The sequence below is a fragment of the Photobacterium sp. genome (assembly GCF_057456235.1).
This window is the reverse complement of the sequence record NZ_JBVCPH010000015.1, coordinates 57,672-150,912: the sequence shown is the minus strand read 5'-3', so window position 1 is coordinate 150,912 and position 93,241 is coordinate 57,672. Positions and strand designations below refer to the sequence as shown.

83 protein-coding genes, 2 tRNA genes and 1 other RNA gene (1 of these 86 running past the window's edge) are annotated in these 93,241 nt (G+C 49.2%); 35 read left to right on the top strand and 51 right to left on the bottom strand.

Annotated elements, in window-relative coordinates; genetic code table 11:
* The first annotated feature begins 64 nt into the window (after nucleotides 1–64).
* From AC2204_RS16485 to AC2204_RS16475, 3 genes are all read left to right on the top strand, one after another.
* Nucleotides 65–140: transfer RNA gene (locus tag AC2204_RS16485), tRNA-Asn, on the top strand.
* A 41-nt stretch (nucleotides 141–181) separates the two neighbouring features.
* Nucleotides 182–257: transfer RNA gene (locus AC2204_RS16480), tRNA-Thr, on the top strand.
* Nucleotides 258–638: 381 nt separating this feature from the next.
* Nucleotides 639–1,895: a cyclic di-GMP phosphodiesterase gene (locus AC2204_RS16475; protein WP_318926763.1), complete on the top strand. Its 1,257-nt coding sequence runs from the start codon at nucleotides 639–641 to the stop codon at nucleotides 1,893–1,895.
* 47 nt (nucleotides 1,896–1,942) lie between these two features.
* Here the strand turns inward: AC2204_RS16475 and mrcB are convergent, their stop codons facing one another.
* Together mrcB and hrpB are read right to left on the bottom strand one after the other, a co-directional pair.
* Nucleotides 1,943–4,360 carry a penicillin-binding protein 1B gene (gene mrcB, locus AC2204_RS16470; protein ID WP_318926773.1) on the bottom strand — a complete coding sequence of 806 codons (2,418 nt, stop codon included), beginning with the start codon at nucleotides 4,358–4,360 and terminating at the stop codon, nucleotides 1,943–1,945.
* An 83-nt stretch (nucleotides 4,361–4,443) separates the two neighbouring features.
* Nucleotides 4,444–6,966 carry an ATP-dependent helicase HrpB gene (hrpB, locus tag AC2204_RS16465; RefSeq protein ID WP_318926762.1) on the bottom strand — a complete coding sequence of 841 codons (2,523 nt, stop codon included), beginning with the start codon at nucleotides 6,964–6,966 and terminating at the stop codon, nucleotides 4,444–4,446.
* A gap of 62 nt (nucleotides 6,967–7,028) precedes the next feature.
* On the opposite strand from hrpB, the gene thpR reads away from it, so the two are divergent.
* From thpR to panC, 8 genes are all read left to right on the top strand, one after another.
* Nucleotides 7,029–7,604, top strand: coding sequence for an RNA 2',3'-cyclic phosphodiesterase (gene thpR, locus AC2204_RS16460; RefSeq protein ID WP_318926761.1), 576 nt, complete (start codon nucleotides 7,029–7,031; stop codon nucleotides 7,602–7,604).
* Nucleotides 7,601–8,311 (top strand): DNA/RNA nuclease SfsA, encoded by a 711-nt coding sequence (sfsA, locus tag AC2204_RS16455; protein WP_318926760.1) that lies wholly within the window; start codon nucleotides 7,601–7,603, stop codon nucleotides 8,309–8,311. The genes thpR and sfsA overlap by 4 nt, the downstream gene beginning before the upstream one ends.
* Nucleotides 8,312–8,440: 129 nt before the next feature.
* Nucleotides 8,441–8,890: an RNA polymerase-binding protein DksA gene (gene dksA / locus AC2204_RS16450; RefSeq protein ID WP_318926759.1), complete on the top strand. Its 450-nt coding sequence runs from the start codon at nucleotides 8,441–8,443 to the stop codon at nucleotides 8,888–8,890.
* Between the two features lie 253 nt (nucleotides 8,891–9,143).
* Entirely contained in the window at nucleotides 9,144–10,016 is an 873-nt protein-coding gene (gene gluQRS / locus AC2204_RS16445) for a tRNA glutamyl-Q(34) synthetase GluQRS (protein WP_318926772.1), read from the top strand.
* Between the two features lie 103 nt (nucleotides 10,017–10,119).
* Entirely contained in the window at nucleotides 10,120–11,532 is a 1,413-nt protein-coding gene (pcnB, locus tag AC2204_RS16440) for a polynucleotide adenylyltransferase PcnB (RefSeq protein ID WP_318926771.1), read from the top strand.
* On the top strand, nucleotides 11,529–12,014 hold the full coding sequence (folK, locus tag AC2204_RS16435; protein ID WP_318926758.1) for a 2-amino-4-hydroxy-6-hydroxymethyldihydropteridine diphosphokinase: 486 nt from the start codon (nucleotides 11,529–11,531) through the stop codon (nucleotides 12,012–12,014). The genes pcnB and folK overlap by 4 nt, the downstream gene beginning before the upstream one ends.
* Before the next feature lie 27 nt (nucleotides 12,015–12,041).
* On the top strand, nucleotides 12,042–12,836 hold the full coding sequence (panB, locus tag AC2204_RS16430) for a 3-methyl-2-oxobutanoate hydroxymethyltransferase (protein WP_318926757.1): 795 nt from the start codon (nucleotides 12,042–12,044) through the stop codon (nucleotides 12,834–12,836).
* Nucleotides 12,837–12,846: 10 nt separating this feature from the next.
* Nucleotides 12,847–13,722, top strand: coding sequence for a pantoate--beta-alanine ligase (panC, locus tag AC2204_RS16425; RefSeq protein ID WP_318926756.1), 876 nt, complete (start codon nucleotides 12,847–12,849; stop codon nucleotides 13,720–13,722).
* A 208-nt stretch (nucleotides 13,723–13,930) separates the two neighbouring features.
* Here panC and AC2204_RS16420 read toward each other — a convergent pair whose 3' ends face one another.
* Complete coding sequence (locus AC2204_RS16420; RefSeq protein WP_318926755.1) at nucleotides 13,931–14,701, bottom strand: ABC transporter permease; 771 nt, start codon at nucleotides 14,699–14,701, stop codon at nucleotides 13,931–13,933.
* The gene (locus AC2204_RS16415; protein ID WP_318926754.1) at nucleotides 14,698–15,621 is read right to left on the bottom strand and encodes an ABC transporter ATP-binding protein; all 924 of its coding nucleotides are present in this window, start codon (nucleotides 15,619–15,621) and stop codon (nucleotides 14,698–14,700) included. The genes AC2204_RS16420 and AC2204_RS16415 overlap by 4 nt, the downstream gene beginning before the upstream one ends.
* Nucleotides 15,622–15,718: 97 nt before the next feature.
* Between AC2204_RS16415 and can the strand changes: the two genes are divergently transcribed.
* Nucleotides 15,719–16,375 (top strand): carbonate dehydratase, encoded by a 657-nt coding sequence (can, locus tag AC2204_RS16410; RefSeq protein WP_318926753.1) that lies wholly within the window; start codon nucleotides 15,719–15,721, stop codon nucleotides 16,373–16,375.
* 38 nt (nucleotides 16,376–16,413) lie between these two features.
* On the opposite strand, the gene hpt is transcribed toward can, so the two are convergent.
* Entirely contained in the window at nucleotides 16,414–16,947 is a 534-nt protein-coding gene (hpt, locus tag AC2204_RS16405) for a hypoxanthine phosphoribosyltransferase (protein WP_318926752.1), read from the bottom strand.
* 226 nt (nucleotides 16,948–17,173) lie between these two features.
* Here hpt and AC2204_RS16400 point away from each other — a divergent pair, with 226 nt between their 5' ends.
* The gene (locus AC2204_RS16400; protein WP_318926751.1) at nucleotides 17,174–17,779 is read left to right on the top strand and encodes a TetR/AcrR family transcriptional regulator; all 606 of its coding nucleotides are present in this window, start codon (nucleotides 17,174–17,176) and stop codon (nucleotides 17,777–17,779) included.
* Between the two features lie 81 nt (nucleotides 17,780–17,860).
* Here AC2204_RS16400 and AC2204_RS16395 read toward each other — a convergent pair whose 3' ends face one another.
* The 6 genes from AC2204_RS16395 to AC2204_RS16370 form a co-directional block, all read right to left on the bottom strand.
* Nucleotides 17,861–18,901: an ABC transporter ATP-binding protein gene (locus tag AC2204_RS16395; RefSeq protein WP_318926750.1), complete on the bottom strand. Its 1,041-nt coding sequence runs from the start codon at nucleotides 18,899–18,901 to the stop codon at nucleotides 17,861–17,863.
* Nucleotides 18,901–20,529: an ABC transporter permease gene (locus tag AC2204_RS16390; protein WP_318926749.1), complete on the bottom strand. Its 1,629-nt coding sequence runs from the start codon at nucleotides 20,527–20,529 to the stop codon at nucleotides 18,901–18,903. The genes AC2204_RS16395 and AC2204_RS16390 overlap by 1 nt, the downstream gene beginning before the upstream one ends.
* Nucleotides 20,530–20,727: 198 nt before the next feature.
* On the bottom strand, nucleotides 20,728–21,741 hold the full coding sequence (locus AC2204_RS16385; RefSeq protein WP_318926748.1) for a Fe(3+) ABC transporter substrate-binding protein: 1,014 nt from the start codon (nucleotides 21,739–21,741) through the stop codon (nucleotides 20,728–20,730).
* Between the two features lie 200 nt (nucleotides 21,742–21,941).
* Entirely contained in the window at nucleotides 21,942–23,171 is a 1,230-nt protein-coding gene (locus tag AC2204_RS16380) for an ammonium transporter (protein WP_318926747.1), read from the bottom strand.
* Between the two features lie 58 nt (nucleotides 23,172–23,229).
* Nucleotides 23,230–23,568: a P-II family nitrogen regulator gene (locus AC2204_RS16375; RefSeq protein ID WP_318926746.1), complete on the bottom strand. Its 339-nt coding sequence runs from the start codon at nucleotides 23,566–23,568 to the stop codon at nucleotides 23,230–23,232.
* A 188-nt stretch (nucleotides 23,569–23,756) separates the two neighbouring features.
* A complete protein-coding gene (locus tag AC2204_RS16370) occupies nucleotides 23,757–24,125 on the bottom strand; it encodes a YacL family protein (protein ID WP_318926745.1) in 369 nt (122 codons plus the stop codon).
* A gap of 68 nt (nucleotides 24,126–24,193) precedes the next feature.
* On the opposite strand from AC2204_RS16370, the gene AC2204_RS16365 reads away from it, so the two are divergent.
* The 3 genes from AC2204_RS16365 to AC2204_RS16355 all read left to right on the top strand — a co-directional run bounded on the left by AC2204_RS16365 (nucleotide 24,194) and on the right by AC2204_RS16355 (nucleotide 27,972).
* The gene (locus AC2204_RS16365) at nucleotides 24,194–25,390 is read left to right on the top strand and encodes a sugar diacid recognition domain-containing protein (protein ID WP_318926744.1); all 1,197 of its coding nucleotides are present in this window, start codon (nucleotides 24,194–24,196) and stop codon (nucleotides 25,388–25,390) included.
* A 166-nt stretch (nucleotides 25,391–25,556) separates the two neighbouring features.
* Nucleotides 25,557–26,822 (top strand): GntP family permease, encoded by a 1,266-nt coding sequence (locus tag AC2204_RS16360; RefSeq protein ID WP_318926770.1) that lies wholly within the window; start codon nucleotides 25,557–25,559, stop codon nucleotides 26,820–26,822.
* A gap of 13 nt (nucleotides 26,823–26,835) precedes the next feature.
* Nucleotides 26,836–27,972, top strand: a complete 1,137-nt coding sequence (locus AC2204_RS16355) for a glycerate kinase (protein ID WP_318926743.1) — start codon at nucleotides 26,836–26,838, stop codon at nucleotides 27,970–27,972.
* A gap of 165 nt (nucleotides 27,973–28,137) precedes the next feature.
* Here AC2204_RS16355 and acnB read toward each other — a convergent pair whose 3' ends face one another.
* Both acnB and AC2204_RS16345 read right to left on the bottom strand, forming a co-directional pair.
* Nucleotides 28,138–30,735, bottom strand: a complete 2,598-nt coding sequence (gene acnB / locus AC2204_RS16350) for a bifunctional aconitate hydratase 2/2-methylisocitrate dehydratase (protein ID WP_318926742.1) — start codon at nucleotides 30,733–30,735, stop codon at nucleotides 28,138–28,140.
* 227 nt (nucleotides 30,736–30,962) lie between these two features.
* Nucleotides 30,963–33,197: a patatin-like phospholipase family protein gene (locus AC2204_RS16345; protein ID WP_318926741.1), complete on the bottom strand. Its 2,235-nt coding sequence runs from the start codon at nucleotides 33,195–33,197 to the stop codon at nucleotides 30,963–30,965.
* A gap of 250 nt (nucleotides 33,198–33,447) precedes the next feature.
* On the opposite strand from AC2204_RS16345, the gene AC2204_RS16340 reads away from it, so the two are divergent.
* Nucleotides 33,448–35,364, top strand: a complete 1,917-nt coding sequence (locus AC2204_RS16340) for a methyl-accepting chemotaxis protein (RefSeq protein WP_318926740.1) — start codon at nucleotides 33,448–33,450, stop codon at nucleotides 35,362–35,364.
* Nucleotides 35,365–35,458: 94 nt separating this feature from the next.
* On the opposite strand, the gene lpdA is transcribed toward AC2204_RS16340, so the two are convergent.
* Nucleotides 35,459–36,886: a dihydrolipoyl dehydrogenase gene (gene lpdA, locus AC2204_RS16335; RefSeq protein WP_318926739.1), complete on the bottom strand. Its 1,428-nt coding sequence runs from the start codon at nucleotides 36,884–36,886 to the stop codon at nucleotides 35,459–35,461.
* Between the two features lie 98 nt (nucleotides 36,887–36,984).
* On the opposite strand from lpdA, the gene AC2204_RS16330 reads away from it, so the two are divergent.
* Nucleotides 36,985–37,113, top strand: a complete 129-nt coding sequence (locus tag AC2204_RS16330; RefSeq protein ID WP_318926738.1) for a hypothetical protein — start codon at nucleotides 36,985–36,987, stop codon at nucleotides 37,111–37,113.
* Nucleotides 37,114–37,123: 10 nt separating this feature from the next.
* Here AC2204_RS16330 and aceF read toward each other — a convergent pair whose 3' ends face one another.
* The 4 genes from aceF to ampD form a co-directional block, all read right to left on the bottom strand.
* A complete protein-coding gene (gene aceF, locus AC2204_RS16325; RefSeq protein WP_318926737.1) occupies nucleotides 37,124–39,013 on the bottom strand; it encodes a pyruvate dehydrogenase complex dihydrolipoyllysine-residue acetyltransferase in 1,890 nt (629 codons plus the stop codon).
* 13 nt (nucleotides 39,014–39,026) lie between these two features.
* The gene (gene aceE / locus AC2204_RS16320) at nucleotides 39,027–41,705 is read right to left on the bottom strand and encodes a pyruvate dehydrogenase (acetyl-transferring), homodimeric type (RefSeq protein ID WP_318926736.1); all 2,679 of its coding nucleotides are present in this window, start codon (nucleotides 41,703–41,705) and stop codon (nucleotides 39,027–39,029) included.
* Nucleotides 41,706–41,787: 82 nt separating this feature from the next.
* Complete coding sequence (pdhR, locus tag AC2204_RS16315; protein ID WP_318926735.1) at nucleotides 41,788–42,561, bottom strand: pyruvate dehydrogenase complex transcriptional repressor PdhR; 774 nt, start codon at nucleotides 42,559–42,561, stop codon at nucleotides 41,788–41,790.
* Nucleotides 42,562–42,858: 297 nt separating this feature from the next.
* On the bottom strand, nucleotides 42,859–43,416 hold the full coding sequence (gene ampD, locus AC2204_RS16310; protein WP_318926734.1) for a 1,6-anhydro-N-acetylmuramyl-L-alanine amidase AmpD: 558 nt from the start codon (nucleotides 43,414–43,416) through the stop codon (nucleotides 42,859–42,861).
* A gap of 349 nt (nucleotides 43,417–43,765) precedes the next feature.
* Here ampD and nadC point away from each other — a divergent pair, with 349 nt between their 5' ends.
* The 8 genes from nadC to yacG all read left to right on the top strand — a co-directional run bounded on the left by nadC (nucleotide 43,766) and on the right by yacG (nucleotide 51,182).
* Nucleotides 43,766–44,653, top strand: coding sequence for a carboxylating nicotinate-nucleotide diphosphorylase (nadC, locus tag AC2204_RS16305; RefSeq protein ID WP_318926769.1), 888 nt, complete (start codon nucleotides 43,766–43,768; stop codon nucleotides 44,651–44,653).
* Nucleotides 44,654–45,091: 438 nt separating this feature from the next.
* Nucleotides 45,092–45,496 (top strand): pilin, encoded by a 405-nt coding sequence (locus AC2204_RS16300; protein WP_318926733.1) that lies wholly within the window; start codon nucleotides 45,092–45,094, stop codon nucleotides 45,494–45,496.
* Between the two features lie 3 nt (nucleotides 45,497–45,499).
* Entirely contained in the window at nucleotides 45,500–47,185 is a 1,686-nt protein-coding gene (gene pilB, locus AC2204_RS16295) for a type IV-A pilus assembly ATPase PilB (protein ID WP_318926732.1), read from the top strand.
* Between the two features lie 85 nt (nucleotides 47,186–47,270).
* Nucleotides 47,271–48,491, top strand: a complete 1,221-nt coding sequence (locus tag AC2204_RS16290; RefSeq protein ID WP_318926731.1) for a type II secretion system F family protein — start codon at nucleotides 47,271–47,273, stop codon at nucleotides 48,489–48,491.
* 191 nt (nucleotides 48,492–48,682) lie between these two features.
* Nucleotides 48,683–49,561: a prepilin peptidase gene (locus tag AC2204_RS16285; RefSeq protein ID WP_318926730.1), complete on the top strand. Its 879-nt coding sequence runs from the start codon at nucleotides 48,683–48,685 to the stop codon at nucleotides 49,559–49,561.
* A complete protein-coding gene (gene coaE, locus AC2204_RS16280; RefSeq protein ID WP_318926729.1) occupies nucleotides 49,558–50,163 on the top strand; it encodes a dephospho-CoA kinase in 606 nt (201 codons plus the stop codon). Before AC2204_RS16285 ends, coaE begins: the two co-directional genes overlap by 4 nt.
* A 65-nt stretch (nucleotides 50,164–50,228) precedes the next feature.
* Nucleotides 50,229–50,966 carry a cell division protein ZapD gene (gene zapD, locus AC2204_RS16275; RefSeq protein WP_318926728.1) on the top strand — a complete coding sequence of 246 codons (738 nt, stop codon included), beginning with the start codon at nucleotides 50,229–50,231 and terminating at the stop codon, nucleotides 50,964–50,966.
* Between the two features lie 30 nt (nucleotides 50,967–50,996).
* Nucleotides 50,997–51,182: a DNA gyrase inhibitor YacG gene (gene yacG / locus AC2204_RS16270; protein WP_318926727.1), complete on the top strand. Its 186-nt coding sequence runs from the start codon at nucleotides 50,997–50,999 to the stop codon at nucleotides 51,180–51,182.
* Nucleotides 51,183–51,285: 103 nt separating this feature from the next.
* Here the strand turns inward: yacG and mutT are convergent, their stop codons facing one another.
* Both mutT and secA read right to left on the bottom strand, forming a co-directional pair.
* Nucleotides 51,286–51,684, bottom strand: coding sequence for an 8-oxo-dGTP diphosphatase MutT (mutT, locus tag AC2204_RS16265; protein ID WP_318926726.1), 399 nt, complete (start codon nucleotides 51,682–51,684; stop codon nucleotides 51,286–51,288).
* 143 nt (nucleotides 51,685–51,827) lie between these two features.
* Nucleotides 51,828–54,554, bottom strand: coding sequence for a preprotein translocase subunit SecA (gene secA, locus AC2204_RS16260; protein WP_318926725.1), 2,727 nt, complete (start codon nucleotides 54,552–54,554; stop codon nucleotides 51,828–51,830).
* A gap of 422 nt (nucleotides 54,555–54,976) precedes the next feature.
* Here secA and AC2204_RS16255 point away from each other — a divergent pair, with 422 nt between their 5' ends.
* The gene (locus AC2204_RS16255) at nucleotides 54,977–55,432 is read left to right on the top strand and encodes a DUF721 domain-containing protein (protein ID WP_318926724.1); all 456 of its coding nucleotides are present in this window, start codon (nucleotides 54,977–54,979) and stop codon (nucleotides 55,430–55,432) included.
* Nucleotides 55,433–55,560: 128 nt separating this feature from the next.
* Here AC2204_RS16255 and lpxC read toward each other — a convergent pair whose 3' ends face one another.
* The 16 genes from lpxC to rsmI all read right to left on the bottom strand — a co-directional run bounded on the left by lpxC (nucleotide 55,561) and on the right by rsmI (nucleotide 74,282).
* Entirely contained in the window at nucleotides 55,561–56,478 is a 918-nt protein-coding gene (lpxC, locus tag AC2204_RS16250) for a UDP-3-O-acyl-N-acetylglucosamine deacetylase (RefSeq protein ID WP_107283692.1), read from the bottom strand.
* A 291-nt stretch (nucleotides 56,479–56,769) separates the two neighbouring features.
* Nucleotides 56,770–57,963 carry a cell division protein FtsZ gene (gene ftsZ / locus AC2204_RS16245; protein ID WP_318926723.1) on the bottom strand — a complete coding sequence of 398 codons (1,194 nt, stop codon included), beginning with the start codon at nucleotides 57,961–57,963 and terminating at the stop codon, nucleotides 56,770–56,772.
* Between the two features lie 33 nt (nucleotides 57,964–57,996).
* On the bottom strand, nucleotides 57,997–59,253 hold the full coding sequence (gene ftsA / locus AC2204_RS16240) for a cell division protein FtsA (protein ID WP_318926722.1): 1,257 nt from the start codon (nucleotides 59,251–59,253) through the stop codon (nucleotides 57,997–57,999).
* Between the two features lie 12 nt (nucleotides 59,254–59,265).
* Entirely contained in the window at nucleotides 59,266–60,030 is a 765-nt protein-coding gene (locus AC2204_RS16235; RefSeq protein WP_318926721.1) for a cell division protein FtsQ/DivIB, read from the bottom strand.
* Between the two features lie 246 nt (nucleotides 60,031–60,276).
* Nucleotides 60,277–61,737, bottom strand: a complete 1,461-nt coding sequence (murC, locus tag AC2204_RS16230) for a UDP-N-acetylmuramate--L-alanine ligase (protein WP_318926720.1) — start codon at nucleotides 61,735–61,737, stop codon at nucleotides 60,277–60,279.
* Between the two features lie 15 nt (nucleotides 61,738–61,752).
* A complete protein-coding gene (gene murG, locus AC2204_RS16225) occupies nucleotides 61,753–62,817 on the bottom strand; it encodes an undecaprenyldiphospho-muramoylpentapeptide beta-N-acetylglucosaminyltransferase (protein WP_318926719.1) in 1,065 nt (354 codons plus the stop codon).
* A complete protein-coding gene (ftsW, locus tag AC2204_RS16220) occupies nucleotides 62,810–64,024 on the bottom strand; it encodes a cell division protein FtsW (protein WP_318926718.1) in 1,215 nt (404 codons plus the stop codon). The genes murG and ftsW overlap by 8 nt, the downstream gene beginning before the upstream one ends.
* Nucleotides 64,018–65,361 (bottom strand): UDP-N-acetylmuramoyl-L-alanine--D-glutamate ligase, encoded by a 1,344-nt coding sequence (gene murD / locus AC2204_RS16215; RefSeq protein WP_318926717.1) that lies wholly within the window; start codon nucleotides 65,359–65,361, stop codon nucleotides 64,018–64,020. Before murD ends, ftsW begins: the two co-directional genes overlap by 7 nt.
* Nucleotides 65,362–66,444: a phospho-N-acetylmuramoyl-pentapeptide-transferase gene (mraY, locus tag AC2204_RS16210; RefSeq protein ID WP_318926716.1), complete on the bottom strand. Its 1,083-nt coding sequence runs from the start codon at nucleotides 66,442–66,444 to the stop codon at nucleotides 65,362–65,364.
* Nucleotides 66,441–67,826 (bottom strand): UDP-N-acetylmuramoyl-tripeptide--D-alanyl-D-alanine ligase, encoded by a 1,386-nt coding sequence (murF, locus tag AC2204_RS16205; protein ID WP_318926715.1) that lies wholly within the window; start codon nucleotides 67,824–67,826, stop codon nucleotides 66,441–66,443. Before murF ends, mraY begins: the two co-directional genes overlap by 4 nt.
* Complete coding sequence (gene murE / locus AC2204_RS16200) at nucleotides 67,823–69,400, bottom strand: UDP-N-acetylmuramoyl-L-alanyl-D-glutamate--2,6-diaminopimelate ligase (RefSeq protein WP_318926714.1); 1,578 nt, start codon at nucleotides 69,398–69,400, stop codon at nucleotides 67,823–67,825. Before murE ends, murF begins: the two co-directional genes overlap by 4 nt.
* Complete coding sequence (locus tag AC2204_RS16195; protein ID WP_318926713.1) at nucleotides 69,387–71,156, bottom strand: penicillin-binding transpeptidase domain-containing protein; 1,770 nt, start codon at nucleotides 71,154–71,156, stop codon at nucleotides 69,387–69,389. The genes murE and AC2204_RS16195 overlap by 14 nt, the downstream gene beginning before the upstream one ends.
* A gap of 8 nt (nucleotides 71,157–71,164) precedes the next feature.
* Nucleotides 71,165–71,485 carry a cell division protein FtsL gene (ftsL, locus tag AC2204_RS16190; protein ID WP_318926712.1) on the bottom strand — a complete coding sequence of 107 codons (321 nt, stop codon included), beginning with the start codon at nucleotides 71,483–71,485 and terminating at the stop codon, nucleotides 71,165–71,167.
* Complete coding sequence (gene rsmH, locus AC2204_RS16185) at nucleotides 71,482–72,429, bottom strand: 16S rRNA (cytosine(1402)-N(4))-methyltransferase RsmH (protein WP_318926711.1); 948 nt, start codon at nucleotides 72,427–72,429, stop codon at nucleotides 71,482–71,484. Before rsmH ends, ftsL begins: the two co-directional genes overlap by 4 nt.
* Nucleotides 72,430–72,778: 349 nt before the next feature.
* Nucleotides 72,779–73,160, bottom strand: an RNA gene (gene rnpB, locus AC2204_RS16180) — RNase P RNA component class A.
* Nucleotides 73,161–73,421: 261 nt separating this feature from the next.
* A complete protein-coding gene (rsmI, locus tag AC2204_RS16175; RefSeq protein ID WP_318926710.1) occupies nucleotides 73,422–74,282 on the bottom strand; it encodes a 16S rRNA (cytidine(1402)-2'-O)-methyltransferase in 861 nt (286 codons plus the stop codon).
* Nucleotides 74,283–74,342: 60 nt separating this feature from the next.
* On the opposite strand from rsmI, the gene AC2204_RS16170 reads away from it, so the two are divergent.
* The 4 genes from AC2204_RS16170 to AC2204_RS16155 are packed head-to-tail and all read left to right on the top strand — an operon-like array spanning nucleotide 74,343 to nucleotide 77,661.
* Nucleotides 74,343–76,172 (top strand): penicillin-binding protein activator, encoded by a 1,830-nt coding sequence (locus AC2204_RS16170; RefSeq protein ID WP_318926709.1) that lies wholly within the window; start codon nucleotides 74,343–74,345, stop codon nucleotides 76,170–76,172.
* Nucleotides 76,150–76,524, top strand: a complete 375-nt coding sequence (locus tag AC2204_RS16165) for a YraN family protein (RefSeq protein WP_318926708.1) — start codon at nucleotides 76,150–76,152, stop codon at nucleotides 76,522–76,524. Before AC2204_RS16170 ends, AC2204_RS16165 begins: the two co-directional genes overlap by 23 nt.
* A 3-nt stretch (nucleotides 76,525–76,527) precedes the next feature.
* Complete coding sequence (locus AC2204_RS16160; RefSeq protein WP_318926707.1) at nucleotides 76,528–77,118, top strand: phosphoheptose isomerase; 591 nt, start codon at nucleotides 76,528–76,530, stop codon at nucleotides 77,116–77,118.
* Between the two features lie 3 nt (nucleotides 77,119–77,121).
* On the top strand, nucleotides 77,122–77,661 hold the full coding sequence (locus AC2204_RS16155) for a BON domain-containing protein (protein WP_318926706.1): 540 nt from the start codon (nucleotides 77,122–77,124) through the stop codon (nucleotides 77,659–77,661).
* Between the two features lie 75 nt (nucleotides 77,662–77,736).
* Here AC2204_RS16155 and sspB read toward each other — a convergent pair whose 3' ends face one another.
* From sspB to zapE, 8 genes are all read right to left on the bottom strand, one after another.
* On the bottom strand, nucleotides 77,737–78,243 hold the full coding sequence (gene sspB / locus AC2204_RS16150) for a ClpXP protease specificity-enhancing factor (RefSeq protein WP_318926705.1): 507 nt from the start codon (nucleotides 78,241–78,243) through the stop codon (nucleotides 77,737–77,739).
* Entirely contained in the window at nucleotides 78,243–78,881 is a 639-nt protein-coding gene (gene sspA, locus AC2204_RS16145; RefSeq protein WP_318926704.1) for a stringent starvation protein SspA, read from the bottom strand. Before sspA ends, sspB begins: the two co-directional genes overlap by 1 nt.
* 86 nt (nucleotides 78,882–78,967) lie before the next feature.
* A complete protein-coding gene (locus AC2204_RS16140) occupies nucleotides 78,968–79,705 on the bottom strand; it encodes a cytochrome c1 (RefSeq protein ID WP_318926703.1) in 738 nt (245 codons plus the stop codon).
* Nucleotides 79,702–80,967, bottom strand: a complete 1,266-nt coding sequence (locus tag AC2204_RS16135; protein WP_318926702.1) for a cytochrome b — start codon at nucleotides 80,965–80,967, stop codon at nucleotides 79,702–79,704. The genes AC2204_RS16140 and AC2204_RS16135 overlap by 4 nt, the downstream gene beginning before the upstream one ends.
* Nucleotides 80,967–81,557 (bottom strand): ubiquinol-cytochrome c reductase iron-sulfur subunit, encoded by a 591-nt coding sequence (petA, locus tag AC2204_RS16130; RefSeq protein ID WP_318926701.1) that lies wholly within the window; start codon nucleotides 81,555–81,557, stop codon nucleotides 80,967–80,969. The genes AC2204_RS16135 and petA overlap by 1 nt, the downstream gene beginning before the upstream one ends.
* Before the next feature lie 314 nt (nucleotides 81,558–81,871).
* Nucleotides 81,872–82,264 carry a 30S ribosomal protein S9 gene (rpsI, locus tag AC2204_RS16125; RefSeq protein WP_107283668.1) on the bottom strand — a complete coding sequence of 131 codons (393 nt, stop codon included), beginning with the start codon at nucleotides 82,262–82,264 and terminating at the stop codon, nucleotides 81,872–81,874.
* A gap of 15 nt (nucleotides 82,265–82,279) precedes the next feature.
* A complete protein-coding gene (rplM, locus tag AC2204_RS16120; RefSeq protein WP_318926700.1) occupies nucleotides 82,280–82,708 on the bottom strand; it encodes a 50S ribosomal protein L13 in 429 nt (142 codons plus the stop codon).
* Between the two features lie 302 nt (nucleotides 82,709–83,010).
* The gene (gene zapE / locus AC2204_RS16115) at nucleotides 83,011–84,114 is read right to left on the bottom strand and encodes a cell division protein ZapE (RefSeq protein ID WP_318926699.1); all 1,104 of its coding nucleotides are present in this window, start codon (nucleotides 84,112–84,114) and stop codon (nucleotides 83,011–83,013) included.
* 141 nt (nucleotides 84,115–84,255) lie between these two features.
* Here zapE and zapG point away from each other — a divergent pair, with 141 nt between their 5' ends.
* The 3 genes from zapG to degS all read left to right on the top strand — a co-directional run bounded on the left by zapG (nucleotide 84,256) and on the right by degS (nucleotide 87,472).
* Nucleotides 84,256–84,678, top strand: a complete 423-nt coding sequence (gene zapG, locus AC2204_RS16110; RefSeq protein WP_318926698.1) for a Z-ring associated protein ZapG — start codon at nucleotides 84,256–84,258, stop codon at nucleotides 84,676–84,678.
* Between the two features lie 164 nt (nucleotides 84,679–84,842).
* Complete coding sequence (locus AC2204_RS16105) at nucleotides 84,843–86,210, top strand: Do family serine endopeptidase (RefSeq protein WP_318926768.1); 1,368 nt, start codon at nucleotides 84,843–84,845, stop codon at nucleotides 86,208–86,210.
* Between the two features lie 197 nt (nucleotides 86,211–86,407).
* Nucleotides 86,408–87,472 carry an outer membrane-stress sensor serine endopeptidase DegS gene (gene degS / locus AC2204_RS16100; protein WP_318926697.1) on the top strand — a complete coding sequence of 355 codons (1,065 nt, stop codon included), beginning with the start codon at nucleotides 86,408–86,410 and terminating at the stop codon, nucleotides 87,470–87,472.
* A gap of 111 nt (nucleotides 87,473–87,583) precedes the next feature.
* Here the strand turns inward: degS and murA are convergent, their stop codons facing one another.
* Genes murA through mlaF form a run of 7 tightly spaced genes read right to left on the bottom strand, consistent with a single transcriptional unit; the run spans nucleotide 87,584 to nucleotide 92,256 of the window.
* Nucleotides 87,584–88,846 (bottom strand): UDP-N-acetylglucosamine 1-carboxyvinyltransferase, encoded by a 1,263-nt coding sequence (gene murA / locus AC2204_RS16095; protein WP_318926767.1) that lies wholly within the window; start codon nucleotides 88,844–88,846, stop codon nucleotides 87,584–87,586.
* Nucleotides 88,847–88,856: 10 nt separating this feature from the next.
* A complete protein-coding gene (ibaG, locus tag AC2204_RS16090; RefSeq protein ID WP_318926696.1) occupies nucleotides 88,857–89,114 on the bottom strand; it encodes a BolA family iron metabolism protein IbaG in 258 nt (85 codons plus the stop codon).
* Nucleotides 89,115–89,133: 19 nt separating this feature from the next.
* A complete protein-coding gene (locus AC2204_RS16085) occupies nucleotides 89,134–89,445 on the bottom strand; it encodes an STAS domain-containing protein (protein ID WP_318926695.1) in 312 nt (103 codons plus the stop codon).
* Complete coding sequence (gene mlaC, locus AC2204_RS16080; RefSeq protein ID WP_318926694.1) at nucleotides 89,438–90,097, bottom strand: phospholipid-binding protein MlaC; 660 nt, start codon at nucleotides 90,095–90,097, stop codon at nucleotides 89,438–89,440. Before mlaC ends, AC2204_RS16085 begins: the two co-directional genes overlap by 8 nt.
* A gap of 10 nt (nucleotides 90,098–90,107) precedes the next feature.
* Nucleotides 90,108–90,587, bottom strand: coding sequence for an outer membrane lipid asymmetry maintenance protein MlaD (gene mlaD / locus AC2204_RS16075; RefSeq protein WP_318926693.1), 480 nt, complete (start codon nucleotides 90,585–90,587; stop codon nucleotides 90,108–90,110).
* Nucleotides 90,588–90,626: 39 nt separating this feature from the next.
* Nucleotides 90,627–91,409 carry a lipid asymmetry maintenance ABC transporter permease subunit MlaE gene (gene mlaE / locus AC2204_RS16070; RefSeq protein WP_318926692.1) on the bottom strand — a complete coding sequence of 261 codons (783 nt, stop codon included), beginning with the start codon at nucleotides 91,407–91,409 and terminating at the stop codon, nucleotides 90,627–90,629.
* 22 nt (nucleotides 91,410–91,431) lie between these two features.
* Nucleotides 91,432–92,256, bottom strand: coding sequence for a phospholipid ABC transporter ATP-binding protein MlaF (gene mlaF / locus AC2204_RS16065; RefSeq protein ID WP_318926766.1), 825 nt, complete (start codon nucleotides 92,254–92,256; stop codon nucleotides 91,432–91,434).
* Between the two features lie 632 nt (nucleotides 92,257–92,888).
* Here mlaF and AC2204_RS16060 point away from each other — a divergent pair.
* On the top strand, nucleotides 92,889–93,241 hold the beginning of the coding sequence (locus tag AC2204_RS16060; protein ID WP_318926691.1) for a calcium/sodium antiporter. 613 nt of this gene lie beyond the right edge of the window; the window shows 353 of its 966 coding nt (coding positions 1–353); the start codon lies at nucleotides 92,889–92,891; its stop codon lies beyond the right edge, outside the window.

The window sequence follows — 93,241 nt, the reverse complement described above, 5'->3', positions numbered from 1 at the left end:
GTAGAGCAGAGGATTGAAAATCCTCGTGTCGGTGGTTCGATTCCGCCTCGAGGCACCATATAATTCCCTTTTAGTTCAGTTGGTAGAACGCCGGACTGTTAATCCGTATGTCGCTGGTTCAAGTCCAGCAAAGGGAGCCAATTCGTCTTGAAGCGTAAGCTTGAAGACAAAAAATTTGTGTGCCGACTTAGCTCAGTAGGTAGAGCAACTGACTTGTAATCAGTAGGTCACCAGTTCGACTCCGGTAGTCGGCACCAGTTATGAGAAAACCTCATCATTCGATGAGGTTTTTTTTTACCGGTACAACACCTCCCGACAATCACTTATATTATTGTTTTTTAGTACGTTACCATTAATCAGATGTCATCCATCGCTTATTCTTTAGTCCTTCCGCCATGATTATTCTGCACCAGGTATTGATAATGGTATCAAAATAAAGAGAATAGATTAGTCATCGCGATATACTGCCTGAGCACATTAACTATCTGAACAATGAAGAGCCTCGCAACGGCACAAGACAAGCCGAAAATGCTTTATCCATAATATCGATGTAGATAAGCTTGTCATGCAATCACAGCGCCCTGAATGGCTCCCTTTGGTTCACCACACATAACAAAAACAGGTTGCTTTGAAAAATAATGGCAAGCATAAAATTATCCGTGGAACGACTAACCGAAGGCTTATATGTCAAGCTTCCACTGCAATGGACCGATCATCCTTTCCTACTGAACCATTTCAAAATAAAAGATCAGCAACAGATCCGCTTAATTAAAAACCTCGGCGTTCAGCATGTTTACCTGCTCCCGGAAAAAAGCGATGCCGTTCCGCTTGAACCTAATGTACCGCTAGAGCCAATATCTGAGCAGGAAAGTCAGTTTTTAGACCGGCAAGCGGAAAAATTATGGCAAGAAAAGCAAAGCCGGATAGAACGCCTTAAAAACTATAAACGCAAGATCCACCGCTGTGAAAAGAATTTTGATCGCTCAATGTCGCAATTGCGCGCTATCGTCAGCAAAGTCCAGAGCCGTCCATTAACCGCCATTCAGGAAGCCGAATTTCTGGTTGAAGGGATGGTCGACGCCCTGATGGAATCTGACAACGTCGCCCTGCATCTGATGAACGACAACAAAGAGTGCGAAGATATTTACTTTCATTCTCTTAATGTCGCAATCATGTCGATGATGTTGGCAAAATCGAGCGGCATGCCGGCCGACGAGATCAAGACGATAGCCTTTGGCGCCCTGTTTCATGATATGGGCAAATTAAAAGTCCCGACCGCTATTGTTCGTAAGACAACGCCACTGACGGCACCGGAAGAGAACTACCTTAAGCTTCATACCAAATACAGTTTGGATCTGGCCAATCAGGCAACAAATTTTCCGCTCGGGGCAAAGAATATTTTAGCCCAGCATCACGAATTGTTGGACGGCAGCGGCTACCCGCAGCAGCTAAAAGGCAACGAGATAGATTTAACCGCCCAGCTAATCGGGGTAGTCAATGCCTATGATAACCTCTGCCACCCGCAGGATCCGAGCACCACACGTATTCCGAATAATGCCTTGTCATACTTGTTCAAAAATAAAAAGGCCCAGTACAACAGTGATTATCTCGCCCTGCTGGTTCGCTTGATGGGGGTCTACCCGCCAGGCAGTGTGGTGCAATTATCCAATCAGCAATTGGGGCTGGTGATCTCGGTTAACTCTGATCGCCTGCTGTACCCCAATGTCCTGATCTACGATCCTTCAGTCCCGTCTAATGAAGCGCCGATTCTGGATTTGGAAGAGAGTAATTTGAAAATAGAGCGGGCTATTGCACCGAACAAGCTGCCGGAAAACGTCTATGTGTACTTAAATCCACGAGTGCGTATTTCCTACTATTTCGATCCGGACGATTAAGGTTGATGAATGACATAAAAAAGCCCCTGGCGGGGCTTTTTTATGTCTTACCAGCTGAACATCTCTTTTATCCAGGCGGCGGGTTTATCGCCTCGGCACCGCTCTTTCAGCTTTGCTTGCTGATCCCACACCGGCAGCGACTGCTGACCTGCGCAGTTCATCTCTAACGTCCCATTTGACTGCCTGTTATATTTCACCGTCGTCATTTTCTTCGGCCAGGCCAGTCGTAGTACTTCGGGGCTGCGGCGCTGCAAATAGTGGCTATACAAACGTAATGCCCCAGCCGACCCCGTTAGATTGACCGGTGTGTTATCATCGCGACCTACCCAGACCGTCACCACTTCACGCCCGTCGGCACCCGCATACCAACTATCTCGGGCTTGATCGGTCGTTCCCGTTTTACCTGCCAGTGCGGCCCAGCCAAATTGAGGCTGAAGGAAGCGTGCAGTCCCCTGGCTGACGACATTTTTCATCCCATAGGTTGTCAGCCATGCGGCTTGCTCTGGCACCGCCTGAGCAGCTTTAGGGTAGCCCTGATACAGTAAATTACCCTGCAAATCGACCACGGCACGTAAAGCTGTCAGCGGTGCTTTTCGACCGCCGCTGGTTATCGTCTGAAACATCTGGGTAACTTCAAAGGGAGTTAAGGTAAATGCCCCTAGCAATATCGATGGCAGTTTCGGAATTTCATTACGATCAACGCCTAGCTGAGCCATCGTTTCAATCACCGGGCCTAATCCCACCTCCAGGCCGAGATTCACGGTCGGGACATTGAGTGATTTAGCCAATGCATAATACAGCGGCACCTCTCCACGGAACCTGCGGTCATAGTTTCGCGGTTTCCATTGCGTGCCCTTGCTGCCTTGTAGCATGATCGGCTTATCATCAATGGTACTTGCCAGCGAGAAGCGCTCGGGCTGGCGTAAGGCCGCCAGATAGACCGCAGGCTTCACCAATGAACCTATCTGGCGTCTGGCATCGAGCGCCCGGTTAAAGCCCGCATAACCCGGCCGGCTGCCACCAATCATCGCTCGCACTTCACCAGACAGGCGATCCACCGCCACCAGTGCCGTTTCCACCTTGACCCCGGCCTTTTTATTCAGCTCCGGTATCATTGCTGCCACCGTTTTTTCCGCTTCTTGCTGCGACAGCGGATCTAAGGTGCTGAAAATGCGCAAACCAATCCCCGGGGTAAATTTATCGCCCACTTTCTGTTTCAGTTCTCGCTGTAACTGCTGAAAATAGGCCGGCTGACGCGTCGCAATCATCGGCTTCGACTGCAGATCCAACGGACGAGAGGCGGCTTGATCATATTGGGTACCATTTAAAATACCGTTATCCATCATCAGGCGCAGTACCAGATCACGGCGCTGACGAGCACGCTCCGGGTTACGCCACGGATTATAGTATGACGGCCCTTTGATCAGCCCTACCAGCAAGGCTTGCTGATCAATCCGTAACTCCTGAATAGGGCGACCAAAATACAACCGTGCCCCCAGCGCAAAACCATGGACTTCTTTCGCCCCGTCCTGACCGAGATAAATTTCATTCAGGTAAGCCTCCAAAACCCGATCTTTACTGTAGCGATAGTCAATGATCAGCGCGATACCGGCTTCGCGCAGCTTGCGCCACAAGCTTCTTTCCCGAGTCAGAAACAGATTTTTGGCGAGCTGTTGGGTCAGGGTGCTCCCCCCCTGTACGGTACGTCCGGCTTTCAGGTTGGCGAATAAAGCCCGTCCGATCGCCAGCGGAGAGACCCCTTCATGATGATAGAAATCCCGATCTTCGGTCACTAATAATGCATCGACCAGTATTTCAGGAAATTGCTCGCGGGATAAAAATAGCCGCTGTTCATCACTGGAAGAGGCCAGCATACCGAGCATTTTCGGCTCCACACGGACATAGCCAAGCTGCTTCTGACTACCGGCCTGGTGAATACTTTTCAGTCCGCCCTGATCAAATGTCAGCATCACATGGCGCCGGCCTTCATGGCCATCGTCAAATTCAAACGGCCGCCGGATCAATTCAATCCGGGTGGAAGATGAAGAATATTCCCCAATCCGTTGCGGGTTTCTGACTTTATGATATTGCAGCAAATCCAGCTCGCGCCTGACCTCCTCTAACGTAATGGCCTGACCCGGTTGCAGCGTCAGTACCCGGCCATAGACCACCGCGGGTAAATTCCATAACTGCCCGTCAAACTTATCGCGAACGATCATATCAAGGTAGATCCCAATCACCACCAGTACGGCAATAACCGCTATCGTCACTTTCAGACAAAAGCCGGCCAGCCACTTTAGCCAAGCCGGCTTTTGCGGGCGTTTCTTAGCCGTCGTTTTTTCCTTCGAACGCGTTGTTTTCGCCGCCCGTTTCTTGGCTGGCGTTTTAGCCGGTGATTTGCGCCGTGTTGTAACGGGCTTCTTCGGTGCCGGCGTTTTTGGCCCTGCCTGTCTTGATCCAGACATGGCAAGGTAAAGAGGCAACTTAATCATAATTAGTCAACTATGGTGAATCCCAAAAAAGAGCGATAAGTCATAAGCATTTAACGTTATATGTATTTTTTCGTTTTTCGCGTCGGCTCATGGTGTGCCGGATCATCCGGCCAGACATGCTTAGGGTAACGCCCTTTCATCTCTTTTTGCACATCGCGGTATGAGCCCGACCAGAAGGCGGCCAAATCCTGAGTGATCTGTAGCGGCCGTTGCGCGGGTGACAGCAGTTCAAGCACCAAAGCGATACGTCCATTGGCTATCTGGGGCGAGCCCCTTTCACCGAACATCTCCTGCATTCGTACCGCCAGAACCGGAGGTTGGCCAGCGATGTAGCGGATCGGATAGCGGGAACCGGTGGGTACCTGATAATGGGTCGGCAATGCCGCTTCGAGGGCTTTAACTTGCTGCCAACCTAAACGTGCTTCTAGCGCCGCACACAGATCCAGCCTGGCGACCGCCTTGAGGGTTGTCATGCCCGTCATAAATGGCAGCAGCCACTGTTCAGCGTCTGCTAACAACGTTGCCTCATCCATCGCCGGTAAAGCCAGCTCCGGAAGCCACTGCGTCGCACAGCGGGCACGAAGTAACAGACTCTCTGCTTTGCTATTCCATGGCAATGCAGCCAGCCCCTTACGCATAATCGCATTGAGCAAGGCCTCGCTGGCTTTGGCCGGATCCGGCTCTGCCAGCAACGTCCGCTGCAAAATGAGCCTGCCACAGCACAGATGCTTTTCCGCCGTCAAACGGCCTTTTTTATCATCCCAGTCCAGCCATTCCCGCTCGGTAAACAAATGCGGTAATAGCGCCTGTAAACGGTCGCTATCAGCGGCTACCGCGGAAAAGATCCGGCTGTCACCCTGACGGGTTTTCACCACATCCGCCACCACCAGCATCCTTTCTGCAGCCATTGGCTCATCGGCAGGCAACATTGCCCCCTGGCCGTTTGCCAGCTGATAACGTCCGTCACGACCGCGGGAGCGCGCGATGCGGTCGGGATACCCTGCCGCCATCAATGGCGCGATCCAGTCGCCATCAACAACCAGTGAAGAAGATAGGCGACCAGTTAATGGGGCTGATTTGATCAGTTTGGTTAAATGTTGCCGAGCCCGTTGCTGATACTGTCCCGAACGTGGCAATTTACCGCTCTCCAGTAAATTTAACTGCAACTGCAAATCCGGACTGGCCATGCCTCGTGGCGGATCTTCCAGCAATGCCACCAGCATCGCTGCCGTAGACATCGCGCCGCTGCCCTGCGCCTTCGCCATCACCAGCATCGCAGCATGGCGCGGATCGGCCCCTAATGATTGGATCTGCAGGCCTTTTTCCGTCAGCTGGCAACGTTCATCCATGGCGCCAAGCTGCTGCAGTAAACGGCGAGATTGCGCCAGAGCCGGGGCTGGCGGCAGATCTAACCAGCATAAGTCACCGGCATCCTGGCATCCCCACTGTGCCAGATCCATGGCTAACGATGTTAAGTCAGCCCGTAAGATTTCAGGCTGCGGGGTGGCTGGCTGACGGGATAACAGCTCTTCGCTGTAGAGGCGCAGGCAAATACCCGGTTCCAGACGCCCCGCACGCCCGGCACGCTGCTCAGCGGAAGACTGGGCAATACGCACCTGCTCCAGCCGGCTGATCCCGGCTTTGGGGTCCCACTGGGCAATACGCTCTAAACCGCAATCCACCACCAGCCGAATACCTTCAATGGTTAGGCTGGTTTCAGCAATATTGGTTGCCAGGACGACTTTTCGCCGGCCTGAGGGCGCCGGGGCTATCGCTTGCTGCTGCTGGCTGATATTAAGCTGGCCATACAGCGGACTGACCATAATATTCGCGCCAACCTTGTCAGCCAGTAGCTCAGCTAACCGTTTGATCTCACCGGCTCCGGGTAAAAACACCAGCATCGAGCCTGATTCGCTATCAAGCAGCTTAAGGATTTCACGGGCGCAACTATTTACCAAAGCAACGCCATTCGCAAACGCAAAGCCACCAGACTGCTGATTACTGCCATTGAGCGTCTTATAACGGTACTCAACCGGAAAACACCGCCCTTCCGATGCGATATACCCGGCATCGGGCAGCAAGCCGGTCAGCGCCTCGGCATCTAAGGTGGCCGACATTACCAGCAGCTTCAAATCTTCACGCAACGCATCTTGTACTTCCAGAGCCAAAGCCAGCGCAGTATCGGCATGAACACTGCGCTCATGAAACTCATCAAAAATAAGCAGTTCAATACCTTTAAGCTCAGGATCTTGCTGCAACATTCGGGTCATCACCCCTTCGGTCACGATCTCAAGCCGGGTTTCTGGACTGATTTTGCTCTCGCCGCGAACACGTAAGCCCACCGTCTGCCCCACCCGCTCCCCCAGCAGAGAGGCCAGATAACCAGCAATATTTCTGGCCGCCAGACGGCGCGGTTCAAGCATCACAATACGCCCGCTGACACATCGGCTTTGCAGTAAAGCCAGTGGCAGACGGGTAGATTTACCCGCACCGGGCGGTGCTTTAAGGATTAACTGAGAGCGGATCTCAAGTTCATTGAGCAATGATGGGAGTACGGCATCAATAGGCAGCTGTGACAATGTTAAAACCTTGTGTCATGATCAAATGAGACTGCAGCCATTGTACAAGATATCGGGGCCAAATGAGCGACCTAACTGAACGGCTATTTTTCGCTTTAGATTTACACCATAACGGCGTCAACCGATCCAGTTTTCGCCAACTGTGCCAGTTAAAGCAACAGCTTCAGTGTGATGGACGAACTGTTGCTGAACGCAATCTTCACATCACACTGGCCTTTCTCGGCTCCGTCACGGCAGAGCAGAAACAAGATCTGATTAACCACACCGGAAAGCTCACGGCGATCCCGGCGTTTTCTCTCCGCAACTTTCAGCTCAATTACCGAAAACGGAATAAAATCATCTGGCTCGACAGTAACAATCCGCCCCCGGCCTTGCTTACCCTGGCAGCTGAACTGAAGCAAGTCGCTCTCGACACCGGCCTGAAACAAGAGGACAGGCCATATCGTCCCCATATCACACTGAAAAAACAGGTCCGCCATCCACCGCAATCATTGCCCGCTCCCCTGGATTTACACTTTGATTTTCGCCGCTTTGGCCTGTATATCTCTGAAGCGATACTGACACCCGATGGCTCGGGTGTACGTTACCGTTGCCTGCAACAATGGCCGCTATCGCAACCTGACAAGGAATCCGAATGAAGTTTGACCCCCCGTTACAATCCGCTACGCTTATCAAGCGCTATAAACGCTTTCTGGCTGATATAGAATTGCCTGGCGGAGAAATCTGTACTATCCATTGTGCTAATACCGGTGCCATGACAGGTTGTGCCGAGCCAGGCAGCACGGTGTGGTACTCAACATCCGACAATCCTAAACGAAAATATCCCCATAGCTGGGAATTAACTGAGACAAAAGCCGGTCATTGGATCTGTGTTAATACCGCCCGAGCCAACCACCTGGTGAAAGAGGCAATAAGCAGGAATATCATCACAGAACTACAAGGCTATTTATCGCTCCGGACGGAAGTCAAGTATGGTAGCGAAAACAGCAGGATAGATATTCTATTAGAAGCTGAAGATAAACCCGTTTGCTACATTGAAGTAAAAAGCGTCACTTTATTAGACAACGGCCGGGGGTATTTCCCCGACGCTGTGACCACCCGGGGTCAGAAACATCTGAGAGAATTGGCCGAAGTGGCCCAAAATGGTCAGCGCGCAGTGCTTTTTTTCGCTATTTTGCATTCAGGGATTGAAAATATCACGGCGGCACACCATATAGACCCGGACTATTATGATTTAATCAAACAGGCAGAACAGGCCGGCGTTGAGATCATCTGCTATAAAGCGACACTAAGCCAAGATGAGCTCATATTAACTGACTGTATAGATTTTCACCGACAACGCTGAAAAATGATGCATTCTTCACATTGGTGTAAAATTGAATATATGCAGCAATTGCCACACATAACCCTTTCTGCTATAGATACCGCCCAAAATTAACCAGTGACGGTTATTAGGTATATTAGGAGATGCTATATGCCAGAGAGCAACGTTAAAAAATCGCTAGGCATCCTGGCTATTGCTGGGGTTCAGCCGTATCAGGAAAAAGCCGGCGAAGAATATATGGGTGAAGCTCAGCTAGAGCACTTCCGTAAAATTCTTGATGCCTGGCGTAACCAGCTTCGTGAAGAAGTTGATCGCACTGTTAACCATATGAAGGATGAAGCTGCAAACTTCCCGGATCCAGTAGACCGCGCCGCACAGGAAGAAGAATTTAGCTTAGAGCTACGCAACCGTGACCGTGAGCGTAAGCTGATCAAGAAGATTGAAAAAACGCTTCAGCGTATCGAAGACGATGACTTCGGCTTCTGTGATTCATGCGGCGTTGAGATCGGAATTCGTCGCCTTGAAGCACGACCGACCGCCGATCTGTGCATCGACTGTAAAACACTTGCAGAAATCAAAGAGAAGCAGATGGCAGGTTAATACCTTCGGTATGATTCGGCAACGGACTTTAAGAAGGAGCGAAAGCTCCTTCTTTCATTTATACCGCGGTAAGTTAGTTTGCTAAAACGTTTATCAATGGTATTAATTCACTGAACATTAGGCCGTTAATTAATACTGTTTATGTTATGCAGCCCATTTTAACGACCGTTGCGTCCATGCGGTTTCGCCCTCGACCTTGAGCGAAGTCATGATGCGTGAAGGGTGACAATTTTATTTATTTATGAACACTGACATTCACTACGTTGGGCGGTTTGCTCCTTCTCCGTCAGGACCATTGCATTTCGGCTCTCTGATTGCAGCTTTAGGCAGCTATTTGCAAGCCCGCTCACAACAAGGGCAATGGCTGGTACGCATTGAAGACCTTGACCCGCCCCGGGAAATACCCGGTGCGGCAGACGATATCCTGCGTACGTTAGAAGCTTATGGCTTAGCCTGGGATGGCAAAGTGATGTATCAAAGCCAGCGTCACGAGGCTTATCAGGCACAAATTGATACCTGGTTGAGTGATCACACCGCTTACTACTGTCAATGTACCCGTAAACAAATTAAACTTGCCGGTGGCTTATATCCGGGAACGTGTCGCGAACTCAACTACCTCGCAACCCATTGCGCGGTTCGACTTAAAGTTGATACCCCGATCACTCACTTTGTTGATAAATTGCATGGCCGCATTGAGATCCCGGCCGCACTGGCGCAGGAAGACTTCATTATCCGCCGTCGTGACGGCCTCTATGCATACAACTTAGCCGTCGTACTTGACGATATTGAACAAGGTGTAACCGAAGTGGTTCGTGGTGCCGATTTGATTGAACCGACGGGACGTCAAATCAGCCTGTATCGCCATTTGCAGCAACCTGAAGTCAGTTATCTGCATTTACCCCTTGCGGTGACGGACAATGGGAATAAGTTATCCAAACAGAACCATGCTCCGGCCATTGATAAAGAACGACCAAAACCGGCCTTAATAAATGCCATGACCTTTTTGGGTATGGCTCCACCGGCTGATTTAATCAATGCCAGCATGGCTGAAATTTTGCAGTGGGGCGTTGATAGCTGGGATATCGATAACCTGCCTCAAACCACTGCGATCACTCTAGCATTCTAAAATGGCTCGCCGTGATATATCATATGCGGCTGTTTATTGAACCAGATGCACGAAAATGAGGTGTATTATCTTTAATCGAGTAGCCAGCTTTTGCCGTAAAGTATTGAATCGCGACAGTAGTTCGCGCGTCAATGAGGAACCAACCTTGCAAATATTTCAACGCCAAGAGCACGGTATTTCCCGTAGCGCTATTAGCGAAAATGCGCTGAAGGTACTTTATCGCCTGAATAAAGCAGGGTTTGACGCCTACCTTGTCGGGGGAGGCGTACGTGATATTTTACTAAACAAACAGCCAAAAGATTTTGATATCGCGACCAACGCCACGCCGGAAGAGATTAAACACCTGTTTCGTAACTGCCGTCTGATTGGTCGTCGCTTCCGTCTGGCGCATATTCTTTTTGGCCGTGATGTGATTGAGGTTGCCACCTTCCGTGGGCACCACTCCGATCCCCAAAGTAAACCTGACGTCAAAGCGAAACCAGAGGCCACCGTTCAACCTGATGCCAAAGGCAAGCAGCAGATTTCCTCACAAAGTCAGGAAGGCATGCTACTGCGTGATAATGTCTACGGTTCCATCGAGGAAGATGCCGAGCGTCGCGACTTCACCATCAATGCCTTGTACTACAGCATCAAAGATTTCACCGTACGCGACTACGCCAACGGGATCAATGATCTGAACAATCGCATCATTCGCCTGATGGGTGATCCTGAGACCCGTTACCGCGAAGATCCGGTCCGTATGCTGCGTGCCGTCCGCTTTGCCGCCAAACTGGATATGGACATTGATGCCACAACTGCGGCACCGATTGAGCAGCTAGCGCCCTTGTTACGTGATATCCCGTCTGCTCGCTTGTTTGAGGAAAGCCTTAAACTATTGCAAGCCGGCCAAGGGCTGGAAACATACAAGTTACTGCGCCAGCACAACCTGTTCCAGCAGCTGTTCCCAATCCTCTCTGAGCACTTCACAGAAGATCACAGCAGCCAGACAGAGCAGATGATTGAACACATTCTGGCCGCTACGGACGCGCGTATTGCCAATGATCAGCGGGTTAACCCAGCGTTTATGTATGCCGCTATGCTGTGGTATCCGCTAATGACCCGAGCTGAAGAGATTTCATTTACCAGCGGCTTAGCCTTCTACGATGCCTTTATGGTCGCTGCGAACGATATTCTGGATGAACAGGTCCGGACCATTGCGATTCCACGCCGCCACACCACCACTATCCGTGATATCTGGCAGCAGCAGCTTCGGTTCAACCGCCGTACCGGCAAGCGTGCTTTCAAAACATTAGAGCACCCTAAATTCCGGGCCTCCTATGATTTTCTGGAAATGCGCGGGCAGTTTGAAGGCGATGATATTGCGGCGCTGGCCAGCTGGTGGAACGAATTCCAAAATGCTGAACGCGCACAGCGCAACAAGATGGTGCAGCAAATCAATGACGGTAGCGGCAGTCGTCGCCCTCGTCGCCGGCGTCCGCAGCAGCGCAAGAAACCACAAGCTAAGTCACCATCATGATTCGAGCTTATATTGCCATCGGCAGTAACCTGGATGATCCTGTTGCCAAGGCCAACAGCGCTATCACAGCACTGAAACAGACCCCGGACATTGAGGTTGTTGCTGTCTCTTCACTCTACAGCAGCACCCCGATGGGACCGCAGAACCAACCGGATTACATCAATGCCGTGGTCGCCATTGACACGTCATTATCCCCGCTGAACTTGCTGGATAAAACTCAGGCCATCGAACTTACGCATGGCCGTGTCCGCAAAGATGAACGCTGGGGACCAAGAACGCTGGATCTCGACATTATTTTATATGGCGATCTAGTGCATCACTGTGAACGTCTGACCGTTCCACACTATGGAATGAAAGTACGTGAATTCGTACTTTATCCTCTTGCCGAAATTACCCCTGATTTGATTCTGCCTGACAACACAGCATTGCAACAGCTGTTAACCCAGGTGGACCGCAATGGCTTAGCCACTTGGCAATCGTAGACCATTGTTCAGGGTGAGGGAGAAGCTATGAAAAAGATAACAATCAACGACCTGATGAAATGGAAGCAAGAAGGTCGTAAATTCGCGTCGGTAACAGCCTATGACGCAAGTTTTGCTCAGTTATTTGAGCAGCAGGAAGTTCCGGTTTTACTGGTTGGTGATTCTTTAGGAATGGTACTGCAAGGTAAACCTGATACCTTGCCTGTAAGTGTAGAAGATATTGCCTACCACACCCGCAGTGTGCGTGCTGGCAGCCCGAACTCATTACTGATGGCCGATATGCCATTTATGAGCTATAGCACTCCTGAGCAAGCTTGTGAAAGCGCCGCTGAGCTGATGCGTGCGGGGGCCAACATGGTCAAGCTGGAAGGCGGAGCCTGGCTGGCCGAAACCATTACCAAATTAACTGAACGTGCCGTACCGGTTTGTGCCCACTTGGGCCTGACTCCACAGTCAGTCAATATTTTCGGCGGTTATAAAGTGCAAGGTCGTAACTCCGACCACGCTGAGCAGATGGTAAAAGATGCTATCTTGTTAAAAAATGCCGGGGCACAGATCATTTTACTGGAATGTGTTCCTGCGAGCCTGGCTGAACGCATCACCAAAGCGGTAGAAGTGCCGGTGATAGGTATCGGTGCCGGTAATACGACTGATGGCCAGATCCTGGTTATGCACGATATGTTTGGTATTTCAGCTAATTACATGCCACGTTTTTCGAAAAACTACTTGGCCGAAACCGGTGACATGCGTACTGCCGTGACGAAATACCGAGAAGACGTTGAAGCCGGGGTTTTCCCAGCCCAACAGCACACCTTTGAGTAAGGAATAAAAGATGCAAACATTTGCCGAGATCGCCCCGCTCAGAGAGCAGATCCGCTTATGGCGTCGTGAAGGCCGTCGTATCGCTTTCGTTCCAACCATGGGCAATCTTCATGACGGTCACCTGACTCTGGTTCGTAAAGCTCGTGAGCAAGCGGATGTCGTTGTTGTCAGTATTTTTGTTAACCCGATGCAGTTTGACAAAGCTGATGATCTGAATAACTACCCCCGTACCCTGGAAAATGATCTGGCGAAACTGAACGGTGAAGGGGTTGAGCTGGTATTTACCCCAACGCCAGAGATCATGTATCCACATGGGTTAGATAACCAAACCTTCGTTGATGTACCCGGCTTATCGCAAATACTGGAAGGCGCGTTGCGTCCTGGTCATTTCCGCGGTGTTGCCACCGTCGTGACCAAGCTGTTTAACATCGTCCAGCCAGACGTCGCCTGTTTTGGCGAAAAAGACTTTCAACAACTGGCCCTTATCCGTCAGATGGTGACAGATATGGCGATGGACGTTGAAGTTATCGGTGTGCCGACAGTCCGTGAAATGGATGGCCTGGCAATGAGTTCTCGCAATGGCTACCTGACCGTTGACGAGCGTCAGCGCGCGCCGGTACTGGCCCGTACCATGCGCTGGATCAGCAGTCAGATGCGCGGCGGCCGGACCGATTACGCAGAGCTTATCGTTGATGCCAATGATCAGCTGCGTGCCGCGGGCCTGCAACCGGATGAAAGCTACATCCGCGATGCCGTAAACCTGCAAGCTATCACCGAGGAAACCCAACAGGCGGTGATCCTGATGTCGGCTCAATTAGGTAAAGCACGCCTGATTGATAACCTGGTTGTCGATCTGACGCCGCCGCAACCGGCAGCTACCGAGTAACCTGCGGGATCTGTTTAGCAAAAAGGCCCAGCTCGATGAGCTGGGCCTTTTTGATCGCACCGAATATACTCTTTCTCCCGTCCCCCTATGTAGCTGTTCAGCTCTAAGCTATTTCGTTCAAGAGCAAAGAGAAAGCGCAGAGTTTATAAGTATAAATGAGCACTTTCGATGCCGATATTGGACGAAATAGCAATGAGATAAATAGTTACTACGAGCGTAGGCCGATACCGCGTGATATCAGGTAATGAGCAACGCCATACAGGAATGTGATAAAGACAGTTAATACCCCGAACGATGTCACGATCCCGACATCAGAGACGCCTAAGAAACCATAACGGAATGCATTGACCATATAAACGATCGGGTTCAGCTTCGATACCCCTTGCCAGAATTCCGGCAACAGGCTGATCGAATAAAACACCCCGCCGAGATAGGTCAGTGGCGTTAGCACAAAGGTCGGAATGATGCTTATATCGTCAAAGGTCTGAGCATATATCGCATTAATTAGCCCGCCCAGCGCAAACACAATCGATGTCATCAGCACTGTCGCGACAATCACCCCAAAATGAGCAATATTCAGATCGACAAACAGCAGTGAAACAACCGTCACGATAAAGCCGACGATCAAACCACGCAGTACCCCGCCGCCAATGTAACCGGCAATAATGACGTAATTCGGCACCGGGGCGACTAACAGCTCTTCAATATTATGCTGAAACTTGGCACTGAAGAATGACGAGGCGACATTCGAATACGAGTTAGTGATCACCGACATCATGATCAGGCCCGGCACGATGTATTCCATATAGCTGAAGCCGTTCATCTCACCGATACGGCTCCCGATCAGATTACCAAATATAATGAAATACAGTGTCATCGTGATCGCTGGCGGTACCAGTGTCTGCACCCAAATGCGGGTAAAACGGTGTACTTCTTTGGTGATCAGGCTTTGGAAAGCAATCCAGTACTGCTGCCTCATGATCGCTCTCCTTTACTGTGTGCCACCAGGGTAACAAATAACTCTTCCAGCCGGTTGGCCTTGTTCCGCATTGAAACCACGTCAATGCCTTGTGCCGTTAGCTGACCAAACAGCTGGTTCAGACCGGTCCCTTTATGGATATCGATCTCCAGGGTGTGGTTATCCGGCATTTTCCAGCTCACGCCATCAAGCTGCGGCTTATGGCCATTGAGCTGGATATCCAGAACAAAGGTTTCCACTTCCAGCTTGCCGAGCAGATCTTTCATGGTGGTATGTTCAATCAGCTCACCATGATTAATAATGCCAATATTGCGGCATAGCATTTCCGCTTCTTCAAGATAGTGAGTGGTCAGAATGATGGTCACCCCCTGACGATTGATCTCGCGCAGGAATGTCCACATTGAGCGGCGTAATTCAATATCAACCCCGGCGGTTGGCTCATCCAGGATCAATAACTTAGGCTCATGCATTAATGCACGGGCAATCATTAACCGGCGCTTCATGCCCCCCGACAGGCTACCTGCCCGCTCATGGCGCTTGCCCCAGAGATCAAGTAGTGAAAGATACTTTTTAGCCCGTTCTCTGGCTAATGATTTTTCCACACCGTAATAACCGGCCTGGTTAACCACTATCTGCTCTACCGTTTCAAACTGATTGAAGTTAAATTCCTGTGGCACCAGACCCAGTTGATTTTTGGCTTCAACCAGCTGGGTATCCAGATCATAGCCAAAGACCTTCACATTGCCCGATGTCTTGTTAACTAACGAACTTATAATCCCTATGGTGGTCGACTTACCAGCACCATTGGGGCCAAGCAGTGCAAAAAAATCACCCTGCTCGACAGATAAGCTCATATTTTTCAGCGCAATAACGCCGCCTTTATAGGTTTTACTTAAATTTGATATTTCTAATGCGTTCATAAACTGCAATATTAATGTTAGAAAAATTACAACTAATCCGATTTGCTATTAGCCCAGCTTGTGTATAGTAAGACATCTATCAGATTAAGGCATCATCATGGCAGATATTAAGCAGTTATTCGCAAATAATCTCTCTTGGTCAGAGAACATTAAGGAAGAAAAGCCAGAGTTCTTTTCTCATCTGGCAGAAGCACAATACCCAGAATATCTCTGGATTGGTTGTTCAGATAGCCGGGTGCCGGCAGAGCGCCTGACCGGTCTGGATTCAGGTGAGCTGTTCGTTCACCGCAATGTGGCCAACCAGGTCGTCCATACCGATTTAAACTGTCTGTCAGTGGTTCAATACGCCGTTGACGTCCTGAAGGTCAAACATATTATTGTCTGCGGCCACTATGGGTGCGGGGGGGTAACAGCGGCAATTGAAAATCCGCCCTTAGGGCTGATCAATAACTGGCTGCTGCACATCCGTGATTTATATCTAAAGCATCGCAGCGACCTGGGCTCACTATCCCGTGAAGAGTGGGATAATAAACTGTGTGAAATCAATGTTGCCACGCAGGTCTATAATCTGGGCAACTCCACCATCATGCAGCAAGCCTGGGAGCGTGGTCAGGATATTACCATTCATGGCTGGATCTACGGGATCGATGATGGCATCCTCCGCGATCTTGGGGTCAACGCAACCAGTCGGGAATCACTGGAAGTCACCTACCAAGCAGCCATGTCAGCACTACTCGTTCCGAAATTATCATAAGCCAATAAAAAAGCGACCTCCGGTCGCTTTTTTATATCTTACTCTTCCAGCGGTACAACTCTGCCAATGAAAGGTAAATGACGGTATTTCTGCGCGTAGTCTATCCCCACGCCGACCACGAACTCATCAGGGATCACAAAACCAAACCAGTCAACCTTCACATCCACTTCACGGCGCTCAGGCTTATCAAGCAGAGTACAGATACGAATAGAATTTGGCTCACGCAAGGACAGAATTTCACATACTTTATGCAAGGTATTACCGGTATCGATAATATCTTCCACCAGCAGAACATCTTTACCTTTTATGTCATCATCCAGATCTTTCAGGATACGGACATCACGGTTACTTTCCATGGTATTGCCGTAACTTGATGCCGTCATGAAGTCTACTTCATGAGGTAGTTCAATGGCACGTGCCAGATCGGCCATAAAAACAAAAGAGCCACGTAACAAACCCACCATCACAAGGTTTTCAGACCCCTTGTAACACTCGGTAATTTGCCTTCCTAACTCTTTTACTCGTGCCTGAACATCCTGCTCAGAAATCATTACTTCAACGGTATGTTTCATCTTTTTCTCCATCAGTACGGCCGCGCCAGCCGTCTGTAGGCTACACATCACAACGAAGCCATATTCTAACACTCATTCAGCGTAATAGTTATTTTATAGATAGTGTCAATTATTCGACACACTTCTCTCAAGTAAAATTTGATGCATATCCATTGCTGCTGTAAAGTTAAACAAAAATAGAAATACATAAAACTTATAAATACTTACGGCTAGGGAACAAGCAACTATGGATACGCTAGTAAAGAAAACCCGCACTCGTTTGTCTCCGGAAAAAAGGAAACAACAACTCCTCGATTTTGCCTTAGACGTCTTCGCCCGACGTGGTATTGGCAGAGCCGGACATGCCGATATTGCTGAAATGGCAAACGTGTCGGTTGCCACGGTGTTTAACTACTTCCCGACCCGAGAAGCATTAGTCGAGCAGGTGCTTGTTCAGGTAGAAAACCGTTTCAGCCAACTGCTGACACAATGCCTGGAAGACCACAATACCAGCCTTCATGCCCGTTTAACCGGTATTACCCATAATCTGATTGATACCGTTATCGAGCAGCAAGACTGGCTGAAGGTATGGTTTGAGTGGAGTACCTCGGTACGCGAAGAAATCTGGCCGAAGTATATAAGTGAGAACAAAAGCAGCCTCAAGCGTGTTACTGAAATCTTTGCTAACGGGATTGAAAAAGGTGAACTCGCCGCAGATAAAACGCCTGATGATCTGGCACATCTGCTGCTTGGGATTTGTTATATTCTTTACCTTCAGGTCAACCGCCATCCGGATCAGGAAAAAATGCGTGAACAGGCACAAAGCTATCTCAATACCGTTTATCCGATGTGACAGATTTCATCAACATTAAATGTTATTAAAAAGGCCAACATCATGTTGGCCTTTTTATTTTTAAACAAAACGCTACCAGTGCTAGCAAGCAGTCGCAAATACCACTGGATCATGCGGTTCAATGTTGACCGCAACTTTATCGCCAATCTGGAGGATCAAGTGTGAATTGACCACTAAACTATGGCCCTGAAAATCCACCGTATAACGGCAGTTATCACCCATGAACTGTTGTTCGATGATCACCCCTTCGCCATTATTCTCGCGCTGCACTTTTAAATTCTGCGGGCGCAATAACCATTCAACATTCGTATCCTGGCAATAATGATGGTCAGACTGGAATTCAATATCACCGAATGGCGTGAATAAATGACGGTCATTTTTCACCGTCGCAGGCAGGTAAGAGCCCGTGCCTAAGAACTCTGCAACAAAACGGCTGCTCGGACGGTAATACAGATCAGTCGCACAACCAAATTGTTCAATCACGCCATTATTCATTACGGCTAAACGATCGGCAAAAGCAAAGGCTTCTTCGCGGCTGTGGGTCACGAAAATCGCTGTCACACCTTGCGCTTTAAAGATCTGGCGAATATCACGGATCAAACCATAGCGCACCTGAGTATCAATATTCGAAAACGGCTCATCCAGTAAAATCAGATCAGGCTCGCATGCCAGTGCACGGGCAATCGCGACCCGCTGTTGCTGACCACCCGACAGCTGATGCGGATAGCGGTCATCGAGACCGGTTAAATGAACCAGCTCCAGCATTTGCTGAATTTTGGCCTTAACCCGTGCTGGCTCCCAGTCTCGCAGACCAAATGCAATATTTTCGGCCACCGTCAGGTGGGGAAATAACGCATAATCCTGGAAAATCATCCCAATTTTTCGCTTTTCTGGCGGTAGCCAGGTTGTGGCATCAACAATGGTCCGGCCATTGATATGCATTTCACCACTTTCCAATGGCAACAAGCCGGCTATCGCCTTGAGCAAGGTTGTTTTGCCGCAACCACTTGCCCCCAGCAGACAGACGATTTCGTTCTCTTCGACAGGCAGCGAAAGGTTCCGTAATACCGCCTGACCGTTATATCGGCACGTTAAGTTATGAACGGATAATGCACTATTCATCAGTGTTTCTGCTCCAAAGAACGGTTAACCATCACCAGTGGGATCAAGCCAACAAAGACCAATAAAATCGCAGGCAGAGCCGCAAGCTCTAACTGTTCATCTGAGGCGAAGTTAAAGACATAGGTTGCTAATGTTTCAAAATTAAAAGGACGAAGCAGCAAAGCCGCGTTCAGCTCTTTCATTGATTCAATAAACACCAGCAAACCCGCAATCAGGCAACCGCGACGAATCAACGGTAAATGCACGCGACGCAGCATTGCCGTTGAGGCATAACCCATGGTTTTCGATGCCATGTCTAATGACGGCGGGATCTTGGCTAAACTGCTTTCTATGCTGCCGATAGCGACGGCTGCAAAACGGACAACAAAGGCAAAAATAATGGCAAATATCGTCCCGGAAAACACCAGTCCCGGACGGCCTAAATCAAGAAAACGCGACACATCATTCAACAAATGATCAACCGATGTCAGCGGGATCATCACCCCGATGGCTAACACCGTTCCCGGCACCGCATAACCGAGTGATGCGATCCGCGTCGGCACGACAGAATATTTATGAGCATCCAGCCGGCGGTAGAAGTTAACAATCAAAGCCAGAACAACCGCAAACGAAGCTGCGACAAGCGAAACGAATAAACTGTTTACACTGTACTGCTGGAATTCAGCCGTCCAGCTCTGTGCAAAATAGTGCCAGGCATAATAAGCCAGCTGCGTCAGAGGAAAAGCAAAAGCAAACCCCACCAAGCCCCAACACCACGCTATTGCCAGCCATTTTTTCATGCCCGATAGCTGATAGCGCACATCGTCGCCGTGCTCAGATTGCTGCTGGAATAGTTTCTGTTTGCGACGACTAAAACGCTCGGCACTGATCAGCAGAAAAACCACCAGCAGCATAATGGCTGATATTTTAGCGGCCGCATTTAAATTGGAATAACCCAGCCAGGTGTCATATACCGCCGTCGTCAATGTATTCAGCGCAAAATAGCTGACGGTTCCGAAATCACCCAGCGTTTCCATAGCAACCAGCGATATCGCAACCGCAATTGACGGACGTGCTAAAGGCAGTGAAATACGACGGAAACTTTCCCACGGCGAGCAACGCAACAGTCTTGCCGATTGCAGCAAGGTGACGCTCTGCTCCATAAATGCCGTTCGGGCTAACAGGTAAATATAAGGATAGAGAACCAATGCCAGTATCAGACAAGCACCGCCTAACGAACGAATATCTGGGAACCAGTAGTCATGCGTGCTTTGCCAGCCAAAAAAGTCACGCAGAAAAATTTGTATAGGCCCGGCGTAGTCAAACCAGTCGGTATAGATGTAACCGATGATATATCCTGGCATTGCCAGAGGCAGCACTAAGGCCCACTGAAGAATTTTTTCGCCAGGAATTCGGCACATTGCCATGATCCAGGCCGCCGGCAAACCAAAAGCCAAGGCCAGCACGACGGTACCGGTTACCAGCCAGAAGGTATTGGCGGTATAGGTGCCCATTACCGTGCTCATTAAATGAGAGAACACTTCATCGGATTCTCCCATCGCGGTATAGAAGATGGCTAAAATGGGAAAAACCAGCAGCAGAGATAATACCCAGCCACTGGTTTGCCAAAACATATATTTTTCTTTCATTGCCTACTACTTAATACCTTTTGCAACACATTGATTGTCTCAGAACAACACTGAATCAGACTTTGAATGCCCCGCTATACTCTGCAACTCTTGCGAGATAGTGACACTATTTTTTAGTAAGTGAAACTACCACAACTCATTGGAAAAGATATTTGGCTTAAAACAAAAAAGGGGCTTTATGCCCCTTTTATTTACAACTTATAGATCAAACTTCACTTCATCCAGAAGCTTGATGGCGGCACTGTGGTACTCAGCCACTTTTTCCAGCGAGAGCTTGTCTGCGTTGAAGTCACCCCAGGAAGCCACCAGCTCAGAACGTTTCACGCCTGCTTTTACCGGGTACTCATAGTTAACTTCCGCGTACATTTGCTGTGCTTTATCGTCCGTCAGGAACTCCATTAACTTCTGGGCATTTTCTTTGTTTGGCGCATATTTGGCCATCGCCATACCACTGACGTTAACGTGAGTACCGTTCGCTTTCTGTCCTGGGAATTCAATGTAAACAGACTCAGCCCACGGCTTTTGCTTCTCGTCGTTGATCATCTTGCCAAGGTAATAGCTGTTACCAATAGCCAGATCACACAGCCCTTCTTTAACCGCTTTCACCTGAGCGCGATCGTTACCTTGCGGCTTACGTGCCAGGTTGGCTTTAACGCCTTCCAGCCACTCTTTTGCTTCCGCTTCACCATAGTGGGCGATCATAGAAGAAACCAATGAAACATTGTACGGGTGCTTACCTGAGCGGGTACAGATTTTACCTTTCCACTCAGGGTTCGCTAAATCGGTATAATCAAAATCTGCAGGCAGGTGACCGACGCGATCACGGGATGCGTAAACATTACGTGTGCGTAGTGTCAGGGCAAACCACTCATCTTCAGAGTCGCGGTATTGTGCAGGAACATTAGCTTCAATGACTTTGCTATCAACTGACTGAACCAACTGCTTATCAGACAGTTCAACCAAGCGGCTGATATCGGTTGTCAGCACAACATCTGCCGGGCTGTATTCGCCTTCTTGCTGGAGCTTTTCCGTCAGGCCAGTTTTGGCAAACTTTACATTTACTTTAATGCCGGTTTCCTGAGTGAACTCTTTGAACATAGGCTCAACCAGGAAAGGCTGACGGTAAGAGTAAACATTCACTTCTTCGGCAGCAGTCGCTACCTGAGGCACAGCCAAACCAAACAAAATTGCCGAAGCCAACAGCTTTTTCATCGAATAAACCCTCTAACGCAAAATGGAATGATAATAGTTATCAATATCACTCAATTATACTGAAGCACTTCGACAAAACAATGCGCCAGAACAAAAAAAACAAAAAAAACGCTGCCAACTGGCAGCGCTTTCTTAAAGTTGTGAGCAAAATATATGTTACTCGTTTCTTAGTTTCTACTCTCTCGTTCGATGAAGTGAATTTATTTCACGCTGACAAACTCAGGGTAAGCATCAATACCGCAGTCATGTAAATCCATACCTGCCAGCTCTTCTTCTTCCGTTACCCGGATACCCATAGTCACTTTCAGCACTCCCCATAATGCAAGACTTGCCGCAAATACCCAGCCAAAGATGACTACCGCACCGAGTAGCTGAGCACCAAATGTTGCGTCCGCATTGCTAAATGGCACGACCATCAGGCCGAATAAACCACATACTCCGTGCACTGAAATTGCACCGACCGGATCATCAACTTTTACTTTATCAAAAGCGATGATACTGAATACAACCAACACACCCGCAACGACACCAATACTCACGGCAGCCATAGGTGATGGCGACAGTGGATCAGCGGTAATCGCAACCAGCCCCGCCAACGCACCATTTAGCACCATGGTTAAATCGGCTTTACCCCAGGTTGTTTTACATACCGCTATCGCGGCTATCGCACCTGCAGCCGCCGCGGCGTTGGTGTTTAAGAAAATCTGACCAACCGCTGTTGCATTTTCAAAGTCAGATAACATCAACTGCGAACCGCCGTTAAAACCGAACCAGCCAAACCACAGGATAAACGTACCCAATGTTGCCAGTGGCATATTTGAACCCGGGATCGGGTGGACGGAACCGTTCTTACCGTATTTACCTTTACGGGCACCTAGCAATAACACTCCCGCTAAAGCAGCTGCGGCACCAGCCATGTGGACGATACCTGAGCCGGCAAAGTCGCTGAAACCCGCTACAGACAGAAAGCCGCCGCCCCAGGTCCAGTAACCTTCCATTGGGTAGATAAATGCCGTAAAAATGATAGCGAAAAGGAGGAACGACCATAATTTCATTCGTTCAGCAACAGCACCGGATACCACGGACATCGCGGTTGCAACAAAGACCACCTGGAAGAAGAAATCAGATTCCAGCGAGTGATCGGCGCCTTCGGCCTGGCTGCCAATTAAGGCTCCAATGGAGGGTAACCAGCCGCCTTCCCCGTTCTCGAGGTACATGATGTTATAGCCGACAATCAAATACATGGTGCAGGCGATCGCATACAGGCAAAAGTTTTTAGTCAGAATTTCAGTCGTATTTTTAGATCGCACCAAACCCGCTTCGAGCATGGCAAACCCGGCCGCCATCCACATCACCAGCGCCCCTGACATCAAGAAAAAGAATGTATCGAGCGCATAACGCAACTCTGTTACCGTCGTTGTTAGTTCCATTGTCGTCTTCCTCTGTAACCACTAGATTTGTATTTATTCCATTACGTAAGAACAATGCTTAAAGCGCTTCGAGATCTGTCTCACCGGTACGGATACGCACTGCATGTTCCAGGTCATAAACAAAAATTTTGCCGTCACCAATTTTCCCTGTCTGTGCCGCCTTAGTGATTGCCTCAACAATGGCATCAAGGTTCTCGGCCTGAGTCGCTATCTCCAGCTTTACCTTCGGCAAGAAATCGACCTGATATTCAGCGCCGCGATATAGCTCGGTATGCCCTTTCTGACGGCCAAATCCTTTAACCTCAGAGACTGTCATCCCCTCAACGCCAACATCCGATAGTGCTTCACGAACATCATCCAGCTTGAAAGGTTTAATAATTGCATTAATCAATTTCATCGCCTGCTCCTTTAATTCAAATTCCTTATGATTGACACAAGTTAAGTAACAAGCTTTATGCCAAGTTTTAAAGCTATTAAATTTCAGCAACTTAAATAAAATAAAACGAGGAAACGAAAAAGGCCGCACCATATCGGTGCGGCCTTTTCACTGAAACGATGCAAAAAGAAGAGAATTCAGGAAACCTATTAAAAGCGAGTCACGAATGCACGCCATGCATGCAAAACCTGCTCAAGATCTTCAAAACCACACAACGACATACTCTCTTCGTCATAAAAATGCATGTCTTCATCAAACTCATCATCTTGTTCTGAAAACATGCAGTTAGCCTGTACTAAAGCTTCGTTATCCTGCAGTACCAGCGAGAGGTCTTCTCCCAGCAAACGCCATTCTTTGGTGCTATTTTTTAGCGCACCAATCTGGGCCTCTATCGTATCCATCTTATCAAAGTCTTTACCGACCTCTTCCAGCAACCAGCGCCCCAGTGCTTCATGGCCCATCGAAAAAATCACATGATAGCTACCGTCCAGGGTATTTTTCTTAAATTCGTAGTCCATAGCTATCCTCAAAATCTGGTAGTGTAATGTGTGTTGAAGTTCGCACATTTTCAGGATCTGAACCAATAATGCAACTAAATGCGACCATTGCGCGGCAAATCGTTGAGCGCACCATGAAGATCATTAAATATTCCGTCAATGTCATGGATGATCAAGGACGGATCATCGGCTCCGGCGATCCTTCTCGCCTCAACCAACGTCACGAGGGTGCCATTCTCGCTTTAAACGATAACCGTATTGTCGAAATTGATCAGGCGACTGCGCAGCAACTGAAAGGAGTTAGGCCAGGGATCAATCTACCGATAATATTTCAGGATCAAGCTATCGGGGTGGTCGGAATTTCAGGCGATCCCAGTGCGATTCACAATTATGGCGAATTGGTCAAGATGACCGCCGAATTGATCGTCGAACAAGCCGCTTTAATGGCACAGATTCAATGGAATAAACGTCACCGGGAAGAGTTGGTATTACAGCTGATCCAGGGGACGGCACTCAATGAGAACCAACTTTTATCGATTGCGGAGCGACTAGAGCTCGATCTCTCCCAGCCTCGTATCGCCGCCATTGTTAAAGTTTACCCGACCAAAGGGGAAATTTTATCCTTGGAACATATTCAGCGGTTGGTCCACCTTCTCGAGTATCCAGAACGCGATAACCTGGTTGGGATCGCTTCAGTCTCCATGAATGAAGTGGTGGTGCTGAAACCGATCACTTTAGATGCTAACGGCTGGTCCCGTTCATTAGAGCAAAAACGCGTTCATAAGCTGATAACGCGGATAGCGAAAGAAGGTAACTTCCGTATTCGCATTGCACTGGGAGACTATTTTCCTACATTGCAGGGGCTCTCTCGCTCTTTCATGACCGCCAAAGCAACATTAGAAGCCACAACATACCATAACGATCCAAGCAGCCACGATCCAAGCCATCATGATCGAAGTAAACATAGCAGCAATACCAATGAAGTGCTGTTTTATCAAGATCACATCTTACCGGTATTACTCAGTGGCTTAAAACATGACCCATGGCGTCATGAGTTATTAAACCAGCCGAGGGTACAATTAGAACATCACGATCCTCGTGGTGTACTGCTCAAAACCTTGAAGACATTTTTCGCCCAAAATTGTGACTTAGCTCAAACCTGCGAGAGCCTTCATATTCACCGAAATACCCTGCGTTATCGGATAGAAAAGATAGAACAAATAACCTCCTTATCTTTCAGTAAGATACCTGACAAAACAAGGTTGTATCTCGCACTAATCAATTGACCCTGGAAAATATCAAATTGTGCAATTGCACAATTTGACGATTCTAACCTTCATTTTATTTGTCATCTTGCCTAAAGCATCGTCTCCCCTAACTCAGTACAGTTGCCTCCACTCAAACACACTGTGTTTATCGACATATTTCACTCACTATGGATAAGCGAAGATGATGGTAGAAGTCTCAACCCTCGGTGCTCTGGCCGCATTAATTGTTGCAATCAGTTTGATCTTAAAGAAAGTTCCCCCCGCTTACGGCATGATCATCGGCGCCCTGGTCGGTGGTATTGTCGGTGGCGTATCACTGACTGACACCGTCAGCCTAATGATTGGCGGTGCTCAGGGCATCGTCACTGCAGTGCTGCGCATTCTCGCCGCCGGTGTGCTGGCTGGGGTATTGATTGAATCTGGCGCGGCAACGTCGATAGCTGAAACCATCGTGAAAAAAGTCGGTGAAACCCGTGCCCTGCTTGCACTCGCTGTCGCCACCATGATCCTAACGGCTGTCGGCGTCTTTGTTGACGTTGCCGTTATTACTGTTGCACCTATTGCCTTAGCAATCGCACGTCGTGCTGATCTATCGAAAATGGCGATTCTACTTGCGATGATTGGTGGTGGTAAGGCCGGTAACGTAATGTCACCCAATCCAAATGCCATTGCCGCAGCCGATGCCTTCAATGTTCCGCTGACATCCGTCATGATGGCAGGTGTTATTCCCGGTTTATGCGGGTTAGTTCTCGCCTATTTCATTGCCAAAAAGCTCGTTAACAAAGGCACTAAAGTACAAGAATATGAGGTCGTCGCGGTTGATCATAGTCGCCTGCCTAAGTTTTCCGCTGCCATTGTGGCACCTTTAGTCGCTATCGCACTGCTTGCGCTACGTCCAATTGCTGGCATTAATGTTGATCCGCTTATTGCGTTGCCTTTAGGCGGTCTGATGGGGGCTGTTATGATGGGGCGTTTTCGTGATACCAACCATTTTGCAGTCTCTGGCCTGAGCCGTATGGCGCCCGTTGCAGTCATGCTCTTAGGTACCGGTACTCTGGCAGGCATTATTGCCAATTCTGGTCTGAAAGGCGGCCTGATTGACATCCTTACCGCATCGGGTCTGCCGTCTTATCTACTGGCGCCAATCTCCGGTGCCATGATGTCGCTGGCCACTGCATCGACAACAGCAGGTACAGCGGTTGCATCAAGTGTCTTTAGCCATACCATCCTTGAATTAGGTGTGCCCGCATTGGCTGGTGCTGCAATGATCCATGCAGGTGCAACCGTGGTTGACCATATGCCGCACGGCAGTTTCTTCCATGCCACAGGTGGTGCTGTTCACATGGACATTAAAGAACGTTTAAAACTGGTTCCTTACGAATCTGCGGTCGGTCTGATGATTGCCGTCGTTTCCACTCTTATTTTTGGTGTCTTTGGTCTGTTCGTTTAAGAGGCTTACTGCTATGAAAATTGTTATTGCACCTGATTCTTATAAAGAAAGCCTGACGGCAATGGAAGTCGCGACGGCGATTGAAGCGGGCTTCCGTCAGGTACTGCCCGATGCCGAATATTATAAACTGCCGATGGCTGACGGCGGTGAAGGCACGGTTCAGTCTCTGGTTGATGCAACCAACGGCACCGTTATTGAGTGCCCGGTAACGGGGCCGATGGGCGAACCGGTACAAGGTTTCTATGGCCTGATGGGCGATGGTAAAACAGCTATCATTGAAATGGCTGCTGCGTCTGGCCTGCATCTTGTACCAACCGAGCAGCGTAACCCCTTGCAAACGACCACTTATGGTACTGGCGAGCTGATCAAAGCGGTACTCGCTCAGGGGGTCGAGCATATTATTGTCGGGATCGGCGGTAGCGCGACCAACGATGGCGGTATTGGCATGGCACAAGCCCTTGGTATTCGCATGCTTGATGCTGATGGTAAAGAAATTGGCTATGGTGGTGGCGCACTGGCTCGCCTGAATACGATCGATATGTCCGGTTTAGACCCTCGTCTGGCAGACGTAAAACTCGAAGTGGCTTGCGATGTCGATAACCCCCTTTGTGGTCCTAAAGGTGCTTCGCATGTCTTTGGCCCGCAAAAAGGTGCAACACCAGAAATGGTCGAGCAGCTCGACGCCAACCTGGCCCGTTATGCAGAAATCATCAACCGCCAACTCGGGCGTGACGTAAAAGACATGGCAGGGGCGGGAGCTGCCGGAGGATTAGGTGCCGCACTGCTTGGTCTGCTACAAGCCAGCCTGCGCCCGGGAATAGACATTGTCATGGATGCGGTTAACCTGAGTGATATAGTGGCAGATGCCGATCTTGTGATCACCGGTGAAGGGCGGATCGACAGCCAGACGATTCACGGTAAAACACCGATCGGTATTGCTCGTACCGCGAAAAAATTTCACCTTCCGGTGATCGCCATTGCGGGCTGTGTGTCGCGAGACAGCAATGTCGTGTATGACCACGGTATTGATGCCGTCTTCAGTGTCGTTCCTCGTGCCATGGCACTGAGTGATGCTCTGAACGAGGCCGCTTTCAATGTCCAGATGACTGCGCGTAATGTCGCAGCCATGTTTATGGTCGGGAAAAGGTAACCATTCAGTTTCGAGTTTCGAGTAACTAATGATAACCCCCACATAAAGAAAAAGAGCAAGCTCACCGCTTGCTCTTTCTTATTACATGGCCTCGGAACGGATCAATATGATGACGAAACAAAGAATGTCTCGGATCCAGCAACTCGTCCCTCGCCTCTGTTACCTCTACACTGCCGTCTGGATAATCACATCATCCGCTTTCTTGGTATAGCTTTCCATACGATGGAAATTCAAGTAACGGTAGGTATCAGCGGCTGTTGCATCAATCTGCTTCGCATACTCCAGGTACTCTTCCATGGTTGGAATACGACCAAGGATCGCCCCCACGGCCGCAAGTTCAGCAGAAGAAAGATAGACATTGGCTCCCGTACCCAATCGATTCGGGAAGTTGCGCGTTGATGTCGACATCACGGTCGCGTTATCGGCAACACGCGCCTGATTACCCATGCAGAGCGAACAACCCGGGGTTTCAATACGCACCCCGGCACGGCCAAAGATACCGTAGTAACCTTCTTCGGTGAGCTGATCTCTATCCATCTTGGTTGGCGGAGCCACCCATAGGCGGGTCTCTAACTGGCCGCCGAATTTCTCAAGCAACTTACCTGCGGCACGGAAGTGACCGATATTGGTCATGCAAGAGCCGATGAACACTTCATCAATCTGTGTTCCCTGAACATCAGACAGCAGACGCGCATCATCCGGATCGTTTGGCGCACAAAGAATCGGCTCTTTGATATCAGCCAAATCAATGTCGATAACGTGTGCGTATTCCGCGTCTTTGTCAGCTTCCATTAGCTCAGGATTAGCCAACCACTCTTCCATTGCCGTAACACGACGCTCGATAGTACGACGATCGCCGTAACCTTCAGCGATCATCCACTTCAACATCACGATGTTGGAGTTCAGGTATTCCGTAATCGATTCTTCAGACAGCTTCACGGTACAACCTGCCGCACTACGCTCAGCGGATGCATCAGACAGCTCAAAGGCCTGTTCAACCGTCAGGTGTTCAACACCTTCAATTTCCAGTACCCGGCCAGAAAATTCATTAATCTTACCCGCCTTCTCTACGGTCAACAGCCCTTGCTGAATCGCGTAATAAGGAATGGCATGCACTAAATCACGCAGGGTAATACCTTCTTGCATTTCACCTTTAAAGCGAACCAAGATAGATTCAGGCATATCAAGCGGCATCACACCGGTTGCCGCAGCAAATGCTACTAAACCAGAACCGGCAGGGAATGAAATACCCAGCGGAAAACGGGTATGTGAATCACCACCGGTACCGACGGTATCAGGCAGTAGCATACGGTTTAGCCATGAGTGGATAACACCGTCACCCGGACGGAGTGATACACCACCACGGTTCATAATGAAATCCGGTAGCGTATGGTGAGTCTTCACATCAATGGGTTTAGGGTAAGCCGAGGTATGGCAGAAAGACTGCATGGTTAGGTCGGCAGAGAAACCCAGACACGCCAGGTCTTTCAGTTCATCGCGGGTCATAGGCCCGGTGGTATCTTGCGAACCCACCGTTGTCATCTTGGGTTCACAGTAGGTGCCGGGACGAACGCCTTCAACACCGCAGGCTTTACCCACCATTTTCTGCGCTAAACTATAACCTTTACCGGTATCTGCTACCTCGCTCGGACGGCGGAATACTTCAGAAGCAGGAAGAGAAAGTGACTGGCGCGCACGATCTGTCAGGCCACGCCCGATGATCAGCGGAATACGGCCACCAGCCCGGACTTCATCAATCAGTACATCGGTTTTCAGTTCAAACGTCGAAACCACTTCATCGCTGCCGTGATGGCGAACTTCACCTTTAAATGGATAGACATCAATCACGTCACCCATATTCAGTGCAGTGACATCGACTTCGATAGGCAATGCGCCGGCATCTTCCATGGTATTAAAGAAGATAGGGGCAATCTTGCCGCCCAGCACATAACCACCGGCACGCTTGTTCGGTACATATGGAATGTCATCACCCATAAACCAAAGCACGGAGTTAGTCGCCGATTTACGCGATGAACCGGTACCCACAACGTCGCCCACGTAAACTAACTGGTGGCCTTTTTCTTGCAGCGCTGCAATTTGTTTAATGGGCCCAATTGAGCCTGGTTGATCCGGTTCAATGCCTTCACGGGCATTTTTTAGCATGGCTAAGGCGTGAAGTGGGATATCAGGACGCGACCAGGCATCCGGTGCCGGTGACAGATCATCGGTATTGGTTTCGCCCGTCACTTTAAACACGGTCAGGGTAATTTTTTCAGCCAGTTCCGGCTTAGACAGGAACCACTCAGCATCAGCCCATGACTGTATAACTTGCTTGGCGAAGTCATTACCCGCTTTAGCTTTCTCTTCGACATCATAGAAAGAGTCAAACATCAGCAGGGTGTGAGAAAGCGCCTTAACCGCAATAGGAGCAAGTTCGGCATCATCAAGCAGAGAGATAAGTGGTTCAATGTTATAACCACCCTGCATGGTGCCAAGAAGTTCTGCGGCTTTTTCTTTGCTAACAATAGGAGAGACTGCTTCACCTTGAGTGATGGCGGCTAAAAAGCCCGCTTTAACATAAGCAGCTTCATCTACGCCAGGCGGAATACGGTTTTCTAGCAGATCAAGCAGTGCAGACTCTTCACCTGCTGGCGGTGTTTTTAACAGCTCGACCAGATCGGCAACCTGCTCAGCATTTAAAGGCTGAGGGACAATCCCTTCTGCTGCACGCTCTTCGACGTGTTTACGGTAGGCTTCAAGCACGACATATTCCTCATATTACGGTTTAACCTTAATTGGTCAAACATCCTTGGAAGTGGTTTATCTCCTCTCATCATGCGCGCTGTATTGTTTCTCAAACTCAGATCCAAATGCGGGCAGAAGGAATCAAAACCGTTCGCTCACTTTACCAGTTTTAACTTAAAATTAAAATCCACTCTGTTTTTACAACATTCACATTTTCAGCTAATTAGCCGCGGCAATTCGGATATTCAGAACGCTCCGCCCAAAAACAGATAGAAAGAGTCAAAATTTTCTTCGGTTCGGCCATAGGCCAGAATTAACGGCCCCGCCGGGGTTTTAATACCGCTGAAAATACTACCCGCCCAGTATTTAGGCACTTCAGCAAAAGGTAACGAGTTATCATTGAATACCCCGCCCCATTCAACCGAGCCGCCAATATAGACCGGCGATTTGAACAGGCCAAAGTCATTATCCATCAGACGATAGCGATAGATGGCAGCAGAAAATATTTTGTTATTACCCGCCAGACTATTTTTCGGAATGCCTGACAGGTGTAAGAACCCTCCCAGCTCTGCCGGTTCCAGCTGCAGATCTTCATCCGATTTGACACGCCCGTATTCCGCTTTTCCCATAACAGTGTGGCGTTGATAGGTATAGGCTCCTTTCCATCGCGCCTCGGCCAGAAAGGCAATATCGCTGATTGATTCACCAAAATATTCAACGTTATCATCTGAAACAGCAAACTCTACTTTCAGTAAATTACCGTAGCTCGGCAAGCTATAATCATCCAGCGTGTCGAGGTTATAGCTAATATAGCCAACGTTGCTGCTGCGTGACAGGGTTCCTAATAGCTCACCAAAAAAGCCCGGGAAAGTCACATCACCGTCAATATAGCGATAGCCTAAGCGTACCTCCTGCCACAGTTCTGGCTGCCAGCCCAATGACGCATCCAGCGCTGTCTTCACATACTTTGCTGATATAAAGTCATCAATATCGGCTAACAAAGGCTCGGCTTCATTGAGCGCCAGGTTTTTATGGCTGATTTCATACTCTGCACCGAGCAAAGCAAACCATTCCTGATCGCTGATAAAGGGCAGATACATTTCAGTTGCCGCCCTTTTATCGGTACCGAATTCCAGCTCGGTTCGCCACTCGGCCCCCGCATCACTTAAGCCGGTGACATTAAATGCCACACCGATCGAATAATCCGTGGTGTTTTTAAAGTCATCTTCGAGCGCAAAACGTAAATCAACAAAGTTCGGCCCCCAGCTTTTTTCCTGAACATCCAGAGCCACGACATTTTTTCCGTGCTCTTGTTCAATGCTGTAATCAATCCGCTCGAATCGATCCAGAGCATAAAGATTACGAACGCTATCAGCGAGTTGTTCTGCACTGATTGTTGCTCCGGATTCGAGATCCAGCCGCTTAAGCAATGCCTCATCTGAATATTGGCTATAATTGGCAAGGCGAATTTCATCAACCCGCAGCTTATCGAAATGCTTCAACTGACGGCGGCGATGCTGTTTATTATCGATATAGGTCTGATAGGTTACCGAGCTGCCAAGCTGAGACAGCTGCTCTTTCATCGCCATCGTCGTATTATAGCCAATCTCATACGCTTCTGGCATTCGCTGAAAATCGATGGTTTTAATGCCCTGGGTATCGGGTCGGATCAAGAAATCCCGCTCACTGAGCAATGCGATCTGTTGCGTCACATTATTGCGAACCATAAAATCTGTCAGCTGATCCATCACGGCAAAGTAATTATTCAGCTCATCGCGGCGTTTAAAATCATTGCTGATATCGACCGCTATAATAATGTCGGCCCCCATCTCCTTTACCACCGAGATCGGTAAGTTATTGGTGATACCGCCATCAACCAGTAGCTGGTCGTTCAACGCCATTGGCGGTAAAATACCGGGAATAGACATGCTGGCTTGCATGGCCTCCGCTAAATCCCCTCTGGCCAATATCACCGGTTGTAAAGACTCAATATCACTGGCTACCGCCCGAAACGGGATCGCCAGCTGATCAAAACTCTCAAACTTAGGCAGCCCCCCTGACGTCGAGCGTAAAATCTCGCCCATTTTTTGCCCTTGAACAAAGCCTTTGGGCATTTTCAGTTCCCACAACCCAAAACCGATATCCGTCTTAATCTGAAAACGATCTTCCTGCTGCTTTTCCCTGACCCGACGGTCACTGCGCTCGACACGATCCTGATAGCCTGAACTCCAGTCCACGGTGTCAATAAAAGCTTCTATTTCATCAGCACTCATACCTGTCGCATACAAGCCTCCGACATAAGCTCCCATGCTGGTTCCGGCAATATAATCCACCGGAATATGCATTTCTTCCAGCGCTTTCAACACCCCGATATGAGCAGCCCCCTTCGAGCCGCCGCCACCAAACGCCACGCCAATTTTAGGCCTGTCATCCGCTAACGATTTAAAGGATAGCAACAGACAAAAAGTGATATTAATCACTAAAGTTATGTAACAAGTGGACCGATAAACACAGGAGTGCCGATTTTTCAGTGATGGATTCACAAATATCATTCTCTTTAAAATCCGTGAACTGAACACATACACCAATAAAATTAATTAATATCAATCACTTAATTAATTACAATAATATTAAGATTGGCATATTTGCAAATACTTCTTTAGCTGTTCAAATCGCCCTGAAGCGAAATAGCTACTTATTAATATCACAACAGACAAGTAACTCATCATTATGACGTTCAACCAACTAACCATAAAACAAAAGCTGATCTTTGCGATAGTGCTTGCCGTACTGGCTTCGACGGCCCTGGTCGGATTTATCAGCCAGAACCAAGCCCGTAATGTGGTCGAAGAACGATTATTAGCGTCCGAACTTCCAGCCACTTTGATCCAGATAAGAGAAACTATCGACAAAGAAATAGCGGTTATACAATCTGCTGCGGAGCAATTGGCCACTAACCGCTTTATTATCGAGTTCTATAATGGTGCCCGTTCACCTCAACAAGAAGCGCAACTAGTTCAGATTCTGAATGATATCAGAATTCAATATAACTTAGTCGACTCCTCTGTTGCTGATCGGAGCAGTAATCATTACTGGAACCAGGATGGATTTCTCCGCCGCCTCAATCAGCAACAGGATGGTTGGTTCTTTGATTATAAGAACAGTGGTGATGCCAAGATGCTAAATGTCTTTCGTGAAGCCAACGGTGACGTAAAACTCTTTGTGAACTTCCAGCAGCTTAATGGCCAAGGCATGTCAGGCTTGTCTAAATCATTAAATGAAATGGTCACGTTCATTAATCAGTTTCAACTGGAACAAAGTGGCTTTGTTTACCTTACCGATGCCGAAGGCATGATCCGCCTGCACAAAGACAGCGGGAAAATGGGTAAAACCGACCTGAACCAACTCTACGGCTCGGCTATTGCCCGCCAACTGCTAAACAAAGACAGCTTTAACTTTGCAGAATCTGAGGTCGGCGGACAAGCGACCCTGTTGGCGACCAGCTATATCCCTTCCATGGGCTGGTATATCGTTGCAGAACTCCCGAAAGAAGAAGCCTTTGCCGGCCTTAACCAGGCCCGAAACGAGATCATGATGTGGACGGCTGCTATCGCGGTCATTTTTGTTCTGCTCGCTATCTGGCTGGCCAGTAACATCACCCGTCCAATCGAACGCTTAGCCTCCGTGTTCAAAGATCTGGGTGAAGGCGAAGGTGATTTGCGTCACCGCATTGAGATTCAGGGTAAAGATGAAATTGCTCAGCTCGCAGAAGGCTTTAACAGCTTCATCGGCAAAATCCATTACTCGGTCAAAGAGGTCGCTGAAACGGGTAATGCCCTGCGTGAGGCCGCTGAATCGGTCGCGACTCAATCACAAATGACGCTTGATAATAGCCACAGCCAGCGCGACCGCACCATTCAGGTGGTTACCGCCATCAATCAGATGGGGGCGACCGTTAACGAGATAGCCGGTAATGCGGCCCAAGCCGCCGAGGCCGCGCATGGCGCTGAAGAAGCAACCAACAATGGCCAGGCTATTGTGACCCAGGCCAGAGATACCATTAATCAGTTATCGGGCGATGTCGAACAGGTCAGCGAAGTCATTGGCTCCCTGGCGAACAACACCCAGGCTATCGGCAGTATCTTAGATGTGATCCGTAGCATTTCAGATCAAACCAACCTGTTGGCGCTGAATGCTGCGATTGAAGCCGCCCGGGCCGGTGAGCAAGGGCGTGGTTTCGCCGTGGTTGCCGATGAAGTTCGCAGCCTGGCCAGCCGCACAGCAGATTCTACCGATGAAATTCAAACCATGATCAACCGCCTGCAGGAAGAGGCAGGCAATGCAGTAACGGCGATGCAGCAGAGCCGCCAGCTGACCTCTGACGGAGTGTCAGCAACGGATGAGGCATCCGGGGCACTGGTCTCGATAGCCGATCGCATTACGCTGATTTCAGATATGAACACCCAGGTGGCAACGGCAACTGAAGAGCAATCGACCGTGGTGCATGATATTAACCGCAACATCGAAGAGATCAACGAAACCACCCAGCGCACGGCAGATACCGCGACTGAACTGGCTCACTCCAGCCAGTCTCTACGCGAACTGTCTAAGCGTTTGGATGAAATGGTGGGGACGTTTAAGCTTTAAAAAGCAGGGCGAGATCGCTCGAGACTCGCCCCTCTCCTCTGTTTTTCGCACAAAAAAAAGGAGCCTTATGGCTCCTTTTCAGAATACGAAAAAATTACTTCTTCTTTTTCTTCGCTTTCGCATTCGGTAAGTCAGTGATGCTACCTTCGTAGATCTCTGCCGCCATACCGATTGACTCGTGAAGCGTTGGGTGGGCGTGAACCGTCAGAGCGATATCTTCTGCATCACAGCCCATCTCGATCGCCAGGCCGATTTCGCCAAGCAACTCACCGGCATTGGTACCGACGATAGCACCACCGATAACGCGGTTAGTGTCTTTATCGAAGATAAGCTTCGTCATACCGTCAGCACAGTCAGATGCGATTGCACGGCCCGATGCCGCCCAAGGGAAAGTGGCGGCTTCGTAGTTGATGCCTTCCGCTTTCGCTTCTTTCTCGGTCTTACCTACCCAAGCAACTTCCGGCTCCGTATAGGCAATTGAAGGGATCACTTTAGGATCGAAGTAGTGCTTCTTACCCGAGATCACTTCAGCCGCAACGTGGCCTTCATGCACACCTTTGTGAGCAAGCATAGGCTGGCCTACAATGTCACCAATCGCGTGAATGTGAGAAACGTTCGTGCGCATCTGCTTATCGACGTTGATGAAACCACGCTCATCGACATCAATGCCCGCAATACCCGCATCAAGCAGTGTACCGTTAGGAACACGGCCGATTGCAACCAGTACCGCATCATAACGGGTCGGCTCAGCAGGTGCTTTCTTGCCTTCCATTGATACGTAGATACCGTCTTCTTTGGCTTCAACCGCGGTCACTTTCGTTTCCAGCATCAGGTTGAACTTGTTCTTCACACGCTTGGTGTAAACTTTAACGATATCTTTATCTGCAGCAGGGATCACCTGATCGAACATTTCAACAACGTCGATCTGAGAACCCAGAGCGTGGTAAACCGTACCCATTTCAAGGCCGATGATACCGCCGCCCATGACCAGCAGTTTCTCTGGCACTTCGTTCAGTTCCAGCGCATCAGTAGAATCCCAGATACGTGGATCGTCATGCGGGATAAATGGCAGTTTAATTGGACGAGAGCCCGCTGCAATAATCGCATTGTCGAAGTTAACTGTTGTTGTTTCTTCGCCTTCCACAACGATGCTGTTAGGACCGGTAAATTTACCGAAACCATTAACAACCGTCACTTTACGCATCTTAGCCATACCGCCAAGACCGCCAGTCAACTGATTTACAACTTTTTCTTTCCACAAACGGATCTTAGAGATATCAGTTTGAGGTTCGCCAAAAACGATACCGTGGTCGGCCAGCGCTTTGGCTTCTTCAATAACTTTAGCTACGTGCAGTAGTGCTTTCGATGGGATACAACCCACGTTCAAGCAAACACCACCTAGGGTGTTGTAGCGTTCGATGAGTACTGTTTCCAGACCCAAGTCAGCACAACGGAATGCTGCGGAGTAACCGGCAGGACCGGCACCAAGTACCACGACCTGGGCTTTGATTTCTTTGCTCATCTTGACCTCGTTGTAGTCTTTTATCCCTGACAGGCTTGTAAAGATATTCGATTTTATTGTTTTTCAGCCACATAACATTTTACAGAGGTGTTAACGGAGTGAAAAATAAAATCACAGAGCCTGTGAGCTATACAACAATTCCGGTATCAGATTTTTCACTGATACCGAAATTGGGCGGTAATAACCTTACGGTTGCTGTCTTGTCGGTGACCGAAGTCTGTTCCTAATTAAAAATAATTAAAGAACCAGACGACGAATATCAGACAGACAACCGTTGAGGTAAGTAATGAAACGCGCACCTTCAGCACCATCGATCACACGGTGATCGTAAGACAGTGACAGAGGAAGCATCAGGCGAGGTTCGAAGTCCTTGCCGTTCCATACTGGTTTCATTTCAGACTTAGATACCCCAAGGATACCGACTTCTGGTGCATTTACGATTGGGGTAAATGCAGTACCGCCCAGGCCACCAAGGCTAGAGATAGTGAAACAGCCACCCTGCATATCTGCAGCCGTCAGCTTACCAGCACGTGCTTTCTTAGAAACAGCCATTAGCTCTTCAGACAGCTCGTAGATACCTTTCTTGTTCACGTCTTTGAATACCGGAACAACCAGGCCGTTTGGCGTATCAACAGCGATACCCACATTCACATACTTCTTCAGGATCAGGCTTTCACCGTCTTCTGAAAGAGAAGAGTTGAAGGACGGGAATGCTTCAAGTGCTTTAGCAACAGCTTTCATGATAAACACAAGCGGCGTGATCTTCATGCCTGTGTCTTTCTTCGCTTCAATTGCGTTCTGCTCTTTACGGAATGCTTCCAGCGCAGTGATGTCTGCGTTATCCCACTGTGTAACGTGCGGGATCATTACCCAGTTACGGTGCAGGTTAGCGCCAGAGATCTTCTTGATGCGAGACAGAGGCTTCGTCTCAACGTCACCAAACTTGCTGAAGTCAACTTTCGGCCAAGGTAGCAGACCCAGTGCAGAACCGTCGCCACCTTTAGCTGATGCCGCAGCACCAGATTCAAGGCGCTTAAGCGCTTCTTTCACGTAGTTCTGTACGTCTTCTTTCTGGATACGGCTCTTACGACCCGTTCCTTTCACCTTAGACAGGTTAACACCGAACTCACGAGCAATACGGCGAACAACTGGCGATGCGTGCGCATACTCGTTGTTTTCCTGGAAGTCGCCCGTTGCAGCCGGAGCGGCTGGTGCCGCTTGAGCTGCAGGTGCCGGTGCGGCTGCTTGAGCAACAGGCGCCGCTGCAACCGGTGCAGGCGCTGCGCCCGCCACTTCAAAGACCATGATCAGAGAACCAGTAGACACTTTGTCACCAGCCGCGATCTTGATTTCTTTAACGGTACCCGCGAACGGTGCCGGTACTTCCATAGAAGCCTTGTCACCTTCAACCGTGATCAGAGATTGCTCTTCTTCAACGGTATCGCCAACAGCAACCATGATTTCAGTCACTTCTACTTCGTCACCGCCGATATCCGGTACGTGAACGTCTTTTGCTGCAGAGGCTGCTGGTGCAGCTGCAACCGGTGCCGCCGCTTCAACGGCAGGTGCTGCAGGTGCAACTGATGCGCCAGAGCCTGCCACTTCAAAGATCATCACCAAAGAGCCCGTTGATACTTTATCGCCAACTGCAATTTTGATTTCTTTTAGTACCCCAGCAAACGGGGCAGGTACTTCCATTGATGCTTTATCGCCTTCAACAGTAAGAAGAGATTGCTCTTCTTCGATGCTGTCGCCAATAGCCACCATGATTTCAGTCACTTCGACTTCGTCACCACCGATATCCGGTACGTGAACTTCTTTCAGCTCAGCCGCCGCAGGAGCCGCTGCAACAGGTGCCGCCGCTTCAACTGCAGGTGCTGGCGCAGCGGCTGCGCCTTCTGCTTCAAAAATCATGATTAAAGAACCGGTAGAAACCGTGTCGCCTTCAGCGATTTTGATTTCTTTAACAATACCCGCTTGAGAAGCTGGTACTTCCATAGAGGCTTTGTCGCCTTCTACAGTGATCAGAGATTGCTCTTCTTCAACCTTGTCGCCAACGCTAACAAGAATTTCAGTGACTTCAACCTCGTCTGCACCAATGTCAGGTACATTAATTTCGATTGCCATGTTTTATTGCCTCTTACGCGTATAGCGGGTTCGTCTTGTCAGCGTCGATCTCGAATTTCGCAATTGCTTGTGCAACGACAGATTTCTCGATATCACCACGTTTAGCCAGTTCAGTCAGTGCCGCAACTACCACGTAGCCCGCGTTAACTTCGAAGTGACGACGTAGGTTTTCACGGCTGTCAGAACGACCGAAACCATCAGTACCAAGTACTTTGAAAGATTCAGACGGCATGAATGCTCGAACTTGCTCAGCATAGTTCTTCATGTAGTCCGTTGCTGCGATTGCAGGTTCACTGCCCATTACTGTCGTGATGTAAGGTACTTTCTGCTCTGCTTCCGGGTGCAGCATGTTGAAACGCTCAACATCTTGGCCGTCTCGCGTCAGCTCATTGAATGAAGTAACGGAGTAAATGTCAGAAGCTACGCCGTAATCATCGCTAAGGATCTGAGCGGCTTTGCGTACTTCGTTCATGATCGTACCAGAGCTCATCAACTGAACCTTAGGCGCTTTTGCTGACTCAGAACCAGCGTAAGATTCCAGCTTGTAGATACCCTTACGAATGCCTTCTTCAGCGCCTTCCGGCATTGCTGGCATTGCGTAATTTTCGTTCATTAGCGTCAGGTAGTAGAACACATTCTCTTGGTTCTCACCGTACATGCGACGAATACCGTCTTGCATGATAATCGCCAGCTCGTAAGCAAACGTTGGATCGTAAGAGATACAGTTAGGTACTGTGTTCGCCTGAATGTGGCTGTGGCCATCTTCGTGCTGCAGGCCTTCACCGTTTAGGGTCGTACGGCCAGCCGTTGCACCGAGTAGGAAACCACGTGCTTGTTGGTCGCCCGCCATCCATGCCATGTCGCCAACGCGCTGGAAACCGAACATAGAGTAATAGATGTAGAACGGGATCATCGGCAGATCATTGGTGCTGTATGATGTTGCCGCAGCAACCCATGAAGACATTGCACCAAGCTCGTTGATACCTTCTTGCAGTACCTGACCTGACGTTGCTTCTTTATAGTAAGAAACAACGCTACGGTCTTCAGGGGTATATTCCTGGCCGTGCGGGTTGTAGATACCAATTTGACGGAACAGACCTTCCATACCGAAGGTACGTGCTTCATCGGCGATGATAGGAACGATGTTCTTACCAATGCCTTTGTTTTTAAGCAGGATGTTCAACGTACGAACAAATGCCATTGTGGTCGAAATATCACGCTTTTGCGCGTCAAGCAGTGGCTTGAACTCTTCAACCTCAGGAATAGCCAGCTCTTCAGTGAACTTAGGCAGACGCTTTGGCGTGTAACCGTACAGGGCGTTACGACGGGCATGCAGGTAATTATACTCAGCAGAACCTTCTTCCAGCTTCAGATACGGAAGAGACTTCATGTCTTCGTCAGCAACCAGATCTTGCAGGCCAAGACGATCACGCAGGTGCTGAACATGCGTCATGTCCATTTTCTTCACACCGTGAGCAATGTTCTTGCCTTCGGCCGCATCACCCATACCGTAACCTTTAACGGTTTTAGCAAGGATGACTGTTGGACGACCCGTGGTTTCTTTTGCATTGTTGAACGCAGCGAACAGCTTAGAAGACTCGTGACCGCCACGCTTCAGCGCGAAGATCTCGTCATCGGTCATATCGGCAACCAGCGCCGCTGTCTCTGGGTACTTACCAAAGAAGTGCTCACGTACATAAGCGCCGTCTTTAGCTTTGAATGTCTGGTAGTCACCATCGATAGTTTCGTTCATTAGCTGAAGAAGCTTACCGGTCGTGTCTTTCGCTAGCAGCGCATCCCAGTTGTTACCCCAAACCACTTTCACCACATTCCAGCCAGCACCTTTGAACAGGCCTTCCAGCTCTTGAATGATCTTGCCGTTACCCATAACAGGGCCGTCTAGACGCTGTAGGTTACAGTTGATCAGGAAGCATAGGTTGTCTAGCTTTTCACGCGAAGCGAACGAAATTGCACCGCGTGATTCTGGCTCATCCATCTCACCGTCACCCAGAAACGCATAGACGCGCTGAGCAGATGTCTGCTTAAGACCACGACCTTCCAGGTATTTTAGGAAGCGGGCTTGATAGATGGCAGAGATAGGGCCAAGACCCATAGATACAGTCGGGAACTGCCAGAACTCAGGCATTAGTTTAGGGTGCGGGTATGAAGGGATACCTTTACCATCAACTTCTTGACGGAAGTTATCTAACTGCTCTTCAGTTAAACGGCCTTCAACAAATGCACGAGAATAGATACCCGGAGATATATGGCCCTGGTAGTAAACCAAATCGCCGCCATCAACTTCATTTGGTGCACGGAAGAAGTGGTTGAAACATACTTCGTAGAAAGCAGATGCCGACTGATAAGAAGCCATGTGGCCACCCAGGTCTAAATCTTTCTTAGAAGCACGTAGTACGATCATGATTGCGTTCCAACGGATAATGGAACGAATACGACGCTCAAGAGTGGTATCACCCGGATACGCAGGCTCTTGTGCAGCTGGAATCGTATTAATGTAGTTAGTAGTGATGCCCGTTGGCATATCTACACCGTCTAAGCGTGCTTTATCCAACACTTGCTCAAGTAGGTACTGAGCACGTTCTACACCTTCTTCACGAACTACTGATTCAAGAGCTTCTAGCCACTCTTGAGTCTCAAGTGCGTCAACGTCATTTTTCATGACTTCAGACATGCGATCTATCCTTTCGTTGATAATCTACAAAACTAACAATGTCGCGACTGTTTACTACCTGCCTCGGCTTATATGAGGGGTATTAATCCAGCCCATCCTTGCGTTGTTGAATCCGACGAAGAGAGCGTTCACGTCTGCTATCTTCACGCGTTAAATCCAACAGGGTTTCCTCGATATAAGCCAAATGTGCATGCGATGCTTCACGAGCTTGTTCTGGCTGACCAGAAACAATCGCTTGCACAATATCGGCTCGATGCTTTCGCACCTTTCCCACCACTTCTGGGCGGCGGTTCAGGAGCTCAAAGTTTTGTAATACGTTTTGCTCTAGCAATGGGGCCAGGCTGCGGATGATATGCAGCAATACCACGTTATGTGCGGATTCGGTCACCGCAATCAGGTACTGCATTACCGCGCTGGCTTCGGCTTTCTGATCGCCTTGCTGCTGAGCCTCTTGTATCCGTGTATGACAGTCACGAATACGAGTGAAATCTTCTTCGTTGCCTCGTAATGCTGCGTAATAAGCAGCAAGCCCCTCAAGGGCATGACGGGCTTCTAGCAAGTCCAGTTGTGTTTCAGGGTGAGCCGCCAGCAAATCCAACAATGGTTCAGAAAAACTCTGCCATAGTTTCTCGGTCACAAACGTACCCCCGCCCTGGCGACGAGTGAGCAGTTTTTTAGCTTCAAGTCGCTGGATAGCTTCCCGCACTGAGGGACGTGAAACATCGAATTGCCTAGCCAACTCACGCTCCGGAGGTAGCTGCTGCCCGGGGGACAAGGTGCCCTCCAAGATCAGACGCTCAATCTCCTGCTCGATAGCATCGGAGAGCTTAGGTTGGCGAATCCGTTTATAAGTCATTTTTTATTTATGCTTCTTGTACTTATATCGTTTCAGACAAATCCACTATGTAACTAAGTGCGGATAATTGGTCTTACCAATTTAACAATGGGAATAAAGTTTACAGAAATAATTGAAGATGTCCACCCGCGACTTGATGGAAATCATAGAATGACGGGTGATTTAACAAAAACGTCAAATTGTATCAACTTATGAAAACATTATTAAAAAGAGGTGGTAACAGGCGGGAGTGTGATAGAAGGTAGAAAATTGTTAATGGTCAGACCAAATGCTTACCAACCATTATCTCATTCGACACTAGCAAATATTGAACAGCGCGGTTTTAAACAATCGCCAGTCAAAAGCCAGACCGGGATCGGTTTTGCGGCCCGGCGCAATAAACTCATGCCCGGTGATCCGGGAAGTATTGATATGAGGATAACGTGTCATGATAGCCCGGCTAAGCCCTGTTAAGGTGTCGTACTGAGCCTGGGTATAAGGGAGGGTGTCCGTTCCTTCCAGTTCTATACCAATAGAAAAATCATTACATTTGTCTCGCTCGGCAAAACGTGAAACTCCGGCATGCCAGGCGCGACAATCAAACGGTACAAACTGAATAATACCGCCATTTCGTCTGATTAAACAGTGTGCTGACACACGTAATCCAGAAATTACCTCGAAATAGGGATGTTCATTCGGATTTAACTGTCCGGTAAAGAGTTGTTCAATATAAGGGCCGCCGAACTGTCCCGGCGGCAAACTGATGTTGTGTACCACCAGCAGCGAAATATCCAGGGCTTCCGGGCGTTGATCATAAAAAGGGGAAGGGACGTGTTTGACGCCGTCGAGCCAGTGATTATTATTGATTGTGAACATTTGTTAATCCTGTGGGGTTAAGATCCTAGAAGCGAGTATCGAGTGAAAAAATCCTAGAGGACACATCACGCATCTCAAAGCGCAGCGCCCTGGCTTCTATTTCTCGGGTCCTGTCAGGCAGACTCCCTGAGCCACGACTGAGAGTCAAGCTTTTCTGCTCTTCCCATAGAACCTTAGGGCCATAGGGCCGCTGTTAAAACCGCTCTTTCTTGCTTTTCCTCGGTTCTGGGTTCTCGCATCTCGCGGCATCTCAAGGTATGATCAGCATTATTAAAATCCGGGAAAATTCTACCCGCTTTTCCTGTTCATTAGCAGCTCAACCTATTGCTACGGATCCGCCATGACTAAGATGGAAAGAAAACACGACAGCCAAGCGCGCTTAGACTACTTAAAACAACAATTACCGCAAGAGATCAGCCGCGCGGTCGCAGATACCCTGCGTGAAGATCTGGGCGGTACGATCAATCCTGAGCTCGATATTACCGCCAGCCTGATCCCGGCACAAAGCCAGAATGTGGCGACCATTATTACCCGTGAACACGGCGTGTTCTGTGGTCAGCTATGGGCTGATGAAGTCTTCAAACAGTTGGGCGGCGAAGTGACTATCGAATGGCATGTCCAGGATGGCGATACCGTAGAGCCAAACCAGACTCTCTGCACCCTGACCGGCCCGTCGCGTATTTTGCTCACCGGTGAACGCAATGCCATGAACTTCATCCAGACCCTGTCGGGCTGTGCCACCGTTGTCGCCCAGTATGCCAAGCAACTCGAAGGAACCCGTACCCGCCTGCTTGATACCCGTAAAACCATTCCGGGCCTGCGCAGTGCGCTGAAATATGCGGTCACCTGCGGCGGCGGCTATAATCACCGTATCGGGGTCTTTGATGCGTATCTGCTCAAAGAAAACCACATCATAGCCTGCGGCGGCATTGCCCAAGCTGTCGAGGCGGCGAAACAACTCAACCCCGGCAAGCCGGTCGAAATCGAAACGGAAAATCTGGACGAGCTGCAACAGGCGATTGATGCCGGTGCCGACATCATCATGCTGGATAACTTCACCACCGAGATGATGCGCAAAGCGGTTGAAATCAACCAGGGCCGGGCGGCATTAGAAAATTCCGGTAACGTGACCCTAGAGACGATCCGTGAATTTGCCGAAACCGGCGTCGATTACATTTCTGTCGGGGCGCTGACCAAGCACCTCAAGGCGATGGATCTATCGATGAGGTTTGTCTAAAAGCGGTACTATGGTAAGAGCGGTCCTAGGCCCTGGGGCTGCTCTTCATCAAAGTTCACATCACAATAAAGCCACTTCTTTCTTTCAGACTTTCTTATTTTTTACTTCTATTCTTTTCTGACCGAAGTTCTAACACCCCACAGGACCACAGGACCACAGGACCACAGGACCACAGGACCGAATTTACTCTTCCCCCAAAACATTCAACATACTCCATCAGAAAACAGACCCCAACACCCACTAAGTTGATAATTTTCTTAATAAAAAACTGCGTCCCACCCCCCTCCTGCATATGCAACAAATGTAATCGCTTGCGTTATATTTCAGACTGCGCCGAGCAACTGGCCCTTCCATGTTTAGTACCCAACCAATTGGCTATAACTTTATTCTCACTGGACAATTACTAATGCCTGACGGCAATTTTCGAAGGATACAAAAATGAAACAACAGAATGGTTTTACGCTAATTGAATTGATGATCGTAGTGGCGATTATCGGCATCTTGTCGGCATTTGCGGTGCCTGCATACCAAAATTATGTTTCAAAAGCAGAAGCCAATACAGGTTTAGGTGAATTAGCTGCGCTAAAAACCAATGTCGAAGATCACATCATGAATAATGGTGCTTTCCCTGCTGATCCAGGGACTGTCAATGGGTCAACAAAAGGCGCTAAGGGCACGATCGCATTTGATGCAAAAGCAAATACAATGACATACACGTTTGCAAACGCTACCCCTCCTGTAAATGGGAAAAAAATCGTTCTAACTCGTACTATGGGAACAGGTGTTTGGGCATGCACTTCAGATATTACAGACGCTAAAGTCAAACCATCAACGTGCTCATAACCAATGCAAACCAACCTCGCTTCCATCCTGCACCAGGCTGACTTGATCAGCCCGGAGCAGGCGCAGCAAGTGGTGGACTTTGTCCGGGCAGAAGGCACTAATGTGCCTTCTGCCTTGGTGTCTCTGGCCGTTTTCAGCGACGGCGAACTGGCGCGTCACCTTGAGTCGATTTTTGCCCTCGAGCGGGTCGATGTGCACCAGTACGATTACACCGGATGTTGTAAAACGCTCAACCAGCGCGAGCTGATACTGCGCCATCACGTATTGCCGCTAGGGCTGACCGAATCGACCCTGTTGCTGGGGATCAGCGACCCCACCTATACTGATGCCCAGGATGAGTTCCGCTTTGCCACCGGCAAAAATATCGAGCCGCTGCTGCTCGAAAATAAACAGCTTGAAAGCGCCATCCGGCGGATTTACGGCAGCGACATTGGCGAAACCCAGCATCGCCGCGATGTCAGCGATCAGGATCTGGACGATCTGGTTGATATCAGCGACAGTGAAATTGACGAGACAACCGATTTAAGCCAGGACAGCGCGCCGGTTACCCGCTACATCAACCAGGTACTGCTTGAGGCGGTGCGGAAAAAAGCCTCGGATATCCATTTTGAACCCTATGAAGAGAGCTACCGGATCCGCTTTCGCTGTGACGGTATCCTGCATCAGCATGCCACCCCGCCCGCTCAGCTGTCACGCCGCTTATCGACCCGTTTAAAGGTGATGTCAAAGCTCAATATTGCCGAGCGCCGCCAGCCGCAAGACGGCCGGATCAAACTCAAGTTAACCCCCACCCTCGCGGTTGATCTGCGGGTTTCCAGCCTGCCGACACTGTGGGGCGAAAAGATCGTCCTGCGAATTCTTGACGGCTCCAGCGCCAGTCTGGATATCGATCTTCTCGGTTATAACGCCAAGCAAAAGCAGGACTATCTTGCGGCACTTGAGCAGCCGCAGGGGATGATCCTGATGACCGGGCCGACCGGCAGCGGCAAAACCGTCTCTCTTTATACCGGACTTAAGATCCTCAATACCGACGCGCGCAATGTGTCAACGGCCGAAGATCCGGTCGAAATCAACCTGCCGGGCATTAACCAGGTTCACATCAATACCCAGGTTGGTCTGGGGTTTGCCGAAGCGCTGCGGTCGTTTTTACGTCAGGATCCGGATATCGTGATGGTCGGCGAGATCCGTGATATTGAAACCGCCGCCATTGCGGTAAAAGCCGCCCAAACCGGCCACTTGGTACTTTCGACCTTGCATACCAATTCTGCGGCAGAGACCGTCACCCGCCTCACCAATATGGGGATCGAAGATTTCAATCTGGCCTCTTCGCTGAGCCTGATTATCGCCCAGCGTCTGGCTCGACGCTTATGCCCGCACTGTAAACAGATCCATGATATTGACCCGATCAGCCGGGATAAGCTTGCGATCCCGTTAACCAGCGTGATTTTCAAAGCCAGCGAACACGGCTGCGATGATTGCAATAAAGGCTATTTAGGCCGGGTCGGGATCTATGAAGTGATGCCCTTTAGCCGCGAGCTGGCCGAAGCCCTGGTCGCGGGAGCAAGTACCTTGGAGCTGGAAGCCATCGCCTGTCAACAAGGCATGCAGCGCCTGCAGCAATCGGGGATTGAAAAGCTCACAGATGGCATTACCAGCCTGGCTGAGCTGCAACGTGTTTTGCATTATTAATCGTGTTGAGTTTTGAGTAGCTAGTGGCGAGTGACTAGTAACTCGAAACTCGAAACTCGAAACTCGAAAATAATAAGGATCCGTCATGAAACCAGCCAATAAATTACGCTATTACCACTGGCGCGGCATCAATCCGGCGGGCCGAAAAGTCTCCGGCGTCATTATTGGCTTTCAGGAACAGGAAATTCGCAGCAAGTTGACGGAACAACGGATCCAAATAAAAAAAATAAAACGCCGCAAACCGTCAACGTTCAGCAAACTGAGAAACCAGATGTCATCGGGAGATATCACCGAAACGACTCGTCAACTGGCCACCATGATTGAATCGGGCGTACCAGTGGTACAATCTTTCAAACTGATCTCACAAAGCCACCATAAATCGGAAGTTCGGGCTGTACTGTCACAGGTCACAACCCAGGTTGAAGCGGGTTCGTCGTTAGCCAAGGCATTGAAAACCAGCTCCCCGCTGTTTGATACGTTTTTTTGTGATCTGGTAGAGACCGGCGAGCAAACAGGACACCTCGGTGAGGTCTTTTCCCGTATTGCCACTTACCGGGAAAAAAGCGAATCCACCCGCAAGAAAGTCATTAAGGCGATGATTTACCCGGCAATGGTGACCTTTACGGCCGTATTGGTCACCATTATGATGCTGGTCTTTGTGATCCCGCAATTTGCCAGTATTTTCAGCAGTTTTGGCGCTGAACTGCCGTGGTTTACCCGTCAGGTCATTAAGGCATCGGATTTTCTGACTAACGACGGAGGCTATCTGGCCATTGCGCTCACCGCCCTCTTATTACTCTACCGCTCCTGCTATAAAAAATTCTACCGCTTAAGACTGGCCTCCAATCGACTCACTCTGAAGCTCCCCATCTTGGGTAAAGTACTGCTCAAAGCCACGATTGCGCGTTTTGCCCGCACCCTGGCGACCACGTTCAGTGCCGGAATCCCTCTGCTCACCGGGCTGCAATCAGCCGGTAAAACCACCGGCAACCTCCATATTCAACAAGCAATTCACGAAGCGTATACCAGTACGGCAGCTGGGATGCCTCTATACCTATCTCTACGTCAGTGTAATGTTTTTCCTGAGCTTATGCTGCAAATGACCATGATTGGTGAAGAGTCGGGGGCGCTGGATGACATGCTCAATAAAATGGCCCTGCTCTATGAAGACGATGTCGATAACACGGTCGATAATCTGGGCAAAATTCTCGAGCCGCTGATTATTCTGATCCTGGGCGGGCTTATTGGCAGCCTGTTGGTCGCCATGTATATGCCTATTTTCACCTTGATGAGTGTCATTGGGTAATGATGGAGGTTCGAGATCCTAGAGTAAAGTGGTCCTGAAAACAGGTTTGCCAAGCCGCGTCGGATCCCAGCTTTTCCGCTTTAGCCATAGGGTCTTAGGGCCATAGGGCCATAGGGCCGCTATGCCTGATCGCTAGGATCTCCCCCCTTAATCCCCTACAATAACCGTAATAACTAATATGAGACATTTTCATGGAACTGCTTACTTACTACCCTTGGTTATTTCCTCTCTCCAGTGCTATTTTCGGGCTGTTGATTGGCAGTTTCTTAAATGTGGTGATTTACCGCTTACCCGTTATGATGGAACGGCAATGGAAAGCTGATTGCATTGACTGCTTCCCTGAATTTGGCACGAATGCTGAAACGGCAACACCGTTTAACCTCAACGTACCCCGTTCCCGCTGCCCGCACTGCCAGCATTCTATCACCATGTGGGAGAACATCCCGGTGATCAGCTGGCTCTTGCTTAAAGGTCGCTGCAGTGCCTGTCAGGCCAAAATCAGTGCCCGCTATCCGGCGATTGAGCTATTAACGGCAATAATGACCGCCACAATAGCCATGATGCTGCCGCCTTCACCATGGGCCCTGGCCGTTATTTTCTTCAGCTTTGCACTGATCGCTCTGACCTTTATTGATCTCGATAAAATGTTACTGCCCGATCAAATCACCTTACCGCTGATGTGGACCGGTATTTTTGTTGCCTTGCTTGGCTGGGGGCCGGTCTCGCTGCAAGATGCTATTATCGGGGCGATGGCCGGCTACCTCTCGCTATGGAGCTTATACTGGTGCTTTAAATTGCTAACCGGCAAAGAAGGTATGGGATATGGCGATTTTAAGCTGTTAGCCGCGCTTGGTGCCTGGCTGGGCTGGCAGACTCTGCCTTTTGTGGTCCTGCTCTCTTCCTTGGTAGGTGCAATCTGTGGCATCATCTTGTTGCGTATGCAAAAATCAGATTCGCAAACACCTTTTTCATTTGGCCCCTACCTGGCGATGGCGGGTTGGGTCGGTATTTTATGGGGGAGCCGAGTCATTGACTGGTACCTCGGTTCATATTTAGGACTGTCGCTATGACTATGGTCGTTGGCTTAACGGGCGGTATTGGCAGTGGGAAAACCACTGTCGCTGATTTATTCGCTAAATATGAGATAAACGTTATTGATGCCGATGTCATTGCCAGGGAGGTCGTTGAGCCGGGAACGCCCGGATTAACGGCGATTATCAACAAGCTGGGTCCTGACATATTGCTGACAGATGGCACCCTTGACCGAAGTAAACTCAGACAGGCCATTTTTAATCAACAACCTCTTAAAGAGTGGCTGAACAACCTGTTACACCCGCTTATTCGGGAAAAAATGCAGGATGAGGTAAAGAAGGCAACCTCCCCTTATTGCTTGCTGGTGGTGCCATTGATGGTTGAAAATAATCTGCAAGCGATGACTCACCGCCTGTTAGTGGTGGATGTGGATGAAGGGATACAGGTAGCCCGTACTCAGCAGCGCGACCAGGTTGCTCCTGAGCAGGTAAAAAAGATCCTGGCGGCGCAGGCCTCTCGAGAACAAAGAAACGCCGCTGCAGACGACATCATTTGTAATAATGGCGACAGCACTGTACTTGAAAATAAAGTAGCGGAATTACATCAACAATATCTCGAAATGAGCCGGCTTTATCAGTAATTCCACTGACATTAAGTAACGATACATTCAGAGCCTTCTCTAGAGGTTCAATTCAAGGTGCACTCATGCAGACAAACCGTTTTGAACATCCGTTGAATGAAAGAGTGCGTATTTACTTACGCCTTGAGTCTTTGATCCGGCAAATGACCCATGCCAGCCAGCTGAGCGACCAATGGCAGCATCAGGTATTCTTCCGCGCGCTGTTTGACTTATTGGAAATTCTTGATCAGGTTCAGCTTAAAACCGAGCTGGCTAAAGATCTTGAGAAACAAAGAGTCCGGTTAAAAAATTGGTTAAATGTCGAGGGTGTGGATCAGACCGCGCTTTTAAAGTTACTTGATAATATGGATATCGCGCACCACAAATTAATTGCCGCGACGCGCCTGGGGCAGGATTTACGTGATGACCGCTTTTTAAGTGGCATAAGGCAACGCTTCTCGATTCCCGGCGGCAGTTGCTGCTTTGATCTTCCGGCCCTGCACCACTGGCTGCATTTACCTTTAGCCCATAAGCAAAATGATATTGCTAACTGGCTTAAGCAGCTGGCAGAAATGACCGACGCGCTCAATTTATGGCTTCGTTTTACCCGAGAATCAGGGCAAGTCCAACCGCAAATTGCACGTGGTGGCTTTTTCCAGCATGAGGCAGAGAATGCACATTTATTACGTCTGTATATTTGCCCTAGCTATGGGGTATACCCTATGATATCGGGACATCGTAGCCGTTTTGCCATACGTTTCCTGCCATTTGAGGAAGGCACAGCGATTGCGGATAATATTGAATTTCAACTAGCTATCTGCTGAGGTCACCTCGTGCCACAATCAAAGAATCCTATGATCGTTAAATGCCCTACCTGTAAAGCCGAAGTGGAATGGAATGAGGCAAGTCAATTCCGACCTTTTTGCTCAAAGCGCTGCCAGCTGATTGATCTCGGCGAATGGGCGGAAGAAGATAAAGCGATCCCAGGCGCGCCTGATACGTCTGATTCCGATATCTGGTCGGAAGATATGGGAGAATAATTCCAGTATCAAGAGGCGAGATCCGAGTCTCTCTAAAAAGCGGGAAGAACGGTCCTGAGGACCTATGGTACTAATGCCCGTACCATAGGACCATAGGGCCAGTTTACATCCCCATCAGCTTTTCCAACACCGCATCATTGGCATCCGGGAACGCATAGCGTGTCAAATCCGTCAGTCTCACCCACTCCCCCGGCTGGCCTTCTTTACCATAGGCCTCACCACGAAAGGCTTTTACCAAATAAAAGTCGAACTTGAGTGCCTTATCGGGAAAATCATGCTCCAGCGCGATAAAATGTTCTAATTCCGTGGCTGTAATACCCACCTCTTCAAACAGCTCACGGATGACCGCTTGTTCCGCTGTTTCACCGGCTTCCACTTTACCGCCGGCAAACTCCCAGAACCCGCCCTGGTGTGCTTTTGCAGCACGTCGGGTAATAAAGACCTGATCATGATCAGGGCTGAGAATGATCCCGGCCGAGATCCAAATGCGCTTTTTATCCAAACTGACTTCCTGTTAACCGTATCGAATCACGAGAAACGCGTCTTTACAACACGCGTAACTCACTTCTCGCCACTCGTCTCTGCTATAAAAAAAGCCGCTTGCGCGGCCTTTTTACAATATCAAACAGAACGATACTTGATCAATTAATTGATCTTACCGTGACATTGTTTATATTTTCTGCCAGAACCACATGGGCAAGGCTCGTTACGGCCCACTTTACGCTCATCACGCTGGAAAGTACCGGCAGATGCTTGCTCATCACGGTCATCAGCAATTGGGCTATCGGCACTCTGATGCTGATACTGCTGGCGACGAGCCAGCTCTTCCGCTTGCTGGCGGCGCTCAGCTTCCATACGATCCACTTCTTCCTGCTGCTGTACACGCACTTTGCTCAGGATTGCAATCACATCAGATTTCAGGCTTTCCAGCATCTCCTCAAACAGTTCAAACGACTCGCGCTTGTACTCTTGTTTTGGATTCTTCTGGGCATAGCCGCGCAGGTGAATCCCCTGACGCAGGTGATCCATCGCAGCAAGGTGTTCTTTCCAAAGCATATCCAGATTTTGCAGCATGACCGTCTTTTCGAAGTTACGCAGCACTTCGGCGCCGACCACATTCTCTTTCTGCTGATAAATGGACACCGCTTGCTCAACAATACGTTCGCGCAAAGCTTCTTCGTAAAGCTTGTCTTCCGTGTCCAGCCATTCCTGGATCGGCAGATCCAGATCGAAATCGGCTTTCAGGCGATCTTCCAGCCCTTTCACATCCCACATTTCTTCCAGCGACTGTGGCGGAATGTAGTTGTCAATGATCGTAAGCAGAACATCTTCGCGATTATGTCCGATCATCTCGCTGATATCATCAGCATTCATCAGTTCATCACGTAATTCATAAACGACCTTACGCTGATCGTTCGCCACATCATCGAACTCAAGCAATTGCTTACGGATATCAAAGTTTCGGCCTTCAACCTTACGCTGGGCATTTTCAATCGCTTTGGTCACCCAAGGATGTTCAATCGCTTCGCCTTCTTCCATCCCCAACTTTTTCATCATGTTAGAAACACGCTCTGACGCAAAGATACGCATCAGGCCGTCTTCCATTGATAGATAGAAACGAGAAGAGCCGGCATCACCCTGACGGCCCGAACGACCACGCAACTGGTTATCGATACGGCGAGACTCATGACGCTCGGTACCGATAATATGCAAGCCACCCGCAGCAAGAACAGCGGCATGATCTTCTTTCCACTTCGCTTTAATCTTGTCGATTTGGGCATCCGTTGGTGCTTCCAGCTTGGCAATTTCACTCTGCCAGCTGCCACCTAACACGATATCCGTACCACGACCGGCCATGTTGGTCGCGATAGTGACAGAACCTGTCTGCCCCGCCTGGGCAACAATGTCGGCTTCTTTTTCGTGGAACTTGGCGTTCAGAACCTGGTGCTTAATACCTTGTTTTTTCAATGCATTAGAAAGCATTTCAGATTTTTCAATCGAAACTGTACCCACCAATACCGGTTGGCCTTTGGCAACACGTTCTTTAATATCTTCGCAAATTGCCGCAAACTTCTCTGCCTCGGTCATATAAACCAAATCACCCATATCATCACGGATCATTGGTTTGTTCGTCGGCAGAACGACCGTTTCTAAGCCGTAGATTGACTGGAACTCAAACGCTTCGGTATCAGCAGTACCGGTCATACCCGACAGTTTGCTGTACAAGCGGAAATAGTTCTGGAAAGTTATCGATGCCAGCGTCTGGTTTTCGTTCTGGATCTTCACACCTTCTTTGGCCTCAACCGCCTGGTGAAGACCTTCAGACCAGCGACGACCGGGCATAGTACGTCCCGTGTGCTCATCGACAATGATCACTTCGTCATCTTTAACAATATAATCAACATCGCGTTCAAACAGAACATGGGCACGCAGTGCGGCATTCACATGGTGCAACAGGCTGATGTTCGATGGCGAATACAAGGTATCATCCTCTGCCATCATCCCGTGCTGCTGCAGTAATTCTTCCACGAACTCCTGACCGTTTTCAGTCAGGTAAGTCTGCTTGGATTTCTCGTCAACAGTATAGTGGCCTTCACCACGGTACTCTTCGCTATCTTCCTGATCTTGTCTGATCAGCAAGGGAATCAGCTCATTAATCTTGGTATAAAGCTCTGAACTATCTTCGGCAGGGCCGGAGATGATCAGCGGAGTACGGGCCTCATCGATAAGAATGGAATCGACCTCATCGACAACGGCGAAGAAGCGTTCACGCTGAACACGATCTTCCGGACGGAACGCCATGTTATCGCGCAGGTAATCAAAACCAAATTCGTTGTTGGTACCGTAAAGCACATCGGCGGCGTAAGCTTCTTTTTTCGCTTGCGGCGGCATATTGGGTACGTTGACACCAACGCTCATACCGAGGAATTCAAATAGTGGGCGGTTTGTTTCAGCATCTCGCGCAGCGAGGTAGTCATTCACGGTAACAATGTGAACGCCTTTACCTGTCAGCGCATTCAAGTAAGCAGGCAAGGTTGCAGTCAGTGTTTTACCTTCACCGGTACGCATCTCTGCAATCTGGCAATCATTCAGTACCATACCGCCAAGCAGCTGAACGTCAAAGTGACGCATGCCAAACACACGGTTAGATGCTTCTCGAACGGTTGCAAATGCTTCTGGAAGCAGCTGATCCAGTGTTTCACCCTGATCTAAACGCTCACGAAATTCGGCTGTTTTTGCTTTCAGCTCTTCATCCTGAAGGTTTTCAAATTGAGGTTCTAATTTGTTGATTTCATCAACAATTTTGCGCAAACGACGCAGGGTGCGGTCGTTACGGCTACCGATAACTTTAGTCAGTAGTTTTGATAACATGACGATGCCGTTCTCTTTGTTTATTTCAGCTTACAATACACGCTGAATAGCTTAGTCTGAGGGTCATTGACGGGGATCATAGTCATCCCTGTTCCGCCTGAATCCGTCACTTTGGGTGACAATGAGGCCAACACCTAAAACAATGGTTATAAATGATATTGTGTCACTCCTTGTCACTTTCAAGGGAAATAAGAAAACAATACCATTGTTATGAGATAGTGTCGGATGGAACGACCAATAATAAGCAGCCATTCCCATTGGTTAACAGATCATTTCGGCGCATGACTTCCCATGGAGCTGATATAATAAGCCATATTAACGGTGCCGCCTATGGTAAAAGCAAGTGACTTGCTTCCATATATGAAAAATTAGAACTTATACCAGTCTGGTTAGCCTAATTTTGATCAGGAAACACAAATGTTATGAGAGATCATCGTCCCCAAACAACAGCCAACCTGTTGGATGACAGCAGTCTGAGCAATATTCAGCAGCGTGCGATTGCGCTTAGCAAGCTCAATGATGCGGTGCGCCAACACTTAAATTGTGCCCAGCATTGCCGTGTTAGTAACTATCGCCAGGGGATCTTAATTATTGAAACGTCTTCTGCAGCCTGGTCTATGCGGCTCAACTATGAACGCAATACCTTAATCAGCCAGTTACGTTCTAACCTGCTGCCGAAACTGGTCAATATTGAGATCAAGGTGAATCCGGAACTTGCTGCAGTACAGAAGGCTAAAGAAGATAAAAAGCCGGATATTGTGCAAAAACCGATCAGCGCAGTTGCCGCTCAGCACTTATTAGCCACTGCGGCCAACGCCCCCGAGAAAGTGAAAGCGAAGCTTGAGCGCCTGGCTCAGTTGGCGGCAAAAAAGAGTTAACGATCTTAACTCTTTTGTTCAAACCATTCATATTCATCTGTCTACTGGCTCTCTTTTCGAAAAATGACAACCTTCAGAGATAAAAAAGCCGGACTGAGTCCGGCTTTTTTTAAATGCTTAATCTGTGCTTAGGCGAGCACCATACCCGGTTGGGCAAACGTCACAGGAACGTCTTGTTCTTCCTGGAAGGTTGACCACTCGTACGCTTCTTGATCTGCCAAAACTGCACGCAATAATTGGTTATTCAGTGCATGACCTGATTTGTATGCACGCATTTCACCAATAATATTGTGGCCACACATGTACAGGTCGCCAATCGCGTCCAAGACTTTGTGAGTCACGAGTTCATTGTCAAAACGCAGACCTTCATCATTTAAGATCCGGTAGTCATCCAAAACAATTGCATTGTCAAAACTTCCGCCCAGACACAAATTCTGAGACTGAAGATATTCAATGTCACGCATGAAGCCAAAGGTACGAGCGCGGCTGATATCTTTTACGAATGACTTGCTTGAAAAGTCCAGCACCAAGCGCTGCTGATCTGAATCAATCGCAGGATGATTAAAGTCGATAGCAAAGTCGAGACGGAAACCATTATAAGGAACCAGCTCCGCCCATTTGTCGCCATCTTCAATGCGAACAGGCTTTTTGATACGTAAGAAGCGCTTAGGCGCATTCAACGTTTCAATTCCCGCAGACTGAAGCAGATAAATAAACGGGCTTGCACTGCCATCCATAATTGGGATCTCAGGTGCATCAACTTCGATAATAACATTATCGATCCCCATACCGGCTAATGCTGCATTCAAGTGTTCAACGGTTGAGATACGCACGCCTTGTTCATTCACAAGCGCAGTACATAGCATGGTATCACGCACAGAATTTGCGTCTGCAGGAAAATCCACAGGGGGATTTAAGTCTGTACGACGGTAAATCACACCCGTATTTGCAGCCGCTGGGCGCAAAATAAGCGTGACTTTACGCCCGGAATGAAGACCCACTCCAGTCGTTTGCACAATACTTTTAAGCGTACGTTGTCTGATCATCTGCCTGTCTCAACTGTTTTTCTAGTCTGTCTTCTCCAGACTACTAATCCGCCCATTCCTCTGTTACATAACGACCTGTTACATAAAGAAAATGGGCAGAAATCATACCATATATCCAGATATAACCCAAACAATTTACTTTCAGCTCTCCAGTGCTTAACGAAAATCGCTCATTAACGGTAACGAAAGTGCTCATCTATCATTATAAACTCTGCACTCTCGTCTCGCGTCTGAACAACATCACAGCGGTCTGAACAACCCAAAATAATCTTACCGACCGTTCACTGAAAATCAGTCTGCTTGCTTACGTAAAAATGCTGGAATATCAAGGTAGTCATGCTCAGCTTGAGGCTTAGATTTTTGTGCCGCCGCCGTCGATGAAGACGGCTGAACACTGCTACTCTCTACTGCCGCAGATGGCTGAGAAAGCGGTGCAGTCTTTGGCGCTTGAACCGATACCGCTGATTTTTCCTGCTGCACGGCCTGAACGGGTTTCGACGTCGTTACCAAGGTAATATCCGGCTTGGATTCTTTACCAATGCCTGTTGCGACTACCGTTACGCGTAGTTCATCACTCATATCAGGATCAAGTGAAGTACCGATAACGACCGTTGCGTTGTCAGATGCAAAAGCTTTCACTGTGTTACCCACAGTTTCAAACTCATCAAGACGCATATCCAGACCAGCAGTAATGTTAACCAAGACGCCACGAGCACCCGCAAGATCGATGTCTTCCAATAGCGGACTTGAAATCGCCATTTCTGCCGCTTCTTCAGCACGATCATCACCGGTAGCGACACCGCTACCCATCATCGCGTGGCCCATTTCTGACATCACAGTACGCACATCAGCAAAGTCGACGTTGATCATACCAGGACGAGTGATCAGCTCCGCAATACCTTGTACGGCATTTTTCAAGACATCATTGGCTTTCGCAAATGCGTCTAACAGAGTGATACCACGACCTAATACTTTCAGTAGCTTTTCATTCGGAATCGTAATCAGGGAATCGACGTGCTTAGAAAGCTCTTCGATACCTTGTTCCGCGAAAGCCATCCGCTTTTTGCCTTCAAAGCTAAATGGCTTAGTCACAACAGCGACGGTCAGAATACCGAGTTCTTTCGCCACTTCAGCAATAATAGGAGCCGCACCAGTACCGGTGCCGCCGCCCATACCGGCTGCGATGAATATCATGTCAGAACCGTCAAGCGCCGCTTTAATCGCCTCGCGATCTTCAAGCGCAGAATCACGACCCACCTGTGGGTTTGCCCCTGCTCCCAGACCTTTAGTGATGTCTCCACCAATCTGGATAACCGTGCTAACACTGGTTTTACGAAGTGCCTGAGCATCAGTATTTACACTGATGAACTGAACACCTTCAATAGACTCACGTACCATGTGATCGACTGCATTACCGCCGCCGCCGCCAACGCCAATGACCTTAATTACCGCTTCATCAGACATTTCCATCATCGGTTCAAACATTTGTTCTCTCCGTTCATCCTGTTCGCATCAGGGTTAAAATTCTTTTCTTAGCCAGCCACTGATTTTAGTGAATATTCCTGAAACCGAGCGTTTAGGTTCCAGTTCACTGTCATCAAATGCCTGACTGTCCTTTCCGTAATGCAGTAAACCTACTGCTGTCGCAAAATGCGGCGCCTGAACATAATCAGTTAAACCACTTAGCTCCAAGGGCTGACCGATACGTACCTGATTGCGGAAAACCCGCTCAGCACACTCAATCAAGCCTTCAATCTGCGCGGCACCGCCTGTTAAGACAATACCGGCCGCCAAATGATGTTTTACACCCGCATCTCGCAGTTGATCCTGTATTTCGACTAGCTTGTGATTAACCAGCCCCAGTAATTCACTGTATCGAGGCTCTATCACTTCCGCTAAAGTCTGACTTTGTAAACTTCGTGAAGGGCGACCTCCCACACTAGGGACATCAACCTTGGCATCTTTACTTACCAATTCACTCAGTGCACAGCCGTATTTCACTTTGATCTCTTCTGCGTCGCCTGGCGGCGTACCAAATGCGTAAGCAATGTCGCTGGTGACAACATTACCGGCATACGGAATCACTTCTGCATGGCGTAATGCGCCACCAGACCAGACCGCAAGATCCATGGTTCCACCACCGATATCGACCACGCAAACACCCAGCTCACGTTCATCTGCGGTGAGCACGGCATAGCTGGCAGCCAGACCAGAAAAAATAAGGTGATCGACTTTCAACCCACAACGCTCAACCGCTTTCACGATATTACGCGCCATGTCGTTGTGACAAGTGATCAGATGAACACTGGCTTCCATCCGGACCCCCGATAAACCAACCGGGTTTTTTATGCCTTCCTGATAATCAATAGCAAATTCCTGAGGAATTACATGTAAAGTTCGGTGTTCATCGCTAATTTTTACCGATTTCGCCGTATGGATAACATTATCGACGTCATCTTGGCTTACCTCTTTGTCAGAAATAGGCACCATACCTTTTTCTGTTTGACAACGAATATGTTTGCCTGATAACGACAAATACACGGAAGAGATTTGGCAATCTGCCATCAGTTCCGCTTGATCAACCGCACGCTGAACCGATTTGACGACGGATTCAAGATCATTGACCCCACCTTTATCCATTCCACGTGACGGGCTGCTGCCGACCCCAATGACATTTACATGGCCATCAGGAAGCACTTCTCCAACCAAAGCACAGACTTTGGAGGTGCCGATATCAAGGCCAACTATGAGTTTTTTATCTGCCGCCTTAGTCATTAGCGCACGCTCTTATTCTTGTTCAGGAACAATTTTCCAACCCACAGCTGCGCCAGTATCATAGCGCAAGTCTACGTACTCTATCGCCTTATCCTGCTGTTCTAAGTCAGGATAAAGCCATATAAAGCGCTCCAGGCGCTCCATCCGGGCCTCTCGACCCAGTTCAAGCCGAGTTCCATTGGTCAGCCATACTCGCCAGGATCGTCGCTCGTTTAATGCAAGCGTATCAATTTCAAAGCCCGCAAGCTGTAATCTTGGTTGCATTTCACGCAACGCAGCAAGCACTTCCTGACTATTTTTATCAGGTCCTGTCAGATGAGCCAACCCTAAATCAGCCACCTGTTGTGCTTGCGCGGCAAAAACCACACCTTGCTGATTAACCAGATGCTCGTCATTCCAGACCGCAGCAGGTTGATGCTCAACAAGAAACACTTTTACTGTATCTGGCCACTGCTTACGTACTGATGCACGTGCCACCCAAGGTAACGACTCTAATATTGCCTGCATGTCATCGACATCCTGAGTCATAAAACTACCCAGATGATCAAGCTGCAAAATCGCCTGACGGACATCTTCGGTGCTCAGGTAATCGAGTTCGCCTTGAATGACCAGTTGAGACAGAGGCAAACGGTTTGCGTCTGTCATCCAGTTCATCGTGGCACTGATCAACCATACGGTAAAACCAATGACAAAAAGAAAAAATGCCAATCCCCCCCAGTGTCTGCTAACAACTGAAGGTGAAAAATAGCTTACTCTTTTTACGACTGCTTCAGCCATATTTTGTCTGCTTACCCTTACCTAACCAGCCAATATTGCCAATCTGTAAATCATGGGGCTACCAGGTAACACTAAGCAAAGTTGAGCGATTATACCGACCAACTCGTTGCTCTCCAACTATTGTTGACGTTTTCATTGCATAACCTGATGCTTATTCCATGCTGACGGTAATAAAACCCACAAAAACAGTAGCAAAGCGCACAAATAATAATGCTGGCATTTCCAGCGCCGCACCTGCCTAAAAGACTATTTGCCTCTCATTTCAGTAATATCCAGCTTCATGTCTGCCAATTGGCGGGCAATTTTACCCACATCGCCGGCACCTTGTGTCAGAACTAAATCATCATTTTGAATAATATTAGCCAGTGCCGCCGGCAATCCATCGATTGTCGGTACAAAAATCGGATCAATTTTGCCTCGTCCCCGAATCGTTCTGCACAGTGCGCGTCCATCGGCCCCAGCAATCGGTGTTTCACCGGCCGAATAGACATCCAGCATCAGCAACACGTCAACCTGTTCCAATACATTGGCAAAATCATCATACAGATCCCGGGTACGGCTGTATCGATGCGGCTGAAAAACCATGACCAGACGCTTCTCTTGCCAGCCAGCACGGGCAGCCTGAATCGTCACATCGACTTCACTTGGATGGTGACCATAGTCATCAACCAGCATGACCGAGCCATTACCTGTTTCAAATTCGCCCAGATGGTCAAAACGACGTCCTGTTCCCTGAAACTCTGCCAATGCGTGAACAATCGCGTCATCATTGACGCCTTCTTCTGTTGCCACGGCCACTGCCGCCGTTGCATTGAGCGCATTGTGCTTACCCGGAACATTCAATTTTACGTTAAGGCTAGGTTTTCCTTTGCGTAAAATTGAAAAATAGCCCTGTTGGCCTTGCTGATTATAATCAACTATGCGCACATCAGCATCATCAGAAAAACCATATGTGATGATTTGGCGTCCAATTTTGGGTAACAGCTCACGAACTACAGGATCATCGATACACATCACCGCCAAACCATAAAATGGCAGGTTATGGAGAAAATCGATAAATGTCTGCTTTAACACTTCAAAATCGCCGCCATAGGTATCCATATGATCAGCTTCAATATTGGTGACAATCGATACCATCGGCTGCAGATGCAAGAATGACGCATCACTCTCATCCGCTTCCGCAATCAGGTAACGACTACAGCCTAAACGGGCATTGGTACCCGCACTCTTTACCAACCCCCCATTAACAAAAGTCGGGTCGAGGCCGGCTTCAGAATAAATTTGGGTCAGCAAAGCGGTGGTCGTGGTTTTACCATGGGTTCCGGCAACTGCAATACCATGACGGTAGCGCATCAGCTCTGCCAGCATCTCTGCCCGGCGTACCACCGGAATACGCTGTTCCCTTGCGGCAACCAGCTCAGGGTTATCCTGTGCTATCGCGGTCGAGACCACAACCACGCTGACGCCGGTGACATTTTCAGCCGCATGGCCAAAAAATATTTCAGCACCTTTGCCCGTCAGGCTATCGGTCACGGCGTTCGGGGCAAGATCTGACCCGCTAATACGATAACCTTCATTCACTAATACTTCTGCGATGCCGCTCATCCCGGCACCACCAATTCCAACAAAGTGAATACGCTCAACGCGGCGCATCTCTGGCACCATGGTTCTGATTTTTGCTAATTGCTGGTTATCCAGTTTACTCATCACTCTGTTCTCATCTTATTTTGTTGCTAGCGATTTGATCACGCCCGCCACCCGAACGTCAGCATCAACAATCGCTGCATCCCGTGCTGCACTTGCCATTTTCTCAAGTGTACGACGATCTAATTGGTTTAATTCTGCCGCTAAGCCCGCGGCGGTTAAATCCGCCTGCTCAATCATTTTAGCGGCACCACCCTGTACCAGATGAGCGGCATTTAATGCCTGCTGGCGATCTTTATGCATGAAAGGAACGAAAATCGCCCCGACTCCGGCTGCCGACAACTCTGAAACCGTCAACGCACCGGAACGGCACACCACAACATCCGCCCAGGCATATGCTGCCGCGATATCATCAATAAACTCGGTGACTTTATGAGTCCTGTCGGTTTGGGCGGCATAAGCTTGCTCGGTTTCAGCCTGACTTCCTTTCCCGGCCTGATGCCAGATAGTCACCTTATCGCCTAATAAACCGGCAACTTCAGGCAGTGTCTGATTCAGGATACGTGCTCCCTGGCTTCCGCCCATAACAAGAATACGTACCGGGCCTTGACGGCCAGCAAAACGTTCTTGAGGGCTTGCCAGCGCCGTCACATCTTGACGGACGGGATTACCAACCACCTCTTTATTGGCAAACGCGCCGGGAAATGCCTGCAAAACGGTTGTCGCGATCCGAGATAACCACTGGTTGGTTAACCCTGCCACGGCATTCTGCTCGTGCAATACTATGGGGATACCTGAGAGCCAGGCCGCAACGCCACCGGGACCGCTGACATAACCGCCCATGCCAAGTACGACATCGGGTTGCCAGGCTTTAATGTGTTTTCTTGCTTGCAGAATCGCACCAACAATCTTAAAGGGCGCAGCTAACAAACGCATCACGCCCTGACCACGTAAGCCTTTCACTTTAATGAAGTCGATCTCAATCCCATTTTTAGGCACCAAGTCTGCTTCCATGCGGTCGGCAGTACCCAGCCAGCGAATTTCCCAGCCTTCTTGTTGTAATTCCTTCGCGACAGCCAATCCCGGAAATACATGGCCACCAGTACCACCAGCCATCACTAATAAACGTTTATTCTTATTCATCGTTGGTCTTTTCGTCATCCGATTGTTCTGACTCTTCAGGTCCGTATTTCGCTACCAGCCGCTGCTCATGGTCGATGCGTAGCAAAATAGCGACCGCGGCGGCCATAATAAATAAACTTGAGCCACCATAACTGATCAAGGGTAATGTCAGGCCTTTGGTCGGCACCATACCGGCTGCTGCGCCGACATTGACCAAAGACTGAAATGCGAACCAGAAACCAAAGCCAAATGCCAGAAAGCCACCGAACAGCTGTTCTGACTGTAAACATTTACGGCCAATAAACAGCGCCTTAAATACCAGGGCGAAAATCAGTATCAGTACAATCGTGACTCCGATCAGCCCCAGCTCTTCAGCCAGCACCGCAAACACAAAGTCGGTATGCGCCTCTGGCAGGTACTCCAGTTTTTGAATCGAGTTACCCAGCCCCTGTCCCAGCCACTCGCCACGGCCAAAGGCCATTAATGACTGAGTCAGCTGGTAACCACTGCCAAACGGGTCTTCCCACGGATCCAAAAAGGATGTGACACGACGCATCCGGTAGGGCTCGAACACAATCAAAACCCCGATACCCAGTAACGCGGTCGCAATCATTGCCAGAAATTGCCATAACTTGGCCCCGGCAATAAACAACATGCCAACGGTCGTGACAAACATCACGACAAAGGAACCTAAATCTGGTTGCTGCAGCAACAATACAGCCAAAATACCCAAGACGACTAACGGCTTAATAAAGCCAAAAAAACTCTCTCGTACCTGGCTGTATTGACGAACCAGATAACCGGCTAGAAAAATAAATAGCGATAGCTTCGCCACTTCCGCTGGCTGCAGGTTGAAAATCCCTAGCGGGATCCAGCGCGATGCACCATTCACCGAACGGCCGACCATCAGTACCGCGATCAGAAGGAAGATTGACACCAGCAACATCGGCACACTGAGCTGGCGCCAGCGATCCAGCGGTACCTGGACGATAAAGGCGGCAATTACCAGTGAACAAATCAGAAAGAAACCGTGACGCAAGGCAAAATAAAAAGGGATATCGGTCAGACGGGTAGCCACTGGCACGGAAGCTGAGGTGACGATCACCAGGCCCGTCATCATCAAGGCCAGGGCTATCCACACCAGCTGACGGTCATACATGCAAGGCGCTGACGGTTTGGTTAACCAGTCACTCACCGATAACATGCCGTCTCTGGCTTGTCTTAGCATGCCGTTGCTCCGACTACGTGATGCTGCAGGACTTTCGCCCGTTCGATAAACGCATCCCCACGTGCCATGAAGTTAGGAAACTGATCCAAGCTGGCGCATGCCGGCGACAACAAGATCATATCACCCGCCTGTGCCGCCTTTGCGGCGATGTCCATCGCTTGTGCCATCGTTTCGACACAAACCGGCGCTGCAACCAGAGACGCAAAAATATGACCATCACGGCCAAAACAGTACAGCTGTACATTTAAGTCAGCCAGAACGGGCTTTAGTTCAGAAAAATCAGCCCCTTTCCCGTCCCCACCCACTAACAGGTGCAGCCGGCCCGATAAGTTCAGCCCCTTCAGCGCCGCCAGCGTACTGGCCAGGTTGGTTGCCTTAGAGTCATTGACCCATTGCACTCCATGCTGATTAACCACTAGCTGACAGCGGTGTGACAGCCCGGTATAGTTTTTCAAAGCGCGGCAAGCCGCCTGACGATCAATATTAACCGCGTCTGCCAATGCCAGGGCGGCCAGGCTGTTGGCTACATTATGACGACCGACTAGCGCAATATCGCGGACTTTTATCTGCGATTGACCGGCAATCGCTAAATATTCTTCACCCTGATCCAGTTTGAGACCGTATTCTTCGGCGTCAAAACCAAAACTGGTCATCGGATGGGTATAATCCCGGGGACGGGTCGCCAGATCATCACGGTTATAGATAGCCAAATCCGTATGGTTAAAGATCCGCAGCTTTGCCTGGCTGTAATCATCCAGCCCCTGGTAGCGATCCATGTGATCTTCTGACAAATTAAGATAGACCGCGGCTTTAAGTTGCAGTGATGAGGTCGTCTCCAGCTGAAAGCTGGATAACTCTAATACATACAAATCATGTTCTTGTGCCAGCATATCCAGAGCAGCAAAGCCGATATTGCCTCCCACACCGACGTTAATGCCGGCTTCTTTGGCCATCTCGCCGACCAGGCTGGTAACGGTACTCTTGCCATTTGATCCGGTAATCGCGACAACAGGCTGGGTTACGGCCCGTGCAAATAGCTCGATATCGCCAACGATCTCAATCCCTGCGGCAGCGGCTGCCTGCAGTTCTGGCGTGGCCAGGGCAATGCCCGGACTGACAACAATCAGATCGGCGGCTAATAACCAATCCATGTTCCACTGCCCGGAGCATAACTCCACGCTCGCAGACAACTTATCTTGCCCAGGCGGTGCGATCCGGGTATCAATCACTTTGATATCGCGTTCGCCAGATTGACGCAGCAGATGATTAACCACCGACAGGCCGGTCATTCCCAACCCGATGACGACTACCTTTTTCACACCGTCTAAGCCATTCATTTAGCGTACCTTTAGCGTTGCCAGGGCAATCAATACCAACATTAATGTAATGATCCAGAAACGAACGATAACACGAGGTTCCGGCCAGCCTTTCAGTTCATAGTGGTGATGGATCGGCGCCATACGGAAGATCCGCTGACCTCGCAATTTGTAAGAGCCCACCTGCAGGATCACCGACACAGTTTCCATCACGAACACCCCGCCCATGATAACCAGCAGCAACTCCTGGCGTACCAGCACCGCAATCGTACCCAGAGCGCCACCCAGCGCCAGAGAACCGACATCGCCCATAAACACCTGAGCCGGATAGGTATTAAACCAGAGGAAACCGAGTCCGGCTCCGACAATCGCGGTACACACGACCACCAGCTCACTGGCATCCTTCAGATAAGGAATATGCAAGTAGTTGGCAAAATTGACGTTGCCGGTCGCCCAGGCAATAAATGCCATGCCCGCAGCAACCATTACCGTCGGCATAATCGCCAGGCCGTCAAGGCCGTCGGTCAGGTTCACCGCATTGCTGGTGCCCACGATCACGAAATAGGTGAAGACAATATAAAACAGACCAAGCTGAGGCATCACGTCTTTGAAGAACGGCACCACCAGTTGCGTTGCAACAGTATCTTTACCGTATACATACAGCGCAAAAGCGACCACAAAAGCAATCACGGACTGCCAGAAGTACTTCCAGCGAGCAACCAGCCCATCGGTATTCTTGCGCACCACTTTACGGTAATCATCGACAAAGCCAACCACACCGTAACCCAGCATGACGGTTAATACCGCCCAGACATAAGGGTTGGATAGATCAGCCCATAATAAAACCGTGATCGTGATCGCTGCCAGGATCATGATACCGCCCATGGTTGGCGTACCACGCTTGCTGAAGTGAGACTCAGGGCCGTCATTACGTACTACCTGGCCAATTTGCAGTATTTGCAAACGGGCGATAAGCCGAGGTCCCATCCACAGAGACAGGATCAGTGCCGTCAGGACACTGACGATTGCCCGAAACGTCAAATATTCAAACAGGCGGAAAAAAGGAAAAGAGGACTCTAATAAGTCGGCTAACCAGTAAATCATTGTGTGTTTTCCTGCAATGCGGCAATAACTTCTTCCATTCGGGAACTACGTGCTCCTTTTACCAGCACCGTTATCTCTGGGTGCTGGGGATTAAGCTGCTCTGTCAACAATTGGATCAATGCTGACTTGTCTTCAAAATGTTGTCCCTGGTTCATCTGGCTAACGACAGCACTGGCACGGCCGTAGGTCAGCACCTGATCCAAGCTTTTGCGGCTTGCATACTCGGCAATCTCACGGTGCAGTTTGTCACTGTCTTCACCCAGCTCAGCCATATCACCTAAAATGAACCAGCGTTGTCCCTTAAACGACGCCAGAAGATCAATCGCGGCTTTAACCGAAGCGACACTCGCATTATAGGTATCATCAATCAGGCGCAATCCGTCACGTGGCTGGCTGACTTCCACCCGCCCTTTAACGTTTTCCACCTGCTCCAGACCCGCTTTGACTTGTGCCAGAGTTGCCCCCGTTGCCATTGTTAACGCCGCCGCGGCCAGGGCATTTGCCACATTGTGAGTGCCCGCTAACGTTAATGTGATCTCAGTTTCGCCTTCAGGGGTGCGCATTGTAAAACAAGCGAGCCCATCAGAGTTAATAAATATGTCAGTTGCTGAGAGATCGGCACCAGATTGAGTGATCGAGAAGGTTAAAACCTGATGTTCAGCCAATAACGGCTGCCACATTGCCCGTTCGTTAGAGTCCAGATTAATAATCGCGGTTGCTGGTGCCCCGTGAGGCTGCGCCGCTAAGCCTTCAAATATTTCACCTTTGGCCCTGGCAACTCCCGCCAAGGAGCCGAAACCTTCAAGGTGTGCTTCCGCCAGGTTATTGACCAAGGCAACCTGAGGCTTGACCAGATTGGTGGTGTAAGCAATCTCATGCTGATGGTTGGCACCCAGCTCAATCACCGCATATTGGTGCTCAGGGGTCAGTCGCAACAAGGTCAGCGGAACACCGATGTCATTATTAAAATTACCCGCCGTGGCCAGTACTTTGCCTTTCTGGCTTAAAATCGCTGCCGCCATCTCTTTCACTGTGGTTTTTCCACAGCTGCCGGTCAGCGCTAATGTCTTCAGCCCCTGCTCTTGCTGCATGGTCTGTTTCAGCCAGGCAGCTAGCTGGCCCAGCGCAATACGAGTATCTTTGACGACCAGTTGTGGTAAGCCAACAGGTAAGTGACGACTCACTAATAGCGACGCGGCACCGTTATCCATGGCACTCTGACAAAAATCATGGGCATCAAAACGTTCGCCTTTCAGGGCGATAAATAACGTCTCACCCGTTATACTCCGGGTATCCGTTGATACCTCGGCAATTCTGGTATCGCAACCAATCAGCTCTGCCTCCAGAATGTCAGCCAGTTGTGTTAGCTGAACCTCGATCATGCGTTTTCCCCGTTAGTTTTATCTGAACCTTCGTTTTCCATCAGCAGGGCTTGTACCGTTTCACGGTCAGAATAATAGATAGTGCGATCGGCCAGAATTTGATAATCCTCATGGCCTTTCCCTGCCAGCAAGACAATATCATCGGCATCGGCTTGCTCCAGCGCCTGCTGGCACGCCGCTTTGCGATCATGGATCACCGTTGCCATTTCCGGCTGGCATAATCCCCGCAGCATATCCGCAACGATGATCGCCGGATCTTCGCTGCGCGGGTTGTCATCGGTCAGAATAATATGATCGGCCAAACGTTCAGCCACTTGTGCCATCATCGGGCGCTTACCGCTGTCACGATCGCCGCCACAACCGAAAATGCACCACAATTTACCGCGACAATGGACCCGTAAAGCCTGCAGGGCTTTTTCCAGTGCATCAGGGGTATGAGCATAATCAACAACAACCATTGCTTTGTCAGATCTTTGAAAAACTTCCATCCGCCCCATCACAGCTTGTAACTTTGGTGCTGTCGCAACTAGCCGGGCTAGGGGGTGGCCTAATGCTAATAACGCGGCAAGAGCCAGTAATAGATTGGAGACATTAAACGATCCGACCAGCGGCGCGGTAAAGTGTCCTTGTCCCCAGCAAGAGTCAAACGCGATACTCACGCCCTGGGTACTGTACGTTACATCGGTAAGCCATAACGCCAGTCCTTGATGCCCAGCAATCGATGCTTTCTCTGTCGCAACAGCGACGGCATCCGGCAGCTCTGACAGCCAGGCCCGGCCCGTTTCATCATCAGCATTAATCACCGGGATGCCAGTATTATGCTCAGTAAACAAGCTTTTCTTGGCGTCGGCATAACTGGCCATATCACCATGATAATCAAGATGATCACGGCTCAGGTTGGTAAAAATACTGGCGCTAAAATTCAGAGCCCTCACCCGACTCTGGACCAAGCCATGGGAAGAGATCTCCATCGCTGCCAAATTCGCGCCCTGCGCCACCAGTTCGGCCAGCACTTGCTGAATTTCAATGGCGCTGCCCGTGGTATTGGCGGCGGGTTCCAACTGGTTCAGTAAACCATTGCCGGTTGTTCCCATCACGCCAGACTTATAATCAAGCAAATCGGCCCACTGGGCCAGCAGCTGGCTGATGGTGGTTTTGCCATTAGTACCGGTCACGGCAATCAGCGTTAACCGGCTGTCAGGCTGACCATAAAAACGACCGGCAAGAGCAGAAAGCTGTGAGCCGAGATTGGCAACATAAATGATGAAGGTACCCGCTTGCTCGACGATATCGCCATGGTCCGCGATACCATCGGCTTCTGCCAGTACAACACTCGCCCCTGCATCTATTGCCGCAGGGATAAAGCGGCGGCCATCAGCCGCATGACCGTTTATCGCCACAAACAGACCGCCGGCCTGCACCTTTCGGCTATCTAAGGTCAGGCTATTGACCTCAAGTTCAGCCAGCGATTGAGGTAAAGACAATTTGGAAAGCCGTAATTTTGAAAACCATAAGTTTGAAAACAGCGGAGACAACAACACTCCTATCTTACGGTTCTGACTAGGTATCACCATGCATATTGCCCTTGTTATGAACGATATTTAACTGATCTCCCGTACCGGCATCCGGCGGGACATTTAATATTTGAAGGGCACTGCCCATGACTTCAGAGAAGATCGGCGCGGCGATGGCCCCGCCGTAATACTGATCGCCCTGAGGCTCATTCACCACCACCACCATCGCCAGGCGGGGATTACTGATAGGGGCAAGCCCGGCAGTCATCGCCACATACTCGTCGCTATAACCGCCTGCCGCGGCTTTTTTGGCCGTTCCCGTTTTCGCGCCGACACGGTAACCCGGCACCGCCGCACGTTTGGCGCTCCCTCCGGCATGCGTCACTTCTTCCAGCATATTAAGTAGCTTACGGGTATTTTCAGCCGACACTACCTGACGGCCTGGCACGACATCTTCTGTTTTCAAAATCGACAGCGGGCGGTTTACCCCAAGCGCACCCAGCGTGGCGTAGGCCCGAACCAATTGGATCGGCGTGACGGAAATCCCGTAGCCAAATGCCAGTGTCGCACGTTCAAAATCAGACCAGCGACGTCGATCGGGGAAAAATCCCATCGCCTCGCCGATTAAGTTAATACCTGACTCATCCCCTAAGCCGACACTGCTGTACATCCCTAATAGAGCATCAACCGGCATCGCCAGTGACAGCTTACTTACACCGATATTACTGGATTTTCTCAAAATCTTCGCCAGGTCAGCCTTACCGACTCTGGAGACATCCCGTACACGGCTACCACCGATTTGAAAGATGCCGTTACCGGTATTGATAATGGTGTTTTCATCAGCCGTCCCATTTTCCATCGCCGCCAACACCACAAACGGTTTAATGGTCGAACCCGGCTCCATGGCATCCGTAATGGCGCGGTTACGCATCCGGTAACTTTGTAACTGACTGCGGTTATTGGGATTGTAAGACGGTGCGTTCACCATCGCCAGGATCTCACCGGTTCGGACATCAACCATCACCACTGACGCTGACGTCGCCCGGTAATCCACAACCGCTTGCTTCACCGCACGATACGCGACAGCCTGCAAACGCTGGTCAATACTCAGCACCAACGGTTTACCCGGCTCACGCTTTTGCAGTGAAATATTCTCGACTACACGCCCGTAGCGATCTTTCCTCACGGTACGACGCCCCGGCTCACCCGTCAGCCAGCCATCGTAGGTACGCTCGACACCTTCCAGGCCATGGCTGTCGATGCCGGTTACCCCGATAATGTGTGCGCTCACTTCGCCTGCAGGATAAAAACGGCGGGATTCATCTTTCAGGCCAATACCGGGCAGCTTTAACTTACTGACATAGGCTGCCATTGCAGGGCTGACCTGACGTTGCAGGTAGATAAAACGGCGATTTTTATTTTTCTCGAGGCGGGAGAGTAATTCCTGGCGGTCGGCCCCCAGCACATCCGCTAAGGCATGCCACCGCTGAACCTCTTGAATACCGCCGGTTTTGTAGATCTGGACCGGATCAGCCCAAATAGCCTGAACCGGTACACTGACGGCAAGTTGCTCTTCGTTACGGTCAGAAATCATTCCTCGGGCAGAAGGCATTGCTTTGACGCGTAACGAACGCAAATCCCCTTCCTGAATGAGCCGGCCCGGTTCCAGCACCTGGATATAGGCCGCACGGCCAACCAGTGCGAACAAGGCGAGAGCAACAAACCCGCATATAACACCAAAGCGCCACGGGATAAATACCGGTGGCGCTTCATGGCGACGTTGATTTTTAGTTTGAGGACGCTTAAGAAATTTCATAAATATGATTAATGCACAACGATTTCGCTGCTCGCAGAAGGTCGCTTCATCTCCAGCTCGGTTTCTGCCAACCGCTCCACACGACTATGCTCCGCTAATGAATTCTCTTCTAAAATTTGGTTTCGCCATTCAATATCAAGCTGGTCACGCTCAATTAGCAGCAGCTCTTGCTGCGCGATCAGCTGACGCGACTGGTGCGTGATATACACCACTGCAAGGGCTGAAATCAGAATAAAAACCGATAAAATCGCAGGAACACGCCCGACCGACACGATATCACGGGCGATCAGGTGAGCAAGATTAGACGATAATTCAGGATCTTGAGTCATAAACGCTCAGCAAGACGTAAGACTGAACTACGGGCACGCGTGTTATCACCTAATTCATTTTTAGATGGCTTAATAGCTTTACTGGCAAGCTTTAGACTGGCAGAACCTAACGCTTTAATTTGATCTTCCGTTAAGGGTAAACCTGCAGGTACATCCGGTCCCTTGCTATGTTTACGCATGAAACGTTTAACCATGCGATCTTCTAGCGAGTGGAAACTGATCACCGATAAACGACCTTGTGGTGCCAGCACCTTCATCGCACCATTTAGTGCAATTTCAATCTCTTCCAGTTCACTATTAATATAAATACGGATCGCCTGGAAGCTACGGGTTGCCGGATGTTTATGCTTATCTCTAAACGGTGATACTTCTGCAATCAGGGATGCCAAGTGCTTGGTACGTGTCAGCGGTTCTTTTTCTGGATTTTCTCGATGTTCAACAATGCCGCGTGCAATGCGTTTAGCAAAACGTTCTTCACCAAACTCTTTAAGCACCCAGGCAATGTCATCAGCTTCTGCCTCTGCCAGCCATTCAGCAGCAGATATACCAGACGTTGGATCCATACGCATGTCTAACGGACCATCACGCATGAAGCTGAAGCCACGTTCGGCATCATCAAGTTGTGGTGAAGAGACCCCTAAATCCAACAGAACGCCATCAACGCGACCGATTAAGCCACGTTCTTCCATGTATTGAGCCATTCCGGAAAAAGGACCATGGATAATAGTAAAACGGGGATCATCGATTTTCTGAGCTTCAGCAATTGCTTGTGGATCACGGTCGATAGCATACAGCCGGCCGTTTTCACCTAATTTAGACAGGATCAAACGGCTGTGGCCACCGCGACCAAAAGTACCATCGATATAAATACCGTCAGGCTTAATCGCTAAGCCATCAACAGATTCATGGAGTAAAACGGAAACGTGCTCAAATTGTTCAGACATAAAATAGGTTCAAGGTTCAGCTAAAGTGAAAGCTCACTAAGGCACAGGGACAATTCTGTCTCAGCCTTAGCCTGGAGTTGTATATCGCGTTCAACGTGTTATTGCCGCAATAATGATGATGACGGGCAGTTGTACCACAATTTCCCACAAAATCCGTCACAAAGTGTACGTATGAGACAAAAAAGTTGTCAAGCGAGAGGTGGGGATTTAGCGCCAGAGATCCCCGCAAGATCAAGTTTTAGGGTGGAATATCGATATTGTACCAACCGAGATCGGCATTAGGTTGTATAAACGACAAAAGGCGATGTTAACTTCTCAAGAGAAATCAACACCACCTTTTATTCTAAAAGAGGGGAGTTGGCCTATAAGCCGGGTTTTGTACCGCTTACGCGGTGGTAATCATTCCTCTAGGCCTGCAATCGCTCACAGGCTCAAGCAACCTACCCGTCCCCAACGCGGGCCGCGCCATTAGGGACCTATTTGGTCTTGCTCCGGGTGGAGTTTACCGTGCCACGAACTATTACTAGCCGCGCGGTGCGCTCTTACCGCACCCTTTCACCCTTACCTGTTCTCGCAAGCGAGTCATCGGCGGTTTGCTCTCTGCTGCACTGGTCGTAGGCTTGCGCCTCCCAGACGTTATCTGGCACCCTGCCCTTTGGAGCCCGGACTTTCCTCCCCTTCGTCAGTCTCCCTAAGGACATCAACGAAGCAGCGATTACCTGGCCAACTCCGGCGACGGATATTATAAGAGTCAGAGCCTGGTTACCAGCGAAAAATCCCACAAGAAGCCAAAACGCTCGAAAATAGAGCAAAAAAGTCAGAATCGAGTGTCTAGAGGCGAGATTTGAGAACAGTCCTGTGGTCCTGCAGGACGGATTCACCGAGCCGAGTTGAGAATCAAGCCGTTCGCTTTTTCTCGCCGCTCGAACCTACTTACGCGAGCCTCTTATCCCTAGAACCCCAAAACCTTAGGACCGCTCTTCCCGCTTTATCTAGTCTAGATTCTCCAGCCCCCATTTATACAGGGCATTTTTTTTCACCCCATGGATTTCAGCAGTCAGGGCAGACGCTTTCTTCAAAGGCAACTCTTTCGCCAACAGGCCCAAAGTGCGCAATGCCTCTGGCGGCAGGTCATCTTTCTGAACCCGATGACCCGTCACCAGCACCACCATCTCGCCACGAGTCCGGTTACTGTCTTCTTTCAGCCACTCAATAAGTTCGCCCAACGGAGCACCATGAATGGTTTCAAACGTTTTCGTCAGCTCACGTGCCAGTACAACCTGGCGATCTGGGCCTAACACCGCTAACATGTCAGCCAGAGAGTCTGTAATACGATGCGGAGACTCATAAAAAATCAATGTACGCTCGTCAGCGGCCAGTGCCTGAAAACAATCTCGACGCCCTTTACTTTTGGGGGGCAAAAAGCCTTCAAAACTAAATCGGTTAGAAGGCAAGCCTGCAGCACTTAGCGCGGTGATAACGGCGCATGGGCCAGGTAATGGCACAACTTTGACACCCGCTTGACGACAACGATTGACTAAATGGTATCCTGGATCACTAATCAGGGGAGTACCGGCATCCGACACAAGTGCAATGCTGGTACCTGCCTGAAGCTTCTCAATCAAAAAGTCAGCTTTCTGCTGCTCGTTATGATCGTGAAGCGCAAAGGTGCGGGTAGAGATAGAGAAATGTGACAGCAAACGCGATGTATGGCGTGTGTCTTCAGCAGCAATTAAATCTACATTTGCTAAAACATCCAATGCACGCTGCGTGATGTCCGCTAAATTACCGATTGGTGTAGGTACGATGTACAAAGTTGCGACATCTACCGTGCATGAATTGGTCTCACTCATTTGTCTAAGATCTCATCTGCAATTAATATAGAGAGTAATTTTCACAGTTGAATGAATTCAATGCTCAATTTTACCCATAAGCGTAAAAGTGTATCACGACTGCTGGCGCCTGTAGCCTTTGCTGTGATGTTGGCCGGTTGTAGCTCGTCGGATCAACAGCAGGCCGTGGCCACTGATATTACCGCCGCCGCGACTGACAGCGCTGCGAATTATCTGATAAAAGCCGAATCCAGTGAAGGTTTAGAAAGCATTAACTGGCAAATTCTGGCACTGAAAGCCTTCATTAAAGAAGGCCTATGGCCGCAAGCCGAGCTGCAGGCCGAGCGCCTTGCCCGGATGTCACTCAGTCAGATCCAAATGGCTGAATGGCAACTGGCCCGTGCGACGCTTCGCTACCAGCAAGGTCAGCCACAACAAGCGCTGGATACCCTGAACTTCCAGCCATGGTGGCAACTGGCAGACAACCAGTACCAGCGTTTCCATATGCTAAGAGCTGAGCTTTTTTCCCAGCTCGATCAGGCGCTCCAGGCGGCTCGTGAACGTACCGCACTGGATCAGTACCTGGCCGCAGAGCAAAAACACGCTAACTGGCAAAACCTGTGGCGTGATTTGTCACGCTATAACAATAATCAGCTGCAGTCTCTTCGCCTTAACGAGGATGAAACCGTACTGCGAGGCTGGGTTCAGCTGAGCATTCTGAAAAACACCTATTCACCGCGTCCGGTACGGCTGAAAAGTGTGGTGGATGAATGGCTAGGCAGCAATCCTTACCATCCGGCTAACCAGTATCTGCCTGCTGAACTGCAAGCTATTATGGCGCTGGAAATCACGGCACTGGATAATGTTGCCTTATTATTGCCGCTTAACGGACGTTTTGAATCGCAGGGTAAGGCCGTCCGGGATGGTTTTGTCAACGCCATGCTCGATGATACTGGCCGCGATGCTGACACCGAGCTGACGATTTACGACACGGAAGCCGAATCGATACCAGCCATCATGGCCAAGCTACAGCAAGATGGCGTGCAATTTGTTATCGGCCCCTTGCGTAAAGATAAAGTGATTGAATTCCAGCAAGATAATACTGAACAGATCACCATGCTGGCGTTGAACCGGCCGGAAGAGCTGGATTTGCGCCAGACCAATGCCTGCTATTTCTCGCTATCACCGGAGCAGGAAGCCGAGCAGGCTGCCCGGCACCTGTTTGCCAAAGGTCATCGTTACCCGCTGGTGCTGGCACCCGACAATAGTTTTGGCCAGCGTGTGAGCGATGCTTTCGCCGAACAATGGCAACAGCTGACAGGCAAATTACCGGATACCAAAGACTTCGGCTCACGCAAAGAAATCCAGCAGCAAATCGCGACCACTTTCGGTCTTAACGACAGCCAGACCCGCATCAATCAGATGCAGCAGCTGTTAGAGATTGAGCTGGAATCTCAGCAACGCAGCCGCCGTGATACCGATGCGGTCTACCTGGTGGCCAGCAATAATGAATTAACCCTGCTTAAGCCATTCATTGACGTCGCCATTAACCCGGATGTTAAACCGCCTCAGCTCTATGCCAGCTCGCGCAGTAATCCTGGCACCAGCACTAACATGAGTGAGTTACGAGGCATCGAGTTCAGTGATATTCCGTTGCTGGTTGATCCTGACCAGCGCTTTATGGAACGTTTCAGCCAATTGTGGCCGAACCAGAACAACACCACAATTCGCCTCCACGCCTTCGGGATGGATGCTTATAAGATGATCACTGAGCTGCCGCAAATGCGTGTCGTCGACAATTACACCACGTCAGGAAAAACCGGCCGGCTTGGCATTGACGACCAGTGTGTGGTGCAACGCCAGATCAGTTGGGCGGTCTTTACCGGAAATGGCATTGAGCCAGCTCAATAAGCGCCAGCAAGGCCAGGTCTATGAGGCGATGGCCGAACGTTTTTTACAACGCCATCACCTTAGCCCTGTTACGCGCAATTTTCAGTGTCGCAGCGGTGAGATTGATCTGATCATGCGCGACGGTGATTGCTGGGTTTTCGTCGAAGTAAAATACAGAAAGCAGATCCACTTCGGCTCCCCGGCCGAAGCCGTAAACTGGCGAAAACAACAAAAGCTGAAGCGTGCTGCGCTGTTTTGGCTACAAAAAAATGGCTTATCATCCGAACACACCGCGTTTCGGTTTGATGTGGTCGCTATTCAGGGCCCCGATCACCAGATTGAGTGGTTTACCAACATCCTAGTTGAAGGTTGATCCATGCTAGACAGCATTAAAGAAAGTTTTACCGAAAGTATCCAAACTCAAATCGCGGCGGCGGAAGCTTTGCCTGATGCTATTTCAAAAGCCGCGCAGATTATGGTGCAGAGCCTGCTGAACGGTAATAAAATTTTATCTTGCGGCAACGGCGGATCAGCCGCTAACTCACAGCACTTCGCGTCTTGTCTGATCAACCGCTTTGAGACAGAGCGCCCGAGCCTGCCAGCACTGTCGCTAACCGCCGATACCACAATCCTGACGGCGGTGGCCAATGATTACCACCACAATGAGATATTTTCGAAACAGGTGCGTGCACTGGGCCAGGCCGGCGATATTCTGCTGGTGTTATCAACCAGCGGCAACAGCAAGAATATTATCAAGGCAATGGAAGCAGCCCTGACCCGCGATATGACCATTATCGCCCTGACAGGAAAGGACGGCGGTGAAATGGCCGGCCTGCTGGGGGTGCAGGATGTTGAAATTCGGATCCCGTCCCAGCGCACCGCTCGCATTCAGGAAGGTCATTTGCTGACGGTACACTGTTTATGTGATTTGATTGATCAGGTGTTATTCCCACAACATGAAGGATAAGCAATGAAACGGCACCATTTACTGGTGATAGCCTTGTTAGCCCTGCTACAGGGCTGTTCAGGACTCTCTTCGGCAGATCCTCGCGATACCAAACAGCAATGGCATGATCAACAAATTGAAATGGAAGTTGGCGGACTCGCGAATAAACCGCCATTTCGCCAGCAAGTCCGGATAAATGCCATTTCCATCGAGGGCAAAGTCTTGATCGTTGGCCAGGCCGTTGAGCAGGATATTCTCCAGTTACTGGCGCAGAATGTTCGCCAGCTGGATAATGTCCGGTTGGTTTATAACCAGGTACGTATTCGCCCATTGCCTGACTTGGCGGAAGTGAGCAAAGACAGTTGGATCACGACGAAAGTTAAATCACAGATCGTCGGCAGTAAAAAACTGAAAGACGTCTCAATCAAGGTGATAACGGAAGGCCAGGAAGTCTATTTGCTGGGTTATGTCACTCGCGCCCAAGCTGACACCGCATCAGATATCGCCCGTAATGTTTCTGGGGTGAAGAAAGTAGTGAAGGTCTTCGAGTATCAGGAAGGATAAGAAAGTAGCGAGAAAATGATAGAATCGAAATCTTAGCGCCGACAAATAAAAACGCAGCCAATTGGCTGCGCTTTTTTATTTTACGACTCGAAGACTTGGCCTGCCACGAGGGCGTGGTGGCTCATCCTCAGGTTCGCCGTCATCAGTGACTTCAACCAGAGCTGAAACCGACGTTAACGCCTCTTCCTTTTGTTCGACACTACTGTCATGTTCTGCTTCATCGTTTTCGTCAGAAGCTGCTATATCCCCAGCATAAGCCGGTTCAGGCTCGAACATCGTTCCTGCGCCATTCTCGCGCGCATAAATCGCAACAGCGGCGTACAAAGGTACGATGACAGAGTGTGGGCGGCCACTGAAACGGGCATTAAAGCTGACCGCTTCATTCCCCAGTTCCAGATTGCCTACCGCACGTGGTGCAATGTTCAGAACAATCTGCCCATCACTAACGAATTCCATCGGCACTTTAACACCCGGTAAAGTAGCGTCTGCTACCAGGTGAGGCGTCAGGTCGTTATCCACTAACCAGTCGTAAAACGCACGCATCAAATACGGACGACGCGGCGTTAGTTTTTCCATATCCATTATTGACCAGCCAGGCGCATTTCTCGTTCAGCTTCAGTCAGAGATGCCAGGAACGAATCACGCTCAAACACACGTGTCATGTATGCTTTCACTTCTTTCGCGCCGACACCACTTAATTCGATACCCATCTCAGGCAGACGCCATAGTAACGGAGCAAGGTAACAGTCTACCAAGCTAAACTCGTCGCTCATAAAGTATGGGTATTCAGCAAATACAGGTGCCAGAGCAAGCAGTTCTTCACGTAACTGTTTACGAGCTTTCTCTGCTTCTTCCGCTGTACCTTTATTAATTTTTTCAGCCAGTGTGTACCAGTTTCGTTCAACACGGTACATCATCAAACGACTGTTACCACGGGCAACTGGGTAAACAGGCATTAGAGGCGGGTGAGGAAAACGCTCATCCAAGTACTCCATAATGATACCAGCCTGGTACAGAGCCAGCTCACGATCAACAAGAGTTGGAACAGAATTGTATGGATTCAGGTCCAGTAGATCTTCTGGCAGGTTATTTGGATCAACCAGCTCAATTTCAACACTAACACCTTTTTCTGCTAGTACAATACGCACCTGATGGCTATAGATATCTGAAGCATCAGAATACAGAGTCATCACAGAGCGTTTATTGGCAGCAACAGCCATTGACCCCTCCAGTATAATCAAATACACAAAAAGCAATGGGGGCTGGAGCCCCCATTGCGAGATTCTTAACCGACTAGATTACCCGATCAGTAGACATCACGCCAATATTCTTTCTTCAACAGTACAGTTAGAACAAAGAATATAACAATGAAGCCCATTACCCACCAACCTAAACGCTGACGTTCAAGTTTGATAGGCTCGGCTGAATATTCGAGGAAGTTCACCAAATCACGAACTACTTCGTCGTATTCGTCCGAGTTTAACTCGCCGGTACCGTCAGACTCAATGCCCATATATTCTTTAACTTCTTCGCCATCAACCAGTCGCGTTTCATACACTTTAGTTGGTACACCCTGCAGCTCTTCCAGTACATGTGGCATACCCACACTTGGGAATACCACATTGTTAACGCCGAATGGACGGCTAGGATCAGCATAGAAAGAACGTAAATAAGTATAGATCCAATCGGGTCCACGGACACGTGCAACCAGGGTTAGATCCGGTGCAGGAGCGCCAAACGAAGCCGCAGCATATTCGGTAGAAATTGAATTTGTCATCAGATCACCGATCTTCGCATCTTTATCGAAAATCAGGTTCTCTTTCATCAAGTCAAACGGAATACCCAAATCCGTTGCGACACGCTCATAACGCTGATACTGCGTAGCATGGCAACCAAAACAATAATTCATAAATGTTTTAGCGCCATTCTGCAACGATGCCTGATCAGAGATATCATTATTCGCAGCATCTAAATGCACGTTACCACCAGCGGCCATCGCTAACGAGGGCAACAGAGCGAATAGCATTACAATCCATTTTTTCATTTGAATGTCACCCTCTCTGGTAGCGGTTTAGTTGCTTCATTCTTACTGTAGAAAAACAGTAAAACAAAGAACATGAAGTAACCTAAGCTAAAGATCTGCGCCATCACGGTGTACGTTGCCGTTGCCGGTAAGGCTCCCAAAATACCCAGAGCAATAAAGCTGACCGTGAACTGAGCAATGTTGATCAGGTGAAGCTTGCTGCGGTAGCGGAATGAACGAACCTTACAGCGATCCAGCCACGGCAACAGGAATAGCACGACGATTGACGCCCCCATGGCCACAACACCTAACAATTTGTCAGGTACCGCACGCAAGATGGCGTAGAACGGCGTGAAATACCATACCGGCGCAATATGTTCAGGTGTTTTCAGCGGATTAGCTGCTTCAAAGTTAGGTGGCTCAAGGAAGTAGCCGCCCATTTCCGGGTTAAAGAACAGGACATAGCTGAACAAAAAGGCAAATACGGCAATGCCGACCATATCTTTTACCGTGCCGTAAGGGTGGAACGGAATAGAATCGATAATGTCGTATTTATCACTGTATTGCTTATGGAATTTGAACTGCGTTTTGTACCCTTCACCTTTGCTGCCTTTAGGCAGTTTGGTTTCAATACCATCCGGATTGTTTGACCCCACTTCGTGCAATGCCAGTACGTGCAGAACAATCAGTAACAGCAGTACGATAGGCAGCGCAATAACGTGCAGTGCAAAGAAACGGTTCAGCGTGGCCCCCGAGATAACATAGTCACCACGGATCCACAGCGTCAGATCATCACCGATAACGGGAATCGCACCAAACAGCGAAATAATGACCTGGGCTCCCCAGTAAGACATTTGTCCCCAGGGTAACAGGTAACCCATAAAGGCTTCGGCCATCAGCACCAGGAAGATCAACATACCGAACAGCCACAGCAGCTCACGGGGCTTCTGGTATGAACCGTAGATCAAACCACGAAACATATGCAGATAGATGACAATAAAGAACGCCGATGCGCCTGTTGAGTGCATATAACGCAGCAGCCAGCCGTAATCAACATCACGCATGATGTATTCAACAGAGGCAAACGCACCATCACCAGATGGTACATAGTTCATGGTTAGCCAGATACCCGTAATCAGCTGGTTAACCAGCACCAGCATCGCTAACGAACCGAAGAGATACCAGAAGTTAAAGGTCTTCGGCATCGGGTATTCAGACAAATGCTTTTTGTAAGCATCCATCATGGGTAATCGCTTTTCAATCCAACCGAGTAAAGCATCCATTATGCTGTCCCCTCATCAACACCGACAATAATCGTGTGATCGTCCACAAACAAATGAGGCGGTACCACCAGGTTTAGCGGTGCCGGAACTCCCGCAAATACCCGTCCTGCCATATCGAACTTGGAGCCGTGACATGGGCAGAAGAAACCTGCACTGACACCACTCACTTGTTCACTGAAGCTGTCGGGCAGATAGGTGGGGGAACAACCAAGGTGAGTACAAATACCCACAGCTAGAAAAATTTCAGGCTTAACTGAACGGAATTGATTCTGGGCATAATCTGGTTGCTGCGGTTCAGCCGAAGCCGGATCGCGAAGCTGGCCATCATGACCAGCCAATTCTTTTAATATTGCATCACTACGACGCACGACCCAAACAGGCTTACCACGCCACTCGACGCGTACCATCTGGCCATCTTCCAATTTACTGATATCAACTTCAACTGGCGCACCGGCTGCTTTCGCTCTCGCACTCGGGTTCCACGATTTGATAAAAGGCACAGCTACAGCAGCTGCACCCAGACCTCCAACAACCGAAGTCGTCACAGTCAGGAAGCGGCGTCGGCCGTTACTTACTGGCGCTTTGCTCATCCAACTTTCTCCAATGTGCTCCCGCTCTGGATTATTATTATGTCCTTTTGCGTCCATGGAGCTTGCGGCTAACTTTAAAACGGAAAGAAACAACAGATATTAATTACATTTTCTAGCTGTTGTTAACTACCAAATGATAATGAAAAGCCTACATTATGACAAGATAAAGCTACTTTTCCGCAACAAATGTGAGAGGTATGTTCTTTTTGCTTTAAAATACAAAAATCGCCTGGAAAAGACGCAAAAAAAAAAGCCCAACCCGAAGGTTGAGCTTTTCTGCACACAGTAACCAGAATAAATCCTGGTGCGTAATATTAACGCTTAGAGAACTGTGGACGACGACGTGCTTTACGTAGACCAACTTTCTTACGCTCAACGCAACGAGCGTCACGAGTAACGTAGCCAGCTGCACGTAGAACAGGACGTAGAGTTTCATCGTACTCCATAAGAGCGCGAGTGATACCGTGACGGATAGCGCCAGATTGACCAGTGATACCACCACCTTTAACAGTGATGTACAGGTCTAGCTTCTCAGTCATTTCAACAAGCTCAAGTGGCTGACGAACAACCATACGTGCTGTTGGACGACCGAAGTATACGTCAAGGCTACGCTTGTTGATTACGATGTTGCCAGTACCCGGTTTAATGAAAACGCGAGCAGCTGAGCTTTTGCGACGGCCAGTGCCGTAGTATTGATTCTCTGCCATTGTCATAATTCCCAATTAGATGTCTAGTACTTGCGGCTGTTGTGCCGCGTGGTTGTGCTCAGTACCTGCGTAAACTTTCAGCTTACGGTACATTGCACGGCCTAGAGGACCCTTAGGAAGCATGCCTTTAACAGCAGTTTCGATAACCATTTCTGGCTTCTTATCGATAAGCTTTTCAAAGCTGATTGACTTCAGACCACCGATGAAACCAGTGTGGTGGTGGTACATTTTGTCAGTCTTCTTAGCGCCAGTTACAGTCACTTTTTCTGCATTGATAACTACAATGTAGTCACCAGTGTCAACGTGCGGAGTGTACTCCGGCTTGTGCTTACCACGTAGACGAGATGCGATTTCAGTTGCCAGACGACCAAGAGTTTTACCTTCAGCGTCAACAACGTACCAGTCACGTTTTACTGTTTCTGGTTTAGCAACGAAAGTTTTCATGCTAATAATTACCCGATTATTAAATTGATTCACTACAGGGAACGTCAAAAAACGCTCCCTACTGTACAGAGCCCAGTCATCACCCCTTCGAGCGGTTGGCACTCCCGGCTTTCGCCGTACAGGTACGGTGGGTCGGAAGATTATAGGGAAGGGTGGAGAAAAAATCACCTTTTTTTCAAAAAAAAATGGTTTTTTCTCTCTATCGCCCCATCACAGATTCGAGTTGAATGATATCGCCCACCTCACAAGGTTCATCGATGGGCAATTAGTCGGCGACCTGTCGCCAATGTTGAACCGGTCAGTTACGCCAAATGCGGTTTTGCTAAGTACTCGTGACTTTGCATTTCAATAAGTCGAGAGCAGCATCGCTTAAACTCAAACTCCAACCGCCCATCGCAATACAAACCCTCTAATCCGGTGGCGGCAGAAATAATTAATTTAACATTGCGTTCATAAAACTCATCAACCATCGCGATAAAACGGCGTGCAGAATCGTCGTCACTCTCGCCCATGACAATCACTTCTGAAAGCAATACGGTATGATAGACACGGGCAATTTCCATATAGTCGTTCTGGCTACGGGCTGTCTGGCATAAGGTCTTAAACGTAAAATGCACAATCCCATCCGCCTCATGACGGGCCGGCAGCATCCGATTATTAATTTCAATCTCTACGTCGAATGTGCGCGGCTCTACCGACAACTGATAAAAATACTGCTCAATATTTTGCTCTGCCTGAGCATCGAGTGGTGAGTGATAGATTTCTGCCTGCTCCAGGGTTCTCAGCCGATAATCAACACCTGAGTCGACATTCACCACCTCACAATGGCGCTCAATCATCGCAATTGCAGGTAGAAAACGGGCGCGCTGCAAACCATTGCGATAAAGATCTTGAGGAGGGATGTTTGAAGTGGCCACTAAGGTTATACCTCGCTGAAACAGGGCCTCAAATAATGTTCCCAGGATCATTGCGTCAGTAATATCCGATACAAAAAATTCATCAAAGCAGATGATGTCCGTTTCATCTTTAAACGTATCGGCGACCCGCTCTAAAGGATCGGGTTGTGCCGATAATCGCTGCAGTTCATGATGCACACGGTGCATAAATCGATGGAAGTGGATCCGCATTTTCCGTTCGATCGGTAAACATTCAAAGAACGTATCCACCAGATAGGTTTTGCCTCGCCCCACTCCCCCCCAAAAATACAAACCTCTGACAGGTGCGATCTCTGGTTGCTTGTGATCGCGCCTAAAGAAACGGTCGACGAAAGAGCTTTTCCGTTCGGCTCTGGGGGCCAGCATGCGATGGTAAAGATCATCAAGGTGCGAGACTGCGATTGCCTGCGCGTGATCAGCAAAAAATGCCGGCAACTGGAGATCTTGTTGATATTTTTGCTTTGGTGTCATCCTTTACCACCCACTTATTCTCATCTTTATGATCGACCACAATTAACAAACAATAGAGTACCATGCCTATGATTCAGCATGTATAGTAAATGAATAGGCAGGTATTGACCTCGTTTTCAATTCAGTCACAAGGAGTTTTTTATGGCTTGGATTTATGCGCTTCTTATTTTATCCGCTGGTATCGTCATTGGTGCGTTTGCAGCCCGTTTAGGCAACAAAAACCTAAAACAGCAAAAAGAGCTAAAGAAAGACCTCGATAAATCAAAATACGAACTCGAGCAGTATCGTCAAGAGCTGGTCGACCATTTTGCGTGCAGTGCTGAGCTGCTCGATAATATTGCAAAAGACTACAGCAAGCTTTACGAACACATGGCCAAAACATCAACCGAGTTAATGCCGAATCTGCCTGATCAGGACAACCCGTTCTCTCGCCGCATCAGCACACTGGAATCGGTGCAGAAAATAGCCGAGCCAATTCATGATCAACCTCGAGACTATGCCAACGGTGCCACAGGCTTACTGAAAGGTGAGCCGGAAAAACTCGAAGAATCAAAGGCAAGTTAATTTACCGTAACATCGGTCTTTGTTAACGTGAATTTGATCACTTGGTATTTTTTTGAACTAAACTCCGGTATTTAAGTCGAAATATTGCAATCCCCTAAGGATCTGGACGGTTCCATATTGCTTAGGTGGATTGGTATCACTTGTCCACCCGGAGTTTAGTTATGATGAAAAAACCTTTGCTTGTTTTAAGTGCGCTGGCATTAAGCATCAGTTCTGTTATCGCGCCAATTCCCGCAACCGCTGCCCTGCCATTATCCGTGGATCACCAGCAGCTTCCGAGCCTTGCCCCGATGGTAGAGCAAGTGACCCCCGCAGTCGTCAGCATTGCGGTAGAAGGTAAGCATGTTTCAAGGCAGCAGATCCCCGACTCATTCCGCTTTTTCTTTGGCCCTGATTTTCCCGCCGAACAAGTCCGTGAGCAGCCATTCAGAGGCTTAGGATCTGGCGTTATTGTCGATGCAAAGAAAGGCTTTATTGTAACTAATCATCATGTTATCAACGGTGCCGACAAGATATTAGTACAACTGTATGACGGGCGGGAGTTAACGGCCGAACTTATCGGTAGCGATAAGATGTCCGATATTGCACTGCTAAAAGTGGAAACAGCCAAAAACCTCACAGAGATCAAGCTGGCTGATTCCGATAAACTTCGCGTCGGTGATTTTGCCGTCGCAATCGGTAACCCCTTCGGCTTAGGCCAAACCGTGACATCGGGTATTATCTCAGCCCTGGGCCGCAGCGGCCTCAATATCGAGAACTTTGAGAACTTTATTCAAACGGATGCTGCGATCAACAGTGGCAACTCTGGCGGTGCTCTAGTCAACCTCAACGGTGAGCTCATTGGTATTAATACCGCCATTTTAGGCCCCAACGGCGGCAACGTCGGTATTGGCTTTGCCATTCCTGCCAATATGGTAAAAAACCTCTCCGAACAGATCCTGGAATTTGGTGAAGTCAAACGCGGCGTACTCGGGGTGCAAGGCGGGGAGCTCACGGCTGAACTGGCCGAAGCATTCGGCTATGGAACCAACCAGGGAGCCTTTATCAATCAGGTTATGCCTGCCTCTGCAGCGGAAAAAGCGGGCCTGAAAGCCGGTGATATTATTGTGTCTGTCAACGGCAAACAAATTCGTACGTTTAGTGAATTACGCGCAAAAATTGCAACATTAGGTGCCGGCAAAAAGATCAGCCTAGGCGTAATTCGAGACGGTAAAGAGAAAGACTTTACCGTGACGCTGCAAGAAGCAACCCAGAATAAGGTTAAGGCCGATAACCTTCATCCGGGGCTAGCAGGTGCTGAGTTTGCCAACACAACCAGCAGCGATGGTGTTAGTGGGGTTAAGGTCATCAGTGTTGATGAAAAGTCGCTTGTCGCCCGTTACGGGTTGCAAAAAGATGACATTATTATTGGGCTAAACCGCAAGCCTATAAGAAATTTAGGTGAGCTGCGCAAGTCACTGGATAAGAACCCTAATGTCCTGGCACTGGAAATTAAGCGTGCTGACAACATCTTGTACCTGGTTATTCGTTAATCATCCCTTCCATTCCTGCTCCCTTCCCCCAGATCATCATGGTCTGGGGGCCTCAGATCATCAAAACTTGTTGAGAAAGGCAATGGAGTGATATCCTGCCTCGTATTAATTGCAATTATATTAAATAAGTGGCATTCACCTCAGTTATTTAATGCTATTTTTACCCGTTATTTCCAACCGTTTTCAAGGGAGCATTGATGCTGGCTTTTTTTAGTCGATCCATCTTACTTGGCATCATCACGGCCGTTGTGTTACTCGTCGCTATCCCTGAATTACGCCATAAAATGTTCACGGCACCAGACTCTCTGAGTACGGTAGAAACAAGCCAGAGCCAAATGTCATTTAATTATGCCGTTCGCCGGGCCTCGCCTGCCGTCGTTAATATTTACAACCGCCGCTATAACGCCGAAGACCGCCTGCAATTGAGCACCCAAGGGCTGGGCTCCGGTGTCATTATGAGCGATAAAGGTTATATCGTGACCAACTATCACGTGGTAGCAGAAGCCGACCAAGTGATTGTTGCCCTACAGGATGGCCGTTTTTTCACCGCCCAACTGATTGGTAAAGATCGCCGTACCGATATTGCCGTCTTAAAAATTCAGGCTGACAACCTGCCCGTTATCCCATTAAACCCTAATTACCAACCGGCAGTGGGTGATGTGGTGTTAGCGATAGGTAACCCGTATAACCTTGGTCAAACCACGACCTACGGTATTATTTCGGCAACAGGTCGCTCGGGTATGAGCTTTGGTCGTCAGGATTTCCTGCAAACGGATGCCGCGATTAACGACGGTAACTCGGGTGGCGCACTGGTGAATGCCCGGGGAGAGCTGGTCGGTATTAATACAGCCTCGTTTCAGCAGGCAACCGACATTGAAACCTATGGGATCTCTTTTGCCATTCCCTACGAGCTGACCCATAAAATTATGCAGAAGCTGATTGCTGATGGTCGCGTCATTCGCGGCTATATCGGTATTGACGGGCGAGACATTAACCCTGTGATGGCGCGCTTGTATGATGCCGACCAAATCAGCGGAATTATTGTGATGGGGATGGATCCGGAAGGGCCAGCCGCTAAATCCGGCTTCAAGATCCAAGATATACTGGTGGAAATTGATGGCCGGCCAGTCACCGACAAGCGTAATGTACTGGATATCGTCACTGAAATCCGCCCTGGCAGTACTGTTGAAATGAAGATTCTGCGCAATGGTGAAACAAAAATACTGTCTGTTTTAGTCTCTGATGAGCCTAACGGCTATTAATGTAGACATTACCTCTGGCGTCACGGACTCGAAGCCATGGAAAAAACGTAAACAGCAAAAAGCCTCGTCATAACGAGGCTTTTTCTGGTTCTCAACAAATTCGGCGTTGGCTTATTCGCTTTCGTTGATGCGCTTAATCTTCATGCCTAACGCACTGAATTTCTCTTCAATGTGCTCGTAGCCACGGTCAATATGGTAGATACGATCAACAATTGTTTCCCCTTCAGCGATGCTTCCGGCGATAACCAGACTTGCTGATGCCCGTAAATCTGTCGCCATCACCTGGGCACCGCTCAGGCCATCGGTATTACCGCAAATCACCGTGTTGCCCTCGATCTCAGCTTGCGCCCCCATCCGAATAAGTTCAGGGATGTGCATGAATCGATTTTCAAAAATGGTTTCGGTAATAATGCCAGTACCTTTCGCCACTAAGTTAAGCAGTGAGAATTGTGCCTGCATATCAGTCGGGAAACCCGGGTGCGGCGCGGTGCGGATATTTACCGCTTTCAACTCGCGATCCGTCATATCCAGACTGATCCAGTCATCACCCGTTTCAATGGCCGCCCCGGCTTCTTCAAGCTTAGCTAACACGGCTTCCAACAGTGAAGGCCGGGTATTTCGACAAGTGATTTTTCCGCCAGACACCGCGGATGCAACCAGGAAGGTACCGGTCTCGATACGGTCAGCAACGACTTCATGGTAGCCCCCACCTAAACGCTCAACACCCTCAATCGTAATGGTGTCGGTACCTGCGCCAGTCACTTTCGCACCCAGCACGTTTAAAAAGTCCGCCGTATCAACAATTTCAGGTTCACGTGCGGCATTTTCAATGATCGTCGTGCCTTCCGCCAGCGTGGCAGCCGACATGATCGTCACGGTTGCACCGACACTGACCTTATCCATCACGATATGGGTGCCTTTTAAACGACCATCGACAGAAGCTTTCACATAACCTTCTTCCAGGGTGATTTTTGCACCGAGCTGCTCAAGGCCATGAATATGTAAATCTACCGGACGGGCTCCAATCGCACAGCCGCCCGGTAGCGATACCTGGCCCTGGCCAAAACGCGCAACCAATGGACCCAGCGCCCAAATCGACGCCCGCATGGTTTTTACCAGATCATACGGTGCACGGAACTCATTAACACCACTGGCGTCGATATGCACAGAGCCATTACGGGAAATTTTCACCCCTAAACGGCTCAGCAGCTCCATCGTGGTATCGATATCGCGCAACTTCGGAACATTCGCAACTTCAACGGGCTCTTCGGCCAGTAGCGAAGCAAATAATATCGGTAATGCTGCATTCTTAGCACCAGAAATGGAGACTTCGCCACTTAATGGGCCACCGCCCTGGATTTGAAACTTCTGCATCATTAACCTCTTAAGACAGCGACATTAGCTTTTTATCACGCGCCCATTCTTGTGGCGTGAATGTTTTAATGCTTAGCGCATGGATATCGTTAGCCGCAATATGCCCCATCAGAGGGCCATAGATGGTTTGTTGTTTCTTGACGCGGCTCATTCCGTCAAACAGAGCACCCACCGCGATCACTTCATAGTGGCTGCCTTCACCTTTCACGATAACTTCATCGAGTTCTAGGGCTGTTTCCAGAATTTTTTTGATTTCAGAGATTTCCACAAGCTATCCTCTTTGCTGCTTATTTAATACAGGCAGCTAACATTGATTCTACATGGCTAAGGCGTAGCAAAGTTATAAGCTGCTCCGGCACATTTAACAAGGTGACGTCACACCCCGTGCTGCTCAATTCTTGATATACATGAATCAGCATTACCATGCCTGCAGAGTCTACCCGAGCTAAGGCTGAAAGATCGAGCGTTACCTTAGAATCTTGTGGCATCCATTCATGTCTTTGCCGCCAAAAGTCCGGAACTGTGTCACGTTCTAACTCACCTGACAAGCGATAATGGCCATTTCCCAGTACCTGCAACGAAATCTCAGGCTTACTCATTCGCCTTATCCTCACGGCGGATCGGCTTGGCAGCGAGGTCTTTAAGGTTTTGGATAACCACATCCACCCCTTCAGTGCGAAGCTGTCCACTCCATTCGCTCTGTTTGGTGGAAATCATACTGATGCCCTCTGCTATCATATCGAAGCACTGCCATTCCTGGGTTGTCTTATTTAAGCGTAACTTGAAATCCAGACGGATCGGCGGGCGCTGCCTGTCGAGAATTTCAACCCGAACCGAGACGATAGTACGATCGGCGGGAATAGGTTTCGGCGGTTCAACCCTAATATCCTGATCCGTATACTGGGTCAGTACCTGAGCATAAGAAGCCACCAAATAATGGCTAAACGCATCAACAAACTCGTTGCGCTGCTCTCTGGTGGTTTTTTTTAATTGCGGCCCCAGCACTTTATAGGCGGCATAACGGGTATTGATGTATGGCAGTAGTTCTTCTTTGACTACCGTGCGTAAATAGTCCGGGTTACCTTGAATCTCGGTTTGCTCAGACTTCATACGGTCGAACGTTATCTGTGAAACTTTCTCGATCATCCGATAAGGTTCCGTGGCATCCACCAAAGAAGCATGAGCAAACGTTGTAGTAATAAACAGCGGCAGGCTTGCCATCCACAGTAAAACGTATCGTACTAGTTTCATGATCCCCCCTCTATTCCTGACTATCGCCGTTCATGCTGTAAAGCACTTGGCCTATCATATCTTCCAGCACTAACGCTGACTTGGTATCTTCAATCAAATCGCCATCTTCCAGCATAGCGATATCCTCATCCACAAAGCCCGGGCTAATGCCCAAGTATTGCTCTCCCAGCAGTCCTGATGTAAGGATGGCAGCTGAACTGGTTTCAGGAAAATTCCCGTATTTTTTCTCGATCGCCAATGTCACAACCGGCGTATAGGTTTCAGCATCCAGCGTAATTGCGGTCACACTGCCGACAGAGACACCGCCGACCTTGATCGGGGAGCGCACTTTCAGTCCCCCGATATTGTCAAACTGTGCTTTTAACGTATAGGTATCATTACCCCCGATGTTCTGCACATCAGCGACTTTAAAAACAAGTACCAGCAAGGCAACAATACCAGCCAGCACAAACGACCCTACCCATAACTCTAAATTTTTATTCTGTTGCATCCGTTAATTCCCAAAAATCGATGAATGACCAAACACCCTTTAGTTCCCAAACATTAAGGCTGTCAGTACAAAGTCTAATCCCAATACCGCGAGAGATGAGTTAACGACCGTTCGCGTGGTTGCCCGACTGATCCCCTCTGACGTCGGTACGGTGTCATAGCCATTAAATACCGCAATCCAGGTTATGGTTATGGCAAAGACCACTGCTTTAATAATACTGTTGCCGATATCTTGCCCCAGCTCGACGGAAGACTGCATCACTGACCAGAAGCTACCATAGTCAATCCCCTTCCAGTCGACACCGACCAGCTGTCCGCCCCAGATACCTACGGCGCAGAAAATCAATGATAGCAGCGGCATCGAAATCACACCCGCCCAGAAACGCGGGGCGATCACCCGGCGCAATGGATCAACGGCCATCATTTCCAGGCTGGAAAGCTGTTCTGTTGCCTTCATCAAACCAATTTCAGCGGTAAGCGCTGAGCCGGCTCGTCCGGCAAATAACAAGGCCGTCACGACAGGGCCCAATTCACGTAGCAGCGACAAGGCAACCATCTGCCCGAGGCTGGTTTCAGCCCCAAAATCGATTAAAACAATGTAGCCCTGCAGGCTCAGTACCATCCCGATAAACAATCCGGAAACCATAATGATGGCGACCGATAACACCCCGACCGAATACAATTGTTTGACCAATAGCGGAAACATTATTCTCGGCTGAGGCTTACAGACCAATGCCCCGTAAAGCTGTAATGTTGCACGTCCGAAGAGCTGACATTTGTCGATCCCCCTTCGGCCCAGTCGCGCAATAAAATCAATAATCATGATGAGACTTGCCTTTTCTATTTCAGCGAATACTTTTACTGCCAGCGCCAGTAAACAAATCTTGTTCCAATGGTTGGGCAGGGAAGTCAAATGGCACCGGGCCGTCCGCATCGCCATCAAGAAACTGACGAACGCGAGGATCAGGATTGGCCTGAAGTTCATCAGGTGTACCACTGCCAATAATTTTACTGCCCGACAATAAATACACCCGATCGGCAATACTCATCACTTCCGGCACGTCGTGGGAAACGATCACCGCCGTTATCCCTAACGCCTTATTCAGGCTGTCGATAAGTTTAACCAGGATCCCCATGGTGATCGGATCCTGACCGACAAAAGGTTCGTCGAACATGATTAAGTCAGGATCAAGCGCTATTGCCCTGGCCAGCGCAGCACGTCGTGCCATACCGCCAGAGAGCTCATTAGGCATCAGCTCCGCAGCACCGCGCAGCCCGACCGCCTCTAACTTCAGGAGCACTAAAGTACGCAGCAAGTCGTCGGGTAGATCGGTATGCTCACGGAGTGGGTAGGCCACATTATCGAACACCGTCAGATCGGTAAACAGTGCGCCAGACTGAAATAGCATGCTCATTTGTTTTCGTGCCACATAGAGATCACGGCTATTCAAGCGGGGAATATTCCATTGCTCAAACCAGATTTCTCCGCTGTCCGGGGCTAACTGACCACCAATCAGGCGCAGCAGGGTGGTTTTCCCGATCCCTGATGGCCCCATGATGGCGGTGATTTGACCTCTTGGCACATCCAAGCTGACATCATCAAAGATCTTCCGTTCTCCTCGTGAGAACGTGAGGTTTTTTATTGAAACTAGCGTTTCAGTCGGCTCCATATCCATCCTGTCGGCCACTTTGGCCATCTCAACCTATTCCCCGTCAATATCCATGCATTAACAGGGATAAAAACACATTCATCTCATTTATCTCTGCCGCGGCTTAGCTCGCGGTGATTGTTCTTAACAAAGAATGTTTAAACAATAGTAACTATTTCAACAACAAAGGGATTGATCATTCGTGTGAGCTAACGATCATAAGTACATTATGCAACTGACTCAAGAGACTAATTGTTAGTTTCCTGTTATTTCATCACTAAAAGGCCCATCACCCGAATTTCGCGCCCTGGTAACCGGCTGGCATCTTCTGCTCTGCTGCCCAATTATATTTTTCCTCAGTTAAGGATAACAGTTTTTTGAACGCTGTTTCAATGAACTCACCGTTAGCGATGACGATCCTTCGTACGATTATGATTTGAGTAAAGAATGGCACAATAAATACAGGTATTGATAATAATAAGTATTGTCCCAATCAATTAGTCACGGCTTTCCCTTCCCTTTTGTCTTGCTTACCGTCAAAATTACCCCCTCTTATATATACCAATTGCATTTATCAGCACACCATTCAATGCTGTAAGTTAATGTGATTGAACTAACAATGAAACTTTGTCTTAAAAACTAAAGGGATAAGAATGCTCGAAGCCATAGTGTTGCTGTGTATTGGTTTAGTGTTACTGGTATGGAGCGCAGATCGACTCGTTTTTGGTGCTGCCGCGCTAGCAAAAAATTTAGGTGTTACACCGCTGGTGATCGGTATGACCATCCTTGCGATGGGCTCATCGGCACCGGAAATGATGGTTTCGGCTACCGCTTCTCTGGCAGGAAAAACCGATACGGCTGTCGGTAATGTCCTGGGTTCGAATATCGCCAATATTGCGCTTATCCTCGGCCTAACTGCCCTGATAAAACCGCTGTCCATCAGCTCTACGATCATTCGTCGGGAATTACCGCTGATGCTGGCTGTCACCTTAATCGCCGGGTTCCT

Bases quoted from the DNA above. Each gene is read 5' to 3' on its own strand.
- AC2204_RS16235 (WP_318926721.1), bottom strand. From the start codon at position 60,030: ATGGCTGAAGCAGTCGTAAAAAGAGTAAGCTATTTTTCACCTTCAGTT.
- AC2204_RS16380 (WP_318926747.1), bottom strand. From the start codon at position 23,171: ATGGAACTAACAACGACGGTAACAGAGTTGCGTTATGCGCTCGATACA.
- AC2204_RS16155 (WP_318926706.1), top strand. From the start codon at position 77,122: ATGAAACGGCACCATTTACTGGTGATAGCCTTGTTAGCCCTGCTACAG.
- ftsW (WP_318926718.1), bottom strand. From the start codon at position 64,024: ATGCTAAGACAAGCCAGAGACGGCATGTTATCGGTGAGTGACTGGTTA.
- murF (WP_318926715.1), bottom strand. From the start codon at position 67,826: ATGATCGAGGTTCAGCTAACACAACTGGCTGACATTCTGGAGGCAGAG.
- AC2204_RS16195 (WP_318926713.1), bottom strand. From the start codon at position 71,156: ATGAAATTTCTTAAGCGTCCTCAAACTAAAAATCAACGTCGCCATGAA.
- pdhR (WP_318926735.1), bottom strand. From the start codon at position 42,561: ATGACTTATAAACGGATTCGCCAACCTAAGCTCTCCGATGCTATCGAG.
- AC2204_RS16285 (WP_318926730.1), top strand. From the start codon at position 48,683: ATGGAACTGCTTACTTACTACCCTTGGTTATTTCCTCTCTCCAGTGCT.
- murA (WP_318926767.1), bottom strand. From the start codon at position 88,846: ATGCAGAAGTTTCAAATCCAGGGCGGTGGCCCATTAAGTGGCGAAGTC.
- panC (WP_318926756.1), top strand. From the start codon at position 12,847: ATGCAAACATTTGCCGAGATCGCCCCGCTCAGAGAGCAGATCCGCTTA.
- mlaD (WP_318926693.1), bottom strand. From the start codon at position 90,587: ATGCAACAGAATAAAAATTTAGAGTTATGGGTAGGGTCGTTTGTGCTG.
- nadC (WP_318926769.1), top strand. From the start codon at position 43,766: ATGGAAAGAAAACACGACAGCCAAGCGCGCTTAGACTACTTAAAACAA.
- yacG (WP_318926727.1), top strand. From the start codon at position 50,997: ATGATCGTTAAATGCCCTACCTGTAAAGCCGAAGTGGAATGGAATGAG.
- AC2204_RS16160 (WP_318926707.1), top strand. From the start codon at position 76,528: ATGCTAGACAGCATTAAAGAAAGTTTTACCGAAAGTATCCAAACTCAA.
- degS (WP_318926697.1), top strand. From the start codon at position 86,408: ATGCTGGCTTTTTTTAGTCGATCCATCTTACTTGGCATCATCACGGCC.
- AC2204_RS16365 (WP_318926744.1), top strand. From the start codon at position 24,194: ATGCAACTAAATGCGACCATTGCGCGGCAAATCGTTGAGCGCACCATG.
- dksA (WP_318926759.1), top strand. From the start codon at position 8,441: ATGCCAGAGAGCAACGTTAAAAAATCGCTAGGCATCCTGGCTATTGCT.
- mlaF (WP_318926766.1), bottom strand. From the start codon at position 92,256: ATGGAGCCGACTGAAACGCTAGTTTCAATAAAAAACCTCACGTTCTCA.
- AC2204_RS16385 (WP_318926748.1), bottom strand. From the start codon at position 21,741: ATGAAAAAGCTGTTGGCTTCGGCAATTTTGTTTGGTTTGGCTGTGCCT.
- AC2204_RS16085 (WP_318926695.1), bottom strand. From the start codon at position 89,445: ATGAGTAAGCCTGAGATTTCGTTGCAGGTACTGGGAAATGGCCATTAT.
- AC2204_RS16355 (WP_318926743.1), top strand. From the start codon at position 26,836: ATGAAAATTGTTATTGCACCTGATTCTTATAAAGAAAGCCTGACGGCA.
- lpdA (WP_318926739.1), bottom strand. From the start codon at position 36,886: ATGAGCAAAGAAATCAAAGCCCAGGTCGTGGTACTTGGTGCCGGTCCT.
- AC2204_RS16300 (WP_318926733.1), top strand. From the start codon at position 45,092: ATGAAACAACAGAATGGTTTTACGCTAATTGAATTGATGATCGTAGTG.
- zapG (WP_318926698.1), top strand. From the start codon at position 84,256: ATGGCTTGGATTTATGCGCTTCTTATTTTATCCGCTGGTATCGTCATT.
- AC2204_RS16370 (WP_318926745.1), bottom strand. From the start codon at position 24,125: ATGGACTACGAATTTAAGAAAAATACCCTGGACGGTAGCTATCATGTG.
- sfsA (WP_318926760.1), top strand. From the start codon at position 7,601: ATGAAGTTTGACCCCCCGTTACAATCCGCTACGCTTATCAAGCGCTAT.
- coaE (WP_318926729.1), top strand. From the start codon at position 49,558: ATGACTATGGTCGTTGGCTTAACGGGCGGTATTGGCAGTGGGAAAACC.
- murD (WP_318926717.1), bottom strand. From the start codon at position 65,361: ATGAATGGCTTAGACGGTGTGAAAAAGGTAGTCGTCATCGGGTTGGGA.
- aceE (WP_318926736.1), bottom strand. From the start codon at position 41,705: ATGTCTGAAGTCATGAAAAATGACGTTGACGCACTTGAGACTCAAGAG.
- AC2204_RS16140 (WP_318926703.1), bottom strand. From the start codon at position 79,705: ATGAAAAAATGGATTGTAATGCTATTCGCTCTGTTGCCCTCGTTAGCG.
- rsmI (WP_318926710.1), bottom strand. From the start codon at position 74,282: ATGAGTGAGACCAATTCATGCACGGTAGATGTCGCAACTTTGTACATC.
- mraY (WP_318926716.1), bottom strand. From the start codon at position 66,444: ATGATTTACTGGTTAGCCGACTTATTAGAGTCCTCTTTTCCTTTTTTC.
- hpt (WP_318926752.1), bottom strand. From the start codon at position 16,947: ATGAAACATACCGTTGAAGTAATGATTTCTGAGCAGGATGTTCAGGCA.
- AC2204_RS16420 (WP_318926755.1), bottom strand. From the start codon at position 14,701: ATGAGGCAGCAGTACTGGATTGCTTTCCAAAGCCTGATCACCAAAGAA.
- ftsL (WP_318926712.1), bottom strand. From the start codon at position 71,485: ATGACTCAAGATCCTGAATTATCGTCTAATCTTGCTCACCTGATCGCC.
- AC2204_RS16415 (WP_318926754.1), bottom strand. From the start codon at position 15,621: ATGAACGCATTAGAAATATCAAATTTAAGTAAAACCTATAAAGGCGGC.
- sspA (WP_318926704.1), bottom strand. From the start codon at position 78,881: ATGGCTGTTGCTGCCAATAAACGCTCTGTGATGACTCTGTATTCTGAT.
- petA (WP_318926701.1), bottom strand. From the start codon at position 81,557: ATGAGCAAAGCGCCAGTAAGTAACGGCCGACGCCGCTTCCTGACTGTG.
- AC2204_RS16360 (WP_318926770.1), top strand. From the start codon at position 25,557: ATGGTAGAAGTCTCAACCCTCGGTGCTCTGGCCGCATTAATTGTTGCA.
- zapD (WP_318926728.1), top strand. From the start codon at position 50,229: ATGCAGACAAACCGTTTTGAACATCCGTTGAATGAAAGAGTGCGTATT.
- can (WP_318926753.1), top strand. From the start codon at position 15,719: ATGGCAGATATTAAGCAGTTATTCGCAAATAATCTCTCTTGGTCAGAG.
- panB (WP_318926757.1), top strand. From the start codon at position 12,042: ATGAAAAAGATAACAATCAACGACCTGATGAAATGGAAGCAAGAAGGT.
- aceF (WP_318926737.1), bottom strand. From the start codon at position 39,013: ATGGCAATCGAAATTAATGTACCTGACATTGGTGCAGACGAGGTTGAA.
- AC2204_RS16475 (WP_318926763.1), top strand. From the start codon at position 639: ATGGCAAGCATAAAATTATCCGTGGAACGACTAACCGAAGGCTTATAT.
- AC2204_RS16290 (WP_318926731.1), top strand. From the start codon at position 47,271: ATGAAACCAGCCAATAAATTACGCTATTACCACTGGCGCGGCATCAAT.
- lpxC (WP_107283692.1), bottom strand. From the start codon at position 56,478: ATGATCAGACAACGTACGCTTAAAAGTATTGTGCAAACGACTGGAGTG.
- mlaE (WP_318926692.1), bottom strand. From the start codon at position 91,409: ATGATTATTGATTTTATTGCGCGACTGGGCCGAAGGGGGATCGACAAA.
- ftsZ (WP_318926723.1), bottom strand. From the start codon at position 57,963: ATGTTTGAACCGATGATGGAAATGTCTGATGAAGCGGTAATTAAGGTC.
- ampD (WP_318926734.1), bottom strand. From the start codon at position 43,416: ATGTTCACAATCAATAATAATCACTGGCTCGACGGCGTCAAACACGTC.
- thpR (WP_318926761.1), top strand. From the start codon at position 7,029: ATGAGCGACCTAACTGAACGGCTATTTTTCGCTTTAGATTTACACCAT.
- AC2204_RS16390 (WP_318926749.1), bottom strand. From the start codon at position 20,529: ATGAAAGAAAAATATATGTTTTGGCAAACCAGTGGCTGGGTATTATCT.
- AC2204_RS16165 (WP_318926708.1), top strand. From the start codon at position 76,150: ATGGCATTGAGCCAGCTCAATAAGCGCCAGCAAGGCCAGGTCTATGAG.
- AC2204_RS16255 (WP_318926724.1), top strand. From the start codon at position 54,977: ATGAGAGATCATCGTCCCCAAACAACAGCCAACCTGTTGGATGACAGC.
- AC2204_RS16135 (WP_318926702.1), bottom strand. From the start codon at position 80,967: ATGGATGCTTTACTCGGTTGGATTGAAAAGCGATTACCCATGATGGAT.
- AC2204_RS16400 (WP_318926751.1), top strand. From the start codon at position 17,174: ATGGATACGCTAGTAAAGAAAACCCGCACTCGTTTGTCTCCGGAAAAA.
- murE (WP_318926714.1), bottom strand. From the start codon at position 69,400: ATGGTGATACCTAGTCAGAACCGTAAGATAGGAGTGTTGTTGTCTCCG.
- AC2204_RS16170 (WP_318926709.1), top strand. From the start codon at position 74,343: ATGCTCAATTTTACCCATAAGCGTAAAAGTGTATCACGACTGCTGGCG.
- AC2204_RS16395 (WP_318926750.1), bottom strand. From the start codon at position 18,901: ATGAATAGTGCATTATCCGTTCATAACTTAACGTGCCGATATAACGGT.
- folK (WP_318926758.1), top strand. From the start codon at position 11,529: ATGATTCGAGCTTATATTGCCATCGGCAGTAACCTGGATGATCCTGTT.
- mrcB (WP_318926773.1), bottom strand. From the start codon at position 4,360: ATGTCTGGATCAAGACAGGCAGGGCCAAAAACGCCGGCACCGAAGAAG.
- mlaC (WP_318926694.1), bottom strand. From the start codon at position 90,097: ATGAAACTAGTACGATACGTTTTACTGTGGATGGCAAGCCTGCCGCTG.
- rplM (WP_318926700.1), bottom strand. From the start codon at position 82,708: ATGAAAACTTTCGTTGCTAAACCAGAAACAGTAAAACGTGACTGGTAC.
- AC2204_RS16105 (WP_318926768.1), top strand. From the start codon at position 84,843: ATGAAAAAACCTTTGCTTGTTTTAAGTGCGCTGGCATTAAGCATCAGT.
- AC2204_RS16340 (WP_318926740.1), top strand. From the start codon at position 33,448: ATGACGTTCAACCAACTAACCATAAAACAAAAGCTGATCTTTGCGATA.
- rsmH (WP_318926711.1), bottom strand. From the start codon at position 72,429: ATGTCTGAACAATTTGAGCACGTTTCCGTTTTACTCCATGAATCTGTT.
- pilB (WP_318926732.1), top strand. From the start codon at position 45,500: ATGCAAACCAACCTCGCTTCCATCCTGCACCAGGCTGACTTGATCAGC.
- sspB (WP_318926705.1), bottom strand. From the start codon at position 78,243: ATGGATATGGAAAAACTAACGCCGCGTCGTCCGTATTTGATGCGTGCG.
- rpsI (WP_107283668.1), bottom strand. From the start codon at position 82,264: ATGGCAGAGAATCAATACTACGGCACTGGCCGTCGCAAAAGCTCAGCT.
- secA (WP_318926725.1), bottom strand. From the start codon at position 54,554: ATGTTATCAAAACTACTGACTAAAGTTATCGGTAGCCGTAACGACCGC.
- murC (WP_318926720.1), bottom strand. From the start codon at position 61,737: ATGAGTAAACTGGATAACCAGCAATTAGCAAAAATCAGAACCATGGTG.
- zapE (WP_318926699.1), bottom strand. From the start codon at position 84,114: ATGACACCAAAGCAAAAATATCAACAAGATCTCCAGTTGCCGGCATTT.
- AC2204_RS16375 (WP_318926746.1), bottom strand. From the start codon at position 23,568: ATGAAATTGATTAATGCAATTATTAAACCTTTCAAGCTGGATGATGTT.
- ftsA (WP_318926722.1), bottom strand. From the start codon at position 59,253: ATGACTAAGGCGGCAGATAAAAAACTCATAGTTGGCCTTGATATCGGC.
- murG (WP_318926719.1), bottom strand. From the start codon at position 62,817: ATGAATAAGAATAAACGTTTATTAGTGATGGCTGGTGGTACTGGTGGC.